This window comes from Massilia aurea (genome assembly GCF_024753205.1).
GTDB lineage: Bacteria > Pseudomonadota > Gammaproteobacteria > Burkholderiales > Burkholderiaceae_D > Telluria > Telluria aurea.
This window is the reverse complement of sequence record NZ_JANUGZ010000001.1, coordinates 1-115343: the sequence shown is the minus strand read 5'-3', so window position 1 is coordinate 115343 and position 115343 is coordinate 1. Positions and strand designations below refer to the sequence as shown.

At 63.3% G+C, this 115343-nt stretch carries 95 protein-coding genes and 1 tRNA gene (1 of these 96 running past the window's edge); 38 read left to right on the top strand and 58 right to left on the bottom strand.

Translation table 11 applies throughout. The annotated features are described in order from the left end of the window. Window positions 1-1333: the 5' portion of an L-aspartate oxidase gene (gene nadB, locus NX775_RS00480; RefSeq protein ID WP_258834196.1), read on the bottom strand. Its footprint begins 278 nt before the window's first position; only the first 1333 of its 1611 coding nucleotides appear in the window; its start codon is at window positions 1331-1333; its stop codon lies off the left edge, out of view. A 173-nt stretch (window positions 1334-1506) separates the two neighbouring features. Here nadB and NX775_RS00475 point away from each other — a divergent pair, with 173 nt between their 5' ends. Both NX775_RS00475 and pnuC read left to right on the top strand, forming a co-directional pair. Continuing rightward, window positions 1507-2001, top strand: a complete 495-nt coding sequence (locus tag NX775_RS00475; protein ID WP_258834195.1) for a pyridoxamine 5'-phosphate oxidase family protein — start codon at window positions 1507-1509, stop codon at window positions 1999-2001. Window positions 2002-2106: 105 nt separating this feature from the next. Continuing rightward, a complete protein-coding gene (gene pnuC, locus NX775_RS00470; RefSeq protein WP_258834194.1) occupies window positions 2107-2721 on the top strand; it encodes a nicotinamide riboside transporter PnuC in 615 nt (204 codons plus the stop codon). A 77-nt stretch (window positions 2722-2798) separates the two neighbouring features. On the opposite strand, the gene NX775_RS00465 is transcribed toward pnuC, so the two are convergent. Beyond that, on the bottom strand, window positions 2799-3197 hold the full coding sequence (locus NX775_RS00465; RefSeq protein WP_258834193.1) for a hypothetical protein: 399 nt from the start codon (window positions 3195-3197) through the stop codon (window positions 2799-2801). 197 nt (window positions 3198-3394) lie between these two features. Between NX775_RS00465 and NX775_RS00460 the strand changes: the two genes are divergently transcribed. Next, entirely contained in the window at window positions 3395-4561 is a 1167-nt protein-coding gene (locus NX775_RS00460; RefSeq protein WP_258834192.1) for a tyrosine-type recombinase/integrase, read from the top strand. Between the two features lie 212 nt (window positions 4562-4773). On the opposite strand, the gene NX775_RS00455 is transcribed toward NX775_RS00460, so the two are convergent. Further along, entirely contained in the window at window positions 4774-5052 is a 279-nt protein-coding gene (locus tag NX775_RS00455) for a hypothetical protein (RefSeq protein WP_258834191.1), read from the bottom strand. Window positions 5053-6447: 1395 nt separating this feature from the next. On the opposite strand from NX775_RS00455, the gene NX775_RS00450 reads away from it, so the two are divergent. The 5 genes from NX775_RS00450 to NX775_RS00430 all read left to right on the top strand — a co-directional run bounded on the left by NX775_RS00450 (window position 6448) and on the right by NX775_RS00430 (window position 16194). Continuing rightward, entirely contained in the window at window positions 6448-7176 is a 729-nt protein-coding gene (locus NX775_RS00450) for a phage tail protein (RefSeq protein ID WP_258834190.1), read from the top strand. Between the two features lie 2 nt (window positions 7177-7178). Next, a complete protein-coding gene (locus tag NX775_RS00445) occupies window positions 7179-8207 on the top strand; it encodes a tetratricopeptide repeat protein (RefSeq protein ID WP_258834189.1) in 1029 nt (342 codons plus the stop codon). A gap of 42 nt (window positions 8208-8249) precedes the next feature. Beyond that, the gene (locus NX775_RS00440) at window positions 8250-13442 is read left to right on the top strand and encodes a YDG domain-containing protein (RefSeq protein WP_258834188.1); all 5193 of its coding nucleotides are present in this window, start codon (window positions 8250-8252) and stop codon (window positions 13440-13442) included. 8 nt (window positions 13443-13450) lie between these two features. After that, window positions 13451-15145, top strand: coding sequence for a ShlB/FhaC/HecB family hemolysin secretion/activation protein (locus tag NX775_RS00435; protein ID WP_258834187.1), 1695 nt, complete (start codon window positions 13451-13453; stop codon window positions 15143-15145). A gap of 182 nt (window positions 15146-15327) precedes the next feature. Next, complete coding sequence (locus NX775_RS00430) at window positions 15328-16194, top strand: hypothetical protein (RefSeq protein ID WP_258834186.1); 867 nt, start codon at window positions 15328-15330, stop codon at window positions 16192-16194. Window positions 16195-16344: 150 nt separating this feature from the next. Here the strand turns inward: NX775_RS00430 and NX775_RS00425 are convergent, their stop codons facing one another. Both NX775_RS00425 and NX775_RS00420 read right to left on the bottom strand, forming a co-directional pair. After that, a complete protein-coding gene (locus tag NX775_RS00425; RefSeq protein WP_258834185.1) occupies window positions 16345-16698 on the bottom strand; it encodes a chaperone modulator CbpM in 354 nt (117 codons plus the stop codon). A gap of 12 nt (window positions 16699-16710) precedes the next feature. After that, the gene (locus tag NX775_RS00420; protein WP_258834184.1) at window positions 16711-17640 is read right to left on the bottom strand and encodes a DnaJ C-terminal domain-containing protein; all 930 of its coding nucleotides are present in this window, start codon (window positions 17638-17640) and stop codon (window positions 16711-16713) included. A 1133-nt stretch (window positions 17641-18773) separates the two neighbouring features. Between NX775_RS00420 and NX775_RS00415 the strand changes: the two genes are divergently transcribed. After that, entirely contained in the window at window positions 18774-19784 is a 1011-nt protein-coding gene (locus NX775_RS00415; protein ID WP_258834183.1) for a tyrosine-type recombinase/integrase, read from the top strand. A gap of 10 nt (window positions 19785-19794) precedes the next feature. On the opposite strand, the gene NX775_RS00410 is transcribed toward NX775_RS00415, so the two are convergent. Beyond that, a complete protein-coding gene (locus NX775_RS00410) occupies window positions 19795-21030 on the bottom strand; it encodes an SGNH/GDSL hydrolase family protein (protein WP_258834182.1) in 1236 nt (411 codons plus the stop codon). A gap of 137 nt (window positions 21031-21167) precedes the next feature. Here NX775_RS00410 and NX775_RS00405 point away from each other — a divergent pair, with 137 nt between their 5' ends. Next, on the top strand, window positions 21168-22118 hold the full coding sequence (locus NX775_RS00405; RefSeq protein WP_258834181.1) for a LysR family transcriptional regulator: 951 nt from the start codon (window positions 21168-21170) through the stop codon (window positions 22116-22118). Between the two features lie 124 nt (window positions 22119-22242). On the opposite strand, the gene NX775_RS00400 is transcribed toward NX775_RS00405, so the two are convergent. After that, the gene (locus tag NX775_RS00400; RefSeq protein ID WP_258834180.1) at window positions 22243-22656 is read right to left on the bottom strand and encodes an Rrf2 family transcriptional regulator; all 414 of its coding nucleotides are present in this window, start codon (window positions 22654-22656) and stop codon (window positions 22243-22245) included. 180 nt (window positions 22657-22836) lie between these two features. Here NX775_RS00400 and NX775_RS00395 point away from each other — a divergent pair, with 180 nt between their 5' ends. Beyond that, window positions 22837-23217: a translational machinery protein gene (locus tag NX775_RS00395; protein WP_183552373.1), complete on the top strand. Its 381-nt coding sequence runs from the start codon at window positions 22837-22839 to the stop codon at window positions 23215-23217. Window positions 23218-23331: 114 nt separating this feature from the next. On the opposite strand, the gene NX775_RS00390 is transcribed toward NX775_RS00395, so the two are convergent. Next, entirely contained in the window at window positions 23332-23919 is a 588-nt protein-coding gene (locus NX775_RS00390; RefSeq protein ID WP_258834179.1) for a CGNR zinc finger domain-containing protein, read from the bottom strand. Window positions 23920-24049: 130 nt separating this feature from the next. Here NX775_RS00390 and NX775_RS00385 point away from each other — a divergent pair, with 130 nt between their 5' ends. Continuing rightward, window positions 24050-24961, top strand: a complete 912-nt coding sequence (locus NX775_RS00385; RefSeq protein ID WP_258834178.1) for an alpha/beta fold hydrolase — start codon at window positions 24050-24052, stop codon at window positions 24959-24961. Window positions 24962-24964: 3 nt separating this feature from the next. Here NX775_RS00385 and NX775_RS00380 read toward each other — a convergent pair whose 3' ends face one another. After that, on the bottom strand, window positions 24965-25423 hold the full coding sequence (locus NX775_RS00380) for a DUF2721 domain-containing protein (protein WP_258834177.1): 459 nt from the start codon (window positions 25421-25423) through the stop codon (window positions 24965-24967). Between the two features lie 237 nt (window positions 25424-25660). On the opposite strand from NX775_RS00380, the gene NX775_RS00375 reads away from it, so the two are divergent. The 4 genes from NX775_RS00375 to NX775_RS00360 are packed head-to-tail and all read left to right on the top strand — an operon-like array spanning window position 25661 to window position 28710. Then, window positions 25661-26632, top strand: coding sequence for an acyl-CoA dehydrogenase family protein (locus NX775_RS00375; protein WP_258834176.1), 972 nt, complete (start codon window positions 25661-25663; stop codon window positions 26630-26632). After that, a complete protein-coding gene (locus tag NX775_RS00370; protein WP_258834175.1) occupies window positions 26620-27393 on the top strand; it encodes a PIG-L deacetylase family protein in 774 nt (257 codons plus the stop codon). Before NX775_RS00375 ends, NX775_RS00370 begins: the two co-directional genes overlap by 13 nt. Beyond that, complete coding sequence (locus NX775_RS00365; RefSeq protein WP_258834174.1) at window positions 27386-28000, top strand: SAM-dependent methyltransferase; 615 nt, start codon at window positions 27386-27388, stop codon at window positions 27998-28000. The genes NX775_RS00370 and NX775_RS00365 overlap by 8 nt, the downstream gene beginning before the upstream one ends. Further along, on the top strand, window positions 27997-28710 hold the full coding sequence (locus NX775_RS00360) for a glycosyltransferase family 2 protein (RefSeq protein WP_258834173.1): 714 nt from the start codon (window positions 27997-27999) through the stop codon (window positions 28708-28710). The genes NX775_RS00365 and NX775_RS00360 overlap by 4 nt, the downstream gene beginning before the upstream one ends. 28 nt (window positions 28711-28738) lie before the next feature. Here the strand turns inward: NX775_RS00360 and NX775_RS00355 are convergent, their stop codons facing one another. The 3 genes from NX775_RS00355 to NX775_RS00345 all read right to left on the bottom strand — a co-directional run bounded on the left by NX775_RS00355 (window position 28739) and on the right by NX775_RS00345 (window position 32205). Continuing rightward, window positions 28739-30301, bottom strand: coding sequence for an alpha,alpha-trehalose-phosphate synthase (UDP-forming) (locus tag NX775_RS00355; protein WP_258834172.1), 1563 nt, complete (start codon window positions 30299-30301; stop codon window positions 28739-28741). Window positions 30302-30396: 95 nt separating this feature from the next. Then, entirely contained in the window at window positions 30397-31371 is a 975-nt protein-coding gene (gene cyoE / locus NX775_RS00350) for a heme o synthase (RefSeq protein ID WP_258834171.1), read from the bottom strand. A gap of 144 nt (window positions 31372-31515) precedes the next feature. Further along, on the bottom strand, window positions 31516-32205 hold the full coding sequence (locus NX775_RS00345) for a hypothetical protein (protein WP_258834170.1): 690 nt from the start codon (window positions 32203-32205) through the stop codon (window positions 31516-31518). Between the two features lie 306 nt (window positions 32206-32511). Here NX775_RS00345 and NX775_RS00340 point away from each other — a divergent pair, with 306 nt between their 5' ends. Continuing rightward, window positions 32512-35742, top strand: coding sequence for a di-heme oxidoredictase family protein (locus NX775_RS00340; RefSeq protein ID WP_258834169.1), 3231 nt, complete (start codon window positions 32512-32514; stop codon window positions 35740-35742). 258 nt (window positions 35743-36000) lie between these two features. Here NX775_RS00340 and NX775_RS00335 read toward each other — a convergent pair whose 3' ends face one another. The 10 genes from NX775_RS00335 to NX775_RS00290 all read right to left on the bottom strand — a co-directional run bounded on the left by NX775_RS00335 (window position 36001) and on the right by NX775_RS00290 (window position 46728). Continuing rightward, window positions 36001-36387, bottom strand: coding sequence for a DsrE family protein (locus tag NX775_RS00335; RefSeq protein WP_258834168.1), 387 nt, complete (start codon window positions 36385-36387; stop codon window positions 36001-36003). Next, a complete protein-coding gene (locus tag NX775_RS00330) occupies window positions 36384-36830 on the bottom strand; it encodes a glycine cleavage system protein H (RefSeq protein ID WP_258834167.1) in 447 nt (148 codons plus the stop codon). The genes NX775_RS00335 and NX775_RS00330 overlap by 4 nt, the downstream gene beginning before the upstream one ends. A 35-nt stretch (window positions 36831-36865) precedes the next feature. After that, window positions 36866-36961, bottom strand: a tRNA-Sec gene (locus tag NX775_RS00325). 43 nt (window positions 36962-37004) lie between these two features. Continuing rightward, the gene (selB, locus tag NX775_RS00320; protein ID WP_258834166.1) at window positions 37005-38924 is read right to left on the bottom strand and encodes a selenocysteine-specific translation elongation factor; all 1920 of its coding nucleotides are present in this window, start codon (window positions 38922-38924) and stop codon (window positions 37005-37007) included. Continuing rightward, window positions 38921-40378: an L-seryl-tRNA(Sec) selenium transferase gene (gene selA / locus NX775_RS00315; protein WP_258834165.1), complete on the bottom strand. Its 1458-nt coding sequence runs from the start codon at window positions 40376-40378 to the stop codon at window positions 38921-38923. Before selA ends, selB begins: the two co-directional genes overlap by 4 nt. A 2-nt stretch (window positions 40379-40380) precedes the next feature. Beyond that, on the bottom strand, window positions 40381-41412 hold the full coding sequence (fdhE, locus tag NX775_RS00310; protein ID WP_258834164.1) for a formate dehydrogenase accessory protein FdhE: 1032 nt from the start codon (window positions 41410-41412) through the stop codon (window positions 40381-40383). Window positions 41413-41593: 181 nt separating this feature from the next. Further along, window positions 41594-42223, bottom strand: a complete 630-nt coding sequence (locus NX775_RS00305; protein WP_258834163.1) for a formate dehydrogenase subunit gamma — start codon at window positions 42221-42223, stop codon at window positions 41594-41596. Window positions 42224-42233: 10 nt separating this feature from the next. Further along, complete coding sequence (gene fdxH / locus NX775_RS00300) at window positions 42234-43163, bottom strand: formate dehydrogenase subunit beta (RefSeq protein ID WP_258834162.1); 930 nt, start codon at window positions 43161-43163, stop codon at window positions 42234-42236. Window positions 43164-43166: 3 nt separating this feature from the next. Beyond that, a complete protein-coding gene (fdnG, locus tag NX775_RS00295) occupies window positions 43167-46241 on the bottom strand; it encodes a formate dehydrogenase-N subunit alpha (RefSeq protein WP_258834161.1) in 3075 nt (1024 codons plus the stop codon). A 136-nt stretch (window positions 46242-46377) separates the two neighbouring features. Then, window positions 46378-46728, bottom strand: a complete 351-nt coding sequence (locus NX775_RS00290) for a hypothetical protein (RefSeq protein WP_258834160.1) — start codon at window positions 46726-46728, stop codon at window positions 46378-46380. A 586-nt stretch (window positions 46729-47314) separates the two neighbouring features. Here NX775_RS00290 and NX775_RS00285 point away from each other — a divergent pair. The 7 genes from NX775_RS00285 to NX775_RS00255 all read left to right on the top strand — a co-directional run bounded on the left by NX775_RS00285 (window position 47315) and on the right by NX775_RS00255 (window position 59798). Next, a complete protein-coding gene (locus NX775_RS00285) occupies window positions 47315-50311 on the top strand; it encodes a TonB-dependent receptor (RefSeq protein WP_258834159.1) in 2997 nt (998 codons plus the stop codon). 90 nt (window positions 50312-50401) lie between these two features. Further along, window positions 50402-52081, top strand: a complete 1680-nt coding sequence (locus tag NX775_RS00280; RefSeq protein ID WP_258834158.1) for a sodium:solute symporter family transporter — start codon at window positions 50402-50404, stop codon at window positions 52079-52081. 56 nt (window positions 52082-52137) lie between these two features. Next, entirely contained in the window at window positions 52138-54366 is a 2229-nt protein-coding gene (locus tag NX775_RS00275) for a beta-glucosidase family protein (protein ID WP_258834157.1), read from the top strand. A gap of 41 nt (window positions 54367-54407) precedes the next feature. After that, a complete protein-coding gene (locus tag NX775_RS00270; RefSeq protein WP_258834156.1) occupies window positions 54408-54812 on the top strand; it encodes a helix-turn-helix domain-containing protein in 405 nt (134 codons plus the stop codon). After that, window positions 54809-56374, top strand: a complete 1566-nt coding sequence (locus NX775_RS00265) for a GH39 family glycosyl hydrolase (protein ID WP_258834155.1) — start codon at window positions 54809-54811, stop codon at window positions 56372-56374. The genes NX775_RS00270 and NX775_RS00265 overlap by 4 nt, the downstream gene beginning before the upstream one ends. Window positions 56375-56426: 52 nt before the next feature. Further along, window positions 56427-58820 carry a glycoside hydrolase family 3 N-terminal domain-containing protein gene (locus NX775_RS00260; protein ID WP_258834154.1) on the top strand — a complete coding sequence of 798 codons (2394 nt, stop codon included), beginning with the start codon at window positions 56427-56429 and terminating at the stop codon, window positions 58818-58820. 105 nt (window positions 58821-58925) lie between these two features. Continuing rightward, window positions 58926-59798 carry an alpha/beta fold hydrolase gene (locus tag NX775_RS00255; RefSeq protein WP_258834153.1) on the top strand — a complete coding sequence of 291 codons (873 nt, stop codon included), beginning with the start codon at window positions 58926-58928 and terminating at the stop codon, window positions 59796-59798. 79 nt (window positions 59799-59877) lie between these two features. Here NX775_RS00255 and NX775_RS00250 read toward each other — a convergent pair whose 3' ends face one another. From NX775_RS00250 to NX775_RS00215, 8 genes are all read right to left on the bottom strand, one after another. Continuing rightward, window positions 59878-60612, bottom strand: coding sequence for an SDR family oxidoreductase (locus NX775_RS00250; protein ID WP_258834152.1), 735 nt, complete (start codon window positions 60610-60612; stop codon window positions 59878-59880). A gap of 247 nt (window positions 60613-60859) precedes the next feature. Continuing rightward, window positions 60860-61786 carry an NmrA family NAD(P)-binding protein gene (locus NX775_RS00245; RefSeq protein ID WP_258834151.1) on the bottom strand — a complete coding sequence of 309 codons (927 nt, stop codon included), beginning with the start codon at window positions 61784-61786 and terminating at the stop codon, window positions 60860-60862. A gap of 91 nt (window positions 61787-61877) precedes the next feature. Next, window positions 61878-62771, bottom strand: a complete 894-nt coding sequence (locus NX775_RS00240; RefSeq protein WP_258834150.1) for a LysR family transcriptional regulator — start codon at window positions 62769-62771, stop codon at window positions 61878-61880. 105 nt (window positions 62772-62876) lie between these two features. Continuing rightward, window positions 62877-63968, bottom strand: a complete 1092-nt coding sequence (locus NX775_RS00235; protein WP_258834149.1) for an SGNH/GDSL hydrolase family protein — start codon at window positions 63966-63968, stop codon at window positions 62877-62879. Between the two features lie 62 nt (window positions 63969-64030). After that, complete coding sequence (locus NX775_RS00230) at window positions 64031-66898, bottom strand: glycoside hydrolase family 31 protein (protein ID WP_258834148.1); 2868 nt, start codon at window positions 66896-66898, stop codon at window positions 64031-64033. A 47-nt stretch (window positions 66899-66945) separates the two neighbouring features. Then, entirely contained in the window at window positions 66946-68640 is a 1695-nt protein-coding gene (locus tag NX775_RS00225; protein WP_258834147.1) for a DUF5597 domain-containing protein, read from the bottom strand. A gap of 30 nt (window positions 68641-68670) precedes the next feature. After that, complete coding sequence (locus NX775_RS00220) at window positions 68671-70974, bottom strand: glycoside hydrolase family 95 protein (protein ID WP_258834146.1); 2304 nt, start codon at window positions 70972-70974, stop codon at window positions 68671-68673. Further along, window positions 70971-73217, bottom strand: a complete 2247-nt coding sequence (locus NX775_RS00215) for a beta propeller repeat protein (protein ID WP_258834145.1) — start codon at window positions 73215-73217, stop codon at window positions 70971-70973. The genes NX775_RS00220 and NX775_RS00215 overlap by 4 nt, the downstream gene beginning before the upstream one ends. A gap of 212 nt (window positions 73218-73429) precedes the next feature. Here NX775_RS00215 and NX775_RS00210 point away from each other — a divergent pair, with 212 nt between their 5' ends. Continuing rightward, window positions 73430-75010 carry an aldehyde dehydrogenase (NADP(+)) gene (locus NX775_RS00210; RefSeq protein ID WP_258834144.1) on the top strand — a complete coding sequence of 527 codons (1581 nt, stop codon included), beginning with the start codon at window positions 73430-73432 and terminating at the stop codon, window positions 75008-75010. Window positions 75011-75070: 60 nt separating this feature from the next. On the opposite strand, the gene NX775_RS00205 is transcribed toward NX775_RS00210, so the two are convergent. The 9 genes from NX775_RS00205 to NX775_RS00165 all read right to left on the bottom strand — a co-directional run bounded on the left by NX775_RS00205 (window position 75071) and on the right by NX775_RS00165 (window position 86897). Then, on the bottom strand, window positions 75071-76543 hold the full coding sequence (locus NX775_RS00205; RefSeq protein ID WP_258834143.1) for a tyrosinase family protein: 1473 nt from the start codon (window positions 76541-76543) through the stop codon (window positions 75071-75073). A 168-nt stretch (window positions 76544-76711) separates the two neighbouring features. After that, window positions 76712-77854 carry a sugar ABC transporter permease gene (locus NX775_RS00200; RefSeq protein ID WP_258834142.1) on the bottom strand — a complete coding sequence of 381 codons (1143 nt, stop codon included), beginning with the start codon at window positions 77852-77854 and terminating at the stop codon, window positions 76712-76714. A 16-nt stretch (window positions 77855-77870) separates the two neighbouring features. After that, entirely contained in the window at window positions 77871-79424 is a 1554-nt protein-coding gene (gene xylG, locus NX775_RS00195) for a D-xylose ABC transporter ATP-binding protein (protein ID WP_258834141.1), read from the bottom strand. A 95-nt stretch (window positions 79425-79519) separates the two neighbouring features. Continuing rightward, window positions 79520-80524, bottom strand: a complete 1005-nt coding sequence (gene xylF / locus NX775_RS00190) for a D-xylose ABC transporter substrate-binding protein (protein ID WP_183552288.1) — start codon at window positions 80522-80524, stop codon at window positions 79520-79522. 112 nt (window positions 80525-80636) lie between these two features. Further along, the gene (locus NX775_RS00185) at window positions 80637-82415 is read right to left on the bottom strand and encodes an IlvD/Edd family dehydratase (protein ID WP_258834140.1); all 1779 of its coding nucleotides are present in this window, start codon (window positions 82413-82415) and stop codon (window positions 80637-80639) included. 21 nt (window positions 82416-82436) lie between these two features. Beyond that, complete coding sequence (locus NX775_RS00180) at window positions 82437-83309, bottom strand: SMP-30/gluconolactonase/LRE family protein (protein ID WP_258834139.1); 873 nt, start codon at window positions 83307-83309, stop codon at window positions 82437-82439. Continuing rightward, complete coding sequence (xylB, locus tag NX775_RS00175) at window positions 83306-84109, bottom strand: D-xylose 1-dehydrogenase (RefSeq protein ID WP_307732080.1); 804 nt, start codon at window positions 84107-84109, stop codon at window positions 83306-83308. Before xylB ends, NX775_RS00180 begins: the two co-directional genes overlap by 4 nt. Before the next feature lie 65 nt (window positions 84110-84174). Continuing rightward, window positions 84175-85395: a fumarylacetoacetate hydrolase family protein gene (locus NX775_RS00170; protein ID WP_258834138.1), complete on the bottom strand. Its 1221-nt coding sequence runs from the start codon at window positions 85393-85395 to the stop codon at window positions 84175-84177. Between the two features lie 398 nt (window positions 85396-85793). Further along, the gene (locus tag NX775_RS00165; RefSeq protein ID WP_258834137.1) at window positions 85794-86897 is read right to left on the bottom strand and encodes a LacI family DNA-binding transcriptional regulator; all 1104 of its coding nucleotides are present in this window, start codon (window positions 86895-86897) and stop codon (window positions 85794-85796) included. 164 nt (window positions 86898-87061) lie between these two features. Between NX775_RS00165 and NX775_RS00160 the strand changes: the two genes are divergently transcribed. Beyond that, complete coding sequence (locus tag NX775_RS00160; RefSeq protein ID WP_258834136.1) at window positions 87062-89032, top strand: peptidase U32 family protein; 1971 nt, start codon at window positions 87062-87064, stop codon at window positions 89030-89032. Between the two features lie 158 nt (window positions 89033-89190). Continuing rightward, window positions 89191-89925: an SDR family oxidoreductase gene (locus NX775_RS00155; RefSeq protein WP_258834135.1), complete on the top strand. Its 735-nt coding sequence runs from the start codon at window positions 89191-89193 to the stop codon at window positions 89923-89925. A 19-nt stretch (window positions 89926-89944) separates the two neighbouring features. Here the strand turns inward: NX775_RS00155 and NX775_RS00150 are convergent, their stop codons facing one another. The 13 genes from NX775_RS00150 to mltG form a co-directional block, all read right to left on the bottom strand. Further along, window positions 89945-90643: a glutathione S-transferase N-terminal domain-containing protein gene (locus tag NX775_RS00150; protein WP_258834134.1), complete on the bottom strand. Its 699-nt coding sequence runs from the start codon at window positions 90641-90643 to the stop codon at window positions 89945-89947. A 19-nt stretch (window positions 90644-90662) separates the two neighbouring features. Next, window positions 90663-91262, bottom strand: a complete 600-nt coding sequence (wrbA, locus tag NX775_RS00145; protein WP_258834133.1) for an NAD(P)H:quinone oxidoreductase — start codon at window positions 91260-91262, stop codon at window positions 90663-90665. A 114-nt stretch (window positions 91263-91376) separates the two neighbouring features. Then, a complete protein-coding gene (gene lpxO, locus NX775_RS00140) occupies window positions 91377-92276 on the bottom strand; it encodes a lipid A hydroxylase LpxO (RefSeq protein WP_183552261.1) in 900 nt (299 codons plus the stop codon). Window positions 92277-92465: 189 nt separating this feature from the next. Further along, entirely contained in the window at window positions 92466-92693 is a 228-nt protein-coding gene (locus tag NX775_RS00135) for a DUF6139 family protein (protein ID WP_258834132.1), read from the bottom strand. Between the two features lie 113 nt (window positions 92694-92806). After that, window positions 92807-93007 carry a hypothetical protein gene (locus NX775_RS00130; RefSeq protein WP_258834131.1) on the bottom strand — a complete coding sequence of 67 codons (201 nt, stop codon included), beginning with the start codon at window positions 93005-93007 and terminating at the stop codon, window positions 92807-92809. A 334-nt stretch (window positions 93008-93341) separates the two neighbouring features. Continuing rightward, window positions 93342-94256: a class I SAM-dependent methyltransferase gene (locus NX775_RS00125; protein ID WP_258834130.1), complete on the bottom strand. Its 915-nt coding sequence runs from the start codon at window positions 94254-94256 to the stop codon at window positions 93342-93344. Window positions 94257-94380: 124 nt separating this feature from the next. Then, window positions 94381-95049 (bottom strand): ankyrin repeat domain-containing protein, encoded by a 669-nt coding sequence (locus NX775_RS00120; RefSeq protein WP_258834129.1) that lies wholly within the window; start codon window positions 95047-95049, stop codon window positions 94381-94383. Between the two features lie 3 nt (window positions 95050-95052). Next, complete coding sequence (locus tag NX775_RS00115; protein WP_258834128.1) at window positions 95053-95835, bottom strand: TatD family hydrolase; 783 nt, start codon at window positions 95833-95835, stop codon at window positions 95053-95055. A 52-nt stretch (window positions 95836-95887) separates the two neighbouring features. Further along, window positions 95888-96406, bottom strand: a complete 519-nt coding sequence (locus NX775_RS00110; protein WP_258834127.1) for a GNAT family N-acetyltransferase — start codon at window positions 96404-96406, stop codon at window positions 95888-95890. A gap of 35 nt (window positions 96407-96441) precedes the next feature. Next, entirely contained in the window at window positions 96442-96819 is a 378-nt protein-coding gene (locus tag NX775_RS00105; RefSeq protein WP_183552247.1) for a PilZ domain-containing protein, read from the bottom strand. A gap of 10 nt (window positions 96820-96829) precedes the next feature. Then, window positions 96830-97846: a DNA polymerase III subunit delta' gene (locus NX775_RS00100; protein WP_258835082.1), complete on the bottom strand. Its 1017-nt coding sequence runs from the start codon at window positions 97844-97846 to the stop codon at window positions 96830-96832. A 2-nt stretch (window positions 97847-97848) separates the two neighbouring features. Next, complete coding sequence (gene tmk, locus NX775_RS00095; protein ID WP_258834126.1) at window positions 97849-98457, bottom strand: dTMP kinase; 609 nt, start codon at window positions 98455-98457, stop codon at window positions 97849-97851. Window positions 98458-98471: 14 nt separating this feature from the next. Next, window positions 98472-99473, bottom strand: coding sequence for an endolytic transglycosylase MltG (gene mltG, locus NX775_RS00090; RefSeq protein ID WP_258834125.1), 1002 nt, complete (start codon window positions 99471-99473; stop codon window positions 98472-98474). Between the two features lie 112 nt (window positions 99474-99585). On the opposite strand from mltG, the gene ygfZ reads away from it, so the two are divergent. Genes ygfZ through NX775_RS00075 form a run of 3 tightly spaced genes read left to right on the top strand, consistent with a single transcriptional unit; the run spans window position 99586 to window position 101713 of the window. Then, a complete protein-coding gene (gene ygfZ / locus NX775_RS00085; RefSeq protein ID WP_258834124.1) occupies window positions 99586-100653 on the top strand; it encodes a CAF17-like 4Fe-4S cluster assembly/insertion protein YgfZ in 1068 nt (355 codons plus the stop codon). A 2-nt stretch (window positions 100654-100655) separates the two neighbouring features. Then, on the top strand, window positions 100656-100961 hold the full coding sequence (locus NX775_RS00080; protein ID WP_258834123.1) for a DUF4936 family protein: 306 nt from the start codon (window positions 100656-100658) through the stop codon (window positions 100959-100961). Beyond that, complete coding sequence (locus NX775_RS00075; protein WP_258834122.1) at window positions 100952-101713, top strand: NRDE family protein; 762 nt, start codon at window positions 100952-100954, stop codon at window positions 101711-101713. Before NX775_RS00080 ends, NX775_RS00075 begins: the two co-directional genes overlap by 10 nt. 19 nt (window positions 101714-101732) lie before the next feature. On the opposite strand, the gene NX775_RS00070 is transcribed toward NX775_RS00075, so the two are convergent. Genes NX775_RS00070 through NX775_RS00060 form a run of 3 tightly spaced genes read right to left on the bottom strand, consistent with a single transcriptional unit; the run spans window position 101733 to window position 103775 of the window. Continuing rightward, window positions 101733-102641 (bottom strand): SDR family oxidoreductase, encoded by a 909-nt coding sequence (locus NX775_RS00070; RefSeq protein WP_258834121.1) that lies wholly within the window; start codon window positions 102639-102641, stop codon window positions 101733-101735. Window positions 102642-102664: 23 nt separating this feature from the next. Further along, complete coding sequence (locus NX775_RS00065) at window positions 102665-103447, bottom strand: SDR family oxidoreductase (RefSeq protein ID WP_258834120.1); 783 nt, start codon at window positions 103445-103447, stop codon at window positions 102665-102667. A gap of 25 nt (window positions 103448-103472) precedes the next feature. Then, window positions 103473-103775 carry a Dabb family protein gene (locus NX775_RS00060; protein ID WP_258834119.1) on the bottom strand — a complete coding sequence of 101 codons (303 nt, stop codon included), beginning with the start codon at window positions 103773-103775 and terminating at the stop codon, window positions 103473-103475. Window positions 103776-103998: 223 nt separating this feature from the next. On the opposite strand from NX775_RS00060, the gene NX775_RS00055 reads away from it, so the two are divergent. Next, a complete protein-coding gene (locus NX775_RS00055; RefSeq protein ID WP_258834118.1) occupies window positions 103999-105702 on the top strand; it encodes an MFS transporter in 1704 nt (567 codons plus the stop codon). Window positions 105703-105765: 63 nt separating this feature from the next. Here NX775_RS00055 and NX775_RS00050 read toward each other — a convergent pair whose 3' ends face one another. The 3 genes from NX775_RS00050 to NX775_RS00040 form a co-directional block, all read right to left on the bottom strand. Beyond that, entirely contained in the window at window positions 105766-107856 is a 2091-nt protein-coding gene (locus NX775_RS00050) for a 3-hydroxyacyl-CoA dehydrogenase NAD-binding domain-containing protein (protein WP_258834117.1), read from the bottom strand. A 103-nt stretch (window positions 107857-107959) separates the two neighbouring features. Then, complete coding sequence (locus tag NX775_RS00045; RefSeq protein WP_258834116.1) at window positions 107960-108157, bottom strand: YqaE/Pmp3 family membrane protein; 198 nt, start codon at window positions 108155-108157, stop codon at window positions 107960-107962. 73 nt (window positions 108158-108230) lie between these two features. Further along, complete coding sequence (locus NX775_RS00040; RefSeq protein ID WP_307732020.1) at window positions 108231-109898, bottom strand: 3-(methylthio)propionyl-CoA ligase; 1668 nt, start codon at window positions 109896-109898, stop codon at window positions 108231-108233. Between the two features lie 217 nt (window positions 109899-110115). On the opposite strand from NX775_RS00040, the gene NX775_RS00035 reads away from it, so the two are divergent. The 7 genes from NX775_RS00035 to NX775_RS00005 all read left to right on the top strand — a co-directional run bounded on the left by NX775_RS00035 (window position 110116) and on the right by NX775_RS00005 (window position 115233). Then, a complete protein-coding gene (locus NX775_RS00035; protein WP_258834115.1) occupies window positions 110116-111606 on the top strand; it encodes a protein adenylyltransferase SelO in 1491 nt (496 codons plus the stop codon). Between the two features lie 31 nt (window positions 111607-111637). Then, a complete protein-coding gene (gene msrB, locus NX775_RS00030) occupies window positions 111638-112033 on the top strand; it encodes a peptide-methionine (R)-S-oxide reductase MsrB (RefSeq protein ID WP_183552199.1) in 396 nt (131 codons plus the stop codon). Between the two features lie 13 nt (window positions 112034-112046). Continuing rightward, a complete protein-coding gene (locus NX775_RS00025) occupies window positions 112047-112679 on the top strand; it encodes a septation protein A (RefSeq protein WP_183552196.1) in 633 nt (210 codons plus the stop codon). Beyond that, a complete protein-coding gene (locus tag NX775_RS00020; protein WP_258834114.1) occupies window positions 112676-112981 on the top strand; it encodes a BolA family protein in 306 nt (101 codons plus the stop codon). The genes NX775_RS00025 and NX775_RS00020 overlap by 4 nt, the downstream gene beginning before the upstream one ends. Window positions 112982-113085: 104 nt before the next feature. After that, window positions 113086-113865 carry a peptidylprolyl isomerase gene (locus NX775_RS00015; protein WP_258834113.1) on the top strand — a complete coding sequence of 260 codons (780 nt, stop codon included), beginning with the start codon at window positions 113086-113088 and terminating at the stop codon, window positions 113863-113865. A gap of 84 nt (window positions 113866-113949) precedes the next feature. Continuing rightward, entirely contained in the window at window positions 113950-114726 is a 777-nt protein-coding gene (locus NX775_RS00010; protein WP_258834112.1) for a peptidylprolyl isomerase, read from the top strand. A 69-nt stretch (window positions 114727-114795) separates the two neighbouring features. After that, complete coding sequence (locus NX775_RS00005; protein ID WP_258834111.1) at window positions 114796-115233, top strand: GNAT family N-acetyltransferase; 438 nt, start codon at window positions 114796-114798, stop codon at window positions 115231-115233. The last annotated feature ends 110 nt before the right edge of the window (window positions 115234-115343 follow it).

Below are 115343 nucleotides of genomic sequence, written 5' to 3'. Positions count from 1 at the left end.
GGCGCAGCTCGTCCCAGTTGTGGGCAATGACGACTTCTTCGTCGGCGTTCGTCACGCGGCTCGCGTCCCAGTCTGGCAGTGCAGGGTTGGCAATCGCCGGACTTGCAGCGATCTGCTGCGCGCAGGCACGGCCGACGACGACGCATTCGAGCAGCGAATTGCTGGCCAGCCGGTTGGCGCCGTGCAGGCCCGTGCAGGCGACTTCGCCCACCGCATACAGGCCGGGAATATCGGTGCGTCCGACCAGGTCGGTGACCACACCACCGCAGGTAAAGTGCACGGCCGGCACGACGGGGATGGGTTGCTGCGTGATGTCGATGCCCAGTTCGAGGCAGCGCGCATAGATGGTCGGGAAGTGCTCCATCAAAAATTCGGGCGGCTGGTGACTGATGTCGAGGTTGACGTAATCGAGGCCGCGCTTCTTCATCTCGAAGTCGATCGCGCGCGCCACGACGTCGCGCGGCGCCAGCTCGCCGCGCGCGTCATGCGCCGGCATGAAGCGCTCGCCGGCCTGTGCACCCGCTTCCGGTGGCAGCTTGAGCAGGCCGCCTTCGCCGCGGATCGCTTCGGTGATCAGGAACGACTTCGCATACGGGTGGTACAGGCAGGTCGGGTGGAACTGGATGAACTCCATGTTCGACACCCGGCAGCCGGCGCGCCAGGCCATCGCGATGCCGTCGCCGGTTGCGGTGTCCGGGTTCGTCGTGTACAGATACACCTTGCCGGCGCCGCCCGTGGCCAGCACCGTATGTTCCGCCTCGAAGGTGAGTACGTCGCCGCTGTTCACATCCTGCACGTGCAGGCCATAGCAACGGGGCTGGCTGCCATGGGCTACCTTGGGCCGCAGCTTGGCGGACGTGATGACGTCGATCGCGACATGGTGCTCGAACAGCGAAATATTCGGGTGGGCGCGGACCTTCTGTTCCAGCGTGACTTGCACGGCGTAGCCGGTGGCGTCGGCCGCATGGATAATCCGCCGCTGGCCGTGGCCGCCTTCGCGCGTCAGGTGAAAGCCCATTTCGGCGGTAGCGTCACGCGTGAAGGGCACCCCCTGATCGATCAGCCACTCGATCGCTTCACGCCCGTGTTCGACGATGTAGCGGGTGGCGGTTTCATCGCACAGGCCGGCGCCGGCAACCAGGGTGTCGGCCACGTGCTGCTCGTGGCTGTCGCCCGAATCGAGCACGGCGGCAATACCACCCTGCGCCCAGGCGCTGGCGCCGTCGAGCAGGGTGCGCTTGGAGATGATGGCAACCTTGCGGGTCTGGGCCAGGTGCAGGGCTACCGACAGGCCGGCCAGGCCGCTGCCGACGATCGCGACGTCGAATTTCATGGGATTGTTGAAATGTTTACAGAGGCAATACTATAAGCCATTTGGTACCGGCTGCGGGACAGCGTGACCAGGCCAACGTCATCCGTAACGGGTCGCAAATGTACGCCTGCGCACCGAACGGCGGCGTCCGGCACGTTAGGATGAGCTATTACTCACCTAATCAAGGATTCACCATGACAGCAGATCGCACCCACGTAGCAGCCCTCGAAGACCGTATCGGTTCCCTGCGCTTTGCCATGTTCACGTTCCGTGACGAGCACGATCACCTGGCCAGCCAGCCAATGACCAAGCAGGACGTCGATGCCGAAGGTGGCATCTGGTTCTTCGTGCATTCGGCCACCGCCCTGTGGGACAGCATCGCACACCAGCCTGAAGTCAACATCAGTTTCTCGGATATCGATGACAGCACGTATGTCTCGGTCAGTGGCACCGCCGAGCGCATCGTCGATCGCGAAAAGATCCGCAGCATGTGGAACCCGATGGTGCAAGCCTGGTTCCCGGGTGGCCCGGAAGACCAGCATGCCGTGCTCGTGCGCGTGGTCCCGCACGCAGCCGAGTACTGGGACTCGAACGACAGCAAGATGGTGCGTCTGTTTGCGGTCGCCAAGGCAGCCGTGACCGGCAAGCAGCCGGATCTGGATTCGGAGCACGGCACCATCAAGCTGTAAGCAACCTTCTGCATTAACTTGCGGCGGGGCATGAGAGTGGCGTAGAGTAGCCGCTCTCATTCAGAGGACACTCTCCATGTTCCCAGCCTGGCTCTGCCGCATCCGATGATATCTCCCCTCGAACTGGCCGCGAACCTCTTCACGGCTGTCGCAATACTCCTGGCAGGCCGCAACAACGTGCACACGTGGTGGACAGGGATTGTTGGCTGTACCCTGTTCGGCGTGCTATTCATGCAGTCGCAGCTGTATGCCGATGTCGTTCTGCAAGCCTTCTTCGTCGTGACGGGTGTGCTGGGGTGGTGGCGCTGGTTGCATGGCAATGGTGGGGCGCCGCTACCGATTACCCATGCGGGCTGGCGTACGATGGCATGGATGACGCCTGTTGGGCTCATTGCTACTGGCGCGTATGGCGCTGCACTTCACTTCTATACCAATGCTTACGCACCGTTCATCGATTCGGCAGTGCTTGTGTTTTCCGTCATCGCACAATTACTGATGATGGGGCGGCGCATCGAGAGCTGGCCGGTCTGGCTGTTGGTGAACACCATTGCGGTGCCGCTATATTTCAGCCGCGGCTTGTACCTGACGGCGTTCCTGTATATGTGCTTCTGGGTGAATGCGATCGTGTCGTGGCTCTGGTGGCGCAAGTTGGCGAAGCAAGAGCAGGTTGCGGCACAGGCCTCAAGGGGTGCATATGGCGCTGCAGGAGGCCCGCCGTAAACCTTTTGTGCTCGCCTGGCCTGCGTGGATAGCTGACCAGGATAATATCGAAACGTTAGCGGCGGGCACACCGCGCATTAGCGCGTGAATGGCGGTAGATCACCTGCAGTCTGATTGCCACCTGTTTCCGGTGCGCCCATGCCCGTCACTTTCGGGCCGGCCTGGCCTGGCCGCGTGTCCTGCGCGCCTGGATTGGCATGCGTTGCTGCCGTGTCGAGCGGTACGGTGCTTGGGGCCTCTGGCTGCGGCGCAGCGCCGCCGTCAGTAATGGGCGGCTCATTGCCTTCTGTACCGTCGGGCGCGTTCACGTACGGCCCGGATTGATTACGCGTCAGCCCAGGGCCGCCATTGCCGCCGGTTTCTGTCTGCGACTCATGCGATGGCGTCGCGCCTTGCTGGCCGCTGGTCTGGCCGCCAATACCGACGGTGGCGCCGTCCTGGGTTGCAGTCGTCGATGCGGGTGCGTTGCTGTTCATAGTAGTCCCCTTCGTGAAATGAATGAACCATTGTCACGCAAGGCAGGGCGGGCACGTATCGGCGCGCAGGGCATGGCGCTGTAGGACGAGAGCGCCCTTCATAGGTAATTCAGCGGAAATTTGCGGCAGCAGCCCTTACGAAGCCTGGCAGCACAGTGCTATACTGTATATCCATACAGTTATCTTATTCAGCACTCATGCCTGTGTTTGTACCGATCAATCTCGACCCACTGCCACCAGCCGCCCCTGATCGGGCGGCCGCCAGCCGGCTCGGTGCGGGCAGCTTCTCCAGCATGTACGATGAGCCAGTCACTTCCGCCACGAGCGACGCCGAACTGGCGCGCGAATACATCTCTCATGGTGAGCTCAGCCCCAAGTCGATTGCCAATCTGCAGAAGGAGCTGTACCGGTTCCTGACCTGGTGCCGCGAGGAAGCAGGCAAGACGTTCCAGCAGCTGAACGTTGGCGACCTCAATCTGTACAAGGAATTCATCCGGCAGCCGCCGCCCGCGTGGATCAGTACCACCAAGTGGCCGCGCAACGATCCGCGCTACCGGCCGTTCACTGGACCACTGTCCGACACCAGCCGTCGCCAGGCGATGATTGCGATCAAGGGCGTGCTGACGTTTGCCGAGCAAACCGGCTACCTGCGCCGCAATCCAGCGCGGCTCGTGCGCAATGTCCGTGCTGCGCACGCGAGCCGCATCACCCGCTATCTGAGCCCGGATGCGATTGCCTATGCGCTGGCTGCGGCCGAGGCACGGCCTGGCGACACCGAAGCGACAGCGCGTCAGCGAGCGCGTGACCGCTTCCTGCTGATCGCGTTTGCGCAGACCGGCGCGCGCCTGAACGAAATCGTCAGCGCGACCATGGGCGCCGTCTACAGCGAAGGCGACGGGCGCTGGTGGCTCGACGTGCTGGGCAAAGGCAACAAACCGCGCCGCCTTCCGGCGCCCCCAGCCACCATCGGCGCCTACCGTGATTACCGGCGCGCGTTCGGTCTGCTGGAGCAGACGAGCAGGGGGGATCGGATGCCTCTGGTGCTGTCGAGCCGCACGAAAGACTATGTGGGGATCACCGACGAGGCTGCATCCGAAGCGCTCAAGGCGATCTTTCAGCTTGCAGCGGACGAGGCGGCGGCGAAGGGGGATGGCGATAGCGCATCGATGCTGAGGCTGGCATCACCGCACTGGCTACGGCACAGCATGCTGACGAATCATGCCAATAGTGGGGTGCAGCTTAAGACGCTGCAAGATACCGCCGGGCACGCGAATATTGCAACGACAGCAGCCTATCTGCACAAGACCGACCATGAGCGGCATGACGAGATTCTTCGGTCCAACGGTGACCGGGGTATTAAATGACTGTGGCGTAAGGCTAAGCCTTACCAGTAAAAAAGTAACTAACCAACAAAAGACTTACGAATTACCTGATAACTCAGCGGCCAACAACCTCGGACTCGATAACATTGATCAGCCCGGTCGGCAGAACAAAAGCCGGGCGGGTCTCAGCCAGCCGTGAGCAGCAGGAGCCGACAGGACAAGCACTGTCGCTCACGGATGCCACGGCTGAAGGCTCAGACAGGGATCGACGACGTACCGCCCTCTGCGCTACCGTAATTCTGTAACTCGTCGAGTGTCAGACGCCGCTCGTTCAACGCCGTAATGATCGCGCCGAGTTGTTCATCATCCGGCTGGATGTAGACGATTCGCTGTTCAAGGAGGTTGTCCCAGTATGGCGTGTAGGGGACGGCAGTCTCGGTCATGACTTCTGCTGCAAAGCTGCCATCGTGCATTTCGCCGACGAGTGTGATGCGGGTTGTGGCTGGGACAGTATTCTGGACAGTGATATTCATGGTGTTCCTTTGAGTGATCAGTAAGTGTCATTCCATTGTCACGCAGTCATCGGGTGTTTGCAAATCGCTACCGTTGTGTCGTGCGCGCCTCCCGCGTTCGATCCTCGATCACGGTATTGAGCTGATGGGCGATGGCGAGGGGAGCGTGGCGCGTGCGGCAGGAATGACACGGTGGCGGTATCTGGTGACATGGTGCCGCGTCGTGGGTCAGGAACGGGCAGGCTGGAAGGTGCCGCGCCAGGATTGTAGATGCAGTCGATCGCGTCCACCCACATTTGGCAGATGCGGTCCGGGCTTGGCGCTTGCTTGATGAGGAAGCAGGGTAGCAGGGGCAAAGACTGTGTTGGAATCCCCGCTAGCGCTGGGGTGGTTGGACAAAGCACGATGATCGAGCATTGTCCGACGCTGTAATACGACATGTGAATCGGGGAAGCAAGGAGCCATACCGCGTTTGCAATTCAAGCTGCATCCACATGCAGCGATGTTGAAAACGCAAATGGCAGGCAATGTGAGTCTTTATGATTGTGAGCAAAGAAACGTCAGAAACAACGCGGTGAAACAAAGCCGTGCTTGAACAAAATATTCGATCTGGATGAGGTAATGCCTACGACATTCACGCAGATACGAATAATAATAATAAATGTAACTAACCAACGAATGAAAAATAAATGCAGAATAAATCGAGAGTCACGAGCTATAAAAAAATCAACGAACAACAAAGAAGCTTGCAAGAAGAGGAGGGTTATCGAAAGGTAAAAGACATACTCTTGTGATAACCAGCCAAAACAGAATCATCACGACATCATTCGATCAGCTACCGCTGCCGTTGACAATATTGTCATTGTCGACGTGGGGTTTGCGGGTTTGCTTCAGGGGAGCATGATCATGCGACTCGCCTGTCGTTGTGGCTTGGGCACCCATGCGGCGCGCGTGGACTCGCGCAATAACCTTGAACTGCCAACACAACTCCACGAGTTACGGAATAGCTGCTTGACCTGACAGGTAGCCAATCACTGTGTCGATACATCCGCACGCAGCAGCAAATTACGCTTGCAATCTTGTTACTTATATCGCTGACATGTATTCACCTGAAAGCAACACTCTGCCTCGCTGTGTTGAAGATTCTGTGGACCATCGCCGTAAATATTGCTTACCATGGAAAGAGCAACGGGATCTATCGGAGATAAGTTTTTATCAATTTGTTGAGTATGCCTCGGCCAGATGCCTGGCCGTATTCCATGATTCTTTCGTTACATCAGAAAGTTAAAAAAAATGACGTTCAACTCCAGAAAAGGCTTCTCCGTTATTGCATTGATATCGGGTATCGGAATGGCTGGTTTCAGCCCGGCCAGCTATGCCTGTTCCGTCGAGCCTTATATAGGAAGCGTCTGTGTCATGGCAGTGTCCCCAAGCCGGTTCCCGGGCATTGGATCGAGCTATTTGCTGGCCATGGGACAAACCATGCAGATCAACCAGGCGACTGCGCTATATTCACTGGTGGGCACGACCTTCGGTGGCAATGGCAGCAGCAATTTCAACCTGCCCGACCTGCGCGGCAGGGTCATTGTCGGGTATGACCCGAGAAATCCGGGTGGCGGCGCCATGGGAGCCAATGGCGGCAATACGTCGGTCAAGCTCACTATCGCCCAGCTGCCGATGCATGCCATGTCGTTCACTGCGCCGGTCAACCTGAGCGGTCTGACGGCGCAGACCACGCTGACAGGCCTGAGTGCGACCGCAAACCTGTCGGGTCTGGTGATTGCGGGTTCCGCCAGCGGTCTGGTCGTGAAGGCATCATCGGGCGCCGGCGGCGTGACCACGCCGACCAACAACTACCTGGGCAAGCCCACGAGTCCCACCGCTGGTCCGTACACCGCCAACGCGCCCGATGTGAACCTCAATGCCGGCACCATCGGCGGTACGCTCTCGCTGACCGTTGGTCAGGGCGTCACCGCTCCGGTGGCATTTACCGGCAACGCGTCGACCACGCTGACCGGCGCCGCCACCGTATCGGGCAATACGGCGCCGATCGGCAGCAACGCTGATATTCCAACCATGCCGCCGTATCTCGTGATGCCTTATTACATCGCAGTCAACGGTATTTATCTCTCTTCAAACGACTGAGCATGGTCGACACGCCGACAGCGATGACATCGCCGGCGCGGTGGTCAACGGTCGGTTCAACTCAGGAAGCCATGTCGCGAAACGCCATATTGCTTGTTGCTTTGCTGCTGACCGGACCGGTGCAGGCACAATCGTCGATCGAGGATTTGTCCAGGGAACTGGCGCCGGCCCAGAAAGCGTTGGCCGTGCGTGATTTTGCGAAGGCGTACCCGGCATATGCTGCGCATGCCGGTGCCAATCCCCTGGCCCAATTTACCCTGGGCTTATTCGAGCGCGAAGGATGGGGACGCGATGCCGATCCGGTTGCCGCTTGCGCATGGTTCGCACAAGCCGCGCAACAGCAGATTCCGGCCGCTGAACAGGCATTCGGCGATTGTCTGGCACAAGGCATTGGCCGCGCTGTCGACGGGCAGGCCGCAGTACAGTGGTATCGCAAAGCCGGCGCGTCGGGTGTCTCCTACGCGTTGTGCCAGGCGGCAGACCTGTATATCAGCGGGAAAATTGTTGCCAGGGATGTCGCCCAGGGTCTGGCGCTATGCACGGCCGCAGCCCAGGCGGATTCGCCGCCGGGCATGTTGAAGCTAGCTAATTACTACCGCGAAGGTACCGTCGTTCCGCAGAACTTGCGCCTTGCCAGATATTGGTACGATCAGGCCGCGCAGCGCCACAACCGTGAAGCGCAGTTCCGCCTCGGGCTGATGCTCAGCGAAGGCGAGGGCGGCGATGCGAACGTCGCGCAGGCACGCTTCTGGATGGAGCACGCCGCCATGGAGGGCTATGCGCCTGCCTACCTGCCGACGGCAATCCTGTACGCAAACGCCACGCCCGACCCCGGTACCGGGGCCCTGACGCCGGCCGACCTGGCCAAAATCTACATGTGGAACCGCGCCGCCAGGGCCAGCACACCCGGTTCCGTGCAACTGGCGGAAATCGACCGCATCGAGAGACTGGTACTGACCGTCATGCCGGCTCAGTGGCAACCGGACCTCGACCGCCGCGTTGCCGATCATATTTCCAAGTACCCGCAATAAATCGCGCCAACTAGTCAGAACCATCGCCCTACAGGGAACCAAATGGACCGCCACGCCTCAATCAATCGCATTTACCGACTCGTCTGGAGTCATGTACACAAGACGTGGGTCGTGGTCGCCGAGACGGCGCGCGGCCGCGGCAAGAAGACCAATCGCAAGCTGCTGGCTGCAAGCGCTCTGGCGGTCGCAACGCAGCTGGCACACGCGGGCCCCACGGGCGGACAGGTAACTGCTGGCAGCGGATCGATCCACCAGTCTGGCAATACCACAACGATCAATCAGTCCAGTCAGACCCTCTCGCTCACGTGGCAGAGCTTCAACACGAATGGCGGCGAGACGGTCAATGTCGTGCAGCCGTCAAGCAGTGCGATCGCGGTCAATCGCATCTTCGACACCAATGGCACCCAATTCATGGGCAAGCTCAATGCCAATGGCCAGGTCTACCTGATCAACCCCAACGGCGTGCTGTTCGGCGCCGGTTCGCAGGTCAACGTGGGCGGCCTGATTGCATCCACGCTCGACATTGACGATGCTGCGCTCGATGGCGCGGCGCGCCGGTTCAGCGGCGCCGGCACCGGCAGCATCGTCAATCGCGGTAGTATCACGACGCCCGATGGCGGGTACGTCGCCTTTATCGGCAACCGCGTCAGCAACCACGGCATCATCGGTACGCCCACGGGCCGTGTGGCACTAGGCTCTGGCAGCGACGTGACCTTGTCGTTCGCCGGCAACAGCCTGGTCAACATGCAGGTCAACCGGAGCACGCTCGATAATCTCGTGGAAAACGGCGGCTTGATCCAGGCCGACGGCGGCGCCGTGATCCTGACCTCGGGTGCGAAGGATGCCGTGCTGGCCAGCGTGGTCAACAACACCGGCATCATCCAGGCACGTACCGTGGAAAACATCGACGGCACGATCGTGCTCGGCGGTGGGCAACAGAGCACGGTCAGTAACGGCGGCACGCTGGATGCGTCGGGGTTGGCTTCGGGCCAGCAGGGCGGTACGGTCAAGGTGCTGGGCGATCACGTCGCGCTCGCGGCCGGCAGTACGATCAATGTGTCGGGCGACGCGGGCGGTGGTACGACTCTGGTGGGCGGCAACTTTCTTGGCGCCGGCCCCGAACGGAATGCGCTGACGACCGATGTGGCCGCCGGAAGCACGATTCAAGCGGACGCGATCACGCGCGGCAATGGAGGACAAGTAGCGGTCTGGTCGAATGACACCACCCGGTTCGATGGCAGCATCAGCGCCCGTGGTGGCGCGCAGGCAGGTGATGGCGGTCAGGTGGAAACCTCGGGCCATGTGCTCAAGGTCAGCAAGTCCGCCGCGGTCGATACCTCGGCCGCCCGCGGAACGACCGGCAGCTGGCTTCTGGATCCGGCCGACATCACCATCGGCAACCGTAGCTCATGGGATTCTTCGGTCAATATCGATGTCGACTCTGTGGCACTGACGAGAGCGCTCAATACCACCGACGTCACCATCAAGACGACCGCTTCGCTGCCCGACTGCACTGGTGTCGCCTGCACGAACGGCAGCAGCGGCCAGGGCGATATCAATATCCTCGATGCGATCGGGGGCGTGGCCGATTTCGACGATGGCGGCCGTATTTACAACTGGATCAGCACGAAGACCCTGACGCTGAGTGCCTATCGCGATATCCGTTTCGTGACCACGCGCAATGCGACAACTGCAGGGGGCTTTGGCGATGTGGGTGGTGTGATCGAGGTGCAGGGGGGCGGAAAAGTCGTCCTGCGTACCGACAACGCTGGCAGGGGGATGGGCACCGTCAGATTCGACGATCCGGGTTACTCGTATATCTACGCGGACAGCGCCAGCACGATCGACATCTTCTACAACCCTGAACGGGATGGTAACGGCACGTGGATTGCGACCGACTACAACGCGTACAACCTGGGAAACCCTGGCACGCTCAATACGTTCATGCTCGTCAACTTCGCAGCAAACGTCGGCAGCAAGACCTATGACGGCACCACCACCGCGAGCCTGAACGGTTTGACGATCCTGGGCGGCGCACCCGGCGACATCACCATCGACACCAGCCAGGCAACGGCCAATTTCCAGAACAAGAATGCAGGTTCGAACAAGCCGGTAACCATCAGTGGCATCGGCCTGGTCGGCGCCAACGCCAACGCCTACGCCATCAACGGCCTGGATAACAAAACCGCGACGATCGCCAGGGCCGACATCACCGTGTACGGTGTGACTGCCAACAACAAGACCTACGACGGCACCACTGCCGGCACCCTGTCGGGTACTGCGGCCGTCAATGCGTTCGCCAGCGATGTCGTGTCGGTGAGTGGCAGCGGCAGCGCGGCCTTCGGCGACAAGAACGCCGGCAACGCCAAAGCCGTCACCGTCAGCGGCTATACCCTGAGCGGCGTTGACGCAGCCAACTACACGATCCGGCAGCCGACCGGTCTGTCGGCCAATATTGGCAAAGCCAATCTGGTCGTGACCGGCGTCACCGCAAGCAACAAGATCTATGACGGCACGACTGTCGCGACCCTGTCGGGTAGTGCGACGGTGGCGGCCTTTGGCGCCGACGCCGTGACGGTGAGCGGGACCGGCAGCGCCAGCTTCGCAAACAAGAACGCCGGTAACGGTAAACTGGTGAATGTCTTCGGCTACACCCTGAACGGCGCCGACGCGGGCAACTACAACGTCGTGCAGCCAACTGGCCTTGTCGCCACCATCGACAAGGCCAGCCTGCAGCTGACGGGCGTGTCGGTCAGCGACAAGGTCTACGACGGCACCACGGCGGCGACCCTGTCCGGCAGTGCGAGCGTGACGCCCCTTGGCCTTGATGACGTGTCCCTGTCAGGCAGCGGCAGCGCAGTCTTTGCCGACAAGAACGCCGGGAGTAACAAGTCCGCAAACGTCAGCGGCTTCGTGCTTGCCGGCGCGGACGCGGGCAACTATAACCTGCTGCAAGTGGGCGGCTTGAGCGCGAATATCGGCAAGGCCGATCTTACCGTGGCCGGTGTGGTCGCGAACAACAAGGACTACGACGGCACCACGGCGGCGACGCTGTCCGGTACCGCGACCGTGACGCCGTTCGGCAGCGATGCGGTGACCCTGGCCGGCACCGCGACGGCGGGCTTCCTGAGCAAGAACGCCGGCGCGGGCAGGGCGGTGACGGTCAGCGGCTATTCGCTGAGCGGCGCCGATGCCGGCAACTACAATATTGCGCAGCCAACCGGCCTGAACGCCGACATTGCCAAGGCCGACCTCGCCGTAAGCGGCATCACCGCAAACAACAAGACCTATGACGGCACGACCGCAGCGACGCTCTCGGGCAATGGCACCGTGGCCGCATTCGGCAGCGACGTGGTCGTGGTCGGGGGCGCCGGCATGGCCAGCTTTGCCGACAAGAACGCCGGCAACGGCAAGCTGGTGAATGTCGTTGGTTACACCTTGACCGGCGCCGACGCGGGCAACTACAACGTCGTGCAGCCAAGTGGCCTGACTGCCACCATCGACAAGGCCAGCCTGCAGCTGACCGGCGTGTCGGTCAGCGACAAGATCTACGACGGCACCACCACTGCGACCCTGTCCGGCACTGCAGGCGTGACGCCTTTTGGTACTGACCAGGTTGCATTGAGCGGCAGCGGCAGTGCGGTCTTCGCTGACAGGAATGCGGGCAGTAACAAGGCGGCCAACGTCAGCGGCTTCGTGCTTTTCGGCGCGGATGCCGGCAACTACGATCTGCTCCAGGTGGGCGGCCTGTCCGCCACGATCTTCAAGGCCGGTCTCGTCGTCGGCGGCGTGTTCGCGAACAACAAGATCTATGATGGCACCACGGCGGCGACCCTGTCCGGCACCGCGACCGTGACGCCATTGGGCGGCGACGCCGTGAGCCTGTCGGGCACGGCAACGGCCAGCTTCGCGAGCAAGAACGCCGGTGCGGGCAGGGCGGTGACGGTCAGTGGCTATTCGCTGGACGGCGCCGACGCAGGCAACTACATGATCGCGCAGCCGATCGGGCTGAACGCCGATATCGGCAAAGCGAGTCTGACCGTGACCGGCATCACCGCCAACAACAAGACATATGACGGCACAACCACCGCAACGCTGTCCGGCAGCGCGTCCGTGGCTGCATTCGGCGCTGACCTGGTCGCGGTGAATGGCAACGCCAGCGGCAACTTCGCCGACAAGAACGCCGGCACAGGCAAGGCGGTCGCCGTCAGCGGATACACCCTCGGCGGTGCGGACGCCGGCAACTACACGCTGGTGCAACCGGGTGGCTTGAGCGCCGATATCGGCAAAGCCGACCTTGCGCTATCCGGCCTGTCGGCGCGCAACCGCAGCTATGACGGCACCACCACCGCCACGCTGTCGGGCACCGCCTTCGTCCGTCCGATCGGCGCAGACGTCGTGACGCTCGGCGGCGTCGGTGTCGGCGCGTTCTTGGACAAGAACGCGGGCAGTGCGAAGCGTGTGACAGTGTCCGGCTACACGCTTTCGGGGACCGATGCCGGTAACTATAACCTTGTCAGCCTGGATAGTCTGAGCGCCGACATTACCAGGGCGAGTATCAACGTCTCGGGTATCGTAGCCAGCGATAAGGTATTCGACGGTACGACCGCAGCGACCGCCGACACCAGGGGCGTGGTGTTCGCGGGCCTGTTCGGCACGGATCGGCTCACTGTCGCCTCGCTCGGCGCTTTCGACGATGCCGGCGTCGGCACCGGCAAGGTGGTCAGACTGACCAATACCTATGGTGGTCCCGACATTGGCAACTACGACATTGCCACCGACCAGACGACCGCGTTCGCCAGCATTACCGCAGCGCCGGTGCAACCGCCAACACAGCCCAATCCACCGGTGCAACCGCCGATACAGCCCAATCCGCCGGTGCAACCGCCGATACAGCCCAATCCGCCGGTGCAACCGCCGGTACAGATCGCACCGCCAGTCACGCCGGTCACGCCGGAAGTGCAGGCGCCGGAGCAGGTGCGCACGATTCTGGCGCAGGTACAGTCGATGGTCTTGCCACCGCAAGCGGGCGCCCGTCCTGGCGCGCTTCGTCTGTCGTCCACGCTGCAAGTGTCATCGGACGATGGCAAGGCAGCGCCCGCGGCGCAAGCAGACCGGGATGCGCCAGTGCCGTCGATCATCACGACGGTCGGGGCCGGGGTGGGGGCGCCGCGCCTCCAGATCCAGAATGGCGGCATGCTGCTGCCGCCTTTGGCGTCCGTCGCTACTGAATGAACACTTGCATGAAATCTGTTTCCAAGGGACGCATGATGTTGAAACCTCTCGTCGCTGCGCTCGCGATGGCATCGCTCCAGGTCGATGCGCAGACGCAGCAGGGTGTGCCCAATTCCGGCACGATCCTGCAGCAGGTGCAACCCGCACTGCCACCGGCGTTATCAACCAAAGGCCCGACCGTGCAGGTTGCCCCGGTAGCAAAGGGCGGCCTGTCAGCATCAGCGCCGTTCAAGGTCGACACCATCCGCATTATCGGTAACACCGCATTTTCCACAGAGACCTTGCATGCGCTGGTGTCCGCGGCTGAAGGCACGAGCATGACCTTGCCGCAGCTAGAAGCACTGGCTGCGCGCATTACTGCCTACTACCAGCGCAACGGCTTCCCGCTGAGCCGGGCCGCGATACCGGTCCAGACGGTTGCCGGGGCCAGCGTGACAATTCAGGTTCTGGAAGCACGCTACGGTGCGGTGCGTGTGAACAATCGCAGCCAGGTGAGCAATCCGCTGCTGGAGGCAACCACGGCGGCGTTACAGACCGGACAGGACATCGGCGAGCGGGGCCTCGACCGCACGCTGTTGCTGCTCTCGGACATTCCAGGCGTCGGCGTGAACGCGATCCTCAAGCCGGGCACCGACATCGGCACCTCCGATCTCGACATCATCACGAGCCACAATCCTGCCGCCTTTGCCAATCTGGCACTGGACAACGCGGGCAACCGCTACATCGGTCGGACACGCCTGAGCGGCTCGGTCGACCTGGTCAATCCGCTGCACCGGGGCGACATCTTGACTGCGACCGTGGTCAGCACCGGTAAGCGCATGAAATACGGCCGCATGAGCTACGACACTCTGGTCAACGGTGCAGGCACCCGTGCCGGACTGGCATATTCGGCGGTGCGCTACAAGCTGGGCGATCAGGTGCGTGCACTGGACGCCAACGGTACGGCGGATGTCGCCAGCGCGTGGATCAGGCATCCGTTGGTCCGCGCCAGGCAGGCCAACGTGTACGTCGAGCTGCAGTACGATGACAAGCAGTTGCGTGACCGGATAGACCTGAGCGGGGTGCGTACCGACCGTGACCTCACGAACTGGGTCCTGAGCCTGAACGGCGACCTGCGCGATGATTTCCTGGGCGGCGGCGCGAACCGCTGGAGTGTGTCGTGGACTGCCGGTGACGTCAATTTCCAGGACCTCACTGCGCGCGTTGCCGATGCCGGGTCCGCCCGTACGGAAGGCAGATACGCGAAATGGAATGCCAATTTCTCCAGAATCCAGGCCGTGACGCCCGGTACGATGTTCTACCTTAATCTGGCGGGGCAGTGGAGCGACGCCAACCTCGATTCAGCGGAGAAGTTGAGCATCGGTGGTCCATACACCATGCGCGCCTATGACATCGGCGCGTTATCAGCGGACACCGGTTACTTCGCGACAGTCGAGCTACGCCACGACCTGGGCCTGTTTGCGGCTGGCCGCTGGGAGGCAACGGCCTTCGTTGAAAGCGTTCGTACCAGGATCAATCGCGATGCCTGGAGCCGCGGCGAGAACCGCGCCACGCTCTCAGGCGCAGGCATTGGCCTTTCCTGGGTCGGTCCAGACGGGTGGCGCGCCAGTTTGTCGGCTGCAACGCCCATCGGCGGCAAATCGCCGTTGGTTGCACCACAAGCTTCCGTGCGCACCTGGTTCGTCGCGAGCAAGGCGTACTGAACAGGGCTTTGGCGCAGAGGCGACGCTGCAGCAGAGCGGCCAATGCCGGTCAACCGGAGTCATCAGTTTAACTCGACATTAGGGAATATATTGTCGAGTTAGAAAATTGCGTGATCGTATCTGCTTGTCCTCTGCATATGACGGGGGTAGAGTTCAGGCAATGACCAAATGTACCTTGCCTGATGAAAATTGAGCACATTAGCGTCGGCGCCTATCGTGGCTCACAGCGCAATGATGACCACGTCGCAGTGTTCACGTCTGCTGAAATGACTGACATTGTCGTGATTGACGGCGGCTCATCCGTGGCGGACTGCGACTACATCGATGAATGCCAGGGCGATGTCGCATGGTTTGTCCATGCTTTTACCGCGGCACTGGAGAAAACGCTGACATCAGGGCGCAACCAGCAGGATTGCGTCTGGCTCGCGATCGCTGATGTCAGAGCGCAGTTCATGCATCTGGCAGCTGGTCTGCACGTACCGGTATATGCGTGGCCGATTGCAGCGATGACCTGGTTAAAGATTCTGGACCACGACGGCGTCACACGCGCAATGCTCTACAGTCTTGGTGACTGCAAAACCTTGTTGTACACGGCTCCCACAACCTGTATCGACCTGGATCCATTCGTGAATCCCCAGGAAGCCATCTTGCAAGACTGGATTGCCACGTTGAAGACTGAAGGCGTCGACGATCCGGTACGTCGGCGTGAACGCATGTTGCCAATGCTGCGCGCACGGCGCGAATCGCAAAACACGGCGCCGGCGCCCAGTGTGCTGTGCCTTCAGCCGAACGGGCCGTTCCAGGTGCGTACGGGCAGCGTTACTCTGTCGCACGATGCGAATGTGCTCGTGATGACGGATGGATTTTATCGACTGGTCGATCTGTACGGTTTGCATACGGATGTTTCTCTGGCAGAGGCATGCATTGACTTCGGCTTGCAGTCGCAACTCGACAAGTTGCGGGACTACGAGTCGACGTCTGCAGGGACTGGCGTAAGCGCTGTAAAGTCAGCGGATGACGCATCTGCGGTGCTTTGGACCGCAACATAGATTCGGTGGATAGGGAGGTCTTCTTGTTTGCGTCGATCTGGTCTGGTTCATATCGATAGCGCATTTAACATAATATAGATTATGCGGTGTTTAGATTTCTGCTTGGATGCCTGCGGGCTGACCCAGATATGCGCCATGTCAGCCATACAGTCAGTCTTTCCCAACCAAGTCCCCGGCCACCGGCAAAACAAACCCATGGCCCAATTGCGCCATGTGCAGCGCCTGTTCCAGAGACTCGATACGGCGCAGCAGCGTCAATGCCAGCGCGAGACCGTTTCGGTCCAGTTCAAAGTCATCCTGCAGCCTTCGCGCCTGCCTGACGGTGAGAACGTGCACCGAGTGGAAGCCGGCGCCCGGGTTCGACGCATCAGCTGGCGCGATCACGCCATCCTCGACCAGATTGCTGATGTCATCCAACGATAGTCCGGATACTTCAACCAGATGATCAATCGAGCATACTGCCGTATCGTTAAGCCAGACCGCATGAGTCACTTGCATGGACATGAGTAAATCTCCTTAGCCGAAGTTGGCACGGGCCTGAAACTTGGACGCCTCTGCCAGTTGCTGGTACAGCGCGCGCTCGGCATCGCTGACCTGCGACGGGACGTTGATGACGATGACTGCATAAAGCGCACCAGCAACACCGCCGGGCCCGCGCAAGCCACGCTTGGCCAGGCGCAGTTGCTGGCCCGCTGTGGATCCTGCCTTTACAGTCAGTTCGACGTGGCCGTCCAGTGTTGGAATCCGAACCGCTGCGCCCAGCACGGCCTCCCAGGGAGCAAGTGGCAAATCCATGTACAGATCGCGCCCGCTGAGGCGATATAACGGGTGCGGCATCAATGCCAGCGCGACGTACAAGTCGCCGGCCTGACCGCCGCGGTGGCCAGGACCACCCTTGCCTGCCAGGCGCAGCCGCTGACCGTTGGCCGCGCCGGCTGGGATCGTGATGCGAAACGTCCGGCTGACCAGGTGCTGCACGCCCCGTGCATCGGACTCGGGCAGATTCGCACGTACTTCGATCTCACCGCCGCTGTGGATCTGCTCGAGCGTGACGGGTGCGGAAATATCCACGTCCTGGCCCCGGACGGGCGCTGGCCGGCGTGCTTGACCACCCCTCCCGCCACGTCCGAATGCGGCAAACAGATCGGCAAGGTCTGCCTCGTCGAAGCCGGCCCCGTCCGTACTGAAATTGTTCTGCCATCCGGGCGGTGGCGCAACGTCGGCGTCTTCCGGCGCCTTGCCAAGCTCATCGTAAGCGAGGCGCTTTTCGGGATCTTTCAAGACTGCATACGCCTCGCCGATTGCCTGGAATTTCTCTTTGGCCGATGCATCCTTCGAGACATCAGGGTGAAATTTGCGTGCCAGCTTGCGGTACGCGTGCTTGATCTCGTCAGCACTGGCAGTGCGCGCAACGCCCATGGTCTGGTAGTAGTCTTTATATTTCACAAGGATCCCGGGAATTTACGGTGAATTGACATGGTGAGAAAACATTGGGCGATCATTTGCCTCGCGCAATCTTCGGCAACATCCTTTGTTGAAGATCGATTTCATGTTTGACGCTCGCCGCGCGATCAGAGCTGGTTGCAGGTGCACTTAGACTTACTGCTTGCATGTTTGTTTCTACGTCGATGCCGCCGCTTCTGCTGGCGGGTTTGCTTTTATTCTTTTTTCAGCCAAAGTTGGTTAGTTACTTTTTATCTCTCTGGCGTGTGACAGGCGGAGACTGCAATGCAGAACTTCTCAAACCCTTGTCGTCCTACATCTTGCACGAGAACAGCTCGACATGGGGGAGTTTATGTAATTCCTGGAGTTTCGTTTAAGCGCAGCCTTTCAGAGCACCGCCTTTCCCGGGACAGCGCAGGCAAACGATCGTGTCTAAAAACCGACACCGCATCGTATAGAGCAATCAACTTTTAGAGGAATGACGCGACGTACCCAGGCTGACAACCTCGTATTCCATCAATAGAAACTGGACCACAAACAAGGCAATCATCACGCTTAATTCGATAAAAATCCCGACGTTATAGCCGCCCGGCAGCGATGACCCCAGGATCGCGCGAAGACACATATACGCGATAAGCAGGTAATTTGTCGGCTTGCGCTTGATACGCAGCGTCGTCCTGCATGTCGGGCATGTCGTCGAGCCGTCGAGCCGTCGAGCGTCATGGATAATGTCGCAGAGTTGGAGAGAGAAAAATCCTGACATTGAGGACACTGGTACATGCTTCCCCCTAATGAGATAGAACGCGTGTTCCGATTCGATAGTAGCTGAATAACCCGCCCGTACGGTCACACAAAGTCACGTACAGTCAAATACTTCATCACTCGTCCCCTCCCCCGTCTTGACATGCCCCGCTGAACCTGACTCGCGTGCCCATCAGTTGAACTGATTCGATCTGCCGATGTTACGGAAACGTTAATCGACGAGGCACAATCAAACCTCCCTTCTGGTGGCTAATTTCGAAGTTGTTGTCTTTGAGAGAGTCGAGGACGTCGATAAATTCGTGTGTGGTAGCGCCTCTGTTGGTTAGTTACCTTTTTATGCTACTCTAGTGCATCCCAACCTGATTCCATCCTCCATGTCCACACCAACTTCATGGGACCGTGATCCCATCAAAGCATTCCGGGAATTCGTTGCCACCACGGCCTTCGCCGAGACCGGCCGCCGCCTGCCCATCGATGGCACGTTGCGCATCCCGTCAGCGGCATCGGCGAAGATCTACAACTTCATGTTTGCCAACGTGGCGGGCTGGATGCTTGAACAAGGCCTCACCTTCTCCACGGTCACCCACACCGACCTGGCCCGGTTCATTGGTCGTACCGTTAAGGGAAAGCTCATCCTCAACAGCAAGATCGCCTACCGTTACCTGCGGCTCCTCGAGCGTTGCTATGAGCACCTGAACGTCAACCCCAACCCTGCTCAGCTGGCCATCCGCCACATCGATCGTGCCCACATGACGCGCGACGACGCCGGCCGCACATTGTCCGACGAGCAGTTGGTGCGGTTCTTCGCGGCCTTGCCGGCCGAGGCGCCACAGCGCCGCACCAGTACACCGTTCGAGGGCTGGAAGCGCCGGCGCGATCGTGCCATGCAGGTCGTCATGGCCCTGGCCGGTTTGCGCGTATCGGAAGCGATTGGCTTGCTGATGTCCGAGATCGGCCGCCAGCAGGCGCTCGATGGCTCGATCGTGCTGACCATCACGCCAGACGAAAAGCATGACACCAGCCACGAACACACGATCACCCTCCCCCGCGACGGCGCCGATGAGCTGCTGCCATGGCTTGCCGAGCGCGAGACGCTGGCCATCCCTGGCCAGTTCGTCTTCCCGGCCAATGCAGCCGGCGCCAGGATGACGAGGAAAACGGTGTATGTGCAGATGCGCGCCACCTTCGAGCGCGCCGGCATGGATCTGGCGCGCTCCGGCGGCCGCACGCTGCGTAACACGTTCGCCAAGCAGCAACTGGACAACGGTGCGAGTCCTGACGACCTCAAGGATGTACTTGGCTTGGCGCTTGAGCGCTCTGCGGCCGATTACAAGCTCACGCGCGTCAAGCCGGATCCGGGCGCAAACGATGACGACAAAGAATGATCAGACCGCCTCACTGAATCCGGGCCGAAACAGCGTCACGACGAGCGCCCCGATCGCGCGCAACGATGGCGTCGATATCGATAGCATCGGCCATCTTCCGATACCCGGCATCGCCCGGGTGCAGATGGTCGCCCGAATCGAGTTCAGCGCGCAGGCGCTGCGGCCGTGCCGGATCGCGCAGCACCACGTCGAAGTCGACCACGGCATCGAAGATGCCAGCGCCCCGGATCCAGTCATTCAACCGCAGGCGCAATGCCTCTTTCTGCGGGTTGTAATGCCCGGCAAACGGTGTTCCCTCCAGCGCGCCCTCGAATGGCGGTAGCGTCCCCACCGTGATCCGGATGTTTCTGGCATGCGCGGTGGCCGCAAGCTGGCGAAAGCCCGCCGTCAATTCGTTCAGCGTCACCATCGTTTCAGCCGGCGCGAAAGGACTGCCAGGCCAGCCGATATCGTTGATCCCCAACAGAACAATCACATCCGACACCCCGGGTTGGCGCAGCACATCCTGCTCGAATCGCGCCAGCGCGCGCTCGCCCATACCATCGCTCAGCAACCGCGCACCGGAAATGCCGGCATTGGCCACGGCGATGCCATGCGGCGCCAGGCGACGCGCGAGGAAATCGGGCCAGCGCCGATCCGCATCCGGCGTCGATCCGTTGCCATCGGTGATGGAGTCGCCCAGCGCCACCACCGTACGGCTATCCGGTAATGCGTCGACCAGCACGGCGCTGAGAAACAAGCGCCCTTCCACCCGCGTCGCTTTCGAAAACTCGGCTGCCCGGCTGGCATTGCCGGCAGCGATGCTGATACTTTGCGACGCACCCCAGTGAAACCCGGTGATCGCGGTGCGCTTTGGCAGATAGGTCGTGACCTCCAGCTGCGACAACGGCGCGACCGATAATGCAATCGGGTCGCTCGTGACCGTGGCGCCAGGCGCGATCGTCACCTGGCGCGCGCCTGCGAATGTCACCTGGCGCGCGCCTGCGAATGTCACCTCGCGCATCATCACGCTGGCCGCGCCGATTGCCAGAGGTGCTTTGCCATAGCGATTCGAAAACACCAGTTTGATGCGCTCGCCGCCGGCACTGATGCGAACGTATTCGCGCACCGTCTGATGATCCAGAACGGCAGGCACGTTCATCGGCAAAACGAATTGGCTGTCCCAGCCTGGTTGAGGCGCTGCGTACCAGGAAGTCATCCAATCCGTACGTGCGTCCTCGGCCAATGCGTTGCCTGCAAGGGTCATGGCAGCCCAGATCGCTGCGTTGTGTAGGTAGTGGCGCATGGGTACCCTCAGTGATAAAGAACCCACGATAGGTCATTCGATATCTTGCTGGAAGATGATAAAGTCGAACATTACTCATTCCATTCAAGAATATATCGATGGATACTCTGCGCGCTATGCGTACCTTCGTACGAACGCTGGAGCTGGGCAGCTTGTCGGCGGCAGCGCGTGAACTCGGGACGACGCAGCCGACGGTCAGCAAGCTGCTGGCCCAGCTCGAGCAGCACCTGGCTGTGCGGCTGTTTCAGCGCAGCACCAGGGGCTTGTCGCCAACCGACCAGGGGCGGCAGTTCTACCTCGATGCCAAACTGGTGCTCGATGGCTTCGATGCTGCGGTGGGCACCGTCCAGGGGATGGGCGGCCAGGTCTCGGGTCTTCTGCGCATCAATGCGCCGGTTGGCCTGGGGCAGTTGCGAATCAATGCCATTGTCGGGCGCTTTCTGGCCGCGCATCCGGCGGTGGAGATCGAACTGGTACTTGACGACCGCTATATCGATCTGGTCGCCGAAGGCGTCGATATCGCTTTCCGGCTCGGCGGACCGCTGCCGCCGGATGTCACCGGCCGCCACCTGGCCACGGTCCCGCGCTTTCTCGCGGCCTCGCCCGCCTATTTGCAACAACGGGGCGAGCCAGAACAGCCAGCCGATCTGACCGGCCACGACTTCGTGCGCTTCGCATGGACACCCGGAACCACGATCGATCTGCACCGCGACAATCAGGCGATCCAGGTGCCCGTCCGCAGTCGCTACCGCGTCAACAATGCACTGGCGATCCGCGAAGCGCTCGTGCTGGGCAGCGGCATTGCCATTTGCCCCGACTGGCTGATCCACGATCTGTCGTCGAGCGGCGCACTGGTTCAGGTATTGCCAGGCTGGATGGCCCGCAGTCAGGACTTATACGTGCTGACGCCATCGCGCCACTATCAGCCGCTGCGCGTAAAAACCTTCATCGAATTCGCGGTCGACCAATTCAGCCAGATCGGGGGCTTTCACGTGGCGGCGCCAGCGCAAGGCGATCAGACGCCACCGATAATCGCCGACCTTTCTTGACATATATCCGTGAGCGGCGTCGGGTACCAGGCTGCATCGCCCACCAGCGCCACGCGGTTGGCGCACCAGCGCGGCATGTGCACGCCCAGGGAGGCGCGGAGCTTGCCGTCGCGGCCACGCGCCCCTAGGTTGCCAACGAGGTGATGAAGGCAGACAGGCGCACCTGCCCGAATTCACGCAGCAGCGTGCCGGCCGCCTGGGCCATGGCCACTTCGAGTGCGCCGTTGATGGCCTGTTCCTGCGGGCAGCCCGGGTGATCGACATTTGCGCCGATTGCAAAGATCACGGGTTCTTCAAGTGCCTGGTACACATCGAGCACCGTGATGGCGTCGGGATCGACCGCCAGTACCCAGCCGCCGTTTCGCCCGGACGTTGACGTCACATACCCTGCCGCGCGCAGTCCGCCCATCATCCGGCGCACGAGCACGGGATTGGTATTGAGCATGACCGCGAGTTCCTCGGAACTCGTGGTATTGGTGCGGCCGTGAATATGGCTCAGGACGTGCAGCATGCGCGCCAGTCTGAAATCTGCTCTCATCGTTGAAATCCTCCTGCCATCATGATACCGAAACTTCAGGAGTATCGATATCGTCGGGAGTTGAACGCAATTCGTCGAGTTTCAGTTTTGTCGACTGTGACCGGACGTGCGTGTGGTAGCGCACCCAGTCACCACGGGACATGCGCTATGCTCAACCCACACTTCATTATGAAAGCAACCATGTCCCTGAATAACACCGTCGTCTGGCTCGACCACACCAAAGCCCAAGTCATCCACTTCGACAAGAATGCGTCGGAATCCGAGTCGATGAAAACCCATTCGACCCATCCGCATCCGCATCAGAAGCACGGCGACAACCACGTCAACGGTGATGACAACACGCTGTTCTACAAGGACATCGCCGCAGCGCTGACCGACAGCGAGCAAATTCTGGTCGTGGGCCCGGCCGAAGAAAAAACCGCGTTCGTCTCCTACCTGACGAGCAAAATGCCGGCGATTGCCGACAAGATCAAGTCAGTGGAAACGGTGGATCATCCATCGGAAGGCCAACTGCTGGCCTATGCACGCGAGCATTTCATCAGCAGCGGCGGCATGCAGTAATTCGCTGACAGTCTTTCAGCGCCAGCGCGCGATTAACCCGCTTGCCGTCATGGCACAGCGGGTTTTTTACCGCCTGCGCACAAACTGCAACTTCAGCAGTATCGGTTACAACGCCTACGCTACAGGTCGGTTCCGCGCGCGAAACTGCGCAGCCTTATGCCGATTGCCGCACAGCGCCATGCTGCACCAGCGCCTCCGGTGCGATTTCGTACGGTCGTAGAACCACAGCACGCACTCCGGATGCTCGCATTGTCTGACCAGCGTGAAATCACCTTCGGCCAGCAAGGTCGCGACAGCCTCGGCCAATACTCCCAACGCACGTGCGGGCGACGGCGCCCCGCCCTGATGCACCAAATGCGGCTGCACCTCGTCCCAGACAAGCGCCGGCGTCGACCTCACCGCCGCCAGATAACGGTTGAGCAGCGCAGGATCACCCTGTTTACCCTCCATACGGCGCGTGATCAGATCACGCGCGGCAGCGCGCAATACCTTCGCGTCGCGCAGCAAGGCATCCGCCGCGGGTCCGGAAGGCTGTCCCGCATCGATACCGCAACGCGCCAGCCAGTCCAGCACGGCGTGGCTGCTCCACCAGAAATCCTGCTGCGCGTCGCCGACGCCCGCCTCGGTGTTGAGCATGTCGAGCGCCAGATGATCAGCGATCAAAGGTGCTGCGCCAGCTTCGGACTGCAATGTATCGGCCATGACTGCCTCCAATGTAATAACCATCAAGATTATACTTGAAGGGTTACTCCACCCATGCCACAATGGGCCCATAACCTTAATTATGTAGTTTTAGAGGTTATGCCAATCAATGTCATTCAGGAGAACATTCATGCAAGATCACCCTACCGCCTTGTCCACCACCGTAATGCCTGTCGTACGCTACGCCAGCATCGCCATCGATGGCACCGACGTGTTCTACCGCGAGGCCGGCCCGGCCGACGCGCCTGCCATATTGCTGCTGCACGGCTTCGGCGCGTCGTCGCACATGTTTCGCAACCTGATCCCCGCGCTGGCCAAACACTATCGCGTGGTCGCGCCCGATCTGCCGGGCTTCGGCATGACGCGCACCGACCCGGCCTTCGAATTCACGTTCGCGCATCTTGCGGACGTCATCGACGCCTTCACGGATGCTGTGGGTTTCGATACTTATGCGATGTATGTGTTCGACTACGGCGCGCCAGTCGGCTGGCGTCTTGCCGTGCGCCATCCCGAGCGCATCACGGCCATCGTGAGCCAGAACGGCAATGGCTACGAAGAAGGCCTGAGCCCGGGTTGGGCGCCGATGCGCGCCGCGTGGGCCAATCCGAGCGCGGCGAATCGCGAAGCACTGCGCACATTCAATTCATTTGAGATGACGAAGTGGCAGTACACGGAAGGCGTTCGCGATGTATCGCGCGTCGCGCCCGATGGCTACGCGCTGGCGTTCGCCGCCACCGAACGCATCGGGGTCGATGCGCAACTGGACCTGCTGGTCGATTACGGACAGAACATTGCGCAGTACGCGCAGCTGCACGCGTACTTCCGTAAGTACCAGCCGCCGTTACTCGCAATCTGGGGCCAGAACGATCCGTTCTTCGTGCCGGCGGGCGCGCATGCGTTCACGCGCGACCTGCCGCAGGCCGAGGTGCGCTTCTTGGATACCGGTCACTTTGCGCTGGAGACGCACGGGCCCGAGATTGCTGAAGCAATGTTCGACTTCCTCGCCGGGCATGTCACGGGCAAGCGCGCCAGCGAGCGGTAAAGCTCAGGCCGCGCGCCTCGCGCACATGGCCATCGCCACCAGCTGCTGCTCGCGCATCAGGCGATACGACATAGAGACTTCGCGCATCAGGCAGATGAAGCCCGTCGTCAGGGCCAGCATCGCGCCAATGAAACTGGCAGCAATCAGATGGACAAGCGGCAGGCCGGTGGCGTCGCCGAGAAACAGCATCGCGATCACCAGGCAGACCAGCAGGCCGCACAGCGTGCTGGCGGCAATCGCGATATTGATCAGGCTGGAACGGCGGTGCAGACCGCTCAGCGCAGCCACACACTCGGCGTCGACGCACTTGATAGCGCGATCTTCCAACAAGCGCATCTGATCAATGATGCGGCCAAGCCGGTTGGTCAGCAGGATCAGCAGGATGCTGACACCAGCCAGCAGGAACACGGGCGCAATTGCCAACTGGATGACCTGACCGATATCGCCGAGCTGGAAGTTCATTGCAACGCTGTCCGTGGAGGGGAAGATGGCGGGAGTGTAGCAGCATCATTACGCAAAGCACGAGTGCCGGATACCCATGACCCGCTCACATTGCCTACTTCTTTCCAGTGTGAAATGGCGTACAGGCGGAATGCATGGACGCCTGCTAGCATCGAATCGTTGCAATAAAAACACGTCGATGCCATGCAGATTGCCCCTTCAGTCACACCTCCACTTACTACGCTGCACAGCGCGTTTGTGAGCCTCGCTGGACTGTCCACGACCGAGGCGCTGGGCGAACTCGTGCGCGCTGGCCATGCACGCCTTCCGCTACCCGGTCACGGTGCGACGCTCGCCCGCTGGCAGGCACTCGCCGCTGTTGGCGCGCATGACCTGCCCCTGGCGAAGGTGTTCGAAGGCCACACGGATGCGGTGGCCATCCTGCACGAAGCCCAGGCGCACGCACTGGCCAACGCCCCACAGGCCACCTGGGGCACCTGGTGTGCGGAGCCGCCGGATGCACGTCTGGCCCTGCTGGCCGTCGATGATCGCTATATTCTGCGTGGCCGCAAGGCCTGGTGCTCGGGGGCGCATGGCGTCACGCATGCGGTGGTCAGTTGCTGGGATGACGCTGGCGCCCCGATGCTGGCGGCGGTCGACCTGCGCCAGCCTGGCGTGCGCGTCACCGACCACGGTTGGAACGCAGTGGGCATGCGTGCCACGGCGAGCGTCGACGTCTGGTTCGATGATGTCGAGGCGACGCCGCTGGCTGGTCCGGGCTTTTATGTTGAACGGGCTGGTTTCTGGCAAGGCGGCGCAGGCGTGGCTGCATGCTGGTTTGGCGCCGCGACACGTCTGGCCGATGCGCTGCGGGAACGGCTGGCCGAGCGCAGCGATCCCCATCGCATGGCGCAACTCGGCGAAGTCTCGGTTGCACTACAAGGCTGCGCCGCGCTGATCCGCGAAGCTGCAGCAACCATCGACAGCGCACCAGGCGCGAATGCCATGCGCACGGCGATGACAGTACGCCTGAGCGTCGAAGCGACCGCCAATACAGTCTTGCATGCGGTGGGCCGCGCACTGGGCGCCGGCCCGCTGTGCAAGGATGCGTCGCTCGCGCAGCTGTATGCGGACCTGCCGGTGTTCATGCGCCAGAGCCATGCGGAGCGCGACCTGGAAGCCGTCGGCAAGCTGGTCGCTGCCCTGGAGGACGCGCCATGGACCTTGTAAACCGCTCGCGTCACATCGGCGGCACCGGCCCGGCAGCGGCCGACTGGGCGCGCGACGCCGCGCTGGCCGCCGTTCCGCAGATCACGCTGGATGCGCTGATCCCGCCCGGCACCCGCGTCGTCGTGGTCGCGCCCCATCCCGATGACGAAATCCTGACCTGCGGCGCGCTGCTGCAACTGGTCGCCGCGCGCGGTGACGCGCCGCTGATTGTGGCCGTCACCGATGGTGAAGCCAGCCATCCCGGCTCGCCGGCCTGGCCGCCGGAGCGCCTGCGCCAGGCCCGGACCGACGAAACGGATGCCGCCCTGGCCCACCTGGGCATCGGCGCCGACCGCGTGCGACGCCTGCATATTCCGGACGGCGGCGTCACGGCCGCCGCGCCTGAACTCGAGCGCCAGCTGGCTGCGATCATCGCGCCGGGCGATATCGTCATTACTACCTGGCGCTTCGACGGCCACCCGGACCACGAATCGACGGCGCTGGCCTGCAGCGCCGTCGCCCGCCAGCGTGGCGCCCGCGTGCTGCAGGCACCGGTCTGGGGCTGGCACTGGAGTGCCCCGGGCGACGGCGCAATGCCCATGAACCAGGCGCGCAAATTACCGGTGCCAAACGACGCGCTGGCGCGCAAACGCGCCGCCCTCGGATGCTTCCACAGCCAGATCGAGGGCGACGCCAGCAGCGGCGCAGCGCCCATCCTGCCCGCGTTTGCGATGGAACGCGTCCTGCATCCTTTTGAACTCTACTTTCCCGACCATGCGTGACGCCCAACCCCTGGCCCATTTCGAAACCCTGTACGCCCAATCGGACGACCCGTGGGACGTGCGCGGCGCCTGGTACGAACAGCGCAAACGCGCGATCCTGCTCGCCGGCCTGGGCAAGCCAAGCTACCGCAGCGCGTTCGAGCCTGGCTGCGGCAACGGAGAAATGAGCGTGGCGCTGGCCGCACGTTGCGAATCCCTGCAGGCCTGCGACGGCGCCGCCAGTGCGCTGGATGCCGCATGGCGCCGCGTCCCCGACGCCGCCACGCGCGGCATCCGTTTCGAGACGCGCCGCCTGCCGGCCGACTGGCCGCTGGACGACACGTTCGACCTGATCGTGCTCAGCGAACTGCTGTATTACTTCGACGAAGACGCGATCGCCTCGATGCTGGCGTGCGCCGCAGCGAACCTGGCGCCGGACGGCGAACTGGTGCTGTGCCACTACCTGCACGACTTCGACGACCGCATCACGCCGACGGCGACCGTGCACGATCTCGCCGACGCGCTGCCCGGCCTGCGCCGCTCGCTACACCATCGCGACGAGGCGTTCGTGCTCGACATCTGGCGCCCGGTGGCACCGCTACAGGGAATACAGGGAGAACGCGCATGATCGGCGTCGCCATCCCAGCCCATAACGAAGAAGCGTGCCTCGGTGCCTGCCTGCAAGCCGTCCTGCGGGCAGCGACGCATCCGCAACTGGCCGGCGAACCAGTCATGGTGTGTGTCGTGCTCGATGCCTGCGACGACGGCTCGGCTGCCATCGTGCGCGAATGGCAGACGGCATTCGCGCTGGCCGGTTGCCGGCTCGACGCACTGGAAATCTCAGCGCGCCAGGTCGGCAGCGCCCGTGCTGCGGGCGCCCTGCACCTGATCGCAGCCGAGGCGCGCTGGCTCGCGTTCACCGACGCCGACACGCGCGTCTCGCCACAATGGCTGGCTGTACAGGTCACGCTGGGCGCTGAGGTCGTCTGTGGCTCGGTGGCGGTCGATGACTGGTCACCCCACGCGGACAAGGCGCAACTGCTGCGTGAGCATTTCGCCCGTACCTACCATGACCGGGAAGATCACCGTCATATCCACGGGGCGAATCTGGGTGTCTGCGCGCTGGCCTACCAGGCGGCCGGGGGTTTTGCGGCAGTGGCCTGTCATGAAGACGTGCTGCTGGTGCGGGCACTGGAACTGTCGGGCGCCCGCTTTGCCTGGAGCGCGCTGCCGCGCGTGTTCACCAGCGCCAGACTGGATGCGCGGGCGCGCGGTGGCTTCGGCGACACGCTTCTGGCCGTGACCTGCGAGATGGAAGTGCCCCTGTCAACGACCTGAGTGTTGACAGGGGTGTATCGTTACCCGATCAACGCAAATAAGCGTGTGCCGGGCTGCGCGTGACGCGGCGGCTCGCCTCAATACGCATGCCGTCCACCAGCAACTGCGCCGCCCAGCGGAACACCGTGTATTGACTAACGACGCCGCGCATTGCGCGCAGGCGCCGGGTCTGCTCGTCGAGCGGCATGTCCAGCGCACGCTCAATGGCGCGGGCCATGCCGGCGATGTCGCGCGGATCGACGATCAGCGCCTGGTGCAGTTCAGCGGCAGCGCCGGCCTCACTGCTGAGCACCAGCGCGCCGCGCAGGTCGGTACGCGCCGCCACGAATTCCTTCGCCACCAGGTTCATCCCGTCATGCAGGCTCGTGACCAGGCACACGTCGGCCGCGCGGTAGCAGGCGGTGACGGTGGCCGCATCCGCGCTTTTCGCATGCAGCACAACCGGCTGCCAGTCATCCCTGCCAAAGCGTGCGTTGATCCGCTGCGTGAGCGCACCCACGTCGCGCGTGATCGTTTGGTACGCGGCCAGCGCCGAACGGCATGGCGCGCCGATCTGCAGCAGCGTTACTTGCCCGCGCAAGTCGGGCCGTCGCTCGAGCAGCAGCTCGAAGGCCTGCAGGCGCTCGCTCAGGCCTTTCGTGTAATCCATGCGATCGACACCGACCAGCAATCGCACGCCAGGCGCGATGCCGAACTGGCTGCCCACCACGTCACGGATGCCAGGCGTGGCCACATCATTCCTGGCCGGCCACGCAATCGAAATCGGATAGGCGCCGGCGTGCGCCGCGCCGCGCCCCTGGGCGCCAGGGATGGCAGCACGCGCCAGGCTGAAGTTCGTCAGGTCGGCCGGCGTTTGCAAGCCCATCACGGTACTGGCCAGCAAGCCGGCCATCATCTGCTGCGCCCATGGGAACGTGGCCAGGGTCTGCGGCGTCGGAAACGGAATGTGCCAGAACAGGATGATGACGGCGTCCGGCAGCTGCTCACGCACCATCTCCGGCACCAGCGCCAGGTGGTAGTCCTGCACCAGCACCACGGGCCGCTCGCTCGCGGCTTCGGCAATCACGGCGTCGGCAAAGCGGCGGTTGACGGCCACGTAATGCGCCCAGTCTTCAAGGCGGAACGTCGGCGCGACGCCGGTGCGGTGGCACAGCGGCCACAGCGCTTCGTTGGCCAGGCCATCGTAGTAGCCCGCCACTTCGGCATCGCTGAGCCACAGGCGGCGCAGCCGGTACGGCGCGTCCAGATGCTCGGGCAGGACGTGGTCGTTGGCGTCGACCGTGGCGCGGTCGGCCGTGCCGCTGCCATGGGCGATCCAGCAACCGCCTTCTTTGGACAGGACGGCTTCGAGCGCCGTCACCAGGCCGCCGGCGGGCCGCTGGGCATTGACGCCGTCACCCGTCTGCGAATGCACGCACGGTGCGCGGTTGGACACGACGATCAGGTCGTCGCCACAGCCAAGTTGTTCGATCAGACGGGCCAGGTCGGCGCTGTCGCGCACGTCCTCGGGCAATAAGGTTGTGGGGCGCGCGATCTTGCGGCGCTCGCCCGGAAAGGTTGGAAGGGGTAGAGGCGCCGGATTGCTGCGCATCCTCGTTGTGGGGGCGGAGTGGTATCGAGCTGTCATGGAAACAGCTTAAGATGTTAGCGTTCTCCGCTTCTGTTCGATGACGAACCCAACGTGGCTCAAACCGCCAATAGCAAGGTCAGGTAATGGTCGGCCAGCAGCGCGGCGAACAGCAGCGCCAGATACACGATCGACCAGGCAAATGCCTTGCGCGCGACCGCGTCGCTGTAGTGCTTGTGGACCAGCCAGCCATGGCGCAGGAACACGGCGTTCAGCGCACATGCGCACGCCAGATAGAACAGCCCGCTCATTCCGACCACCCACGGCAGCGCGGTACCGACTGCCAGCGCCACGCTGTAACGCCATACCTGCTGGCCCGTGTGGGCCATACCGTGGGTGATCGGCAGCATCGGCAGGCCGGAGCGCGCGTAGTCGTCGCGCCGCGCCATCGCCAGCGCCCAGAAATGCGGCGGCGTCCACAGAAAGATGATCAGCACCAGAAGCCACACCTCGAGCGGCACGCCATTGGCCACTGCCGCCCAGCCGAGCGCCGGCGGCATGGCGCCGGCAAAACCGCCGATCACGATGTTCTGCGGCGTGGCCGGTTTCAGCAGCAAGGTATAGATAAAGGCGTAGCCGACGAACGTGGCCAGTGTCAGCCACATCGTCAGCGGATTGACCTGCGTGTACAGCAAGGCCGCGCCGGCGCCGCCCAGCACCAGGGAAAAGACGACCGTCTGGGCTGGCCCCAGGTCGCCGCGCGCGGTGGCCCGGCGCGCCGTGCGGGTCATGCGCGCATCGACCTGCGCTTCCAGCAGACAATTGACGGCAAAGGCGGCGCCGGCGAGCAGCCAGATACCGGCAGCGCTGTAGAGCAACACGGACCAGGCGGGTGCGCCATCGGTTGCCAGCAGGCTGCCGATTACGGCGCAGAACACGGTCAACAGGGTCACGCGCGGCTTGGTCAGCGCCCAGTACTGGCCAGCGCGCTGCGCCAGGCCACCAGCGGGCGACGCACCAATAACGACGCCAGTAGCGACATCAGGAATGGCCAGGGCGGCCGGCGGGATTTCGACAACTTTTGAATTCGACATGATGGGGCGACCGCTGCAGGCAGGTGGTCATTTCACAGAACCCATCATGCTAGAGGAAAACGGCGGCGCGACCAACGGGCAATTTGTCCTACTTGCCAAGCGAGCTACATGCGCGCCACACGCGCGCCATCAGTAACACCGGCGTCAGCGCACCTGTTTTGCGCGAGCATCGACGCCGTGCTCATGGCGTCGACCCAGGGCCGGCACCCGGTGCCGCAGAACAACCGCTTGCAGACTGCACAGTGCCACGTAGGCCAGCAGTTCGACCAGCTCTTCGAAGACCTGAGCACGCGACGCGACGAGATCGATATGGCATGACATATGCCCCTCGGCGCAGGTCGACCCCACAGCCGCGCCAAGCGCCACGAACAGCAGCAGCCAGGGCGCGCTGCGCACGAACGCCAGGCGCACCACCTCATCGATGCGGTAATGCCAGGCGCTATACACGAGCCAGCCGATGAGCAACACGGCGCCCGGCCAGACCAGCGGCTGGAACCACAGCGGCTCAGGCGGCAGCGCCCTGCCCGCCGCGTCGAACCCAGGCACGGCGCGCCAGGCGCGGCCCCAGCTGAGCTCGCGGCCCGCCAGCAGCAACCAGACAGGCGCGGCCCACAGCGCCAGCATCGCCGTGCGTTCCGGGCGACGCCGCATGAACACGACGACCGCCACCACGAAGCCGCTCAGCAATACGACAACCTGCAGGTTTTCCAGAACGCCTGCTTCGCGGCCCCACGACAGCGGCAGGAGCAGGCTCACGGGGTAACAGGCCACGAGCGCAGCCAGCAGCGCCCACTGCGCCGGGCGCGTCTTCGCCCACAAAAATAATCGCCCCATCGTCTCTCCGTTTACACAATTGTTGCCCATCTGAACGGGCTAATTCGCAATTGTACGAATTGGCAGGTCGCGCACGATTGGTTTTTGGAGAAATGCGACGGGCCTGGAGCGTATTTATTGCCGATGGACGGGCTGCAAGTGTCACATCGGCGCAGATTCCTTGACACGTCTCCAACGGGTCGGTTACCTTATGGTTAACAATTGCCTTTGAGCAATTATAACGATCCCGGTCGGCATCCATGACCGGGGCATGCGGAAAGTAGTGCTGAAGTTCACCCATCGACGTTCATACCTAGGAGTTTCACCATGGATCAACTGCCTTGCGGGCAGTCTTCACGCCGCATCCGCATGCCCGGCGCGCCGCTCGCACCCATCCTGCTGTTACCGCTGCTGTTAGCGGGTTGCGGTGGCGGCACTGCCGAATCGCCCGTCGCCGTCATGCAGAACGCCAGCGCCAGCCTGTTCAGGACCGTGGCCGGCGTGTTCGCCAGCACGGAAACAGCGCTGACCCCGGTCAAGGCCCAGGCCAGCTCGGCCGAGCGGCCGGATCTCGATGGCCCGGCGGCGATCGACCATGACAACACCACGCGCTGGGGCAGCCGCTTCACCGACGATGAATCGCTGACGCTCGACTATGGCGCGACGCAGACGATTACCCGCGTGCGGATCGACTGGGAAGCCGCCCATGCGAGCGCCTATCTGTTACAGGTGTCCGAGGACGGCAGCAGCTGGACCACGATCAAGAGCGTCACCGACAGCGTCGGCGGCACCGAAGATCTCACGGGCCTGAATGGCCAGGGCCGCTACCTGCGCATGCAAGGTGTCAAGCGCGCCGGCCAGTATGGCTATTCGATCCTCGAAATCCAGGCCTTTACCGGCACGCCGGCCGCGCCAACGCCGAGCCCCGACCTGCCGGCGCCAGAACTGCCAATCGACCTGACCCACCCCGGCGTGGCCATCAAGCCGGTGGCTGCGACGTCGTCGACGCCGGAGAACGCCGGCATGGCGGCCGGCATGGCCATCGACGGCAAGCCCGGCACGCGCTGGTCGAGCCGGCCCGAGGACGGCGCCTGGATCCATTTCGATTTTGGCGCGCCCACCGCAATCGGCTACATGAAGCTTACCTGGGAACAATCGTACGGCAAGATCTATACGGTGCTCACGTCGAACGACGGCGTGACATGGACGCAGTTGCGCCATGTCGGCACCGGCAAGGGTGGCGTCGAGGAATTTTTCAACCTGGGTTTCCGCGCCCGCTACCTGCGCCTGCAGGGTGTCGCACGTGCGACGCAATACGGCTACTCGATGTTTGAAGTCGAGTTCAAGTCGCCGGGCAGTGACAACACGCTGCCCGATGCGCCGACGTCGGCCGTGGCCTTCCCGGCCAATGGCTCTGCGCTAAGCCCACTGCCGGGTACGGCCGAGCCGATCGAGTCGTTGCAGTTCACTCTTGCGGACGGCACGCTGGTGACGCGCTTCGGCGCCCGTGGCCTGGCGCGCCATGGCCGCGAGCGCGGCGAAGAGTGGAACGAGATCGGCTACGGCCCGAACGACACGATCGACCCGGCCAGCGGGCTGCCCGTTGACAAGGGCCCGGGCAACTACCTGACGTTCGTGCCGCAGTACCACAAGAACCGCACCTGGGGCGTCGAGATCATCGACAACAGCCGCGTCGCCGGTGTCACGCAACCGATGCTGGTTGTGAACCAGTACACGACCGTCGACTTCCTCAAGGGCGGCGTCGCGTTCTTCCGCCAGTTTGACGAGCCTTATTCGACCGGCTACGGCTGGATGCGGCCCGGAGAACTGGTCAATAACGATGTCCCCATCTGCAAGCCGACGCCCTATCCGCAGAACAACCGGCTGGCCAGCGCCAACGGCATCAATGGCGGCTGCACCTTGCTGGTCAAGGATTATCCGGGCCACAGTGAGCTCAACAGCGACGGCTTCAAGACCGGCCGCAGCGTGCCGGGCCGGCCGCTCGTCAAGGGCGACATCATCGAAGTCTCGCCGTCGTACTTCACCACGCGCGAAGCACTGGGCGCGCTGGGCGATACGGGCGGCATCCGCTACTACTCGCAGGAATGGAGCTACGTCGTCGGCCAGGGCCTGCGCCCATGGTACGGCGTGCAGCCGCGCCTGAATTCGGTGCCGCTGCCGGACGACGTGCTGTCGGGCGGCCTCGGCTCCGTGTCGTATAACTACAGCGACAATGGCCTGTTCATGTTCCAGCAGCCGCACAACAACGTCGGCATGCAGAACATGCAGCGCTTCGTCGAAGGCCGGCGCCTGCTGCACACCAACTTCACCACCGGTGAGCACAATGAAGCGGGCAACGACCGGTATGCAGCGGCCGTGGGTCTGCAGGGCGGCCGCTTCAATCAGTCGGCCTGTATCGCGTGCCACGTCGGCAATGGCCGCAGCCCGGCTCCGGCGGCGATCAACCAGCGCCTCGATGGCATGGCGGTGCGCGTGGCGCGCGTTGGTCCGCAAGGCCAGCAGCTGCCACATCCGACCTATGGCACGACGGTGCAGATGAATGCGGTGTCGGGCAACGGCACCCCGCAGAACTGGGGCACCGGCGTGCGCGTGTCGGGCTTTGACACCCGCGTGGTCCAGCTGGCGGACGGCACGAACGTCGAACTGCGCAAGCCTAAAATTGCCTTTGACGGCCCGGTGCCGGAAACCGTCTCGCTGCGCGCGGCCCAGCCGATGATCGGCAGCGGCCTCTTGGAGGCGATCCCTGAAGCCGACATCCTGACGCGCGTGCGCTCGAGCCCGGACGGCGACGGCGTGCGCGGTACGGCCAACTTTGTGTTCGATCCCGAAAGCGGCGCCGTGCGTCTTGGCCGCTTTGGCTGGAAAGCATCGAAAGCCACGCTGCGCCACCAGGCGGCATCGGCGCTGCTGGCCGACATGGCGGTGACCTCGCCCGTCTACCCGAGCCTCAGTTGCGACCCCAACCCGGCCGGATGCGCCACGGCGCCCCGCCAGCGCGGGATCTCGGAAGCGGAGCTGCAGTCGATCTCGAACTACCTGGCCCTGCTGGCCGTACCGGCCCAGCGCAGCCTGGCCAGCGGCTTCCCGAAAGGCGTCGCGCCACTTGACGAGCACCGGGTCGACACGCGCCAGGTCGCCACGGGCCAGAAGCTGTTCGAAACGATGCGCTGCGTGGCCTGCCACACGGCGTCGATGAAGACCGGCGCGAACCACCAGTTCGCCGAACTGCGCGACCAGACCATCCGGCCATACACCGACCTGCTGCTGCACGATATGGGTCCGGGACTGGCAGACAACTACGTCGAAGGCCAGGCCACCGGCAGCATGTGGCGCACCGCGCCGCTGTGGGGCATCGGCTACAGCGACAAGGTGATGGGCAAGGATGGCAAGGTCGGCTACCTGCATGACGGCCGCGCACGCACCCTGAGTGAAGCGATCCTGTGGCATGACGGCGAAGCCGCCGCCGCGCGCAAGCGTTTCGAGAAGCTGGCGACCGTTGAACGCGAGGCGCTGCTGGCGTTCCTGCGCTCGCTGTAACGTTCGTGCCGATGTGACAGAGGCGCCGGGTTCGCAGCCCGGCGCTTTTTTTGGCTGGCGTATTCTGCACTCCGAAAGCCGGGGTCAGGTCTGACATTCGGACACGAACTCGACAGCCAGATAGTCGAAACGAGCTGACACGGGGCTATGCTAAGGCTGGTCGATGCACGATTGGACCTGGCTCAGGCTGAGGCCGTGTCCGAATGTCAGACCTGACCCCGGCTGTGTTATCTGAGCGAGAATCCTGGACGCGTAGGCTTAAAACACCAGCATGTGCCAGCCCGGCGCGCTGCCCTGCTCGACGAATGTCACCATGCCTTCGACGCCGGCGCACTGGGGCGCCAATGCAGTGAGGTCCGCGCCAAGAGCATTCAACGCCTGGCTGCAGGCGCGGATCTCGACACCCAGCTCAACCGTGGCATCGAGGTGCCGCGCAACTGTCCAGCGGTCGGCGCCGAAACCGGTCAGGCGCGCGCTGTGTTCGCGCAGCAGCCAGGCGACGGACTGATTCGTAAACAACATCTTGACGGGCATGTCGAGCGCCGCCGCGGCCTGCGCCGTCATGAACGGCGTCGTCAGTGCCTCGGGCCGGGTTAAATCGCATGACCAGACCATAATGGCGAGGCCCGCGTGTGCCGAATTCACGGCTTGATCCAGTCATCGACCGGCTCGAGCCGCATGCGTCGCTCGGCCTGTTCGACCAGATCGGCGCCATGCGCCAGTTGCGCGCGGTCGCGTTCCCAGTCACTGGCCTGGATGACGGAAATCCAGCCGGCGCCATACGGATCCTGATGGATCAATTCGGGCGTTTCTTCCAGCGCGGTGTTGATTTCGACGATCGTCCCGGACACCGGCGTCTTGATCGTTACGACCGTCTTGCTCAGCTCCACGACACCCACCGTCTTGCCCTGCTCGACCTCGTTACCCACCGGCTTGGGGCGGCACATGTAGAAATGGTTGCCGCTGATCTGGACACCGAACGCGCTCACGCCCACCTGCACGCGACCGTCAGCCAGCGGACGGCACCACATATCATTGTCGAGGTCGAAATAGCAGTCGTCCGGATAGTCGAAGCCGAGGATGATCATAGGAGTGTGAAGAACAGGAACAGCAACAGAAAGGATGGCGGAAGGATGCGGGAGTCGAACCCACCCGGCGACGCATGGCGCCACCAACTGGGTTTGAAGCCCAGCCGCCCCACCAGGGACGATTTCCTTCCGTTGAGCCGGGATTTTACCTTGTCCGGAAAAATTGCGTCAGGGTCACAGCGTTTTCTCGGAAAACAGCAACGTTCCCGGCCGCAGCAGATGTACGTCACCCACGCGGCGCAGCAGTCCGATGCGATCAAAGAACTCCAGGATCTGGATCGCGCGCTTGCGTCCCAGGCCCGTCAGATCGCGAAAACGCGCAGCCGTGACCTGGCCACCGACTTCTTCCGCGGCGAGCTTCCTCGCCAGCGCCGCCAGCTCGTGCATCACGGCCGGATGATAGAACAGATCCTTGACCACCTGATACACGTCACCGCCGCGCGCCATGCGGCCCAGCACCTGGCGCACCTGCGCTTCGGGCAACCGCGCCTGCAGCGCGATGTCGCGTACCCATGGCGGATCGAAGCGCCCTTCAAGCAGCATCGGCAGCGCATGTTCGGCCACGATCTGCTCGGCCGCGCGCAAGGCGACGCCATGCTCCGGCAAATGCAGGAAGCCATTCCGGCGGGCGAGCACGCCGGCCTCGATCATGTGCCCCGTCAGCTGCAGCCACAGCGCCTCGGGCATGCGTGGCGCCGCCAGGCGGCGGGCCCGCTGCACGTCCGGTCCGATTTCGTCCGGATACTTGTCGTGGAAGTCGCGCAGGGCCGCCAGCAGGCCGGCCTGCGCCTCATCAAGACGCGTGCGGGCGATCAGCCACTCGCCGCCGGCGCCCACCACGATGTCGGGCACGCCTGCCAAATCAAACGGCCAGCGCGCCAGGCCGCTGCTGCGCAGCCAGGTCGCGCCATTGACGCCGTACTGCGCCTGCGCCAGCGCGCCCAGCAGGCGCGTCAGCGGATCAACCGCGCGCTGGGTTTCCAGGTACGCCAGGCGCTCGGGCGTCTGCCGATAACGGATCGGCCCCAGCGGATCGAGCACCTGGCCACCGGCCACCGTGCGCACCGCCGACGCGTCGCGCAAGATAAAACGGTCGCCATGCCAGACGTTGGCCGGCTTGTGCAGCACGAGCTGGGCCGGTGCGCCGGCGCCTGGCGCGATCAACGGCTGGCCCAGCACGGCCACCGTCACCAGGCAATCCTGGGTCGCTGCATGCAGGTGCACGAGCGTACCCGAACGCAGCGGCTTGTCTTCGGTGGCGGCCACCTGCAGCCAGACGTCGATCCGCTGCGTGGTCAAGGCGATGGCCGGATCGCACAGCACCTGGCCGCGCAGTTCGTCCGTGCGTTCCAGGCCCGCCAGGCCCACGGCGCAGCGCTGGCCCGCCTGCGCCGCCTGCGCCGCGCGGCTGTGTACTTGCAGGCTGCGAACGCGGTAAGAATCATCCGGCGAGGATGCCAGCGACAACGCGTCGCCAATCGTCACGCCGCCCGCCGAAACGCTCCCGGCCACCACGGTGCCGACGCCATCCAGCGTGAACGCGCGGTCCAGGCCCATGCGGAAACCTGCACCCTCCACGCCGTCGCCCGGCGCAGCGGCCAGTGCGTCGACCAGATCGGCGCGCAAGGCATCGATGCCGTCGCCGCGCACGCTCGAGACGTGCAGCACCGGGTAATCGTCCAGCCCGCTGCTGGCCAGCAGCGCGCGTACGCGGGCTTCGGTCTCGGCGACGCGCGCCGGCTCCACGCGGTCGATCTTGGTGATCACGGCCGCGCCACGGCGAACGCCCAGCAGCGACAGGATGGTCGCGTGCTCGATCGTTTGCGGCATCGGGCCGTCGTCCGCCGCGATCAGCAGCAAGCCGAAGTCGATACCGCTGGCGCCGGCCACCATCGTGCGTACGAGTTTTTCGTGGCCCGGCACGTCGACAAAACCGATGCGGCGCCCGTCTTCCAGCGGCATCCACGCGTAACCGAGTTCGATGGTGATGCCGCGCCGTTTTTCTTCCGGCAGCCGGTCGGCGTCGATGCCCGTTAGTGCGCGCACGAGCGCCGTCTTGCCGTGGTCGATGTGGCCTGCAGTGCCGACAATCATGGGGCTTCTCCGATGATGGCCAGGCGCAGGCCGGCCAATTGATTGATGACCTCGTTCGGATCGTCGACGCAGCGGCAGTCGAGCAGCACGCGGTCGTCGGCGATGCGGCCGATGATCGGCGCCGGCAGGCTGCGCATGGCGTCAGACAGCGCGTCGAGCGCCGTGCCCATGCCGCGCTTGCCAGACAAGACCGGCGCGATCGCCAGCCCGCACGATGGCAGGCGGTCGATCGGCAGCGAACCCGAGCCGATCTGGCTGAGCATCGGTTCGAGCGTGACGGTATAGCGCGGCGCCAGCGCCGCGCGCAGCGGTTCCAGGATCGCGTTTGCGGCCACGGCCACCTGCTCCTGCGTGCGGGTCAGCCAGCGCAGCGTCGGCAACTCGCGCACGAGCAGTTCGGGTTGCAGGTACAGCTGCAAGGTCGCTTCCAGCGCCGCCAGCGGCAGCTTGGACAGCCGCAGCGCGCGCTTCATCGGAAACTTGCGGATGCGCCCGATGTGTTCGCGCGTGCCGACGATCAGGCCCGCCTGAGGGCCGCCCAGCAATTTATCGCCGGAGAACATGACCACGTCGCAGCCATCGGCCAGCATCTGCTGCGGCGTCGGTTCCTGCGGCAAGCCGTACTTGCCCATGTCGATCAGCGAGCCGCTGCCCAGGTCCGACACGAGCGCCACGCCGCGGGCGCGGGCTAGCGGCGCCAGTTCGGCCTCGCTCACCGCACTGGTAAAGCCCTGCACCATATAGTTGCTGGTGTGGACCTTGATCAGCATTGCCGTGCGCTCGGTGATCGCGCGCTCGTAGTCCGCCAGGTGCGTGCGGTTGGTGGTGCCTACCTCGACCATGCGCGCGCCGGCGCTGTCCATCACGTCCGGCATGCGGAAGGCGCCGCCGATTTCTACCAGTTCGCCGCGCGAGATGATCGCTTCGCGCCCGCCGCTCAGCGCGGCCAGCGACAGCAGCACCGCGGCGGCATTGTTGTTGACCACCGTCGCCGCTTCGGCGCCGGTGATTTCGCACAGCAAGCCTTCGACGATGCTGTCGCGATCGCCCCGTGAGCCGGTGTCGAGGTTGTATTCGAGATTGTTCGGGCCGGCCATCATCGCCGTCAGGCGGCGAATTGCCACATCCGGCAGCACCGAGCGGCCCAGATTGGTATGAATGACCGTGCCGGTCAGGTTGATCACGCGGCGCATGCGCGGCGCGATCCGCGCAGCGATGCGCTGGGCCAGCGCCCCGCCCAACGCATCGGGCGTCACGGCGCTCGCCGCAAGCACGCCAGCCAGCGCTTGCGCGCGCAGGTCATCGACCAGCGCGCGCGCCTGCCCGGCGACCAGCGTATGGCCGTGGACAGACAGGTGCGCCTGCACCGATGGCAAGCGCAGCAGTTTATCGATCGAAGGCAGTTCCTTGACTGTCGCCTTCGAGCCGTGGACCACGGACTCGCTGAGCGACATGATCAATTACTCCGGTTCGATGGTGGTGCGATGGCCGGTTCGCTTGGCGCTTCCTCACCGCCCGACAGCAGCAGCAGGTTGACACCATGCGCCTCGTAGCCCGCTTCGGACACCAGGATGTCCAGCGTCAGCGAGGCCAGGTCGTCCGCCACCGGATCGACATTGAGCTCGCGCTCCATGCGCACGATCTTGATGTAGTGATGGCACTCGTCGCACGTCTCGGCTTGCACCGATGCCTGCGACGCATCCTGCACCGCGCCATCCGTGGCCAGCGCCTCGAGTGAATGGTAGTGAATGCCCTTGGTGCTTTCGCAGTGGCTGCACTTGACCCGCACCATATGCCACTGCGCGGAGCACAGCGAGCAGTGCAGATAGCGGAAGTTGCTGCCGGTCTGGTCGACCCGCGTGATCGACGCGGTCGGCAGACTGCCGCAGCATGGGCAGGTCGTCATGTCGAGCGTGCGGCCGTACGGCTGCTGGCGCGCCGCGCCATACGCTTCCTGGATGGCCAGGACCATGTTCGTCCAGTACACCTGCAGACCGGCCGCCACCAGGGGTGCCGCGCTCATGTCCAGGCCGGCCGCGCCTTGCAGCAGCAGTTCGGCCTGGCCCTCGAGATGGTCGTCGCCCGCAGCCAGCAGGGCCTGCACGGCGGCTTGCGCCGGGCTGCCCGCGAGGCGCGGAACCAGCAGTTCCAGCATGCGGCGCATCGCGCCGCGCCAGACCGGATCGCGCGGCCACAGCGGCGCCGGGACCGGTGCCTGGGCGGCGCGCGCGGCGGCGGCCAGATCGTCCAGCGTCGGCAGCGTCACGGTCGGGTAATCCTGCAGCACTTCGTGCTGTACGGCGGCCAGTTCGGCAGCAAACAGTAAAAAGTCGTGCATCGCGTGCCCCGGCGCCAGCTGGCGCAGACGGGTCGCACGGGCGGAGAACAACTCGCGGCGCACCGGGAGTTGGATATACGGCATTTGCTCGCCAGCCCGGACAGCGATTTCTTCGGGGCTGAGCAGCTTTGAGGCTTTGGTAATGCTCATGGAAAGGATGCTTCCTATTGAATTCTTGCAACGGCAATACGGTTCAAGCTGCCAAAGAACGTCGTTCCCGCGGAGGCGGGAACCCAAGTGTGCCAGCGAATCGAACCGCATGCACACTGAGGTTCCCGCCTGCGCGGGAACGACGGTTTTGAAGCTGACTCAGAAGAGCAACAATACTACGTTAGCGCTTGTTGCGCTTGGCGTCCTCTGCCACTTCCTTGTACCACAGCGGGTGGTGCGACTTGGCCCAGTCCTCGTGCACCGTGCCACGGGTCATGGCGCGGAACGAGCCCTTGACCCAAATGGCGGCGTACACGTGCATGATCACGCTCAGCACCAGTGCCAGGGCCGAAGCCGCGTGCACCAGCATCGCGAAACGACGCAGCGGAATCGGGAAGAAGTCCGCGAACCATGGTTGCCAGAACATGAAGCCAGTGATCAACAGCAGCACCAGACTCACGGCAAAGATCCAGAACACGGCTTTCTGGCCCGCATTGTACTTGTGTACAGGCGGCATCGCGTGCTCGTTACCCTTGAGGAGTTCCGGCGCCTTCTTGACCCAGGCCGTATCGGTCTTGGTCCAGAAGTTGTCACGAACGACGGCGAAGAACAGGAACACGAAACCCAGCACCATCAGCAAACCGAAGAACGGATGCAGGATACGGGTCCACTGCCCACCGCCGAAGAACACACTGAAGAAGAACATCGACGGATGGAACAAGGCAAGGCCAGTCAATCCGGCGCAGATGAACAACAGAGCCACGGCCCAGTGGTTCATGCGCGTCATGTCGCGATAGCGAGTGATAAACATGGTCTTCTCCTTATACCCGTTCGTCGTCGCGCTGGTCGGGACCAGGCGTCGGCTGAACATCGGGTTCGTCGTGGTGCGTCTCGATCGGGCCGACCTTCATGTAGTGGAAGAAGCCGGCAACAGCAGCACCGACCATTGCAGCCACACCCAGCGGCTTGGCGATACCCTTCCACAGCGCCACGGTCGGGCTGATGGTCGGATTCTCGGGCAGGCCGGCATACAGGTTCGGCTTGTCCGCGTGCTGCAGCACGTACATCACGTGCGTGCCGCCCACACCGGCCGGGTTGTACAAACCGGCGTTCTGGTAACCACGTTCCTTCAGGTCGACCACGCGGTCACCCGCGTATTCGATCATGTCTTCCTTGGTGCCGAAACGGATGGCGCCAGTTGGACAGATCTTCACGCAGGCCGGTTCCATGTTCACTGCAACGCGGTCGGCGCACAGTGAGCATTTGTAGGCCTTCGAGTCCACCTTGCTGATGCGTGGCACGTCGAACGGGCAACCGGCGACGCAATAGCCGCAGCCGATGCAGTTCTCGCTGATGAAGTCAACGATGCCGTTCGTGTACTTGACGATCGCGCCCGGCGCCGGGCAGGCCTTCAGGCAGCCTGGCTCGTCGCAGTGCATGCAGCCGTCCTTGCGGATCAGCCACTCCAGGCGATCGCCCTCTTCCGCAGACTTGGTCACGACTTCCGAGAACTTCATGACGGTCCACGACTGTGGCGTCAGGTCGATCGGGTTGTCGTAGGTACCGTGGTTTTCGCCGATTTCATCGCGCAGATCGTTCCACTGCATGCACGCCACCTGGCATGCCTTGCAGCCGATGCAGCTGGACACGTCGATCAGCTTGGCGACTTCAGGCTTGTGCGTACGGGCCACCGGCGGTTGCGTGGTGGTTGCCGAACGCGCCGCAATATCGAGAGATTGTAATGAAGACATTGTTTAGACCCTTTCGATATTGACCAGGAACGACTTGAATTCCGGGGTCTGGGTATTGGCGTCGCCCACGAATGGGGTCAGCGTATTGACCAGGAAGCCCGGCTTGGCCACACCGACAAAGCCCCAGTGGTTCGGCAGACCCACTGTATCGACCTTCATGCCATCGCAATCGAGTTGCGGAATACGCTTGGTCACCAGGCACTTGGCCTTGATGAAGCCGCGCATCGACGACACCTTGACCATATCGCCATTCGTGATGCCCTTGGCCTTGGCCAGCTCTTCACCGATTTCCACGAACTGCTGTGGCTGGATAATCGCGTTGGAAACAACGTTCTTGGTCCAGTAGTGGAAGTGCTCGGTCAAGCGGTAGCTGGTCGCGACGTACGGGAAGTCTTTGGCCGTACCGAACGCTTCCATGTCGCCCTTGAACACGCGGGCCGCCGGATTGGCGCGGGCAAGCGGGTTTTTCGGGTGCATCGGATTGACCGGGAACGGCGATTCGAACGGCTCGTAGTGCTCCGGCAGCGGACCTTCGGCCATGCCGGTCGGTGCGAACAGACGCGCCACGCCTTCAGACGTCATGATGAACGGCTGCGTACGATTCTCTTCGGCCGGATCGGCGTCAGGACGGATGTCCGGAATATCCGAACCAGTCCAGGCCGTACCATTCCAAGAGATCAGGTTCAGCGCAGGATTCCACGGCTTGCCCGTCTTTGGATCGGTCGAGGCAGCGTTGTACAGCACGCGGCGGTTCGCCGGCCAGGCCCAGGCCCAACCCAGCGTTTGTCCGATGTTGTACGGGTCTGCATTGTCGCGGCGCGCCATCTGGTTGCCTGCCTGCGTCCATGCGCCGGCATACACCCAGCAACCGCTCGCGGTACTGCCATCGTCGCGCAGCACGCCAAAGCCCGGCACCTGCTCGCCTGCCTTCAGGATGAGCTTGGTCGGATCTTTTGCGTCATAGATGTCAGCGAGCGCCTTACCGTTGAATTCCTTGGCCAGCTCTTCGGCAGAAGGGCTGTGCGGAATCTTGTACGGCCACGACAGCTTGGTGATCGGATCCGAGAATGCACCGCCATCTTTCAGATAGAGGTTCTTCATGCGCGAGAACAGGTCAGCGATGATCTCGATGTCCGGCTTGCACTCGTACGGCGCTTCAGCGCCCTTCCAGTGCCACTGCAGCCACCGGCTCGAGTTCGACAGCGAACCGTCTTCCTCGGCGAAGCACGTCGTCGGCAGGCGGAACACGGTCGTCTGGATCTTGCTTGGATCGACGTCGTTCGACTCGCCGAAGTTCTTCCAGAACTCGGACGTTTCGGTGTTCAAAGGATCCATCGTCACCAGGAACTTCAGCTTCGACAGACCGGCGATTATCTTCTTCTTGTTCGGGAACGATCCGACCGGGTTGAAGCCCTGGCAGATGTAACCGTTCAATTTACCCTGACCCATCAATTCAAACGCCTGCAGCACGTCGTACAGCTTGTCGATTTTCGGCAAGTAGTCGAAGGCCCAGTTGTTCTCTTTGGTCGCGGCATCGCCCCACCAGGCTTTTTGCAGGCTGACGAAGAACTTGGGATAGTTCTGCCAGTAGCTCATCTGGTTCGGACGCAAAGGCTTCAGTGCGCGCGGCTTGTAGTACGTCTCGAGGTCCTGCTCCTTGTCGGTTGCCAGCGACAGATAGCCCGGCAGCGAGTTCGACAGCAGACCCAGGTCGGTCAGACCCTGGATGTTGGAGTGACCGCGCAGTGCATTCAGGCCACCGCCGGCGATACCGACGTTACCCAGGAGCAGCTGCATGATCGCGCCGGTACGGATGATCTGGCTACCCTGGCTGTGCTGGGTCCAGCCCAGTGCGTACAGGATCGTCATCGCACGGCCCGGCTGGGCAGTCGAGGCGATGTATTCGCAGACCTTCAGGAATTGCTTGACCGGGGTACCGGTGATCTTGCTGACCTGCTCAGGCGTGTAGCGCGAATAATGGCGCTTCATCACTTGCAGCACGCAACGCGGGTGCTCCATGGTCGGATCGACCTTGGCGTAACCGTCGTCACCCATTTCGTAGCCCCAGCTTTCATTGCTGTAGCGACGCTTGGCTTCGTCGTAGCCCGAGAACAGACCGTCCTGGAAGTCAAAGCCTTCGTTCACGATGAACGGGGCGTTGGTGTAGCTCCGGACGTATTCGGTCTGGATCTTGTTGTTGGTCAGCAGATAGTTCAGGACGCCGCCCAGGAAGGCGATGTCCGAGCCAGCGCGGATCGGTGCGTAATAGTCGCTCATGGCGGCCGAACGCGTAAAGCGTGGGTCGACCACGACCAGCTTGGCTTTATTGTGATGCTTTGCTTCAATAACCCATTTAAAACCGCATGGGTGTGCTTCAGCGGCATTGCCGCCCATGATCAGTACAACATCGGCATTCTTGATGTCAACCCAATGGTTGGTCATCGCTCCTCGTCCGAACGTCGGGGCCAGACCGGCCACCGTAGGTCCGTGTCAAACGCGAGCCTGGTTATCGAATACGAGCATGCCCATCGAACGCATCGCTTTGTGCGTGATGTAGCCCGTTTCGTTGCTCGACGCGGACGCGCACAGCATACCCGTGCTCGTCCAGCGATTGACCAGCTGGCCTTCGGCGTTGGTCGGAATGAAGTTCGCATCGCGGTCAGCCTTCATCAGGCCGGCCAGGCGCGTCATTGCCTCATCCCAGGAAACGCGTTTCCATTCGTTGGTGCCAGGTTCGCGGATTTCCGGGAACTTGAGACGGTTCGGCGAATGGATGAAGTCGAGCAAGCCGGCGCCTTTCGGGCACAGCGTACCGCGATTGACCGGGTGATCCGGGTCGCCTTCAATGTGGATGATGTCCGAGGTAACGTTCTTTGCGCCGTCGCCCAGACTGTACATCAGCAGGCCGCAGCCCACCGAGCAGTATGGACACGTGTTGCGCGTCTCCTTGGCTTTCGCCAATTTATAGTGCCGCGTCTCTGCCATCGCCGGCAACGGCGAGAAGCCGAGCGCGACGATGGTGGAGGCGGCAAGTCCCGCACCGCTTGCGCGGAGGAACTGCCTTCTGTTCATGCCCATCTAGATTCTCCTGCTAGTAATGGATTGCGCACATCAAAATGGAGCCAGCCAGGGTCGTCGCCCTGGCTTTCTTTCCATCCTGACCGTTACCGGAGCCACCATGCGCCGGTGTGCGCGCCGTTGGACTCGCCAGCAATTATTTTGCTGGCGGCGTCGCTGCCTGCGTGGTGGCGCCATCGCCACCCGTTGGTTCTGAAGCACCGCTGTCGCGGGGTTTGTTCGAGTCTGCATCCTGGCCGGCAACCATGCCGCCGATCGCGGTACCGCCTTCGGCAGGACCGGTTTCCGGCACGGCCGCTGGGGCGGTAGCCGATTCGGATTTCAGGCCTGCGTGCGGATCAATGGCTGCGCCATTCGGACCGGCGACGTCCGGCGTCTGCACCGGCGCGGTCGCTTCCTTTTTCTGGCACGCGGCCAGAGCGAATACGGCGGTCGCTACGATGGCTGCATTGCGCAGAGTAAGTGCTGTTTGTTTGATGTGAATCATTGCAATATCCATTGACTTAGAGATACAACTGAAAATATAGCGGAAATGCGGAACTACTTGAATAAGTATTTTACGCACAGCCGTTCGCAAAGGGTGACATTCCGTGAGTTTTGACCCGCTTTTATGACGAATATTTTCGTCAAAAGCGGATGTAAAGACTGTCTGGCCGCCAAATTGACGGTTTTATCGACATTTTTACTGTTTCCGCCCCGCTTTTTCGCGGCTAACAACCACCAGGCGGCGCTAGTGTAGCCTGCCTTCGCGCGCGTTGCAGAAGCGCGTCAAAATTGCGACTCTCACGTCGGAAATCGCTGCCACGTATCGCGCAATTGCTCAGCGTCAGCCGGGCATGCATCCACCACGCTCCTTACCCTATTCACATCAAACGACGCGACCGCGTCAAGTGCTATGTAGCAAAAATGGTATTTACCAACAGGCCATAACAAAAAATGGTTGCGCCTAACATTTAGTGTTATATTATTTTACAGCTTGCATGGACGCCGCCCCTACGCCCCTGACGAGCACGGTATTTCCAGCAGAGAGTCCCGGCAGATGGGCTCTTCACAACAAAGACGGAGACAACAGAATGAAGCATCTGAATCGATCGGCGATTGCCGTGGGCGTGGCACACCTGTGCTGGTTGTCCGCAGCGTTTGCCCAGGAAGCCGCCCCGGCCCCTGCCGAAGCGCAGGTCGTCAAAATCACCGGGCAACGTGCCGCACTCAACAGCGCACAGCAACTCAAGCGGAATTCGGACGAGGTCGTCGATTCGATCGTCGCCGACGATATCGGCAAACTGCCCGATAAATCGATCACCGAAGTCCTGCAACGCATCCCTGGCGTCACCATCGACCGCACCATGTCGCGCTCCGACCCGGAACACTTCTCGGTCGAAGGCTCGGGCGTATCGATCCGTGGCCTGACCTGGGTGCGCTCGGAACTCAATGGCCGCGATTCGTTCTCGTCCAATGGCGGCCGCGCACTGAGCTTCGAGGATGTCCCGCCAGAGCTGATGGCCGGCGTCGACGTCTACAAGAACCCGTCCGCCGAACAGATCGAAGGCGGCATCTCGGGCCTGGTCAACCTGCGCACCGCGCTGCCGTTCGACATCAAGGGCCAGCGCATTTCGGGCAGCGTCGAAGGCACGTACACCGAACTGAACAAGAAGAAGGACCCGGCCGGCTCGTTCATGTACTCGAACCGCTGGAAAACTGCCATGGGCGAATTCGGCGCCTTGGTCAACTTCGCCAGTTCGAACAGCAACACCCGTACCGACGCCTTCCAGGTCGAGCCGTACTACCCGGTGGCCAACGCCGAGCCGGGCCGCACGGTCTGGATTCCAAAAGGCGCGCAGTGGCGCACGCTGGACTTCGAGCGCAAGCGCCAGGGCGCCTACGCGGCACTGCAGTGGAAGCTCGACAACACCCTGCGCAGCCACATCACGTACTTCAAATCGAAGTACGACATGCAGTGGGACGAGAACGCCCTGTTCTCGGCTGAAGGCACCCCGACCAATCTGCGTGTCAGCAATGGTGTCTACGACGCGAACGGCGCGTTCCTGAGCGGCCAGATCACCAACCCGACCGATGGCGCCATCGAGTACGCCAACAACAGCCGCACCTCGACGCGCGACTCGTCGACCACCGACGTTGCCTGGAACATCGAATGGAAGCCAAGCCCGAACTTGACGTTCACTTCGGATATCCAGCACGTCAAGGCAAAGTCGGAAGGATTCGACTCGACCGTGGCGCTAGGCACACTGGTGCCGTCGCTGAACCTGGATCTGACGGGCAGCCATCCGAACATCCTGTTCAACGCCGCCGAGGCAGCGCGAATGAGCGACCCGGCCAACTATTTCTGGGCCTTTACCCAAGAACACCGCGACCGCAGCGTGACCGAGCAAAAAGCCTGGAAAGGCGACGTCAAGTACGAGTTCGATCATCCGGTGCTGCGTGACATTCGCTTTGGCGTACGTCTGACCGACCGCGATGCCAAGACCATCAACTCCAACCCAAGCTACAACTGGGTTGGTATCTCGCAACGCTGGATGATGCCATGGCAAATCAATCAGCTCGCTACGCTAAGCGACCCGCGTTTCAACGCGCCGACCACGGTCAACAACTTCCCGAACTTCTTCAACGGCGATGCCAGCGTCCCGGCGATCGTGTTCCCGGCCAAGGAACTCACTACTGGCTATCCGGGCACGTACGCCAATCTGCACAGCTTCCACGACGTACTGTGCACGCAGGCAGGTAATACCTGCACTCCCTGGAAAGCAGCCGTATTCGGCGAAGCCAATCCGTCAGGCGACAACGAGCAAGCCGAGAAGACCAAGGCGCTCTACACGCAGCTGCGCTTTGCTTTTGATGACTTGCGCATGCCGATCGACGGTAATGTAGGCGTCCGCTATGTCAAGACCGACAACAAGTCGTTCGGCTACACGGTGTACAACTCCACGTTCACCATTCCACCGGGCGGGACCACTGGTCTGGGCGTACCGGTCATCGCGCCATTCGCTGCGCGCGAGGACTACGAGAATAGCTACCACAACTGGTTGCCGAGCTTGAACCTGCGCATGAAGGCAACCGATCAGCTGCAATTCCGCTTTGCGCTCGGCAAGGGCATGTCGCGACCTGACTTCGGCCAGCTGCAGGCCTATACGACACTGAGCCAGAGCGTGACCAGTTCGACCACCGGCACTGGTGCCGCACAAGTCACCAACGTGACGTCGGTCGGCCATACGGGCGAATCGGTTGGCAATCCTCTGCTTCGCCCGGTCACTTCGCGCAATATGGACCTGACGGCGGAATGGTACTTCGCCCAGGCCGGTTCGCTGACCTTTGCCGTGTTCGACAAGCGCCTGAAAGACATCATCATCAAGCAGAACGCAAGCTATCAGCTAACCGATACGGCCGGCCGTGCAATCGATTTCAATGTTGCTACCCCAGTGAACGGCGCCCGCGGTACGGCGCGTGGTATTGAGATGGCGTACCAGCAGTACTTCGACAAGTTGCCAGGCTGGTTGTCAGGTTTTGGTGTGCAGGCCAACTACACGCACGTCAAGAGCAAGCGCGAGTTGTACAACCCGGTCTTCTCGGAATACTGCAGCAATGTCACGGGCGCGGCCAATATCAACCTGAACATCAACGGTTGCGACACCGATGGCCGCACCTTCGGCAACCTGCCGCTCGACTACCTGTCACGCAATTCGTTCAATCTGGCCGCACTGTATGACAAGGGCCCCTGGTCGGCGCGTCTGGCCTACAGCTGGCGTTCGAAGAGCCTGCTTGGTGTCAACAACAATGGCACCAACGGCACGAACGGTGTCGATACCAATCCGAACAGCGCGACATTCGGCCAGAACGTCATCGCCTGGGGCTTGCCGATCTGGGCCGACGACTACGGTCAGCTTGATGGCGGCGTCAGCTACAAGTTCAACGAGAACTTCCGCCTCGACTTCCAGGGCACCAACCTGACCGACGCGAAGTACAAGCAGATCATGACGCACCACATCGGCGACAAGGGCCGTGCCTGGTTCGTCAGCGGTCCGCGCTACAGTGTGCGTCTGGGCGTGTCGTTCTAAGTCGATGCCGATGTAATCCCGACGCCCGCTGACCTGCCGCCCCGCGCGGCAGGTCAGCGGGCTTTTTGCTTTTCCAGGAAAACCCGACCAATGCAAAGCTCGACTTTTTCGTCGCTGGACACGTTCGTCTTTTTTGTCTACTTCATCATCGTGGCCGGCTACGGCTTCTGGGTCTACAAGCGCAAGCAGCGCTCGGCCTCCGCCTCGCACGACTACTTCCTGGCCGAGGGCTCGCTGACCTGGTGGGCCATCGGCGCCTCGATGATCGCGTCGAACATCTCGGCCGAGCAGTTCATCGGCATGAGCGGCTCGGGCTTCAAGATGGGCATGGCGATTGCCGTCTATGAACTGATGGGCGCGTTCACGCTGATCCTGGTGGCCGTGTTCTTCATGCCGATCTACCGCCGCAACCGCATCTACACGATGCCCCAGTTTCTCGAACAGCGTTACGGCAGCACCGTTTCCACCGTCATGGCGCTGTTCTGGCTGTCGCTGTACGTCATCGTCAACCTGACCTCGATCCTGTACCTGGGCGCGCTGGCCATCGGCGCCATCGCCGGCATCGACGTCTGGACCTGCATGGTGTTCCTGGCCGTGTTCGCCGTCATCATCACGCTGGGTGGCATGAAGGTCATCGGCTACACCGACGTGATCCAGGTCCTGTGCCTGGTGCTCGGCGGCCTCGTGACCACCTGGCTCGCACTCGACCTGGTCGCGCAGAACAATGGCGGGGGCGGCGTGATGGCCGGCTTCAACCACCTGCTGGGCGTGGCGCCGGATCACTTCGACATGGTGCTCACGCGTGACAATCCGAATTACCTTGACCTGCCTGGCGTATCGATCCTGATCGGCGGCATGCTGATCGTGAACCTGAACTACTGGGGCTGCAACCAGTACATCATCCAGCGCGCGCTGGGCGCCGACCTGCACACGGCGCGCAAGGGCATCCTGTTCGCGGCTGGCCTCAAGCTCCTGATGCCGGTGATCGTCGTCCTGCCGGGCATCGCCGCGTTCGTGCTGCACCAGCAGGGCGTGCTGGGCGCATCGATGGGCGTGGGCGCCGACGTCAACCCGGACCGCGCCTACCCGGTGCTGCTCACGCTGCTGCCGACGGGCCTGAAAGGCATCGCGTTTGCCGCGCTGACAGCGGCCGTGGTCGCTTCGCTGGCCGGCAAGGCCAACAGCATCGCCACCATCTACACCTTCGACATCCACAAGAAAGCCTTCAACAAGGGCATCTCCGAACAGCGCATGGTCTGGATCGGCCGCGTGACCGTGGTCGTGGCCATGCTGCTGGCGGTGCTGATCGCCCCATTCATGGGCATCGACAAGAAAGGCGGCTTCCAGTACATCCAGGAATACACGGGCTTCGTCTCGCCCGGCATCCTGGCCATGTTCCTGATGGGCTTCTTCTGGCGGCCGGCCACGGCCAGCGCGGCGATGTTTGCCACGGTCGGCGGCTTCCTCGGCTCGATCATCCTCAAGTTTTTGCCCGGCCTGATGGACCTGTCGTTCCTGGCGCCGATCGGTTTTGCCGTGCCAAACAGCGCCGGCATTTACGAGATCCCGTTCGTGGACCGGATGGCGATCGTGTTCGTCGCCGTCGTCGTCGGCATGGTCATCATCAGCAAGCTGTGGCCAAAGGCCGGCCTCGAGCAGAGCAAGGGCGTCGAAGTCGAAGCGTCGATGTTCAAGGTGCAGCCGGGGTTCGCGTTCGGCGCGACCGTCATCTGCATCGCCCTGATCGCGATCTACAGTGCGTGGTGGTAGGCTCACGCCGCGGTAACAACGTACCAATACAAAAACAGACATACAAGGAGACACACATGCATCCAGCTCTGCCCTTCGGCCGTTCGGCCATCGCCCTCGCCGCCGCCCTCGCCTTCGGTGCGGCGCATGCTGCACCAGCCGCTGCGCCGACTGCAGCGCCAACTGCTGCACCGGATGCGGCGCAGCAGCGCGCCGCCAAACTGGTGGGCCAGATGACGCTCGATGAAAAGATCGGCATGGTGTTTGGCTACTTCGGCACCGAATTCAAAGGCCAGAAAGCGCCCACCGGCGCCCTGCCCCAGTCGGCCGGTTTCATCAAGGGCATCGAGCGCCTGGGCATCACGCGGCAGTGGCTGACCGATGCCGGCATCGGCGTGGCCTCGCAGCCGGGCAAGGATGCGCGCGAGCGCACATCGCTGCCGGCCGGGATTGCGACGGCCGCCACCTGGAATCCGCAGCTGGCATTCGAAGGCGCAGCGATGATCGGCAAGGAAGCGCGCCTGTCGGGCTTTAACGTGATGCTGGGCGGGAGCGTGAACCTGGCGCGCGAGCCGCGCAATGGCCGCAACTTCGAGTACACAGGCGAAGACCCGCTGCTGGCCGGGATCATGGCTGGCGAACAGATTCGCGGCGTGCAGTCCAACCACGTCGTCTCGACGCTCAAGCACTACGCGTACAACGACCAGGAAACGGGCCGCAACCACCTGAATGTCAAGATCAACGATGCCGCGGGCCGCATGTCCGATCTGCTGGCGTTCCAGATCGCGATCGAGCGCGGCGACCCGGGCTCGGTCATGTGTTCGTACAACCGCATCAACGGGCCGTATGGCTGCGAGAACGACCACCTGCTCAACAAGGTGCTCAAGGGCGACTGGGGCTACAAGGGTTACGTGATGTCCGACTGGGGCGCGGCCCACTCGACGATTCCGGCTGCGCTGGCGGGCCTGGACCAGCAGTCGGGCTACCCGTTCGACAAGTCGCCCTACTTCGACGGCGCGCTGAAGGAAGCCGTCGAAAACGGCCATGTGCCGCAGGCCCGCCTGGACGACATGGTGGCCCGCATCCTGTGGGCGCTGGGCGCGCACGGCGCGCTGGATCATCCGGTCAAGGTCCAGGCCAAGGACATCGACTACACGGCCCATGGCAAGATTTCGCAGGCGGATGCGGAAGAAGCCATCGTCCTGCTCAAGAACAAGGGCAATGTGCTGCCGCTGGCAAAGGACGTGCAGCGCATCGCCATCATCGGCGGGCACGCCAACAAAGGCGTGCTGTCAGGCGGCGGCTCGGCGCAGGTCTACCCGCGCGGCGGCATGGCCGTGCCAAACGAAGGCCCGGCCGCCTGGCCTGGCCCGATGGTCTACCTGCCAGGCTCGCCAATGAAGGCGCTGGCGGCGCGCACCAAGGCCAAAATCACCTGGCACGATGGCAAGGACGCTGCAGCAGCCGCGAAAGTGGCGGCGAATGCCGACGTGGTGCTGGTGTTCGCGACGCAGTGGACGTCTGAAGCGGCCGACGTGCCAACGCTGGCGCTGCCGAACAACCAGGACGCGCTGATCGCGGCCGTGGCCAATGCCAATGCCCGCACCGTCGTCGTGCTGCAAACCGGCACGCCAGTATTGATGCCGTGGGTGAACGACGTTGCCGGCGTGGTTGAGGCCTGGTACCCAGGCACGAACGGCGCCGAAGCCATCGCGCGCGTGCTGACGGGCGAAGTCGATGCGTCGGGCCGCCTGCCGCAGACGTTCCCGCTGGCCGAAAACCAGCTGCCGCGTCCCAAGATCGATGGCATCGACCTGCCGAAGGACACGCGCTTTGACGTCGACTACGACATCGAGGGCGCCGCCGTCGGCTACAAATGGTTCGACCTGAAAGGCCACAAGCCGCTGTTCGCGTTCGGTCACGGCCTGTCGTACACGAGCTTCAAATACACGAACCTGAAGGCCGACGCGACAAACGGCAGCATCCGCGTGAGCTTCAATGTGGCCAACAGCGGCGCGCGCGCCGGCAAGGCGGTGCCGCAGGTGTACGTGTCGAAAGTGGGCGCCGGCTGGGAAGCGCCCAAGCGCCTCGGTGGCTGGGACAAGCTGGCACTGGACGCCGGCGCAAACCGCACCAGCGAAGTAACGATCGATCCGCGCACGCTGGCAGTGTTCGACGGCGCCAGCAACCGCTGGAAGATCGCCGCCGGCGACTACCGCGTGATCCTGTCGACAGCGGCCGATGCGCCGGTATCGACGGTGACGGTGCGCCTGCCGGCGCGCGAGTTTTCCGCCGGCGCGCGCTGATTGCGGAACTGCACGAACGCCGCCTGAAAGTCTGACCGCCCGTGGCCTGCCAGCAGCGCTCGCTTGACCCGCAGCGCGACCGCGAGAGGTCGGCGATCCTGCACGCCATCGCCAGCCGTTTTGCCGATGCGGAGCTCGAGCTGGGCGCGGTTGCGCATGGCGCTGGCGTAAACCGCAACAAGGTCAACGAGGTGCTCAAGGCCGAACTGGGTTGCACGTTCACCGGTTACCTGAACCGGTTGCGCCTGACCGAAGCAGCCCGCCTGCTGGCCGAACGCGATTCGGCCAGCATCACCGACATCGCCTATACGGTCGGCTACAACCACGTCTCGTACTTCAACAAGCTGTTCAAGCTCGATTATGGCTGCACGCCGAAGGCGTTTCGGGCGCAAGCGCATCGCACGCCGATCTGCCCCTCGCCCACATCCGGAGAAAAGACCCCATGAAGCACACGATTACCACCATGACGCTGGCGACGCTGCTTGCCCTGCCAGCGATGTCCCAGGCGCAGCAACGCAACATCGACCTCGATGTCACCCAGGTCAAGGGCCAGCTCGATCGCATGTTCAACCTGTCCGTCGGCGCCGGCCGCGCCAACGAGGGCTTGCGCGCCGACTGGCAGCAGCAGCTCGCTGAACTGCGCAAGGACACGGGCTTTCGCTACATCCGCATGCACGGTCTGCTGAGTGACGACATGGCCGTCTTCCGCATCGATGCGCAGGGCAAGGAGCAGTACAACTTCCAGTACGTCGACGCCCTGTTCGACTACCTGCAGAGCGTCGGCATCAAGCCGTTCGTGGAACTGGGCTTCATGCCATCCGCGATGGCCAGCGGCACCAAGACCATCTTCTGGTGGCGCGGTAATGTCACGCCACCACGCGACTACGCCCAGTGGGAACGCCTGATCAAGGCGCTCACCACGCACTGGACCGAGCGCTATGGCAAGGCCGAAGTGGCAAGCTGGTACTTTGAAGTCTGGAACGAGCCGAACCTGGATGGTTTCTGGGCCGGCACGCAGGACGAGTATTTCAAGCTGTACGCGCACGCCGCGCGCGCCGTCAAGAGCGTCGACGCGTCGTACCGCGTGGGCGGCCCGGCTACTGCGGGCGGCGACTGGATCCCCGAGATGATCGGCTACGCCAGCAAGAACCGTGTGCCGCTCGATTTCGTCTCCACCCACTCGTATGGCGTGAACCAGGGCTTCCTCGACGAATTCGGCACCACCGGCACCGTCCTGAGCCCCGACCCGATGGCCGTGACCCACGACGTGCTCAAGAACCGCAAGGAGATCGCGGGCTCCAGCATGCCGAAGCTTGAGCTCCACTACACCGAATGGAGCTCGTCGTACACGCCGTCCGATCCGACCCACGACAGCTACCACCAGCCAGCCTACATTCTGAGAAAGCTCAAGCAGAGCACTGGCGCCGTACAGTCGATGTCGTACTGGGTGTTTACCGACATCTTCGAGGAAGCCGGTCCGCGCTTCGAAGCTTTCCACGGCGGCTTCGGCTTGATGAACACGCAGGGCATCAAGAAACCGGCCTATTTTGCCTACCAGTTCCTCAACCAGCTGGGCGATCGTGAACTGAAGAACACGGACCAGGATTCGACGGCGACGCTCGACGACAAGGGCAACGCCCAGGTGCTGCTGTGGGACTACTCGCACACGCTGCCGGCGGGGATCAACAACCAGCAGTACTTCATCAAGGACCTGCCGCCGAAGTCGAAAGGCCAGGTCAAGGTGGCGATGCGGGGCCTGAAGCCCGGCGCCTACACGATGACGGTCTCGCAGGTGGGCTACAAGCAGAACGATGCGTTCACCGCGTATATCGGCATGGGCTCGCCCAAGCAGCTGACTCGCCCGCAGGTCGCTGCATTGAAAGCGACGGCGACCGGGAAACCGTTGAAGCAGCAACCGGTGACGGTCGGGCGCGATGGCGTGTTCAGCACTGCCTTGCCTTTGCGCGAGAACGATGTCTATCTGCTGCAATTGAACGCGGTGCGGTGACACCGTGAGTGGATTGGCGCGCTGACGCTGACTATAAAAACGAGGACACACGATGCACCACGATTCAAGCAACAGCCGGCGCAGGTTCCTGGCCACGGTAGCTGTCGCGGGTGCGGCGCCTGCATTGTCATTCGCCGCCACCGCGCGCCCCCTCTACAAGAATCCCGCCGCACCCGTGCCGAAGCGGGTCGACGACCTGTTGGGGCGGATGACGCTGGAAGAAAAGATCGCGCAAATGGATTGCGTGTGGGCCGAAAAAGGCAAGGTCGAAGACAACGGCGCCTTCTCGGCCGCCAAGGCCGCGAAGGTCTATCCGACCGGCGTGGGCATGCTGGCACGGCCGTCGGACCGGCAGGGTAAATCCGACGCCGGTGGCGCTACAGCGGCCGGCGACGACGGCGCGCGGCCGAACCGAGGCGCACTGGAGACGGCAAACTACGTGAACGCCGCGCAGAAATGGGCACTCGAACAGACGCGCCTGGGCATTCCCATCTTCATGCACGAGGAAGCGTTGCACGGTTACGCCGCGCGCGATGCCACCTCGTTCCCGCAGGCGATCGGACTGGCATCGTCATTCGACACGGACCTGGTCACGAACGTGTTTTCTGTTGCGGCCCGCGAGATGCGCGCGCGCGGCGCGACCTTCGCGCTGGCACCCGTGGTGGACGTGGCGCGCGAACCGCGCTGGGGCCGCATCGAGGAAACCTTTGGCGAAGACCCGCACCTGTGCGCGGAAATCGGCAAGGCGGCCGTGATCGGCTTTTCCGGCACGTCGCGCCAGCTCGCAAAGGACAAGGTGCTGACGACCCTGAAACACATGACGGGCCACGGCCAGCCGGAATCGGGCACCAACACCGGCCCGGCCGAAGTGTCCGAACGCACACTGCGCGAGGAATTCTTCCCGCCGTTCGAACGCATCGTGCGCGAGACCACGGTGGCCGCGATCATGCCGTCGTATAACGAGATCGGCGGCGTGCCATCCCACGCGAACCGGTGGATGCTGCACGATGTCGCACGCAAGGAATGGGGCTTCAAGGGCGTGATGGTGTCTGACTACATGGGCATCAAGGATCTGGTCACGCGCCACATGATCGCCGCCACGCCGAAGGAAGCGGCCTGGTACGCGGCGAAAGCCGGCGTGGACATTGAAACGCCGGACGGCCACGCCTACCGGCACCTGGCTGAACTGGTCAGGGAAGGCAGGATCGCCGAAACTGACATCGATGAGATGGTGCGCCGCATTCTCGAACTGAAGTTTTACGCCGGCCTGTTCGAAAATCCCTATGCCGATGCCAAAAATGCCGATGCTCTGACGGCCACCGCCAGTCACGTGGCACTGGCGCGCGAAGCGGCCACGCGCTGCGTGGTGCTGCTCAAGAACGACAAGGGCCTGCTGCCGCTGCAGCCAAAAAAGGTAGGCAAGCTGCTGCTGCTCGGTACACACGCGAAGGATACGCCGATCGGCGGCTATTCCGATGTGCCCCGAAAAGTGGTGTCAATTCACGAAGCGCTGGCCGCAGAAGCGAAGGCGCAGGGCTTCGGCTTCGATTACCGCGAAGGCGTGCGCATCACCGAAGAACGCATCTGGGGCAAGGACGAGATCCGCTTCACGGCGCCAGAAGTCAATGCGCGCTTGATTGCCGACGCGGTGGAAGCGGCGCAGTCGGCCGATACGATCGTCATGGTCCTTGGCGACAACGAGCAGACGAGCCGCGAAGCGTGGGCCGATGGGCACCTGGGCGACCGCGCCACGCTGGACCTGATGGGCCAGCAGAACGAGCTCGCGAAAGCCATCTTCGACCTGGGCAAGCCCACCGTGGTATTCCTGCTCAACGGCCGGCCGCTGTCGATCAACCTGCTCGCCGAGCGCGCCGACGCGATCGTCGAAGGCTGGTACATGGGCCAGGAAACAGGCCATGCAGCGGCCGACGTGCTGTTCGGGCGGGCCAACCCGGGCGGCAAACTGCCCGTGTCAATCGCCCGCAGCGTGGGCCAGCTGCCGATCTTCTACAACCACAAGCCAACGGCGCGGCGCGGCTACATCGACGGCAGCACCAAGCCCCTGTTCCCGTTCGGCTTCGGCCTGTCGTACACCAGGTTCGATATCGCCGCGCCGCGGCTGACGAAGGCGACCATCCGGCCGGACGAAGCCACGCAGGTCGAGGTGGACGTAACCAACATTGGGTCTGTCGCCGGCGACGAAGTCGTGCAGCTCTACATTCGCGACGATATCTCGTCCGTGACGCGCCCGGTGCTGGAACTGAAGGCTTTTCGTCGCGTGACCCTGAAGCCGGGAGAGAAACGCACGGTGGTGTTTGACATCCGGCCAGCCGACCTGGCGTTCTACAACATGGACATGAAGCGCGTGGTCGAGCCGGGCAGTTTCACCATTCACGCGGGGCCGGACAGTGTGCAGCTGAAGTCGGTGAAGCTGCTGGTGTCGTGATGTGGCAGAAGCCGGCCCGTCGCATCAGGATCGGGTTTGGATAATGTGCGTCGCACTGGCTCAATGGCGTGATACAACCCCTGAATCGACCACGAAAGGATGTCTATGCCCACCACGATTCAACACCACACGCTCACTGCGAACGGCATTCGCCAGCATTATCTGGAAGCTGGCAACGGCCCACCGGTCGTACTACTGCACGGCTTCCCGCAGACAAATTTCGCCTGGCGCTTCCAGATTCCGGCGCTGGCCGAACAGTATCGAGTCATCGCGCCCGACTTGCGGGGCTATGGCGAAACGGACAAACCGGCTACGGGCTACGACAAGCGCACCATGGCGCGCGACCTGCGCGAGCTGTTGCGAGCGCTCGGCATCGACCGGATTGCGCTGGTCGGCCACGACCGCGGCGCGCGCGTGGCCACGCGCTTTGCCAAGGACTATCCGGAGATGGTCGACCGCCTCGTCGTGATGGACAATGTGCCGACGCGGATTGTCGCGCGTGAGTTCACTCCGGCAGTAGCGCGCGCATACTGGTTCTTCACCTTCAATCAGGTGCCCGACCTGCCCGAAGCACTGATCGCCGGCCGCGAAGACTTGTGGCTGCGCCACCTGTTCTCGGACTGGTGCTACAACCCGCTGGCAATCGATGGCGACGCATTCCAGACCTATGTTGACGCTTACCGCCGTCCAGGCGCACTGCGCGGCGCGATGTCCGATTACCGCGCCAACTCGGAAGACGTGAAGCAAGATGAGGCCGATGCCGACGTCAAGATCGCTTGCCCTACGCTGTCTTTATGGGGTGCCGACTTTTACGGTGTTGGCAAGATGTTCGACATGGCCGCGATCTGGGCCGAGATGGCGAGTAACCTTCGTACCGTGGCGATTCCGCAGTGTGGCCACTTGCCGCAGGAAGAACAACCCGAGCGTGTGAATGCTGAACTGCTCGACTTCCTCAAGGGCTGGACCGCAACGCCGTAAAATCGCTTCATCCGAGGTTGGTCAGGCAGACACGCAAGCAGTCGTCGACCTGGTTGCCGGGGCACGCACGCCTGCCTGATTACCAGGCCACTGCCCCACACGCATCGACGAGTTTGCCATTTACCTGGCCATCTGCGAGAAGGGCCAGGCGCACCGGAACCTTTGCTGCTTCGTCAGTCGAGAGGTAACCAGCATGTCCGTTCAAATCCGTGCTCACGTATCCTGGACAGGCGGCATTAACGACAATCCCTGTGTCACGCAATTCTTCAGCCAACTGCACTGTCAGCATGTTCAGCGCGGCTTTTGACGCGTTGTAGCCGATCAGGCGTGCCGAGTAGTAACGGTTGGCTGGATCACCGTTGACGGCCATCGAGCCGAGACTGCTCGACATGTTGACGATCCTGGCGCCCGGCGCCACCCGTAACAACGGCAGCATTGCCTGTATTACCGCCAGCGGCCCAAAAAAATTCGTCTCGAACAGGCGTCGCGCGGCATCGATGGAAGCCGCGCTGGGCGCGCCGTCTGCAGCATCGCCGATACCGGCGTTGTTGACGAGAATATCCAGGCGGCCATGCTGCGCCCGGATTGTCAGCGCTGCTTGCGTAATGCTGCCCGCGTTCGTGACGTCGAACTGGACGAAGTGGGCGTTCAGATTTTCGCTGCGCAGCAGGTCGACTGCTGCCTGGCCGCGTCCGGCATCGCGTGCCCCGACGATGACAGTGACACCCTTGGTGCCAAGTTGGCGCGCAATATCCAGTCCAATGCCTTTGTTTGCACCGGTAACCAGGGCAATCTTGTTGATGTGCTTTTCCATGATGATCCTCTACGTTCAAAAACGTATGATCGGGCCAGGGAGAGCATTTGATAAGCTATCCATCCTTCAACACACTGATCGCGCTACCGATCAATGTTGCATCATCAATTGCGACTCTCTTACCTTGGCAAATATGGCCTGGGCAGGATGGAGTCCAAGCGCCAGCTGCAGCCGGGTGCACACGCCCGAACCACGCAAACTGTTTCACTGATAATCATTGCACCCGTAGGCTATGGGCAGCGCGCATTCATCCCGCATGTATTTCCTCGAGCACTTCATGCGCGCCCGTCCACGCGCGCACGCCGTAGCGATCGTTATCGAGCGGGTGCAGTTTGCCGCGCCCGCTCATCATGTCGCGTAGATACTGCATGCCTTGCCACGCAGGAAACGGCGCATCGCTTGCCGGCGACAGCTTCCGGGTAATTGCGATCATCGCCGACAATGCGCCAATGCTCCCGACGCGCAGTGTCGCGTAGCGCTGGCCCGTCACTTCGGTCATGATGCGGGCGAGGTCAACCGGCGATACGGTATCCCCGGCAATACGAAGAATGCGGGGCGCCGCGTCGTCCATCGCCGCAGCCGCGGTAAACGTCGCGACATCGTCCTTGCTGGTGAAATCCAGCTGCTGTTGCGCATCGCCGAAGTGGATGACGCGCCGGATTCCCGCAGCGATGATGGGCGCCTGGCCGGCGAGCAGATCGATGAAGCCGCCATTCAGGACTGAGGTTGCGCGGATCGGCGCTGCGTCCAGCGTCGCCATGAAACGGCGGCGGAGGTCGAGGTTGCGATTTTCGCCGGGGATCGTTTTGGTAAAGTCGAGTGAATAGTCGCTTGGGATAAAGCGGACAACGCCCTCGGCCACTGCCGCGTCGAGCAAATTTTGCTGGGTATCGATCACCACTGGCGCCAGGCCATTGAGTGCCGATACGATGCAGACCGATCCGCGCATTGCCGCGCGCAGCCCTGCCGCATCCCGCATCTCCACTGCCTTGACATCGACGCCAAGCGCGCGCAGGGCTGCCAATTTGTCGGGCGCTGTGCCGGGGCGAACGATGGCGTTGACGCTGGCGCCCTGCGCTATCAGCGCACGGCCGATTCGCGCGCCGAGGTCGCCGGTGATGCCGGCAAGCGTGACGCGCCGTTCACGGGAATGTTGGTCAGGTGTGTTCTGCATGGGTTCTCCTTGGTTGGGCCACATCATATGCCGGGCTGGATGCCACCAGAAGGCTGGTGAAGAGAACATGCTGTTCCATTCAAGGGAACAGCTAGGCGCCGGGCTCAACGCGCATATGCTCTTGCAGCGCATCGATGAACAACCTCACCTTGGACGATACGCTGCGGTTCCTGGCATACAGGGCGTTGACTGGGATACCATCGCTATGCCACCCGGGCAGCAGGCGGACCAGTTGGCCGGACTGCAGGTGCGGCCTGGCCAGGAAATCAGGCAACCGCCCTACCCCGGCACCGCCCAGCACCACTGCCTGGAGTACCGCCGGCTCGGCCACCGCAGTGCCCGGCGCGACCGCACAATACGCTTCGGCGCCGTCGTCCGTGCGGAACTTCCAGCTTGCTTCCCCTGCGCGGCAAGCGATGAGGCGATGCGCCTCCAGCTCCGCCACCGTGGCCGGCACGCCGCGCCCGTCAAGGTAGGCCGCACTGGCGCAAGGCCACAGCGCGATGACGCCGAGGCGGCGCACCATCAGGTCGGAGTCGGCCAGCGCACCAAGCCTGATCGCGACATCCGCATCGCCCCGTGCAAGGTCGATGATGCGGCTGTCGGTGTCGAGTACGACCGACACATCGGGATACCGCTCCAGGAACGATGGCAGCATCGGCGCAACGACGCCGAGTGCGAACGTGAAGGCCGCATTTACCCGCAACACACCCTGTGGCTGGCCTGCCAGTCCGTCCACTGCCAATTGCGCCTCCTCGGCACTGTCAAGCAAGCGGCGCGCGTGCGGCAGGAACAGCTGGCCTGCGTCACTGAGCCGCAGGCCACGCGTCGAGCGTTCGAGGAGCACGACACCGAGTTTGCCTTCGAGGCGCACCAGTGCCCGACTGATCGTCGATTTCGGCATGGCGCGCAAACGCGCCGCAGCCGACAGCCCGCCCGCATCGACGGCCTGGACAAAGATTCGGACATCGGTCAGGTCAAGCATCGTGGCAGCGTTCCGTCATTACGTCGATGGAGAGAGCGCAACTGGCACAGCAGAGGGCGCGCGGGGCCGAAGCATAGCAGAACAGTGGCGTACGGCACTGCACCGTTATTTGGTCCCCGTCCAACCCAGTTTTTTTCGCACGAATGCGGTCAGCAAGTCAGCATTGGCCTGATGGTGCTTGACCCGCGGATGCTGGCCATAGCCGGTAAACGGGAAGAACAGCGTATCGATGCGCGCGTCGCCTGATGCGCGCAGGTTCGCGACCGCCGACTTGACGTAGCCCGGCCACACGGAACCGGCGCGGGTCGCGTCCATGCTCCCCAGCGCGCAGACAATGTACGCTTTCGGATACAGTGCACGCACGCGGGCAACGAAGGCCTGGTACGCCGCGATCCGCTGCGCATCCGTCGGTTCCGGCTGGAGCTTGTGATCGCGACCGATCAGCCAGCTGTCGTTCTGCATCAGGTTGATGACGACGACGTCGGGGGTCCAGCGCTTGAAGTCCCACTGGCTGTCGTTGTCGCCGACCGCACTCATCTGGTCGTAAAAATCCGGCATCGTAAACGGGAACCAGCTGATCATCACGCCGATGCCGCCTTGCGACGTGATGTGCGCTTCGGCGCCAAGCTGGCGCGCCGCGATCGACGCATAGGACTGGTAGTTGTTCTTGTCCTTGCCCAGATCGTCCCGTCCGTCGTCGGGCGCTTCGTTGCCCATGCCGCTCGTGATCGAGTCGCCGAAGAACTCGATCCGGCGCTTGGGGCGCGCCGGCGGCGGCGCCAGCGTGGCCTTGTCATCGAGTTCGAGCCCCTTGAAGATCGTTGCGCCTTCTGCGCCCTCGGTGCGTTTGGTGAGCAACAGCGTGTGCGCGCCCGGTTTCAGGCCATTGGCAACGACGTACGTCTTGCTGCCCTTGTCCGCCTGCAGAATGATCGGACGCGCCGTTTCGCCATCGATGAACACGTTGAAGAAATTTTTGCCTTCCCGGTCGTCAAGCACGATCGCCAGCGAGGTGCCGGTGAAATTGGCGGCGATCGCCGTGCCGGGCCAGCTCAGGACCGGCGCCTTTGCATCGGTCATGTCGATGCGGCCCGTGTAGGCCAGATTCGGATGATCTGCCGCGATCTGATTGGCAGCGCCAGCTGGTCCCAAGTGCAGCAAGGCGGCCAGTGCGAGTGAATACGCGAGATTTTTCATGGAAGTCAGTACGAAAAAAGCCGGGCGCGCTGGCACCCGGCTGTTGGTAAGCGCCGTAATGATTACAGCTTGATGGTCACCGGCTTGCCGTCATAGACCACGGTCTTGTCGGCCGCGTCCAGGTTCTCGGCCGTCGACACGCCCGGCTTGATGACGCGCACCTTGAACTCGCGCTTCATCGGCATGCCCTTGTACTGGCCGGCGCGCTCGCCGATCTGCACGACACCTGTCTTGTCGTCGTAGGCGATGCGGATACGGCTGGCTTCTCCGCGCTCGTAGGCATTGGTCACGCCGTCATCCTCGTACAGCGTGGCTTCGCCATTGGCGCCCGCATACACGAACAGCGTGACCGGCGCATCCGGCTTCTCGTCGACATACTGCGTCACCGGGCCCGCCGTGATGACCGAGCCGGCCTTGACGAACAGCGGCATGCGTTCGCGCGGCGCCTGCACGGTGCGCGTCGCGCCGCCCTTGAAGCGCTCGCCCGTATGGAAGTCATACCAGTCCGCACCCACCGGCAGGTACACCTGGCGTGACGTGGCCTTGTACTCGTAGACCGGCGCCACCAGGAACGATGGACCGAACATGTACTGGTCCTTGATGTTCTTGACCTTCTCGTCGTGCGGGAAGTCCATGACCAGGCCACGCATCATCGTGCCCGAACCGTAGTGCGTGTCGGCCGCCATCGTGTAAATGTACGGCATCAGGCGATAGCGCAGCTTCAGGTACCACACCATATTGTCGCGCATGGTGTCGTCGCCATTGGCGATATTGTAGATCTCGCGCTTGACCACTTCACCGTGCGAGCGGAACAGCGGCGTGAAGGCGCCGAACTGGAACCAGCGCTGGTTCAACTCACGCCATTCCTTCATGTCTTCCGGATTCGCTTCGGCGCGCGAGGTGACGCGGTTTTCCTGGGCCGAGCCCACGTCGCCCGTCTGGTAGCGCACTTCCTGCGCGTAGCCGCCGATATCGTGGGTCCAGTTCGGGATGCCCGACATCGACATGTTCGTGCCCGATGCGATCTGGTCGAACAGGTTGTTCCAGCGGCCGACCGTGTCGCCGCTCCACACAGCCACCGAATTGCGCTGGATGCCGGCAAAGCCCGATCGCGACAGGATGAACTGGCGCTTGTCCGGCTGGTCGCGCGCCAGGCCATCGGCCATTGCGCCCGTGCTCACCAGGCTATACGGATTGAACGTGATTTCGCCGGCGCCATACACGGTCGGGCCGATCAGTTCCTTGAAGTCTTCCAGGCGGCTGTTGGACAGAACGTCAGGTTCGGTATTGTCCATCCACCAGGCGTCAAAGCCCAGGTCGACCAACTTGGTCTTGAGCTGACGATAGTAGATGTCGCGCGCTTCCTTGGTGTACGGATCGTAGTGGCTGTTCAGGTAACCCTTGCCGACCCAGTCGCGCGAGCCATTCTCGACGTTCTTGGTCCACATATAGCCCTTGGACTCGAGCTCCTTGTAGTTGTCGGTATTGGCGTAGAACTTGCCCCACACCGACAGCATGATGCGCGCGTTCTGCTTGTGCACCGCGTCGACCATGCCCTTCGGGTCCGGGAAGCGCTTCTTGTCGAAGTCGTGCGAACCCCAGCCATCTTCGGGCCAGTAGAACCAATCCTGCACGATGTTATCGAGCGGCCAGCCGCGCTTGCGGTATTCGGTCACCGTGTCGAGCAGCTGCTGCTGCGTCTCGTAGCGCTGGCGCGATTGCCAGAAGCCGTACGACCACTTCGGCATCATCGGTTGCTGGCCGGTCAGGTGGCGGTAACCGGCGATCGCGCGGTCCATGTTCTCGCCGCTGATGACGTAGTAGTTGATCGCTTCGGCGATCTCGGACGACAGCGTCAGCGAATGGCGCTCGGGCGCCGGCAACGGGTTGTTGTGGGTGATCGCGACCATGCCGCCTGATGGCTTCCACTCCAGGTGCAGCTTGACCGGCTTGTTCCTGGCGAACTTGACTTCGAAGTTGTGGTACCAAGGATTCCAGCCCATGCGCCAGACGTCCATGACCTGCTTGCCGTCGACCGTCAGCGTCGCGTAGTCCGACGAGTACAGCTGCATCTTGTGCACGCCCGGCTTGTCGCTGCTCATCGTGCCTTCCCAGACCACGCGCACGTCCTTCAGGTCCTTGTGCGGGCCGAGCTCTTTCGGCCAGTTCTCGTCGAGGTCTTTCAGGTACTGATAATCGATGTCCTTCTCCTGGCGGGTCAGCGCCAGCTTGCCGCCGATGTAGTAGCGCGCCGTCAGGCCTTCGCTCTTGCCATCGGCGCCGCGCAGCACCAGGTCGCGCGACATCAGATCGTACGGCGTCTGGTCACCGAAGCGGGAAATCGAATTGTTATCCCACAGGACGCCATAACCCTTGTCGGAAACGACGAACGGCACTGCGGCGATCATATTGTGCTGCTGGAGCAGCACGTCTTCGCCGTTGTAGTTCATCTGGTTGTTCTGGTGCTGGCCCAGGCCGTAATACGCATCCTTCGTGCCGTGGTTGAAGCCCTGCTTGATCGCAACGAACGGCTTGCCGCCCACGTTCACGGGCTGCATCGATTCGGATGCCTGCGCCAGGAAGCGCTTGCCATTCGCGTCAAAGAAGGCGACCTGGCCATCCTTGAGCGACACGGTGGCAGCGATCTTGCCGGCTTTGAGCTGGACCGTGTCCTTGCCGGGCGTGACGGTGAAGGCGCAGCTGCTGGCGCATGGCTTGGCGACCGTCATCAGTGACGGCGTGAGCGCCTTGTCGGCCTGGTCGAGCTTGACCACCTGGACGATGTTGTCGCTCATGAGATTGAGCCGCACCACCTTGGCGCCGCTGTCGGGCTTGACTTCGATACCGGTCGCGGTCTGTTGGAAGGTGCCTGCATCGGCCCCGGTTGCCGCCAGCATCAGTACTGCGGCCGCCACTTGTGTCATACGCATTTATCGATCTCCTGTTGTGTACTTGTTATGCTTATTGCTTGTTACGCTTACTCGGTATAGGTGCCCAGCCGGACCTTGAGGACGGTCGGCGTGGCCGGCAAATTCAAACCGTAATCGGTCTGGTCGCCATTCCAGTTGCGCTCCATGACCCATTTGCCGCTGGCGTCGAAGCGCCCTTCTTCGACCCGCGCCAGCATCGACGGCTTGCCGTCGTTGGCGCCGCTGCCGGAGAGCTTCACGCGCGCCTGCTGGCCGACGATGACAAATTCGTTGTCGCCAATCTGCGCAAGGGCGACGCCGCCGCCCGGCTGCTCGGTACCCGACTGGTACTCGTTCTTGTCCTTCAGGTACTGGCGCTCGCCGAACTGGAACTCGCGGAACGAAACGTTCGCGGTCCAGCCCTTCATGGCCACCGTCTGCGCGGCGCGGTCGTCGCCTTCGGCCACGCCGTAGGTACGGCCTTCGAACGCCCAGCGTGCCCATTGGCGCGACATCGGTGCGAACACGCCGAACACCTTGGCGAATGGCTCGACCATCCGCTTGTCGGTGTGCTTGGCGCCCAGCGGGTAATTGCTGTAGTCGGCGTAATCCAGGCCGAACGGCGCCACGCCGATTGCGCCCATGCCCAGCGCCTGGTACACATAGCGCGCGTAGCCGGGCGCATTGCCCATCTCCGGGATCATCAGCGCGTTGTCAGGCCGCTGGAACGACTTGAGGATCGCCGTGACTTTTTTCGATTCCGGCATGTAGATGTCGGGCGCGGCGAAATCGATATGGGGCGCAGCCACCTTGTAGATATCGAGAACGTCATAGGTTGGCCCGCCGCTGGCGAAACCGCCGCCGTCTTTCCACAGTGCCGCAGGTTTGCCGTCCAGTGCCGGTTCGCGCAGTGCGTTGTTGACGAACATCGGCAAGTCGTAAACCGCGCGGCCGGCCTTGGCAATCGACTCGATGTAGCTGGCGATCGCCCACGAGTGAAAGTACTGGGCGGCGTAGTCGCCATACACCTGGGACCAGGTCCCGCTCGTGACGCCCTGGACTTTCGGCGTCTGGCGCGCCACGACGGCGGCCGGCACTGGCTGCGCGAACGCGGCCTGGGCGCGTGCGCCGTAGTCGCGCTCCACACCGTACGTGCCGACTTCGTTTTCGACCTGCACCATGATGACGGTGCGGTGCGCGCTGTCGATCTTCTTGATGTGCTCCATCATGCGCACGAATGCGCGGCGATCCAGCGCCAGCGTCTCTTCGGCGAACGGCGAATGGCTGTAGACGGTCTTGCCGTCCTTGTCCTTCATGCGCGGAAAGCGCGCGTTGTCGAACTTGACCCATTCCGGCAGGTAGCCCGGTCCCGTGTTCTTCCAGGTGCCGAACCAGACGATCACGAGCCGGATCTTGTTGTCGCGCGCCCCTTTGACCAGCGTGTCGAGGAAGCTGAAGTCGAAGCTGCCCTCCTTCGGTTCGATCTGTTCCCACGCGATTGGCATCTCGAGCGTGTTGGCGCCGGCGTCCTTGAGTGCGGCCCAGACCTTCGGCAAGGCCGCCGGGTAGTTGCTGGAGTTGTGGGCCTGGCCGGCCAGCATCGTGAACGGCGCGCCGTCGACGATCAGGGCGTGGCGGCCGTCCTTGCTCTCAAGGCGCGGAAGGTCGGGCGCGGCGGGCGCGGCCAGCGCGCCGTGCGCCGTCAAGGCCAGGCACAGCGGCGCGAGATGCGTCAGGCGGCGGGCGATCTGGTTCAGCTTCATGCGGGTTGTCTCCTTCGTGGTGTCGTTTTTTTATTTGAACAGCGAGGCAGACACGGTGCGGCTCTGCCCTTGTTTGAGCTCGACTTCGGTCACCCAGGCGCCGTAGCGCAGCTTGACCTTGCCGTCGTTCGACGGGGCGCGCACCGTGACGTTCTTCAGCAGCCCCTTGCGCCAGACGATGTCGACCTCAAAGCCGCCGCGCGCACGCAAACCCTTGACCGAGCCGGTGGCCCACGCCTTGGGCAGCCCGGGCAAGACCTGGATTTCGCCCGCGTGCGATTGCACGAGCATTTCGGCCATCGCCGCGGTGGCGCCGAAATTACCGTCGATCTGGAATGGCGGGTGCGCGTCCAGCAGGTTCGGGTAGGTGCCGCCCGCATTGTTATGTTCACTGAAGATGCCGCCCTGCTCGGCGGCGCGGGCGCCCGGCGCGGCCAGCACGCCGCGAAGCATGCGGTGGGCGCGTTCGCCGTCGTGCAGGCGGGCCCAGAACGCCATCTTCCACGCCATCGACCAGCCGGTGCCAGCGTCGCCGCGTGCTTCGAGCGTGCGTTTGGCGGCAGCGGCCAGCTCCGGCGTTTTGACGGGCCCGATCTGGCGGCCCGGGAACAGCGCGAACAGGTGCGACACGTGGCGGTGCGTGTCATGCGGCGTATCGAGCACCGGGTCATGCTTTTCGTCCAGCCACTCGAGCAGCTGGCCCCAGCTGCCAATGCGCGGGCCGGCCAGGCGGTCGCGCATATTGGTCAGCTCGGCGCGCAGTTCGGGATCGATGTCCAGGATGCCGGCCGCTTCGACCGTGTTGTTAAAGAGGTCCCAGACGATCTGCTGGTCGTAGGCGACGCCGTCTTCCACCGGGCCGTGCTCGGGTGACCAGCCTTGCGGCGCCACCAGGCGTCCGTCAGGCAGCACCTTCAGGTAGTCCTGCCAGAACGCGGCGGCCTCTTTCATCATCGGGTAAGCGGTCTCGCGCAGGAAGCGCTCGTCGCGCGTGAACGCGTAATGCTCCCAGAAGTGCTGGGCGTACCAGGCGTTGCCCGTCTTGTTCCACAGGTAGCCCATCGCGCCGAACGGATTCGACTCGGTACGCAGCGTCCAGCCACGTATTGGCTTGCCATCCTTGCCCTTGAATTCCTGCGCCGTCTGTTGGCGCCAGACCGGCGCCAGGCCGTTCACGAAACCGAAGAACGGTTCGGCCAGCTCAGAGAGGTTGGTCACTTCGGCCGGCCAGTAATTCATCTGGACGTTGATGTTGGTGTGGTAGTCCGCATTCCATGGCGGCGCATAGCTGTTGTTCCACAGGCCCTGCAGATTGGCCGGCAGCGAGCCGCGCGAGCTGGCGGTGAGCAGGTAGCGGCCGTACTGGAAATACTGGGCTTCGAGTTCCGGATCGCCCCCTTCGCGCGTATAGGCCAACAGGCGCGCATCGGTCGGCAGCGCGCGGCGCTCCGCGAGCGTCGGACCCAGATCGAGCTCGACGCGCTTGAGCAGGCCGCCCAGATCGCGCTCGTGCTCGACGCGCAGCTCGTCGACGGGGCGTGCGGCGGCCGTGCTCACTTGCTGCGTCACGCGCGCCAGCGGGTGGCCGCCTTCGAAGCGGCGCGCCGGATCCATCACGAAGCTGGTGCCGGCGCCCAGCACCAGCGTCACCGAGTTCGCATTCGTAAAACCGATCCGCTTGCCGTCCACGGCCAGCTTGCCGCCGTCATTCTGCACCTGCACCTGGCTCGCGTACGACATCACGTTCGTGCTCGGCGCCTGGTCGGGCAACACAAAGCCGGCCAGCGTACCCGCCGCGTACAGGCGGTTACCGCTGACGGCCAGGTTGGCGCCGTGGCGGTCGGTCAGCGCGACGCTGCCCGTGTAGCGGCCCGGCTTGTCGGCGGACAGGCGCAGCACGATCACCTGCGCCGGATAACTGGCCCAGGCTTCGCGCTTGTAGTTCACGCCGTCGTGCGTGTAGGTGACGGTGTGCACGCCGCGTACCAGGTCTAGCGAGCGGCGGTAATTCGTCACGCCCGTCGCATGGGCCGGCAGGTCGACCAGCACGTCGCCAAACGGCTGGAACGCGCCCATCGTCTTGTCGTCGCCGGTCCACAGCGTGATGTCGTTGAACTGCAGGTGTTCGCGGCCCGGCTGGCCGAACACCATGGCGCCGATGCGGCCATTGCCGATCGGGAGCGCTTCCTTCTCCCAGCCGGTGTCGTTGTCCTGCGCGGGCGCGTTGTAGCGCAATACCAGGTCGGGTGCGGCCAGCGCGGCGCCGGCAAAGGTCAGGCCGAAGCCAAGGCTGGTGGCGGCAAGCGCCAGGCGCAGCGTGTGATGCAGAGTCATTGGGTAACAGGCTTTCCGTGCACGATGCCGCGTCCGGCAGTGCTCATGTAGACAACGCCGAAGCGGTTCATGTCACCGACGATGAAGTGGCCGTCGCCAGGGCCGCCGTACTGGTGCGCGTCATCGTTGATGCGCTGCCAGGTGGCGCCCGTGTCGAGCGAGCGGTAGATGCCGCGCACGCCCTTCACGCTGCCCCAGATGAACACCGTCGGATACGTTTTGCCCGGTGCAGCCTTGCCGAAGCCGACCGCGCCGCAATAGTCGATATCGAATACCGGCTTGAAGCTGGCGCCGCCATCGATCGAGCGCGCAAGGCCCCCCTGCTTGAGCGGGGCCCACAAGTCGCCTTCACGTTCGGGCGCGGCGCGGATCAGGCGCGAGCCGCCCGAAGGCAGGCTGGCGCGCGCCGTAAACGTGGCGCCGCTGTCGCTGCTGGCCACCAGAGCCTTGTCATCATACGCGTAGAACACGTTCGCCCGCACCGGATCGGCCACGGCGCGCATCCGTTTGCCCGTCAGGCCGGCGACCGGGGTCCAGGTCGCGCCCGTGTCGCCGGAGCGGAACGAGGTCGTCGAGTCCTGCGGCGTGTGCACGAGCGTTGCGCCGTCGGCCGAGATGGCAATCTGGCCCCGCTTGCCCTGCATCGCTGGCGTCTTGTTCCAGCTGGCGCCGCCGTCGCGCGTGACCAGCATCGCGTCGCCAACACGCACCAGGGTGCCGGGCCGGCGCGCCGCCGCGTCCAGGCCCGTGGTGGTGCCGATTTCCGGCTTGTGGATGCGGCCATGGCGCGGCGGGTCGTCGTGCACGAAGCCGTCGTAGTCGCCGATCGCAGACACCAGCGGCGCGCCCGCCATGCTCACCAGGCCAAGCGGCACCGTCTCTTCCAGGCCCTCCACCGTGAACGTCCAGGTAGCCGGGACGGCATCGATGTTCGCGGTGCGGAAGATGCCGTTGCCGGACGTGACCCAGACCGCGCGGGGATCGCGGGGATCGAATTCGACCGAACCGGCCCAGTGGATGGCGTGCCCTTCGAGCCATGGCACGCCGGCGGCGTCGCGTTGGAAGCCGCGCCCGATTACGTCGGTCCAGCTGGCGCCGGCGTCGTTCGACACCAGGATGCGGTCGCCCTTGGCGTCGCCCTGGGGGATGAACGTGTTGATGGTCGAGACGACGAGCCGGCGCGGGTTGGCCGGATCGACGCTGATGCCGGCGAACGGGCGCGTCCAGCCGGCCGGCGTGACGTCGGTCCAGGCGCCGCTGGCAAGCGCGTAGCGCCAGACCTGGCCCCGTTGCATCGGCTCGGTACCGCTTTTGTCCGGATGCGGGCCGGCGCCGTCGGCATAGGCGATATACAGGTTGCCGGCGCCATCGAGCGCGGCGCGTTGCGGCATCAGGCCCGCCGGCCCGCCTGTCACCGGCTGGAAGCTCGCGCCGGCATCGTCGCTGCGGTACAGGTTGGGGCCGACGCTGCCGAAGCGCGAGACGCCGACGAACACCCGACGTGCGTGGCCGGCCTTCACGCTGGCAGGATCGGGCAGCACGATGTTCAGGCCAACGTCGTTCGGCGTCGTCGTGACCGGCAGCGCGTCGTTTCTCTGCCAGGACTTGCCGGCGTCGTTGCTGGTGAACAGGCCGTTGCGGCGGGAGCCGAGGTACAGGCGGGTATTCAATGACTGATGTGATCCCGGATCGACGGCGAGTCGTTCCCCGTTTTGCCGGCCGAAGCCGTTGCCATGCGTTTTAAATTGAGCAGTGACATCGACGACGTCGAAGGTCTTGCCATAGTCGGTCGAGCGCAGGATGGCGGTGCGGCCACCGTTCAGGTAAGCGATACCGGCCAGCAGCCAGATGTTGCCAGCGTTGTGCGGGTCGACCGCGAGCGCATCGATGCCCAGGAAGCCCGTCTGGTCTTCGCCGACCCAGTCGAGCAGCGGATACCAGCGGCCCTCTTTTGCGCTCCACCGGTAGGCACCGCCAACGTCGGTGCGCGCGTAGGCGACGTCCGGCTCGCTGCGGCTTGGCACTACCGCCGTCACGAATCCGCCGCCACCGATGGCGACGCTGTCCCAGGCATAGGCGATGGTCGATGCAGTTGCTACAGTCACCGATACGCCAGCGTCAGAGGATGGCGTCGTGGTCGCTGCATTCGTGACGGTGGCCGTGGCCGTGGCGGCGGCCCCGACGACGATGGCCGCGACCGCGCCCACGAACACGCCAAGCTGGCGCGCGTACGTGGAAGGCATTGTGTCTCCTGATTGTTTTTATGTGTCGCGTGTGGGTGCGACTATTAGCTTGCTGCAAACCATGCTAAACAATCCAGCCGGTGCTGGCAAGCAGAATGTTCGCGCTAACAAATAAATTTCAGGATACGAACCGGGATGTCGGCCAACTTCTCCACGCAGTCATGATTGCGTATAACATTGGCGACCTACACGAATTCAACACAGGAGATTGCATGAACATCAACGGAGAAATGATCATTGGCGGGCGCATCGTGCGCGGCGAAGCCGGCACCGTGCGTGCCTACAACCCGGGCACGAAGCAGGAACTTGAACCCGCGTTCGGTCTTGCCACGTCCGACGACCTGGCCCGTGCCTGCCTGCTGGCCGACGCTGCCGTCGAGCCATATCGCGCCCTGAGCCTGGAAGAGCGCGCCAATTTTCTTGAAACGATCGCGCAGCGCATCCTCGACCTGGGCCCGGCGCTGATCGAGCGCGCCAGCCAGGAAAGCGGTTTGCCGACGGCGCGCCTCGAAGGCGAGCGCGGCCGCACCGTCGGTCAGCTGCGCCTGTTCGCCAAGGTCGTGCGCGACGGCTTGTTCCTCGAAGCGACGCTCGACTCGGCCCTGCCCGAGCGCACGCCGCCACGCGCGGACCTGCGCATGCGCAAGATCCCCGTGGGCCCGGTCGCCGTGTTCGGCGCCAGCAACTTCCCGCTCGCGTTTTCCGTGGCCGGTGGCGACACCGCCTCGGCCCTTGCCGCCGGCTGCCCGGTCGTCGTCAAGGCGCACAATGCGCACCTGGGCACGTCCGAACTGGTCGGCAAGGCCGTGTTGCAGGCAGCGCTCGACTGCGGCATGCCCGAAGGCGTGTTCTCGCTGCTGATTGGCGAAGGCAACATGATCGGCGGTGACCTTGTGAGCCACCCTGCGATTCGCGCCGTGGGCTTTACCGGTTCGCGCGCAGGCGGGCTGGCGCTGGCGCAGATCGCCAGCCGCCGCAAGGAACCGATCCCCGTCTATGCCGAAATGAGCAGCATCAATCCGGTCTACCTGCTGCCAGGCGCGCTGGCCACTGGTGGCGCTGCGCTGGCAGGCGCGTTCGTCGATTCGCTGACGATGGGCGTGGGACAGTTCTGCACCAACCCGGGCCTGGTGATTGGCGTGGCCGGACCGCAGCTCGATGCGTTCCGCGCTGCGGCTACGGCAGCGCTGCAGCTCAAGCCGGCGGGCACGATGCTCACCGCAGGCATCCACACCGCCTATACGGACGCGGTGGGCATTCGCGCCGGCATCGCGGGCGTGACGCTCGTCGCGCACGGCAGCAGCGAAGGCGCGGGCTGCGCAGCGAAAGCGGCGCTGTACGAATGCGACGCCGCCACGTTCCTGGCCAATCCGGCGCTGGAAGAAGAAATCTTTGGCCCGGTCTCGCTGCTGATCGCCTGCCAGGATGAAGAAGAACTGCTGGCCGTCACGCGCCACCTGGAAGGCCAGCTGACGGCCACGGTGCATGCGGTCGCGAGCGACCATGCGCTGGCCGGCGCCCTGTTGCCGCTGCTGGAACGCAAGGTCGGCCGCATCCTGTTCAATGGCTTCCCGACCGGCGTCGAGGTCGCGCATGCGATGGTACACGGCGGCCCGTTCCCGGCCACAACCGATCCACGCAGCACATCGGTGGGCGCGACCGCCATCGAGCGCTTCCTGCGCCCCGTGTGCTACCAGGACGTGCCGGCCGGCCTGCTGCCCGATGCACTGAAGGACGGCAATCCGCTGCGGATCGCCCGCCTGATCAATGGCGAACTGAAGCTGCCTGCGTAAGTACAACCAACACGGATCGGGGCTGCGGACCAACACCGCGGCCCTGGTCTGCCTGGCCGTCTACAGATGCTGCCGTTCGATATCCTCGGCATCCCCTGACAGCATGTGCGCATCGTCCGGGGCGAAAGCGAGTTCGACCCGGATCTCGTTGGCCAGGATAACCTTCCCGGCCGGCGGACGATCGCCATCGACCCGCAACCAGGACAATGCGAGCTCGCCGAAATTGACGCGGTCTTGCCGTGCCAGCAGGTACGACACATCGAATTCGATCCGGGGCGTGCCGTGGTGCGCTGCGGCAGCGATCTGGAATGCGCCCAGCGTGCCGATGAGCGATGCCTCACGCTCCGTCTGCGACGCGATCACGGCCGGCATGTCGAGATACAGCGCATAGAAAAAGCCACCCTTCTTCGCGGCTGTGCCCACGGACAAGTTGTCAAACACTAGCTTGATCGTCCCCGGCATCTGCCGGGCATCAGGCTCACCAGCATCACGGCACAACGCAACCACCCGCGCCAGTTCTGCGGCATCGCTTTTCGCCAGTCGCAACAGCACCGACACCGATTGCTCATCGAAAGGCACTTGCGCCACGCCACTCACTGACCGGCGCGTGCTCGACAGGCGGCGCCCCGCCACCGTCCTGAACGACTGGAACGGCGGTCGCTCCAACAGCGCAGCGCGGGCAGCAGCCGCGGCAGGGAGCGGCGGCAACGTCGTCGGCACGGCGTTGGACGCATACGTCGTGCCCAGCCAGCCGGGGATTCTGGTCTTGTAGCGCTCGATGCTCAGACCGGTCGCGTACACATGGTTGCCTGCCCAGTAGACATCGCTGTTGGTCGACGAATACGGATTCGCTGAATTGGGCATGGCCTTGCCCGCTAGCAGAGACCATGCATGCGTCAAGCGATCGACACTGGCGTGGTGCAGGAAAAAGATGGGGTCGAGCGGTGACTGCATCGTGCTCATGACCCCGCCAATCAGATCATGAATGGGATTGTGCACGTCTTCGATGCTCGGCTCGAACGCATTGTATTTGCCGCGCTGAAAATTGCGCACCGCCGATGCGAATGGCGCGAGGCTCAGTGCGCTGTGAACGTTTGCACTCTGCCGGGGCACGTACAACGGGTTACCGGGCGCCGGATCGGTAAATTCCGCTGGCAACGTCGCGTACGCGTAATAGTTCCAGTACGGCAGTGTGAGAGCCGGATTGCCTGATACCGAGCGCAACTGCTGCTCGAAGTGATACAGGTAACCGCGGTGCCACGAAATGAAATACGGGACCCCGTGCGGGCAGGTATTGACATGCACATTGGACCAGTAGGACAGTGAGCCGGGACTGGCCTGATTGGCGTTGGCGCGCATCGTCGCAATGGCATTGACGAAGGCCGGATACTGATTGGTGGTCTTGAATTGCTGCCATTCGAGCCGCGGCCCACCACCGGCCTGGGCCGCCGCCAGGCCCGGAAACCACTGTGAGGCAGTGACCCCGATACCGGTTTTTAAAAACCTTCTCCTGGCACCACTATGGGTTTTCATCGCATCCCCCGACTGAACAAAAAGCTGTACATGTTCAGTCGAGTGTAGGAAAAGAACCGGCGGATGGCGCGCGCACGATTGCCCGATTTAACAGCGATCAAAAACGCGCCAAAGTGCGTGGCTCACATCGGACAATTGGTGCGCTGGCAGCGATAAATCCAATGAAGCTTAACGAGTGTTGCCGCGCGTCGCGACATCCAGCCACACGGCCAGTGTCAGGATCAGCCCCTTGACGATCATTTGCCAGTACGCATCCACGTCCAGCATCGACATACCGTTGTCCAGGCTCGCCATCACGAGTGCGCCGACCAGCGCGCCATGCACGGTGCCGGCGCCGCCGCGCATCGACGTGCCGCCGATGAAGCAGGCAGCGATCACGTCGAGCTCGGCCGACACGCCGGCCGACGGCGAACCGGCCGCCAGGCGCGCCGTGTTGATCAGGCCAGCCAGCGCGCACATCAGGCCCATCAGGCCGAAGATCCACAGCTTCACCTTGCGCACGTCGATGCCGGACAGGCGCGTCGCTTCCATATTGCTGCCCACCGCGTAGATGCGGCGGCCGAACACGGTCTGGCGCGCGATGTAGCTGAACACGCCCAGCAGCACCAGCAGGATCAGCACCGGCAGCGGAATGCCTTCGTAGCTGTTGAAGGTCGAGATCAGCCCGGCCAGCACCGCGCCAGCCACGACCACGCGCAGCGCCGAGCGCCACATCGGGATCACCGGCAGCTTGTGGCGCGCCTGGCTCGCGCGCTGGCGCCAGACCAGCACACAGGTCAGCACGAACAGTCCAATGCCCAGGATGCTGCCCCACAGCGGCGGCAGATAGGCCTGGCCCAGCTGTTCCATGCCTGGCGAGACGGGCGCCACGGTGGCGCCGCCGGTCAGCCCCAGCACGACCCCGCGGTAGGCCAGCATCCCGCCCAGGCCGACAATGAAGGACGGTATGCCCGCATACGCCGTCAGATACCCGTTCAGGAACCCGCACAACAGGCCGGCACCGAGCACGATGATGACCGACAGCGGCAACGGCAAGCCGTGCGTGACATCGAGCACGGCGGCCATGCCACCCAAAAGACCCAGCAACGAGCCGATGGACAGGTCGATCTCGCCGGCGATGATGACGAACACCATGCCGCAGGCGAGGATGCCGGTCACCGACATCTGGCGCATCAGGTTCGACAGGTTGCGCGCCGAGGTAAAGCCGCCGTCCGTCTTCCAGCTGAAGAAGGCCCAGATCAGTGCGATTGCAACCAGCAGCGCCAGAATCTTGTACTGCGTGAAAATGCGTTTGAACGTCATCATGGTCATTGTGTGATTGTGGTTGTCATGCGTGAAGTGGAATCGACGGTGCCGCCGCCGCCTGGCCCAGCGCGGCGGCCAGCACGGTTTCCTGGTTCAGGTTCTGGTTGACGAAGTCGCCGTTCAGGCGCCCTTCCTTCATCACCAGCACGCGGTCGGACACGCCCAGTACTTCGGCCAGTTCGGACGAGACCATGATGATCGCGATCCCCTGCGCCGCCAGTTCCAGCATCAGTTTGTAGATTTCGAACTTGGCGCCGACGTCCACGCCGCGCGTCGGTTCGTCCAGGATCAGCACTTTCGGCCCGGTCAGCAGCATCTTGGCCAGCACCGCCTTTTGCTGGTTGCCGCCCGAGAGCGACGTGATGGCCAGGGCCGGCGTGGCGGTCTTCAAAGCCAGCCTGCTGATCTGCTCACTGACGGCGCCCGCTTCTTCGTGGTCGTCGATGCGGCTCGCGTGCGAAAAGCGCGGCAGGACCGACAGCGTGATGTTCTCGCCCACCGACAGGTCGCGCACGATGCCGTGGTGCTTGCGGTCTTCGGGCACCAGCGCGAAGCCGGCGCGGATAGCTTTCAGGGGTTCGGACGTATCGACCTTGCGGCCCTCGAGCCAGACTTCGCCCTCGTGCTTGCCCGGGTACGCGCCAAAGATGGCGGTGACCAGTTCGGTGCGCCCGGCTCCGACGATTCCGGCGATGCCGAGGATTTCGCCGCGCCGCACCTGGAACGAGACGTCGTCGACCTTCTTGCGGCCCGGCTGCTCCGGGTCGTAGCAGGTGATGTTGCGCGCCTCCATGACCACCTCGCCCACCGGATGCGGCAGCGACGGATACATCTGGCTCATCTCGCGGCCGCACATCTGGTTGATGATGCGCTCGACGCTCATCGCTTCCATCGGCGTGGTGGCGATATGCTTGCCGTCGCGGATGACGACCACCGTGTCGCAGATGGCCGCCACTTCTTCGAGCTTGTGCGAGATGTAGACGCAGGCCACGCCCCGGCTTTTCAGGTCGCGGATGATGTCCAGCAGGACCGCGATCTCCGACGCCGTCAGCGATGCCGATGGCTCGTCGAGGATCAACAGGCGCGCGTTCTTGTTCAGGGCCTTGCCGATCTCGATCAGCTGCTGGTGCCCGCCGCCGTAGTGCTTCACCGGCAGCACCACGTTCACGTCCGGCAGCTTCAGGCCGCGCAGGATCTCCGCGGCCTTCTGATTCATGGCGGGATAATCCATGCGCCCGCCAGGCAGCGTGATTTCATTACCCAAAAAGATGTTCTCGGCCACGCTCAGTTCGGGCACAAGCATCAGTTCCTGGTGGATGATGATGATGCCGGCGTCCTCGGTCTCGCGCACCGAGCGCGCCCGCAAAGGCTGGCCATCCAGGACGATCTCGCCCTCCCAGGTCCCGTGCGGATAGACGGCCGACAGCACCTTCATCAGCGTCGATTTGCCGGCGCCGTTCTCGCCGCACAGGCCGATGCACTCGCCCGGGCGGATCGCCAGGTCGATGCCATCGAGCGCAGGCACCCCGTTGAATCGCTTGGCGATTCCCTTCATTTCAAGCAGATAGCCGGCCATCGAAAGACTCGTTTCAAGACGTTGGACCATCGGCCGGCGAGGCTCGCCAGCCGGTGCGCCCGCAGGCGCGGGCGCTGTAGCAGGGTGATGCCCGCTTATTTGCCGGCCAGCTGGCCCTGGGTGTAGAAGCCGTCCTTGACCAGCATGTCGACGTTGGCCTTGTTCAGCAGGATCGGCTTGAGCAGGATGGTGTTGACGGGCTTGAAGCCGTTATTCAGCTGCGCGTTGTAGGCAGGCTTTTCGTTCCTGACCAGTTGCACGGCCAGCGTCGCGGCGCTGGTGGCGATATTGCGCAGCGGTTTGTAGACCGTCATCGACTGCGTGCCGGCGATCACGCGGCGCACGGCGGCCAGGTCAGCGTCCTGGCCCGAGACCGGGACCTTGCCGGCCAGCTTCTGCGACGACAGGGCCTGGATCGCGCCGCCTGCGGTGGCGTCGTTCGAAGCCACGACAGCGTCGATCTTGTTGCCGTTGGCGGTCAGCGCATTTTCGATGATGGCCATCGCTTCCGACGGGCTCCAGTCCTTCACCCACTGGCGGCCGACGACCTTGATGTCGCCCTTGTCGATCAGCGGCTGCAACACCTTCATCTGGCCTTCGCGCAGGATCTTGGCGTTGTTGTCGGTCGGCGCGCCGCCCAGCAGGTAGTAGCTGCCCTTTGGTTTGAGCGCGACGATCGACTGCGCCTGCAGTTCGCCCACGGCCTTGTTGTCGAACGAGATGTAAGCGTCAACGTCAGCATTGAGGATCAGGCGGTCGTACGACAGCACCTTGATCTTGGCTTTCTTGGCTTCGCGGATCGCGTTGTTCAGCACCGTCGCGTTGTACGGCACGATGACCAGCACGTCCACGCCGCGCGAGATCAGGTTCTCGATCTGGGCGATCTGGCGCTGCTCGCTGGCGTCAGCCGACTGCACATAGACCTTGGCGCCCAGCTTTTCGGCCGCGCCGATGAAGTAGTCGCGGTCGCGGGTCCAGCGCTCGAGGCGCAGGTCGTCGATCGAAAAGCCGATCTTCGGATTCTTGGCGTCGGCCATGGCGGGGGCGGATGCGAACAGCATTGCGCAACCGATGCCGACTGCCGTGATGAGTTTTTTCATGCTTGTCTCCAGTGTATTTTCGACGCCTGGACGGTAGGGTCCAGGCGAAGTTCCGACATTCTGCTCAAGAATGGCTATTAATGCCACTTTTAGTCATCGTACAAACTGCGGTTTAGTGGTTATGCCGCGGCATCGCGCCGGCCACGGCCCGATATGGCAAGGCCAGTTCCATGCAGGCGCCCGTGTGCAGCTGGCCCACCGTGGCGCGGTAAATCTCTTGCCACGGTGTCTGGCTTGGCGGGATCGCCGGCGGCGTGTCGAGCTTACGCGCTTCGAGTTCAGCGTCCGACAGCAGCACGTCGCAGCGACCATGCACCAGGTCCACGCGCACGATATCGCCCGTGTGCAGCAGCGCCAGATTGCCGCCGGCCGCGCTTTCAGGTGACGCATTCAGGATCGACGGGCTGTCCGAGGTGCCCGACTGGCGCCCGTCGCCCAGTGTCGGCAGATTGTTGATGCCGCGCTTGATCAGCGCATCGGGCGGTTGCATGTTGACGACTTCGGCCGAACCGGGCCAGCCGATCGGACCGGCGCCGCGGATGACCAGCATCGTGTGCTCGTCGATGCCCAGTTCAGGGTCGTTGATGCGCGCATGGTAATCGTCCGAGCCGTCGAACACGACGACCTTGCACTCGAAGCAGTTCTCGGCGCCAGGCGTGGCCAGGTAGCGTTCGCGGAAGCTTGGCGAAATCACGCTCGTCTTCATGATCGCAAAGTCGAACAGGTTGCCTTTCAAGACCAGGAAACCCGCGTTTTCCTTGAGCGGATCGGCGAACGGGCGGATCATCTCGCGGTCCATCGTCTGGAGCATGTCGATATTCTGCGCCAGCGTTTTGCCCGTCACCGTCAGGCGATCCGAACGCAACAGGCCGGCCTGATCGAGTTCCCACATCACGGCCGGCACGCCGCCCGCGCGGTGGAAGCGCTCGCCCAGGTATTTACCGGCGGGCTGCATGTTCAGCAGCAGCGGCACTTCGTAACCGTAGGTCATCCAGTCTTCGGTGGTGATCTCCACGCCCGCATGGCGCGCCATGGCCATGATGTGCGGCTGCGCATTGCTGGAGCCACCGATGGCCGCGTTGACGACGATCGCATCGAGGAACGCGTCGCGCGTCAGGATGTTCGACGGGCGCACGTCTTCCATCGCAAGGCCGACGATGCGCCGGCCCGTCTCGTACGCCATCTGACCACGCTCGCGGTATGGCGCGGGAATCGCGGCGCAACCGGTCAGCGACATGCCCAGCGCTTCGGCCACGGCGTTCATCGTCGACGCCGTGCCCATCGTGTTGCAATGGCCGGCCGACGGCGCCGAGGCGGTGGCGATGTTCATGAATTTCTGTTCGTCGATCGAGCCGGCGGCCAGCTGGCGGCGCGCCTTCCAGATCGCCGCGCCCGACCCCACCAGCTCACCGTCGAACCAGCCGTCGAGCATCGGGCCGCCCGACAGCACGATGGCCGGCATGTCGACCGTCGACACGGCCATCAGCTGGGCCGGCGTGGTCTTGTCGCAGCCGGTCGTCAGCACCACGGCATCGATCGGATAACCGTGCAGGATCTCGACCAGGCCCAAGTAGGCCAGGTTGCGGTCCAGCGCCGCAGTCGGGCGGCGGCAGTTCTCGAAAATCGGGTGCAGCGGGAATTCCATCGGGATGCCGCCGGCGTCGCGGATACCGTCACGCACGCGCTTGACGAGTTCCAGGTGGATGCGGTTGCACGGCGTGATGTCGCTGCCGCTCTGGGCGATGCCGATGATCGGTTTGCCCGAGCGCAGTTCGTCGGGCGTGATCCCGTAGTTCATGAAGCGCTCGAGGTACAGCGCCGTCATGTCGATCCGCTCCGGATTGTCGAACCAGTCCTGCGAGCGGAAACGGAAGGTGGATTGCTTGGTCATGCGGTGATTCTCCAGTGCGCGTTACAGGTGCAACGCATGTTGCGGCAGGCCCGGCGTCTCGGCGCGGAACGTGAACAGGCCACCGGCCAGCGGCTGCGCCAGCCGATCGGCCTCGCTCAAACCTTTGCGCGCGGTGGTGGCATACACGGTGCGCAGATCGTCGCCGCCGAAGGCCGGCTTGGTGATGTTCGCGCATGGGAAGCGCACCTCATCGACCTTGCGTCCTTGGGGATCGTAGCGGTCGATGCGCCAGCCGCCGAAGACGGCGACCCACAGGTAACCTTCGGCGTCGACTGCCATGCCGTCCGGATGGCCGCTGCCTTCGTGCGTGACGAACAGGCGCTTGCCATGGATCGCGCCGTCCGGGCCCAGGTCGAAGGCGTGGATCGTGCGCGCCAGCGTGTCGGTGTGGTACAGCGTGGTCGCGTCCGGGCTGATGGCCGGACCGTTGGTGATGATGTAGCCGGCGTCCATCGCGCGTGCCGGCTGGCCGGCGCCGTCGAAGCGGTACAGCTTGCCGGTGGCCTCGCTCTCGCCATTGTCCATCGAGCCAAACCACAGGCGCCCGGCTGCATCGACGTGCCCGTCGTTGAAGCGGTTGCCCGGCAGGTCGGCTTCGACGCGGGCCAGCGCGATGAACGCGCCATCGTTCTCGGCGAAGCGGTACAGGCCATCTTCGAGCCCGCACACCATGCCGCCATCGTCGCTCGGCGCGAGAAAGCCGATCTGCGACGGCGCATCCCAGCTCTGGCGCGCGCCGCCGTCTTCATCGCAGCAGTGGATGCGACGGCCCTTGATGTCGACGAACCAGATCTTGCGCCGGACCGCATCCCACAAGGCGCCCTCGCCCAGCGTGGCCTTGACGTCCCACAGGCAGTGCACGGCGCCGCTCATGCGCCGTACCAGCCAGCGTCGACGAAATATTCGCGGCCGCTGCAGCGGCGCGCGTTGTTCGAGGCCAGGAACAGCGACAGCGCCGCCACGTCCTGCATCTCGACGCGCTGCGGCAGGCACTGGCCAGCCAGGATGCGTGCTTCTTCTTCTGGCGTGTGCCACAGCGCCTGCTGGCGCGGCGTGCGCACGGCGCCCGGGATGACGGTATTGACGCGGATGTTCTCGGCGCCAAGGTCGCGCGCCAGGCCGCGGCTCATCGCCTCGATCGCCGCCTTGGCCATCATGTACAGCGACAGCTGGTTCGACGCCAGGTACCAGGAAATGGAGCCGAAATTGAGGATCACGCCGCTGCCCTGGCGGCGCATCATCGCCACTGCTGCCTGGCTGCAGAAATACGTATGGCGCAGATTGACTGCCATCCGGCTTTCCCAGTAGTCGGGCGTGACGTCGTCGATGCCGTGGCGGTCGTCGTTGGCGGCGTTATTGAGCAGGATGTCGATACCACCGGCTTGGGCTTCGATGGCGGCAAAGGTCGCGGCCAGCGCATCGAGGTCGGTCAGGTCGCACGGCAGGAAGCGCGGTTTGTGCGCGGAACCGGCCAGCGAGTCGGCCAGCGCAGTCGAGGCTTCTTTGGCGATGTCGAGGAACCAGACCTGCGCGCCCTGGCCGGTAAACGCCGTCACCAGTTCGCTGCCGATGCCGGTGCCGCCACCGGTGATGACGACGCGCTTGTCGCGCAGGTCGGGATAGGTCGCGTAGACCAGTGCGGCGGGGGTGGAATCTGGTGTTGAATCGTGCATCGTGAACTCGCGGTTATCTTGAAGCGGATCGGAAAGCGAAACGTGGGGCGCGCCGTCAGGAGGGGTCATGCTGGACGGCCTGCCAGCAGTTCGCGCCGCGCCAGGTTCTGGTACAGCGCGCGCACACCGAAGGTCCATGGCGCAATGGTGTCGCTGCGGCCGACCGTGTTGACCAGGGCGCCCAGCGCCGGGGTCGAGATGGTGACCTTGTCGCCCGGGTGGTGCGTGAAGCCGCCACCGGCGGCGCCGCGGTCCTTGATCGGCGAGAACATCGTCCCCAAAAACAGCATGAAGCCGTCCGGGTACTGGTGATGCGCACCGCAGGTCTGGGCCACGAGGTCGAGCGGGTCGCGGCTGATCTCGCGCATGCGGCTCGAACCGGCCAGCGTGAAGCCGTCGTCCGCGCCTTCGATCAGCATGCTCACTTCGCAGCTGCGCAGCGTGTCGAGCGTGAAGTCGCCATCAAAAATGCGCACGAACGGGCCGATGGCGCACGAGCCGTTGTTGTCCTTGGCCTTGCCAAGCAGGAGCGCGCTGCGCCCTTCGATGTCGCGCAGGTTGACGTCGTTGCCCAGTGCGGCACCGACGATCTCGGCGCGGCTGTTTACGGCCAGCACGATTTCGGGTTCCGGGTTGTTCCAGTGCGACGACGGGTGCAGGCCGACGACGGCGCCATGGCCCAGCGACGACATCGGCTGCGATTTGGTGAAGACTTCGGCGTCGGGGCCGATGCCCACTTCCATGTATTGCGACCACAGGCCGCGCGCGCTCAGCTCCGTTTTCAGACGCATCGCGGCGCTGGAACCCGGCACCATCTCGGCCAGGTTGGTGCCGATGGTCGCCTGCAGTTCCGTGCGCAATGCAGAGGCGCGGGCAGGATCGCCCTTGGCCTGTTCTTCGATGACGCGTTCGAGCAGGCTGACAGCAAACGTCACGCCGGCGGCCTTGATGGCCTGCAGGTCACACGGCGCGAGCAGCTGAACGCCGCCCTCGCTTAGACCGCCGTCCAGCGCGGCTTGCAGCAGGCTGGCAGCGTCGCCCAGGTCGTCCCCTTCGGCGCTCTTGACGATCGCCAGCATGTCGGCGGCATCGCGCTCGAACAGGTCGGCGACGGTGGCTGCGTGGTGGGTGATGTCGATGATGCGGCCGGCGCGCACGGCGACGACTGCCGGGCCGTCGATCGGGGCCGGGCGCCAGACACGGCCAACCAGCAGGGCCGACGCGATGTCAGCGGGTAGCGCGTCGGGTAGCGTGCCGGGCAGCGCATTGACGGAAGATGCGGTCATGTTTTCTCTCGTTCGTGGTGACGGGTCCTGGCGGGCGCGCAGACGGCTGCGAAGACGGATGCAAAGCAGCGTGGCGCGGGCAGCCGGGACAAACCGGTACTCAGGAGGTGTGACGGGAAGGCGCGCGGCGCAGCGTGGCTGCAGCCACGCCGGCGGGCAGCCGGGTGTGCGGGTCTTGCATGGTCGTCTCCTGATGCTTTTTGATTATTTTAATGTGCGTCACAACAATCCTTTAACAGAATTGTTAGCGCAACCATTGCAGTCTAAACTTCTGTTCGGACGGTTGTCAACGAATTATTGGAATGCTTGCAGGGGAGCGGGAACGGCAAAGAATGCGGCGTTTGCAGACACGCCAGGAGATGGTCCCTGCCCCTTCTGAGGCCGGGACGGTACCTTTGTCAGAGGCTCCGCGCTGCTGCAGGCAAGCGCGCCGGCGGGCGCACGCGTGGCGCGGCGTCAGACTGGCGCCGCACCAGGACAAAGTCCATGCGCGTCTGCTCTGGCTCGGCCGGTTCTTCTTCGCGCATTGCGCGCACGCGCCGCACGAGCGCCTGCACCGCTTCGCGCGCCATCTCGGCAATCGGCTGGCGCACGGTCGTCAGCTCGGGCCAGATGGTGGTGGCCAGCGCGGTATCGTCGAAGCCCGTGACCGTGAGATCGCCCGGCACATCCAGCGCCAGGCGGTGGGCGACGGCGACCGTGGCGGCAGCCATATCGTCGTTGCTGGCAAAGATCGCCGTCGGCCGCTCGGCAAGCGCGAGCAACTGCTCGGCCGCGTCCAGGCCCGAGCGGTAGGTAAACATCCCCTGCACCACCAGTTCGTCGGATGCGTCGGCGTTCATTTCGGTGATCGCGGCGCGGTAGCCGTCGAGACGGCGCGCGCTGGCGCTCTGGTTCGGGTGGCCGACGATGAAGCCGATGCGCTGGTGACCCAGGGCGATCAGGTGGCGCGTCATGTAGTGGGCGGCATCGTAGTCGTCGATGCTCACTGCCCCCAGGCCCGGTGCGGGCGAACCGCACGCGACGACGACAGCGGGAATGCCGGCGCGTTCCACGCACCCCAGCACGGCTTCGCTGTCGCACAGCGGCGGTGGCAAGATGACGCCATCGAGGCCATTGTCGATCAGGCGCTGCGTGTGTTCGGTTTCGTGGTTGCCCGCCTCGCACTTCTCGACGAAGAGTTGGACATTGTTCAGGCCCGACTGGTTCAGCAGGCCGACGAGAAATTCGCTCAGGTAGGCAGCACTCGGGTTGCTGTACAAGAAACCGACGCGGATGGGCTTGGAACCGGCCAGATTGCGCGCTTCCTGGTTCGGCGTATAGTTCAGAGCTGCGACCGCATCGGCGACCTTGCGCCTTGTGCTTTCACGCACCAGGGTTTTCCCGTTCATGACGCGCGAGACCGTCATGGCGGAGACGCCGGCCAGCTTGGCGACGTCCACCATCGTTGGCTTGCCGTGTTCCATCGCTTCACGGATGCTGTCGAGCGTCACTTTACTCATGTCGGGATTGTTTTCAAGGCCAGGGAAATGGGCTTGATGTTAGCACAGCAACGCTTGGGATTGCGCTAACATCCTCCAGCTTCGGCGGGCGCTGCAACGTCGCGGCACATGACGGCAGCGCGCCGACTGGCTATAATCCCGGTCTTCGCATCGAAGGATTCCCCATGTCATTGCTAGCCCACGAGCTTGAACTGCTCTCGCCCGCCAAAACCGCCGAGATCGGGCGCGAGGCGATCCTGCACGGCGCCGATGCCGTCTATATCGGCGGCCCGGCATTCGGGGCGCGGCACAATGCCAGCAACCCGCTCGAAGACATCGCCGGGCTCGTGCAGTTCGCGCACGCCTACCGTGCGCGCATCTTCGTGACGATGAACACCATCATGCACGACAGCGAACTCGAGCTGGCGCGCAAGCAGATCTGGCTGCTGTATGAGGCCGGCGTCGATGCGCTGATCATCCAGGACATGGGCTTGCTCGAGCTCGACCTGCCGCCGATCCAGCTGCATGCCAGTACCCAGTGCGACATTCGTGGGCCAGAGAAAGCGAAATTCCTCGCCGACGTCGGTTTTTCGCAACTGGTGCTGGCGCGCGAACTGACGGTCGAGCAGATCCGCAAGATCCATCAGGTGACCGACACGCCGCTCGAATACTTCGTGCACGGCGCGCTGTGCGTGGCGTATTCGGGCCAGTGCTATATCTCGCATGCTGACAATGGCCGCTCGGCCAATCGTGGCGACTGCTCGCAAAATTGCCGCCTGCCCTACACGCTGAGCGATGGCCAGGGCCGCGTGGTTGCGTTCGACAAGCACCTGTTGTCGATGAAAGACAACGATCAGAGCCGCAACCTGGGCGCACTGGTCGATGCCGGCATCCGTTCGTTCAAGATCGAAGGCCGCTACAAGGACATGGGTTACGTGAAAAACATCACGGCCCACTACCGTCTGCTGCTCGACGAACTGCTGGACCAGCGGCCGGAATTCGTGCGCGCCTCGAGCGGCCGCACGCGCGTGATGTTCACGCCGGACGTCGACAAGAACTTCCACCGCGGCCATACCGAGTATTTCGCGCAGGGCCGCCTGACCGATATCGGCGCGTTCGATTCACCGAAGTACGTGGGCGTGGAACTGGGCATCGTGGCGCGCCTGAACGGCGACAGCTTCGATGTCGTCACTAGCGCGCCAATGGCCAACGGCGACGGCTTGAACTATATGTACAAGCGCGACACGGTCGGCATCCAGGCCAACAAGGCCGACAAGCTGGGCGACGAGCCCGATGGCCAGCGCTGGCGTGTCTATCCGAACGAACCGATGCAGACGCTGGCGGGCTTGAAGGTCGGCACCGTCATCCACCGCAACCGCGATCACGGTTGGGAAGCAACGCTCAACAAGAAATCATCCGAGCGCAAGGTAGCGCTGGAACTGGTGCTCAGCGAACAGCCGGATGGACTGCGCCTGGACATCATCGACGAGGACGGCATCGCGTCGCATGCAGCGGCGGCAATTGCCCTGCAGCCGGCGACGCAGGCCGCGCAGGCCGATGCGGGATTGCGCGCCAGCGTTGCCAAACTCGGCAACACTATGTTCGAAGCGGGCCATGTCGAGCTCAAGCTGAGCCAGCCGTGGTTCGTGCCGAGCGCGGCGATCAATGCGCTGCGGCGCGACGCCATTGCGGCGCACGAAGCGGCGCGCCTGGCGGCCTGGCAGCGGCCCGAGCGCAAGTCGGCGACCACGCCGCCGCCGGTGTATCCGGATGTGCAGCTGAGCTACCTGGCCAATGTCTACAACGACAAGGCACGCGCGTTCTACCAGAAGCATGGCGTGCAGCTGATCGACGCCGCGTACGAGTCGCATGAAGAAGCCGGCGAAGTCTCCTTGATGATCACCAAGCACTGCCTGCGCTTCTCGTTCAATCTGTGCCCGAAACAAGCCAAGGGCGTGCAAGGCGTGCAGGGCCAGGTGAAGGCCGAGCCGATGACGCTGGTCAGCGGAGAAGACCGCTACACACTGCGCTTTGATTGCAAACCGTGCGAGATGCACGTGGTGGGTGCGATGCGCTCGAACATCCTGAAGCAGCCGCCACCATCGGCCGTGTCGTACACGCCGTTGACGTTCCATCGCCAGCGGCCGCGGGCCTGACCGGCTGCTGCCGGCTTATTGTTGCCAATCAAACGGCGCCTGCGGGCGCGGTTATTCATTTCCGGAGGATCGTGCAATCGATGCCGAGGTTTCGGCATGGGCAACGCCACGCCCGATGCCCATACTTGCGCTACTGTCAACACACCAGGGAGCACAGCATGGAACACGCATCGAAAGTCATCCTCATCACGGGCGCCAGCAGCGGTATCGGTGAAGCCACCGCACGTTTTCTTGCCGCGCAGGGCCACCGCGTCATCCTCGGCGCGCGGCGCGTCGAACAACTGGTAACGCTGGCAAGCGCCATCCGCGCGGCCGGCGGCATTGCCGACGTCGCCAGGCTCGACGTCACCAGCATGGAGAGCATGACAGCGTTCGCCGACTTCGCGCTCGACTGCCATGGCCGAATCGATGTCCTCATCAATAATGCGGGCGTCATGCCATTGTCGAAGCTCGACGCATTGAAGATCGACGAGTGGAACCAGATGATTGACGTGAACATCCGCGGCGTGCTGCACGGGATTGCCGCCGTGCTGCCCGGCATGCAGGCGCGTAGCAGCGGTCAGATCATCAATATCGCGTCGATCGGCGCGTATGCGGTGAGCCCGACAGCGGCGGTGTATTGCGCCACCAAGTTTGCCGTGGCGGCCATCACCGAGGGTTTGCGGCAAGAGGTCGGCGGCGCGATCCGCGTGACGCTGGTGTCGCCTGGCGTCGTGGAGTCGGACTTGGCCGAGTCGATCTCGGATCCTGCTGCGCGCGAGGCGATGCGCGAGTTTCGCAAGGTGGCGATCAAGCCGGAGGCCATCGCGCGGGCGATCGGGTTTGCGATCGATCAGCCGGCCGACGTGGATGTCAGCGAGCTGATCGTGCGGCCGACGGCCAGTCCTTACTGAGGCGGATTTGCCGGCTTGATTATGCCGGGATCTTCAGCCCTTTTTGCACGGACGGGCGCGCAAGGAATTTCGTGAGCGCGGCCGACACGTGCGGGAAGTCCTTGATGCCGACCAGATCCCCTGCTTCGTAAAAATTCAGCAGGCCATTGATCCAGGGGAGGATCGCGATATCGGCGATGGTGAAGTCGTTGCCCGCGATCCAGGCGTGCTGCGCCAGTTGGCCGTTGATGACGCCCAGCAGGCGGCGTGACTCGTCGACATAGCGATCGCGTGGACGCTTGTCCTCGATATCCTTGCCAGCGAACTTGTGGAAGAAGCCCAACTGGCCAAACATCGGCCCCACGCTGCCGATCTGGAACATCACCCACTGGATGACCTGATAGCGCGCGGTCGGGTCCAGGGGCATGAGCTTGCCAGTCTTGTCCGCCAGGTAGATCAGGATGGCGCCCGACTCGAACAGCGGCAGCGGCTGGCCGCCGGGACCGTCCGGGTCAATGATCGCCGGGATCTTGTTGTTCGGATTGAGCGACAGGAAGGCCGGCGAATGCTGGTCGTCCTTGGCGAAGTCGACCTTGTGCACTTCGTACGGCAGACCGATCTCTTCCAGCATGATCGGAATCTTGACGCCATTGGGCGTCGGCATCGAATACAACTGCAGCCGGTCCGGATGCTGCGCCGGCCATTGTTTCGTGATGGGGAATGCGGAGAGATCGGTCATGGCAGTGGCGCTCGCCCGATCAGCCGAACAGCTTGGCGGCGGTCTCGGCGATCAGCTTGCCCTGGTGGCGCGCGCCGCCCAGGTCGATCTCGCTCGGCTGACGTTCACCCTTGCCGCCGGCAATCGTCGTCGCGCCGTATGGGCTGCCGCCGGCGACTTCGTCGAGCGTCATCTGCTGCTGGTAGCTGTATGGCAGGCCGACGATGGTCAGACCAAGATTCATCAGATTCGTGATGATCGAAAACAGTGTGGTTTCCTGGCCGCCGTGCTGGGTAGCGGTCGAGGTGAAGGCGCCGCCCACTTTACCGTTCAGGGCGCCGCGCGCCCACAGGCCGCCGGTCTGGTCGAGGAAGGCCGCCATCTGGCTAGGCATGCGGCCGTAGCGCGTCGGCGCGCCGATGACGATCGCGTCGTAGTGCTCCAGCTCATCCACTTTCGCAATGGGCGCAGCCTGCTCCAGTTTGAAGTGGCCGTTCTTGGCGATGTCTTCGGGGACGGTTTCGGGGACGCGTTTCACGTCGACCGTTGCACCAGCGCCGCGCGCGCCTTCGGCCACTGCGTTGGCCATCGTTTCAATGTGACCGTAGGTCGAGTAATACAGAACCAGTACTTTTGCCATGGACTTCTCCGATAGGTGAAAACAGAAAAGCCATTGTAGCGAGATCGGTAAATATACCGGTTTCGCTACAATGGCTTGTCGTGTCGTCTGATTTATCAGCGCGGTTGGCGTACGTCAGATCCAGTAAATGAATGCGGCCAGTGCGACGACCAGGGCCACGCGCGTGATGTTGTACGCGGTCTTGTTCCACGCCTTGAAGCGGCGGCGGTACTGGCCCATGTAGAAGGAAATGCGGAACAGCTTGCTGACCAGGCCGACCTGGTCGCCCGTTTCGTTAGGCGATGCGGCAGCGGTCATCAGGTTACGGCCGAGCCAGCGGTTCACGCTTTGCATCCAGCGATAGCGCATCGGACGCTCGACGTCGCAGAACAGAATGATGCGGTCGCTGTCGCTGCCGTTGATAGCCCAGTGGATATAGGTTTCGTCGAACACGACGCCCTGGCCATCGCGCCAGCTATGGCGCTCGCCATCGACTTCAATGAAGCAGCGGTCATCGTTTGGTGTGGCCAGGCCCAGGTGGTAGCGCATGGAGCCGGCGAACGGATCGCGGTGGGGATTCAGCTTGCCGCCGGGTGGCAGCTCGGCGAACATCGCGGCCTTCACCGATGGGATCGACTGCAACAATGCATAGGTCTGCGGGCACAGGCGCTCGGCCGACGGGTGGCTGGCGTCGTACCATTTCAGGTAGAAACGCTTCCAGCCATTCTTGAAGAACGAGTTAAAACCGGCATCGTCATTCTGCTCGGCAGCCTTGATCTTCTTGAGCGCGAGCATGCTCTCGGCTTCGGCGCGGATGATCGGCCAGTTTTCTTGCAGGCGAGCCAGTTCGGGGAATTCGGAGAGCGGCGTGAACGGCGTATTGGGTACGCGCGAGAACTTGTGCATGAAGATATTGATCGGCGCCATGAACGACGAGTGATCAAAAATCTGGCGACGAAACGGTAGACGGACGCGACCGCGGAAATGGATGTGCAGGATCGATAACACGTAAAAACCGACAACAACCCACTTCATACCATCCTCCGTCCCAGCGCATCGCGTGGCTGGCTTGCTTGATCGAGGACGCAGAATACCACAACGGCTATGGGGCCGTTGCGGGCGGGCCAGGTTCTCAGAGAGAGATGCCGGCGCATCGGCAAGAGGCGAATTGCGCGCTTGCCGATGAAGGAACGTTGGTGGACCTGACGGCCCGCCGGGAAAATCTTAGTGCGTCACCGAGGTGATCGCATACCCTTTTTCGGCGATCTGGTCGCTCAGGTGTTCAATGTCGAAATCCTTGATGGCATCGGCATTGTCTTCCACCTTGTAACCCTGGGCTTGGACTTCCCAATCGGTGTTGGTGGCTTCTTCAGGAATGCTTTTCGATTCCGGCACGGCCAGGTACGAAAACTTGCCATCATGTTCAGCTCGGCGGTAGATATCCAGGCGCATATTATTTCCTCTATTTAATGTTTGCTTTCGGATGAAAGCGAGCATCTTCACAGTAGAAGATCGCGCGCGAAGCGTCTGTTAATTGCCCAACACTCAGTCATGCCATAACGTTATCAGTGACCCGACCGCTGCCCCAACACCCGCGCCGGCAGCATGACAATGCCCTTGAGCAGACTGAACACCGCATCAACACCGATCCCCAGCAACCTGAACGGCAGGAGCAACAGCCATACAACGGGATAAACCAGCAGCGCCAGCAACGCAATCGGCCAGCACACCATCAACAGCAGCACCCACACCAGAAAACTCAGCATATTGCCTCCACGTTGAACATGAAGGCACTGTACCCGCCAGCATATTCAGAAGGCCATCCCCATCCGACGCATGGTCATTTTCCCACCACGAACGGTCGCCAATCCCGATAAACGGCGCAAGCAATAGCCACATGGCTCAATCCAAACAATTAGGGTCAGTGTCGAATTATTGAGCAACTGATTTTCTGCAGTTGGCAAACAATTCGACACTGACCCTATTTATCCATCGAGCAATGACCCATCAATTGGGGTCAGAGTCGAATTATTGAGCAACTGATTTACTGAAGTTGTCAAACAATTCGACACTGACCCTAGTTGGGGTTACTAGTTGGGGTTAGGCGTATTCGGGGATTTGTTCGGTGACGGTCTGCGTGATGACGTCGGCCTGGATCGAGGCTTGCAGGGACGGGATGGAGCCGCCGGCGCGGTAGGCGAAGGACAGGCGCAGCAGGTCGCCGGCTTTGACGGTGATAGGCGTGTAGAGCGGCAGCGTCATGTAGTGGTTCAGCCAGTCGATCGTGGTGGCTTGTTCCTGCACGATGGCCAGGACGTTTTTCGTCACGAAGCGCATGGCGTTCAGGGTGCCGGACTGTTCGATCAGGACCGAGCCTTCCCAGGCGATCAGGCTGTCGACCGGTTGGCCGAAGTCGATGATGCTGTAGACGGCGGGCTGCGACAGCTCGATGGTGCCGGGCTGGACGACGCCCGTTTCCTGGAACTGGACGATCGGAGCGTAGAAGCCATCGAAGTCGTATTCCTGCTGGAGCGGCTGGACGGCCATGATGACGGCTTCTGGCATGAACAGCGGCAGCGGGCCGCCGAATTTTGCCAGGTAACGGCGCTTGAATGACTCGATCACTTCGACCTGTTTTTCACGCAGCATGCCCACGTGGATCATTTCGCAGATGACGACATCGACCGGTTCCGGTGGCAGGTAGTCGAATGCGTCGGCGTGGACGACTTCGACCTTGTGGCCGTTCGGGTTCATGGCCAGGAAGCGGCGGGCTTCACGCACCATGTCCGGGTTGTATTCGACGCAATAGACTTTCGACGCTTTCTGCGCCGCGAAGAACGACAGCACGCCCGTGCCGCCGCCCAGTTCCAGCACCTTGGCGCCGGGGAAAACCGAGTAGTGGATGGCGGACTTGAAGCTGTGCATCCGGTTCTGGTCCATCAGCATATTGTGATGGTAGTGGACTGGAATGAACTGCCCCAGGTAGCAGCTTTCGATTTCGCGTTCGTTCAGCATGATTATCCTCGTCGTCCTGTGTAGTGGGACCGTAGGACTATTATGGATACTATTTCCTGCACGCAATCTGTCGAGGTGAGGGGCAAATAACGCCCAATTCAATCTCGACGCAGTTTGCCGCCCGTCAGCGGCCGGACAACAGCCCGGCCACTTTGTCGTGCCCGGCCTGCTTTGCCAGCTGGGCGGCGGTGAAGCCTTCGGTGTTCTTCAGGCCCGCATTCGCGCCCTTGGCCAACAACAGGCGCACGATCCCGTCCTGCCCCTCGCGCGCGGCCATCATCAACGGCGTCACGGCGCCGGACGGGCGTGGCGACAGTGCATCGAGCTTCGCTCCACGCTCGATCAGCAGTTGCGCGATCGCTGCGTCACCGCTGGCGGCTGCGTAATGCAGCGCGGTCCAGCCGGGCTGGTTGACCTTGGCACCCTTATCCAGCAGCGCGCGCACCGTGTCGCCATCGCGTTTGAACGCTGCCATCATCAGCGCCGTGTTGCCGTTGACTGCCTTGCGTTCCAGGTCGGTGCCTGGATGCGCCAGCAGATCCTGCACGACCGCCGCCGAGCCTTCGCGGATCGCCAGCACCAATGCTGGCTCGCCGCCCAGCGGATTGAGTTCGTTGGCGTTGACGATCGTCCCGACCATCTTGCGCACGGTACTCGCATCGTCCATCTGCACGGCGCGGAAGAACGACGACACCTGCTTTTCAGTAGGCGCCTGGGCAGCGATGGCACCGACGGCCACCACGCTCAGCAAACCGGCCGCGCACACGCGCGCCATCGAACGAACAATCCGCATGCGTCAGCTCCTGGCTGTCTGGAACAGGTTGAAGAAGTTCTCGCTCGTCTGCGCCGCGACATCGCGCAGCGATACGCCCTTGAGCGTGGCGATGTACTCGGCCACGTGCGCCACATACCCTGGCTCATTCATGCGGCCACGGAAGGGCACCGGCGCCAGATACGGCGAATCGGTCTCGATCAGCATGCGCTCAAGCGGCACCGCCAGCGCGACCGCCTGCAGATCCTTGGCGCTCTTGAAGGTGACAATCCCCGAGAACGAGATATAGAAGCCCTGCTCCATGGCAGCCTGCGCCACCTCGAGCGACTCGGTAAAGCAATGCATCACGCCCGCCACGCCACCGGCGTCGGTGCCGGCGCCCTCTTCCTTCATCAGGCGGATCGTGTCTTCGCTGGCGGCGCGCGTATGGATGATCAGCGGTTTGCGCGTTTCACGCGAAGCGCGGATGTGTACGCGAAAGCGCTCGCGCTGCCAGTCGAGATCGCCCTTGAGGCGGTAGTAATCCAGACCCGTCTCGCCGATGGCGACGATCTTCGGATGGTCCGCCAGGTCGACCAGCTGCTGCACGGTCGGCTCAGGCGTGTCCTCGTAGTCGGGATGCACGCCGACTGAGGCGAAGATATGGGGATACTGCTCGGCCAGCGCGAGCACTTGCGGAAAGTCCGGCAGGTCGACCGACACACACAGGGCATGCGTGACCTGGTTCTCGGCCATCTTGGCCAGCACCTCGGGCATGCGGGCGGCCAGTTCCGGAAAATTGATGTGGCAGTGGGAATCGATAAACATCCCGCCATTGTACGCGAGGCGCCCGGCCGCAGCACGGGCGCCACGGTCGTGGTCAAGCCACGCGCTTGCCCAGAATGATCAGATCGCGCTCGATGCCATCGAGGTTCGCCACGCGCGGGAAGTTGGCCCAGGTCTCGAAGCCGTATTTACCAAACAGCGCCAGGCTCGGCGCATTGTGGCCGAAGATGAAGCCCAGCAGCGTGTGCACCTTGACCTCGGGCGCGAACGCGATTGCCAGCTCCAGGCAGTAGCGCCCGAGGCCCCGGCCACGGGCGCTTTCGGCGATATAGATCGAGACTTCGGCCGTGCCCGAATACGCCGGCCGGCCGTAGAAGTTCGAGTACGACAGCCAGCCAATGACCGCCGGCTGTTCGCTCGTATCGAGCGCATCGTGGATCACCCACAGTGGGCGCCGGTCGGGCGTGTGCTCGTTGAACCAGGCTTCGCGTGACTGCACCGACACCGGCTCGGTATCGGCCGTCACGTCGCGCGAGGCGATGGTGGAATTATAGATATCGACGATGACCGGCAGGTCGTCGCGTCGTGCCAGGCGATGGACGTAGGAAGGCATGCAGCAGGAATGGGTTAGTTACAGAATTTGGTTAGTTACAAAGTATGGGTAGCGCGCGAAGAGCGCAGCGCGGCGCCGAGGATTTCTTCGATGCGCTGGCGGGCGCGCTGGCCCGATTCGTCGGCCGGGAAATGCACGCCGATGCCTTGCGCCTTGTTGTTGTTGGCGCCCGCCGGCGTGATCCAGGCAACGGTGCCGGCAATCGGGTATTTGTTCGGATCGTCCATCAGCGCCAGGATCAGATAGATCTCGTCGCCGATCTGGTACGGCTTGCTGGTCGGGACGAACATGCCGCCATTGCGCAGGAACGGCATGTAGGCCGCATAGAGCGCCGCTTTCTCCTTGATCGCCAGCGACAGCACGGACGGCCGCGGGGCCTGGGCTGCGGTTGCATCTGGCGGATTGGCGCTCATCGTGATCCTCTCATGTACAGCAGCCAGTGTACTCAAGCAGCATGTCCTCGACAAATAATTTTGCCGACAGCGGATGATCGGCCACCCCGCGCCGTTCGTTCATGGCCTTGATCGCGCGCAGCAGGTTGTTCGTCTGCGCCCTGCCGGCCAGCGCCGCCAGCTCTTTCTGATAGCGCGGGTAGTAGCGGATCTTGCCCGACAATTTGTACGAGAATACATCGTACAGCCAGCGCTGGGTCCACGCCACCAATGCCGGCAGCTCGGCCTTGGCCAGCTTGTCAGCCGCCCGCAGCGCCGCATCCGGCGCCGGTCGCGCCAGAAACGCGAGCAGCACGTCAAGTTCTTCACGGCTGCCGTGCGCCGACGCGGCCAGCGCCGCCAGCGGCGCCCCGCCCTGCTCGCGCAGCCAGCTGTCGGCATCCGGCACGCTCTGCGCGTTGAGCCACGCCAGCGCGTCGTCGTGCGACGGCATCGGCAGTGCGAACTTGCGGCAGCGCGACAGGATCGTCGGCAGCAGCCGGTCCAGGCTATTGGACGACAGCAGGAACACGGTGCCCGGTGGCGGTTCTTCCAGTGTCTTGAGCAGCGCGTTCGACGCCGGTGTATTCAGCGCCTCGGCCGGATACAGCACCACGACGCGCAAGCCCTGGCGGTGCGTCGTGATGTTCATGAAATCGGCCAGGGCCCGGATCTGCTCGATCTTGATTTCTTTCGACGGCGCCTTGGTCGACTTCGATTTACGGTCGCCGTCGCCTTCCTCGTCGCCCGCGCCCGGCTCGTCTTCGAGTGCTTCGGGCCGCACGCGGCGGTAATCGGGATGGTTGTGCTGGGCGAACCAGCCGCACGATGCGCAGACACCGCACGCCTGGCCGTCAGGCCGGGCGTTCTCGCACAGCAGCGCCTGGGCAAACGCTTCGATGAAGTCAGCCTTGCCGGTGCCGGCCGGGCCGTGGAACAGGATCGCGTGCGGCATCCGCGCGCGCAGCGCCTGCAATTGCGTCCAGGCCGCGCGCTGCCACGGATACATCGTCACAGCAGGCGCTCCAGAACAGCCGCGAGTTCGCGCTGGATCGCCTCGATGCTGCGCGTCGAATCGACGACCGCGAAGCGCTGCGGGAACTGCGCCGCGCGGCGCAGGTACTCGGCGCGGCACCGGGCAAAGAACTCGGCCTGCTCGCGCTCGAACTTGTCGAGCGTGCGCGAGGCCGCAAGCCGTTCGCGCGCCACCTCGAGCGGCACGTCGAACAGCAGCGTCAGGTCAGGCTGCAGCGCTGGATGCACCCACGCCTCGAGCGCTTCCATCTTCTCGCGCGACAGGCCACGGCCACCGCTCTGGTACGCAAAACTGGCATCGGTAAACCGGTCCGACAGCACCCAGTGGCCCATCGCCAGACTTGGCGCGATCACCTGCGCGATATGCTCGCGGCGGCTGGCGAACATCAGCAGCGCCTCGGTCTCCAGATGCATGGTTTCGTGCAGCAGCACGTCGCGCAGCTTTTCGCCCAGCGGCGTGCCGCCCGGCTCGCGCGAAGCGACCACGGTCTTGCCGTGCTTCGCGAGAAAATCGGTGACGAAACCGATATGGGTCGATTTTCCGGCGCCGTCGATGCCTTCGAACGTGATGAACTTGCCCTGCATGGAACAACCTTCTGTCATTGGGTGGTGATCCCGCGCTGGTAGCGATTCACGGCGCGGTTATGGTCCGGCAGATTGCTGGAGAACTGGCTGGTGCCGTCGCCGCGCGAGACGAAATACAGCGCCGGTGTGTCGGCCGGCGCGAGCGCGGCCTGCAGCGATTGCAGACCGGGCAGCGAGATCGGCGTGGGCGGCAAGCCGCCGCGCGTATAGGTATTGTACGGCGTGTCGGTCAGCAGATCCTTCTTGGCGATCTTGCCGACGAACGCGTCGCCCATGCCGTAGATGACGGTCGGATCGGTCTGCAGCAGCATGCCGGTGCGCAGGCGGTTGACGAACACGCCGGCGATCATCGTGCGTTCACTTTTTTGCCCGGTTTCCTTCTCGACGATCGAGGCCATGATCAACGCTTCGTACGGCGTCTTGTACGGCAGTTCCTTGTTGCGCTTTTCCCAGGCTTCGTTCAGGTGGGCCAGCATGGCCTGGTGCGCGCGGCGGTAGATCTCGATCTCGGACGAGCCCTTCGCGAACAGGTAGGTATCGGGGAAGAACAGGCCTTCCGGATCCTTGTACTCGGTCGAGATCTTCGCCATCAGTTCGGCGTCGGTCAGCTTGACGGTATCGTGCTTCAGGCGCGTGTGGCTGCTGATCGCCTGGCGCATCTGCTTGAAGCTCCAGCCTTCGATGATCGTCACCGCTTCTTGCGCGAACTCGCCGCGCACCAGTTGCGACAACAGGCCGCGTGGCGACGTGTTCGGCTTGAGCTCATAACTGCCGGCCTTGATGCGGCCCGCGTCGCCCGTCAAGCGCGCCAGCAGCACGAACAGCGTCGGGTTGACGGGCACGCCGGCGGCGGCCATCTGCTGCGCGCTGGCGGCCACGCCGCTGCCGGGGTTGATCGAAAATTCAATGGGCGCGCCGGGGACGGGCAAGGCCTGCTTGGTCCACCAGGCAAAGCCGCTGGCGGCGGCGACAGAAACGATGACGCCGGTAACGAGTAATTTTTTTATCAGTGCCATGTCTTTGCGCGGTCAACGTGCGAAATGGACCGCGCCCGGCGCGATTTTCCACACAACTCTATAATGAGGCCGTAATGATAAAGCCTAATTGCCTAAATATAAGCGGATTTTGATGACGACCCAGACAGACATCCAGAACACGCCTTCGCCAGCATCCGGTCACGACCAGCTCGCGGTCGCCGCACAGCCCATCGACACAGGCCCGCAGCTCACGCTCGACGATGTGACCGCCGGCTTCATCGCGACGGTACGCGACCAGGGCCTGATCGCCGTGAGCGGTGACGACGCTGCGAAATTCCTGCACACGCAACTGACCAACGACGTCGAGCACCTGACGGCGACGGACGTGCGCTTCGCGGGCTTTTGCACGCCGAAGGGCCGCCTGCAGGCGACCTTCCTGATGTGGCGCAACAATGATGCCGTGTACCTGCAACTGCCGCGTGCCATCCAGGCGCCGCTGCAGAAACGGCTGTCGATGTTCGTCATGCGCTCCAAGGCCAAACTCGTCGATGCAACCGATGTGGCGCCATTCGCCACGGTGCTCGGTCTGGGCGGCGCCCGTGCGCAAGCGGCGCTCGGCCAGATCGTGCCAACGCTGCCGGCCACGCCGATGACCAAGACGGATGGTGCGTTCGGCACCGTGCTGCGCCTGAACGATGCGCTCGGCGCGCCGCGCTACCTGTGGCTCACGTCGGCCGAGACGGCCAGCGCTGCGCTGTCCGCACTGGGCACGCAGCTCGCCGTCGGCGGCGACCAGGCCTGGCAACTGGCAACGATCCACGCGGCCGAGCCGCAGGTGGGCCCGGCCACGCAGGAACAGTTCGTCCCGCAGATGATCAATCTCGAGCTGCTCGGCGGCGTCAATTTCAAGAAAGGCTGCTATCCGGGCCAGGAAATCGTCGCACGCACCAAGTACCTCGGCAAAATCAAGCGCCGCGCGACGCTGGCCCGTATCGACGACGCGGGTGCACGCGCCGGCAATGAAGTCTTTTCGCCCCTCGACCCGAGCCAGCCATGCGGCATGGTTGTGAATGCCGCACCCAACGGCATCGGTGGCGCCGACGCGCTGGTCGAAATCAAACTGGCGCAGCTGACGGAAGAAGTGCGCCTGGGCTCGGCCACCGGCGCACGCGTGAGTTTTCTGCCGATGCCGTACAGCCTCGACGCGATCGACGACTGACGATGGCCGATTTGTCCGTCTCCGACCTGTACGTGTATTACAAGGTGCGCGACGCCGACACCGCGCAACTGGCTCCGCTGGTGCGCGCGATGCAGGCGGCCCTCGTCGCCAGCGAAGGCGTGAGCGTACAGCTCAAGCGCCGGCCCGGCAACCAGGATGGCCTGCAAACCTGGATGGAAGTCTACCCGTCCGTCCCCGCCGGCTTTGACGCCGCGCTCGCGCGCGCCGTCGACGAAGCCGGATTCGAATCCCTGCTGGCCGGCCCGCGCCGTGTCGAAGTCTTTACGGAGTTGCCGCCATGTGCCTGATCGTCTTTGCATGGCACGTCGTCCCTGGCGTGCCCGTGATTGCCGCCGCCAACCGCGATGAATTCTATGACCGCCCGGCCCTGCCCGCGGCGCCCTGGCCCGAGCATCCGCACGTGATCGCCGGACGCGATCTGCAAGGCGGCGGCAGCTGGATGGGCGTGTCACTCACGGGCCCGAACGGCCCGCGCTTTGCCGCACTGACCAATATCCGCAGCCCGGGAGAACGTCAGCCCGATGCGCCGACACGCGGCGCGCTGGTGGCCGACTACCTGGCCGGTGACCTCGATGCGGGCGCCTACGTCGCGCAGCTCGCGGCTCAGCCGGACCACTACAATGGCTACAACCTGGTACTGGGCGACGGCGAGACGCTGTACTGGTACTCGAACCGCGGGCAGTCTGACCCACGTAACGGCCAGCCGCTCGAGCGCGGCCGGATCTACGGCATCTCGAACGGTCTGCTCGATGCGCCGTGGCCGAAAGTACTGCGCACGAAAGCGCAGTTCGCGAGCCTCTTGTGCCAGGGCGCGCCGGAAGATGCGTACTTTGAAATGCTGGCCGACACGACGCGCGCACCGGACTTGCGCCTGCCGGAAACGGGCGTGCCGCTCGAGATGGAGCGGATGCTGTCGTCGGTCTGCATCGAGTCCGAGGAATACGGCACGCGCACGTCGACGGTGGTCAAGCTGTACCTGAATGGCGCGCCCGACCTGCACGAGCGCGTCGTGGTGCCGGGCGAGCAAGCTGCGGCTTGATGCGGCAAAGAGCGGCCGCTCAGCGCCGCCCCTTGAGCCCCACTTTCAGGATATCCCGCAGGTGCGGCGTGGCCGCATACGGATCGGGCGGCTGACGGCCATGTACCAGCGCATCGGCATGCTCGGCCACGGTGCCCAGCGCCTGCGGATGCGAGAACACATAGAAGCGCTCGGCGCGGATGGCATCGAACGTCAGTTGCGCGACCTGCGCCGCGGACACCTTCCCCGACCCGACAGCTTTTTCGGTCAGCGCCTGCGCCGCCATCTGGCTCGCCGTCATGATCTCGTCGGTGCGCAGTTCATCCGGCCGGTGGCGGTGCGACTGCGCGATCTGCGTCGGGATGAAGTACGGGCACAGCACCGACGTGCCGATCGGCGCATCGACCAGTTTGAGGTCGTGATACAGCGTTTCGGTCAGCGCCACCACCGCATGCTTGGACACGTTGTACAAGCCCAGTGCCGGTGAATTGATCAGGCCCGCCATCGACGCGGTGTTGACGACATAGCCCCGGTACGCAGGATCCTTGGCCGCGCATTCGAGCATCACGGGGATGAACGCGCGCACGCCGTTGACGACGCCGTACAGGTTCACGCCCAGCACCCACTCCCAGTCTTCCTTCGAATTTTCCCAGATCAGGCCACCAGCGCCAACGCCCGCATTGTTGAACACCAGGTGCACCGCGCCGAAGCGCGCCATCGCCGAATCGGCCAGCTCCTGCACGTGCGCGCTCTTGCGCACATCGCACACCATCGCAATGACCTCGGCGCCGCCGTCCATCAATTCCTCGGCAGCTTTCTCGAGCGGCTTGCGCTGCACGTCGCCCAGCACCAGCTTCATGCCCAGGCTGGCGGCCACCGTGGCGAACTCGCGGCCCATGCCACTGGCCGCGCCCGTGATGACCGCGACCTTGCCTTTGAAATCATCCATCGTCTTGTCCTTTGACCGTGCGTTCAGACAGCGGTGACGCCGCCATCGACCGCCAGTATTTGTCCCGTGATGTGCTTGCCGGCGTCGGAGGCGAACAGCACCACCGCGCCTTTCAGGTCTTCGTCGTCGCCTAGCCGTCCCAGTGGCGCCGCGGCTGCCAGACCTTCGGCGCCGTACGCGGCCAGCACGCCCTTGGTCATCTTCGATGGGAAAAAGCCCGGCGCGATCGCATTGACCGTGATCCCGTGGCGGCCCCATTCGCCGGCCAGCGTGCGCGTGAAGTTGACCACCGCGCCCTTGGACGTGTTGTACGCAATGGTCTGCATTGCATCCGGCGGGTTGCCCGACAGGCCGGCAATCGAGGCGATATTGACGATGCGCCCGTAACGGCGCGGGATCATCGACAGCTTGCCCACCGCCTGCGATACCAGGAAGACCGAGCGTACGTTCAGGTTCATCACCTTGTCCCACGCTTCGAGCGGATAATCCTCGGCCGGCGCGCCCCAGGTGGCGCCGGCATTGTTGATCAGGATATCGACATGGCCCAGGCGCGCCAGCGCCGTCTCGACCAGGCTTGTTGCGTGCGCCGGGTCGGACAGATCGCCCGCAAAGCAGCTCGCCTCGATGCCCAGATCGTGCAGCCGGGCGACGGCAGCGTCGAGTTCTTCCTGCTTGCGCGAGGTGAGGATCAGGCGCGCGCCCTGCTCGCCCAGCGCCTGCGCCATCTGCAGCCCGAGCCCGCGCGAGCCGCCGGTGACAATGGCGGTCTTGCCCTCCAGTGAAAACAGTTCCTGCGTGGTGCGCATACGGCCTCCGGTCAGCACGGCGTGGTCAGATTTCGTAATCCATGCATTGGCGACCTTCGCGGATCGCGCCGATGAACGGCACCACGGCCTGGTGCACCGGGTGCGCGATATACGCGGCCAGCGCCGCGCGGTCGGCGAACTCGGAATACAGCACCACGTCGTAGGTCGCTTCGAGGTCGGCCTGTGCCAGCGTGACTTCGAAGGTAATGATGCCGGGGACGATTGCGGCGCACTCATCGAGCCGGCGTTTCATCTCGCTTGCATTGGTCGCGCGGTCTGCGCCTTCGGCCTCTTCTTTCAGCTTCCACATGACGATGTGCTTGATCATTCGTGCTCCTGTTGTATGCATGATGGGGAGGGCTGGCTGCCCTTCGCAACCAGTATAGCGACCGCACGATCGTTCGCCAAAACCATACTAAAAACATATTTACAGCGCGGACTTCCGGCTACCCATTTTGCAAGATTCGCGTAAGTTTCGAGGCGCAAATTGGGTTGGCTGACCAACAATCAGCCTTTCCGCTTAAACACAAAACAATGAACGGAGACAAGCCATGGCAATCACACCCGGCAACACTGTCGGCGCTGTACCACCCTCTACCACCACCGCTGGCCTGACCAAGGAAGAGCGCAAGGTCATTGCTGCTTCCTCGCTCGGCACCGTGTTCGAATGGTACGATTTCTACCTGTACGGTTCGCTCGCCACGATCATCGCTAAGCAGTTCTTCATCGGCGACCCCAACACCACCTTCATCTTTGCGCTGCTGGCCTTTGCCGCCGGCTTCATCGTGCGCCCGTTCGGCGCGCTCGTGTTCGGGCGCCTGGGCGACATGATCGGCCGCAAGTACACGTTCCTGATCACGATTCTGCTGATGGGCGCGTCGACCTTCCTCGTCGGCATTCTGCCCAGTTATGCGCAGATCGGTATCGCCGCGCCCATCATCCTCGTCACGCTGCGCATCCTGCAGGGCCTGGCGCTGGGCGGCGAGTACGGCGGCGCGGCAACGTATGTGGCCGAACATGCGCCGCACGGCAAGCGCGGCCTCTTTACGGCGTTCATCCAGACCACCGCGACGATCGGCCTGTTCCTGTCATTGCTGGTCATTCTGGGCACCCGCACGCTGATCGGCGAAGAAGAATTCCAGGCCTGGGGCTGGCGCATTCCGTTCCTGATCTCGGTCGTGCTGCTGGGGATTTCGGTCTGGATCCGGCTGTCGATGAACGAGTCGCCGGCGTTTGCCAAGATGAAGGCGGAAGGCAAGACATCGAAAGCGCCGCTGTCGGAAGCCTTTTTAAAACCGAAAAACGCCAAGATCGCCCTGCTGGCGCTGCTCGGCCTGACGATGGGCCAGGCCGTGGTCTGGTACACGGGCCAGTTCTACGCGCTGTTCTTCCTGACCAAAACGCTCAAGATTGCCGACCCGACGGCCAACATCCTGATCGCGATCGCCCTGCTGCTGGCCACGCCGTTCTTCATCATCTTTGGCGCGCTGTCGGACAAGATCGGCCGCAAGTGGATCATCCTGGGCGGCTGCGCGATTGCGGCGGCGACCTACTTCCCGATCTTCAAGGCGATCACGCACTATGGTAATCCGGCACTGGAAACGGCGCTGCGCACCGCGCCCGTATTCGTCGTGGCCGACCCGGCCACCTGCAGCTTCCAGATCGATGCAACGGGCACCCGCAAGTTCCCGTCATCGTGCGACATTGCCACGCGCATGCTGACGGCCGCCTCGGTCAGCTACAACCGCATCGATGCGCCAGCGGGCACCGTTGCCACGATCAAGATTGGCACGACCGAGTTCAAGTCGTTCAACGCCGTCATGACGCCGGATAACCTGAACTTCAACGATGCCTCGAAAGCAAGCGAAGCGGCGCTCAAGAAAGAGGTCACCGGGGCGCTGGCCAGCGCGGGTTATCCCGAGAAAGCCGATCCGGCCGCGATCAACAAGCCGATGCTGGTCGTGCTGCTGTTCATCCTCGTGCTGTACGTGACGATGGTGTATGGCCCGATCGCGGCGATGCTGGTCGAGATGTTCCCGACCCGGATCCGCTACACGTCGATGTCGCTGCCGTATCACATCGGTAATGGCTGGTTCGGCGGGCTGTTACCGACGACGGCCTTTGCTTTGGTGGCGTTCAAGGGTGATATCTATTACGGCCTGTGGTATCCGATCATCATTGCATTGACCACGTTCGTGATCGGTGCGCTGTTCGTGCGGGAGACCAAGGACAACAATATCTACGCGAACGACTAGTCATTTTGTTGTGTGCTCGATGCGTGGAGCGTGACGCCCTCCACGCATCGAGCCACTTTAACTTCAGGCGTTAAACGCGCCATTCGCCGCAGCCAGCTGCACCAGCAGCGGCGCCGGCGTCCACGCCTCCCCATTACGCCCGCGCGCAAAGCCTTCGATTGCCGCCAACACGGCTCGCAACCCGACCATGTCGGCATACAGCATCGGCCCGCCACGGTGCAGCGGGAAGCCGTAGCCGCTCAGGTAGACCATGTCGATGTCCGACGCCCGCAGCGCGATGCCTTCTTCGAGGATTTTGGCACCCTCATTGACCAGCGCATACACGAGCCGCTCGACGATTTCAGTGTCCGGAATGGCGCGGCGCGCGATCCCGATCTCATTCGAGTACTGCGTCACCATCGCGTCGACGGTGCCTGAGGGCGTGGCCGCCCGCGCGCCCGCCTGGTAGTCATACCAGCCGGCGCCCGTCTTCTGCCCGAAGCGGCCCTGTTCGCACAAAAGGTCCGGCAGCTTCGAATAGGCAAAGTCCGGCGACTCGATCGCACGCCGCTTGCGGATATGCCAGCCGATATCGTTGCCGGCCAGGTCGCTCATACGGAATGGCCCCATCGCGAAACCGAACGCCTCGATCGCACGGTCGACCTGTTCCGGCAGCGCGCCTTCTTCCAGCAAGTCGTACGCCTGGCGCAGATACTGCTCGAGCATGCGGTTGCCGATGAAGCCATCGCAGACGCCCGAGACCACACCCGTTTTCTTGAGTTTCTTCGCCAGCGCCAGCGCTGTGACCAGCACATCGGGCCCGGTCTGCGCGCCGCGCACGATCTCGAGCAGCTTCATCACGTGCGCAGGGCTGAAGAAATGCAGGCCGATCACGTCCTGCGGCCGGCCCGTGAACGCGGCGATGCGGTTCACGTCGAGCGATGACGTATTGGTGGCCAGGATCGCGCCTGGCTTCATCAGTTTGTCGAGCTCGCGGAACACCAGCTCCTTGACCACCATGTCCTCGAACACGGCTTCGACGACGATGTCGGCCTGTGCCAGCGCGTCGTACGACAGCGTGCTGGTGATTAGCGCCAGGCGCTGCGCCAGCTTGTCGGCCGTGAGCTTGCCCTTGGCGACGCTGCGTTCGTACACGGCGCGGATGCCGGCCAGGCCCTTGTCGAGCGCTTCCTGCTTCGTCTCGAGGATGGTCACTGGAATGCCGGCATTGGCGAAGTTCATCGCGATGCCTGCGCCCATCGTGCCGGCGCCCACCACGGCCGCACTGGCAATCGGGCGTGGTTGGGTGTCGGGGGGCACACCCGGCACCTTGCCGGCGGCGCGCTCGGCAAAGAATGCATGGCGCAGCGCCTTCGATTCGGGCGTCGTTGTCAGGTACATGAAGCGTTCGCGCTCGAACTGCAAGCCGGCCTCGAACGAGTCAGCGGTGACGGACGCGGCGACTGTCTCGACGCATTCGCGCGGCGCCGGGAATGGCCCTGCCATCGCATCGACGCGCGCACGGGCCGCTGCCAGAAAGCCGGCGGCATCCGGATGCGCGACGGCGCGATCGCGTACTTTCGGCAGCGGCCGGACCGCGGCAATGGATTCGGCAAACGCGATGGCGGCCGGCAGCAGGTCGACGTCCGCATCAAATACGCGGTCGAATAGCGCCGTGCCGGCCAGCTTGTCGGATACGACCGGCGCGCCGGTGAGGATCATGTCGAGGGCTTTTTCCAGGCCCAGCACGCGCGGCAGGCGCTGCGTGCCGCCCGCGCCGGGCAGCAGGCCAAGCTTGACTTCGGGCAGCGCAATCTGCGCGCCTGGCGCCGCGACGCGATAGTGGCAGCCCAGCGCCAGCTCAAGGCCGCCGCCCATGCACACGCTGTGGATTGCTGCAACGACCGGCTTGGCCGCGCCTTCGGCAGTTGCGATCAGCGTATGCAGCGTCGGCTCGGTGAGCGCTTTAGGGGACGTGAATTCACGGATGTCGGCGCCGCCCGAGAACGCCTTGCCGGCGCCGGTGATCACGATGGCCGTGACGGTCGGGTCGGCTTCGGCCTGCCGGATGCCGGCAACGGCTGCCGTGCGGGTGGCCAGGCCAAGGCCATTGACGGGGGGATTGTTCAGCGTGATGACGGCAACGCTGCCGTGCACCTGGTAGTCGGCGCTCATGTCGATTTCGTCTCCTGAAAGTGGGAATGACCGAGCTGCCAACTATACCGCAAATAAACGAACGAACGTGTTATTCGGGCAAGCCAGGATGCTGCTTACCCACTCAGAATTGACCGCGCTGGCTGGCCTCGGCAATCTTCTTGTCGGTCTTGTACTCGTTCAGCGCGTAGACGGCCCAGATCGCAGCAGGCAGCCAGCCGACGAGCGTGATTTGCAGGATCAGGCAGATGACGCCGGCAATCGGACGGCCGATCGTGAAGAACGTCAGCCACGGAAAAATGAGGGCGATAAGCAGGCGCATGGGAATTCCTGTGAGTAGAAGATTGTTAAAAGTGACACAACTTTACCCGCCCGGCGTGAAATGCGGCGCACAGCTAGGTTTCGGTCTCCTGCGCCGATGGCAGACGGTGCTGCGCATACGTTTCGCGCAAGCGGTTCTTCTGGATCTTGCCGGTGCCGCCGACAGGCAGGCTGTCGGCGAACACGACGTCGTCCGGCGTCCACCAGCGCGCGACCTTGCCGTCGAACCAGCTGATCAACGCGTCGCGCGTGACGTCCATGCCGGGCCGGCGTACGACCACCAGCAAGGGGCGCTCGTCCCATTTCGGGTGCGCGACGCCGATGCAGGCCGCCTGCAGCACGGCCGGATGCGCCATCGCCACGTTTTCCAGGTCGATGGTGCCGATCCATTCGCCGCCGGACTTGATCACGTCCTTGCTGCGGTCCGTGATCGCCAGATAGCCATCGGCATCGATAGTCGCGACGTCGCCGGTCGGGAACCAGCCATCGACCAGCACGTTGCCACCTTCTTCGCGGAAGTAGCCGGACACGACCCACGGTCCTTTCACCAGCAGATGCCCGTACGTCACACCATCCCAGGCGAGTTCGGTACCAGCGTCGTCGACGATCTTCATGTCGACGCCATAGATGGCGTGGCCCTGCTTGCGCAGCACGGCGCGCTGGGCCTCTGGCGACAGTGCCTGGTGCGCGCTGTTCAACGTGCACGCCGTGCCCAGCGGCGACATCTCGGTCATGCCCCAGGCATGCACGACCTCGATGCCGAACCGGTCCATCAGCGTGTCCATCAGCGCCGGTGGGCAGGCTGAACCGCCGATCACCGTGCGGCGGAACGTGGAGAACGCCAGATCGTGCCCGATCACATGGTTGACCAGGCCCAGCCAGACCGTGGGCACGCCCGCCGAGAAGGTCACGCCCTCACCTTCGAACAGGTCGTACAGCGAGCGACCATCGAGCGCCGGGCCGGGAAACACGAGCTTGGCGCCCGACAGCGGTACCGAGTACGGCAAGCCCCACGCGTTTACATGGAACATCGGCACCACCGGCAGCACGACATCGCGCGCCGCCACATTGAGCGCGTTCGGCATGGCCGATGCGTACGCATGCAGGACCGTCGAGCGGTGCGAATACAGCGCGCCTTTTGGATTGCCGGTCGTGCCGGACGTGTAGCACAGGCTGGCGGCCGAGCGTTCATCGAACTGCGGCCACGCATAGTCATCGCTCTGCGCGCCGATCAGGTCTTCGTAGCACAGCAGCGTGTCGATGCCCGTATCACGTGGCAGCGCCGCGCTGTCACACAGGGCCACCCAGGCCTTGACGCCCGCGCAGGTGCGCGCCAGCGCAGTGACAATCGGCAGGAAAGTCAGGTCGAAGAACAGCACCTGGTCGTCGGCGTGGTTGACGATATAGGCGATCTGTTCAGCGTGCAGACGGGGATTGATCGTGTGCAGCACGGCGCTGGAGCCCGAGACGCCGTAATACAGTTCCAGGTGCCGGTAGCCGTTCCAGGCCAGCGTGGCCACCCGGTCGCCCATGGCGATGCCCAGGCTGTCCAGCGCATTGGCCAGTTGGCGCGAGCGGGCGGCCGCATCGCGCCAGGTGTAGCGGTGCAGGTCGCCCTCGACGCGGCGCGAGACGATTTCGCCATCGCCGTAGTGACGCGCGGCGAATTCGATGATGCCGGAGACCAGCAGCGGTGCATCCATCATCTGGCCTTGCAGGGGACTCATCGGGTAATCAGGCATATGGGCTCCACGGTTCGAGGGTTATCAAGCTCAGCAGCAACGTCGAAAGTGTCGTGTGCGATGCGGCGCGGCGTCAACGCAATTCGATGATGCAGCGCCGCATTGAACACGCGCGCTTTTCAGCCGCCCCTCCCGGTCGGCGCCGTTACAGGGTGTAACGCGCGCGAACTGGCGTGCCCGATCACGCGTAATATCGCGGTCGGGTAAAATCGTTTCATTGCCGACCACGCCAACGAGGACTGCCATCACTGCCGACGAACTTGCACTGAACAATTCCTTCGCCGAATTGCCGCCAGCGTTTTACACGCGCCTGATGCCCACGCCATTGCCGGCGCCGCATTTCATCGCGGCCAGCAAACCTGCGGCCGCCCTGATCGGGCTGACCGTCGAGGACCTTGAGCGCCCCGATTTTGTCGAGGTCTTCACCGGCAACAAGGTGGCGCCACGCTCGCAACCGCTTGCCGCCGTGTATTCCGGCCACCAGTTCGGTGTCTGGGCGGGCCAGCTGGGGGACGGGCGCGCGATTACGCTGGGCGATATCGCCACTCCAACCGGCCCGATGGAAATCCAGCTCAAGGGCGCCGGGCGCACGCCGTATTCCCGCATGGGCGACGGCCGCGCCGTGCTGCGCTCGTCGATCCGCGAATTCCTGTGTTCCGAAGCGATGGCGGCGCTGGGCATCCCGACGACCCGCGCGCTGTCCCTGACCGGCTCGCCGCAAGGCATCGCCCGCGAAACGCTCGAGACGGCCGCCGTCGTGGCGCGCATGGCGCCGACATTTGTTCGCTTTGGCTCGTTCGAGCACTGGGCGTCGCAAGGCCGCGAGGACGAGCTGCGCCTGCTCGCCGATTACGTCATCGGGCAGTTCTATCCTGAACTCGCCGGCGAGGCTAATCCGTACGCGGCGCTGCTGGCCGAAGTCACGCGCCGCACCGCGCGCATGATTGCGCACTGGCAGGCCGTGGGCTTCATGCATGGCGTGATGAACACCGACAATATGTCGATCCTGGGCCTGACGCTCGACTATGGCCCGTTCGGCTTCATGGAAGCATTCGACGCCCGGCATATCTGCAACCACACGGACCAGGGCGGGCGCTATTCCTATGCCAACCAGGTGCCGGTGGGCCACTGGAACTGCTACGCGCTGGGCAATGCCCTGCTGCCGCTGATCGGCGAGCCCGAGGTGGCCGAGGAAGCCCTGGCCGTGTATCGGCCCGAATTCGGCCGCCAGATGGACATCCTGATGCACGGCAAGCTTGGCCTGCAGAGCACCCAGGACGGCGACGCCAAGCTGTTCGAAGACACGATCGAGCTGCTCCAGGCGAACCACGCCGATTTCACATTGTTCTTCCGCCTGCTGGGCGACCTGCAGGTGGATGCGCCCGGGCAGGATGAACCGCTGCGCGACCTGTTCATCGACCGCGCCTCGTTCGACGCCTGGGCGGCGATCTACCGCACCCGCCTGCGCAGCGAACACAGCGTGGACGCTACCCGGCGCGCTGCGATGAACCTGGTCAATCCCAAGTACATCCTGCGCAACTACCTGGCCCAGACGGCCATCGAACAGGCCCAGAACGGTGACTTTACTGGCGTGCACAAGCTGCTGGCCGTGCTCGAGCGCCCGTTCGACGAACAACCCGACAACGCCGCCTACGCGGAGCTGCCGCCCGATTGGGCCGCGCATCTCGAAGTAAGCTGCTCTTCATAAACACACCAACGAGACACGAGGAAACCGCATCATGACCGACAAAGTCACCAAGACCGACGCCGAATGGCGTAACCAGCTCGACCCAATGGAATACGAAGTCACGCGCCACGCGGCGACCGAACGCGCTTTTACGGGCAAGTTCTGGGACCACCACGAGCATGGCATTTACAGCTGCGTCTGCTGCAACACGCCGCTGTTCGAATCGGACACCAAGTTCGACTCGGGCTGCGGCTGGCCGAGCTACTTCCGTGCACTCGATCCAGCCAATGTGATCGAAAAGACCGACCGCACCCACGGCATGGTGCGCACTGAAGTCATTTGCGGCGTCTGCGACGCGCACCTGGGCCACGTGTTCCCGGACGGTCCGCCACCAACCGGCCTGCGCTATTGCATCAATTCCGCCTCGATGCGGTTCGACCCGGCCTGAGAGTGATTGCACGATGAAATTCCTGTTCGACTTTTTCCCGGTCCTCCTGTTCTTCGGCGTCTACAAGTATGGCGACAGCAACCAGGCCTGGGCGCATCGCATGGCCGTTGAGTATCTGGGGCCATTGATTGCGGGCGGCGGCGTGCCGCCGTCACAGTCGGCGATCCTGCTGGCCACTGCGGTGGCCATCATCGCCACCGTGTGCCAGGTCGGTTATCTGCTGGCGCGCGGGCGCAAGGTCGACAACGCGATGTGGCTGACGCTGGGCGTGATCGTCGTCGCGGGCGGCGCCACGATCTATTTCCACGACGACCTGTTCATCAAGTGGAAGCCAACGATCCTGTACTGGGCATTCGCACTGGGTCTGTTCATCGCGCAAGTGTTTTACCGAAAGAACCTGATCCGCTCGGTGATGGAACCGAACATGAAGCTGCCCGAGCCGTTCTGGAACCGCATCGGCTACATCTGGATGGCGTTCTTCGTTGCGATGGGTTTGCTGAACCTGTTGATGGCGTTCGTGGTCTTCCATAACGACACCGGCGCCTGGGTCAGCTTCAAGCTGTTCGGCTTTACCGCCATATTCTTTGCCTTCATCATGATTCAGACGATGATGCTCTACAAATACATCAAGGAGGAAGACGCATGACCAATCTGAATGAACAAAGCGCAGACAAAAGCGATCGCGAACCACGCATGCGCGCCCAGCTCGAAGCCGAGCTGGCCCCTACCCTGCTCGAGATCAGCGACGACTCGCACCTGCACGCGGGCCATGCCGGCGCGGCCTCCGGCGGCAGCCATTATTCCGTCAAAATCGTGTCGTCGCGCTTCGAAGGCCTCAAGCTGGTCATGCGCCATCGTCTTGTGTATGATGCCGTGCACGATATGATCAACAAGGCGGAAATCCACGCTCTGGCCATCAACGCCATCGCGCCTTCCGAGCTGACCTGAAAGCGGGTTTTCAGGCAGTTTTAAGAAATTTGCCCGACAATCGAACAGATAAGTACACCACCTGAACTTCTCTTGTCCAGTTAAAACCCGTCACAGGAATACACATGACCTTTAAGCCCGCTCGCCTGCTGTTAGCCCTCGTTGCCATCGCATCGGTCCCGGCCTTTGCCCAGAACATCGCAGTGGTCAACGGCAAGGCGATTCCTTCGGCACGCGCCGACGCCGTCGTCAAGCAGGTCGTTGCCCAGAACCAGGGCCAGGACACGCCGCAGCTGCGCGAAGCCGTCAAGAATGACCTGATCGCCCGCGAAGTGCTGATGCAAGAGGCTGTCAAGCAAGGCTGGGACAAGAAGCCTGAAGTGCGAGAAGCGATGGACAGCGCCCGCCAGTCGATCGTCGTCAATGCCCTGGCCCGCGACTACATCGCCAAGAACCCGGTGACCGATGCCGAGATCAAGGCTGCCTACGACAAGGTCAAGGCAGAGACGGGCGACAAGGAATACCACGTCCGCCACATCCTGATGAGCACCGAAGCCGATGCCAAGGCAGCGATTGCCAAGATCAAGGGCGGCGCCAAGTTCGAAGACGTCGCCAAGACCTCGAAGGACACCGGCACTGCCAACACCGGCGGCGACCTGGACTGGGTCACCCCGAACACGATGCCGCCAGAATTCGCGGCTGGCTTCACCAAGCTCGCCAAGGGCGCGATCACCGACGTGCCGGTCAAGACCAATGCCGGTTACCACGTGATCAAGCTGGACGACACCCGCGCGACCAAGCTGCCACCGATGGACCAGGTCAAGCCACAGATCTCCGAGACGCTCGCGCAAGAGAAGCTGCGTGACTTCCAGGAGCAAATGGTCAAGAAGGCAAAGGTGCAGTAAGATGTATTGTCGCCGGCGCGCGCTTTGCACGCCGGCATTCGTCGCCTGCGGCGATACTTTTCGAGTTTATATAGGATCTCAACGATGATTTTGAAGCCAGCCAGCCTGTTGTTCGCCATGATTGCAGTCGTTGCCGTACCTGCCCTCGCGCAGAACGCCGCTACCGTCAATGGCAAGGCAATCCCGCAAGCTCGGGTCGACCAGCTGGTCAAGCAGGTCGTGGCCCAGGGCCGCGCTGCGGACTCCCCTGACCTGCGCGAAGCGATCAAGAAAGACCTGATCAGCCGTGAAGTATTGATCCAGGAAGCCGACAAGCAGAACATCGGCGCCCGCGCCGACGTCAAGTCGGCCATCGACAACGCCCGTCAAAGCATCATCATCAACGCGATGCTGGCGGACTATGTCAAGAAGAACCCGGTCAAGGATGCCGACGTCAAAGCCGAGTACGACAAGCAGAAAGCGCTGATCGGCGACAAGGAATACCACGCGCGCCACATCCTGGTTGACTCCGAAGCCGATGCCAAGGGCATCATCGCCAAGCTGAAAGCCGGCGGCAAGTTCGACGAACTGGCCAAGCAGTCGAAAGACGGCAGCGCACAGAACGGCGGCGACCTGGGCTGGGCCAGCGCGGCCACTTACGTGCCTGAGTTCTCGAAAGCCATGGTCGCCCTGCAAAAAGGCGCCATCACCGAAACGCCTGTGAAATCGCAGTTTGGTTTCCATGTCATCAAGCTGGAAGACGTGCGCGCAGCCAAGGTGCCGGCGCTGGAAGAAGTCAAGCAGCAAGTCACCGAAGGCCTGCAACAGCGTCAGCTGGCAGCCTATCGCGAGACCCTGGTCAAGAAAGCCAAAGTGCAGTAATTCTCTGCCTGGCTTGACCGCAAAGAGCGCACCCGAGGGTGCGCTCTTTTTATTTGGAAGCTGGCGTTTATGCATCCCGTATTTCGTGAAGCGGTGTTCGACGATATACCGCACATGTCCCGCATCCGCTTGGCGGTGACGGAGAACGCCCTGCGCGACCCGGCGCGGATCACACCGCAGATGTATGCCGATTTTCTGGAGAAAGATGGGCGCGGCTGGGTGGCGCTGGTCGATGGCGAGACTGTCGCGTTCAGCTACGCGAACCGGATCGGCGGGTCGATCTGGGCGCTGTTCGTCGATCCCTGCTTCGAGGGACAAGGGCTGGGCAAGCAGCTGCTCTTGCTGGCAACGGACTGGCTGTTCTCGCTGGGGTTCAGACGGGTGACATTGAGCACGGGGACGCACACCAGAGCCGCGCAGTTCTATATCCGCTTGGGATGGCAGCTAGCATCATCGAGCGCTGGCGACAGCGTCTTCGTTCTCGACGCCCGTAGGGTGGGCGGCTAAGCCGCCCACGCGTTCAAACTGGCTTAATGTCGCGGCGCAGCGAGGTTCGTTGGACGCGTGGACGGCGAAGCCGTCCACCCTACGGCTGGGGTCGTGTCCGAAAGAGCTGC

Excerpts from the sequence above, each read along its gene's own strand:
- NX775_RS00475 (WP_258834195.1), top strand. The coding sequence starts at position 1,507 with ATGACAGCAGATCGCACCCACGTAGCAGCCCTCGAAGACCGTATCGGT.
- pnuC (WP_258834194.1), top strand. The coding sequence starts at position 2,107 with ATGATATCTCCCCTCGAACTGGCCGCGAACCTCTTCACGGCTGTCGCA.
- NX775_RS00465 (WP_258834193.1), bottom strand. The coding sequence starts at position 3,197 with ATGAACAGCAACGCACCCGCATCGACGACTGCAACCCAGGACGGCGCC.
- NX775_RS00460 (WP_258834192.1), top strand. The coding sequence starts at position 3,395 with ATGCCTGTGTTTGTACCGATCAATCTCGACCCACTGCCACCAGCCGCC.
- NX775_RS00455 (WP_258834191.1), bottom strand. The coding sequence starts at position 5,052 with ATGAATATCACTGTCCAGAATACTGTCCCAGCCACAACCCGCATCACA.
- NX775_RS00450 (WP_258834190.1), top strand. The coding sequence starts at position 6,448 with ATGGCAGTGTCCCCAAGCCGGTTCCCGGGCATTGGATCGAGCTATTTG.
- NX775_RS00445 (WP_258834189.1), top strand. The coding sequence starts at position 7,179 with ATGGTCGACACGCCGACAGCGATGACATCGCCGGCGCGGTGGTCAACG.
- NX775_RS00440 (WP_258834188.1), top strand. The coding sequence starts at position 8,250 with ATGGACCGCCACGCCTCAATCAATCGCATTTACCGACTCGTCTGGAGT.
- NX775_RS00435 (WP_258834187.1), top strand. The coding sequence starts at position 13,451 with ATGAAATCTGTTTCCAAGGGACGCATGATGTTGAAACCTCTCGTCGCT.
- NX775_RS00430 (WP_258834186.1), top strand. The coding sequence starts at position 15,328 with ATGAAAATTGAGCACATTAGCGTCGGCGCCTATCGTGGCTCACAGCGC.
- NX775_RS00425 (WP_258834185.1), bottom strand. The coding sequence starts at position 16,698 with ATGTCCATGCAAGTGACTCATGCGGTCTGGCTTAACGATACGGCAGTA.
- NX775_RS00415 (WP_258834183.1), top strand. The coding sequence starts at position 18,774 with ATGTCCACACCAACTTCATGGGACCGTGATCCCATCAAAGCATTCCGG.
- NX775_RS00410 (WP_258834182.1), bottom strand. The coding sequence starts at position 21,030 with ATGACCCTTGCAGGCAACGCATTGGCCGAGGACGCACGTACGGATTGG.
- NX775_RS00405 (WP_258834181.1), top strand. The coding sequence starts at position 21,168 with ATGGATACTCTGCGCGCTATGCGTACCTTCGTACGAACGCTGGAGCTG.
- NX775_RS00400 (WP_258834180.1), bottom strand. The coding sequence starts at position 22,656 with ATGAGAGCAGATTTCAGACTGGCGCGCATGCTGCACGTCCTGAGCCAT.
- NX775_RS00395 (WP_183552373.1), top strand. The coding sequence starts at position 22,837 with ATGTCCCTGAATAACACCGTCGTCTGGCTCGACCACACCAAAGCCCAA.
- NX775_RS00390 (WP_258834179.1), bottom strand. The coding sequence starts at position 23,919 with ATGGCCGATACATTGCAGTCCGAAGCTGGCGCAGCACCTTTGATCGCT.
- NX775_RS00385 (WP_258834178.1), top strand. The coding sequence starts at position 24,050 with ATGCAAGATCACCCTACCGCCTTGTCCACCACCGTAATGCCTGTCGTA.
- NX775_RS00380 (WP_258834177.1), bottom strand. The coding sequence starts at position 25,423 with ATGAACTTCCAGCTCGGCGATATCGGTCAGGTCATCCAGTTGGCAATT.
- NX775_RS00370 (WP_258834175.1), top strand. The coding sequence starts at position 26,620 with ATGGACCTTGTAAACCGCTCGCGTCACATCGGCGGCACCGGCCCGGCA.
- NX775_RS00365 (WP_258834174.1), top strand. The coding sequence starts at position 27,386 with ATGCGTGACGCCCAACCCCTGGCCCATTTCGAAACCCTGTACGCCCAA.
- NX775_RS00360 (WP_258834173.1), top strand. The coding sequence starts at position 27,997 with ATGATCGGCGTCGCCATCCCAGCCCATAACGAAGAAGCGTGCCTCGGT.
- NX775_RS00355 (WP_258834172.1), bottom strand. The coding sequence starts at position 30,301 with ATGCGCAGCAATCCGGCGCCTCTACCCCTTCCAACCTTTCCGGGCGAG.
- cyoE (WP_258834171.1), bottom strand. The coding sequence starts at position 31,371 with ATGTCGAATTCAAAAGTTGTCGAAATCCCGCCGGCCGCCCTGGCCATT.
- NX775_RS00345 (WP_258834170.1), bottom strand. The coding sequence starts at position 32,205 with ATGGGGCGATTATTTTTGTGGGCGAAGACGCGCCCGGCGCAGTGGGCG.
- NX775_RS00340 (WP_258834169.1), top strand. The coding sequence starts at position 32,512 with ATGGATCAACTGCCTTGCGGGCAGTCTTCACGCCGCATCCGCATGCCC.
- NX775_RS00330 (WP_258834167.1), bottom strand. The coding sequence starts at position 36,830 with ATGATCATCCTCGGCTTCGACTATCCGGACGACTGCTATTTCGACCTC.
- selB (WP_258834166.1), bottom strand. The coding sequence starts at position 38,924 with ATGATTGTCGGCACTGCAGGCCACATCGACCACGGCAAGACGGCGCTC.
- selA (WP_258834165.1), bottom strand. The coding sequence starts at position 40,378 with ATGTCGCTCAGCGAGTCCGTGGTCCACGGCTCGAAGGCGACAGTCAAG.
- fdhE (WP_258834164.1), bottom strand. The coding sequence starts at position 41,412 with ATGAGCATTACCAAAGCCTCAAAGCTGCTCAGCCCCGAAGAAATCGCT.
- NX775_RS00305 (WP_258834163.1), bottom strand. The coding sequence starts at position 42,223 with ATGTTTATCACTCGCTATCGCGACATGACGCGCATGAACCACTGGGCC.
- fdxH (WP_258834162.1), bottom strand. The coding sequence starts at position 43,163 with ATGTCTTCATTACAATCTCTCGATATTGCGGCGCGTTCGGCAACCACC.
- NX775_RS00290 (WP_258834160.1), bottom strand. The coding sequence starts at position 46,728 with ATGATTCACATCAAACAAACAGCACTTACTCTGCGCAATGCAGCCATC.
- NX775_RS00285 (WP_258834159.1), top strand. The coding sequence starts at position 47,315 with ATGAAGCATCTGAATCGATCGGCGATTGCCGTGGGCGTGGCACACCTG.
- NX775_RS00280 (WP_258834158.1), top strand. The coding sequence starts at position 50,402 with ATGCAAAGCTCGACTTTTTCGTCGCTGGACACGTTCGTCTTTTTTGTC.
- NX775_RS00275 (WP_258834157.1), top strand. The coding sequence starts at position 52,138 with ATGCATCCAGCTCTGCCCTTCGGCCGTTCGGCCATCGCCCTCGCCGCC.
- NX775_RS00265 (WP_258834155.1), top strand. The coding sequence starts at position 54,809 with ATGAAGCACACGATTACCACCATGACGCTGGCGACGCTGCTTGCCCTG.
- NX775_RS00260 (WP_258834154.1), top strand. The coding sequence starts at position 56,427 with ATGCACCACGATTCAAGCAACAGCCGGCGCAGGTTCCTGGCCACGGTA.
- NX775_RS00255 (WP_258834153.1), top strand. The coding sequence starts at position 58,926 with ATGCCCACCACGATTCAACACCACACGCTCACTGCGAACGGCATTCGC.
- NX775_RS00250 (WP_258834152.1), bottom strand. The coding sequence starts at position 60,612 with ATGGAAAAGCACATCAACAAGATTGCCCTGGTTACCGGTGCAAACAAA.
- NX775_RS00245 (WP_258834151.1), bottom strand. The coding sequence starts at position 61,786 with ATGCAGAACACACCTGACCAACATTCCCGTGAACGGCGCGTCACGCTT.
- NX775_RS00240 (WP_258834150.1), bottom strand. The coding sequence starts at position 62,771 with ATGCTTGACCTGACCGATGTCCGAATCTTTGTCCAGGCCGTCGATGCG.
- NX775_RS00235 (WP_258834149.1), bottom strand. The coding sequence starts at position 63,968 with ATGAAAAATCTCGCGTATTCACTCGCACTGGCCGCCTTGCTGCACTTG.
- NX775_RS00230 (WP_258834148.1), bottom strand. The coding sequence starts at position 66,898 with ATGCGTATGACACAAGTGGCGGCCGCAGTACTGATGCTGGCGGCAACC.
- NX775_RS00225 (WP_258834147.1), bottom strand. The coding sequence starts at position 68,640 with ATGAAGCTGAACCAGATCGCCCGCCGCCTGACGCATCTCGCGCCGCTG.
- NX775_RS00220 (WP_258834146.1), bottom strand. The coding sequence starts at position 70,974 with ATGACTCTGCATCACACGCTGCGCCTGGCGCTTGCCGCCACCAGCCTT.
- NX775_RS00215 (WP_258834145.1), bottom strand. The coding sequence starts at position 73,217 with ATGCCTTCCACGTACGCGCGCCAGCTTGGCGTGTTCGTGGGCGCGGTC.
- NX775_RS00210 (WP_258834144.1), top strand. The coding sequence starts at position 73,430 with ATGAACATCAACGGAGAAATGATCATTGGCGGGCGCATCGTGCGCGGC.
- NX775_RS00205 (WP_258834143.1), bottom strand. The coding sequence starts at position 76,543 with ATGAAAACCCATAGTGGTGCCAGGAGAAGGTTTTTAAAAACCGGTATC.
- NX775_RS00200 (WP_258834142.1), bottom strand. The coding sequence starts at position 77,854 with ATGACCATGATGACGTTCAAACGCATTTTCACGCAGTACAAGATTCTG.
- xylG (WP_258834141.1), bottom strand. The coding sequence starts at position 79,424 with ATGGCCGGCTATCTGCTTGAAATGAAGGGAATCGCCAAGCGATTCAAC.
- xylF (WP_183552288.1), bottom strand. The coding sequence starts at position 80,524 with ATGAAAAAACTCATCACGGCAGTCGGCATCGGTTGCGCAATGCTGTTC.
- NX775_RS00185 (WP_258834140.1), bottom strand. The coding sequence starts at position 82,415 with ATGACCAAGCAATCCACCTTCCGTTTCCGCTCGCAGGACTGGTTCGAC.
- NX775_RS00180 (WP_258834139.1), bottom strand. The coding sequence starts at position 83,309 with ATGAGCGGCGCCGTGCACTGCCTGTGGGACGTCAAGGCCACGCTGGGC.
- xylB (WP_307732080.1), bottom strand. The coding sequence starts at position 84,109 with ATGCACGATTCAACACCAGATTCCACCCCCGCCGCACTGGTCTACGCG.
- NX775_RS00170 (WP_258834138.1), bottom strand. The coding sequence starts at position 85,395 with ATGACCGCATCTTCCGTCAATGCGCTGCCCGGCACGCTACCCGACGCG.
- NX775_RS00165 (WP_258834137.1), bottom strand. The coding sequence starts at position 86,897 with ATGAGTAAAGTGACGCTCGACAGCATCCGTGAAGCGATGGAACACGGC.
- NX775_RS00160 (WP_258834136.1), top strand. The coding sequence starts at position 87,062 with ATGTCATTGCTAGCCCACGAGCTTGAACTGCTCTCGCCCGCCAAAACC.
- NX775_RS00155 (WP_258834135.1), top strand. The coding sequence starts at position 89,191 with ATGGAACACGCATCGAAAGTCATCCTCATCACGGGCGCCAGCAGCGGT.
- NX775_RS00150 (WP_258834134.1), bottom strand. The coding sequence starts at position 90,643 with ATGACCGATCTCTCCGCATTCCCCATCACGAAACAATGGCCGGCGCAG.
- wrbA (WP_258834133.1), bottom strand. The coding sequence starts at position 91,262 with ATGGCAAAAGTACTGGTTCTGTATTACTCGACCTACGGTCACATTGAA.
- lpxO (WP_183552261.1), bottom strand. The coding sequence starts at position 92,276 with ATGAAGTGGGTTGTTGTCGGTTTTTACGTGTTATCGATCCTGCACATC.
- NX775_RS00135 (WP_258834132.1), bottom strand. The coding sequence starts at position 92,693 with ATGCGCCTGGATATCTACCGCCGAGCTGAACATGATGGCAAGTTTTCG.
- NX775_RS00130 (WP_258834131.1), bottom strand. The coding sequence starts at position 93,007 with ATGCTGAGTTTTCTGGTGTGGGTGCTGCTGTTGATGGTGTGCTGGCCG.
- NX775_RS00125 (WP_258834130.1), bottom strand. The coding sequence starts at position 94,256 with ATGCTGAACGAACGCGAAATCGAAAGCTGCTACCTGGGGCAGTTCATT.
- NX775_RS00120 (WP_258834129.1), bottom strand. The coding sequence starts at position 95,049 with ATGCGGATTGTTCGTTCGATGGCGCGCGTGTGCGCGGCCGGTTTGCTG.
- NX775_RS00115 (WP_258834128.1), bottom strand. The coding sequence starts at position 95,835 with ATGTTTATCGATTCCCACTGCCACATCAATTTTCCGGAACTGGCCGCC.
- NX775_RS00110 (WP_258834127.1), bottom strand. The coding sequence starts at position 96,406 with ATGCCTTCCTACGTCCATCGCCTGGCACGACGCGACGACCTGCCGGTC.
- NX775_RS00105 (WP_183552247.1), bottom strand. The coding sequence starts at position 96,819 with ATGAGCGCCAATCCGCCAGATGCAACCGCAGCCCAGGCCCCGCGGCCG.
- NX775_RS00100 (WP_258835082.1), bottom strand. The coding sequence starts at position 97,846 with ATGTATCCGTGGCAGCGCGCGGCCTGGACGCAATTGCAGGCGCTGCGC.
- tmk (WP_258834126.1), bottom strand. The coding sequence starts at position 98,457 with ATGCAGGGCAAGTTCATCACGTTCGAAGGCATCGACGGCGCCGGAAAA.
- mltG (WP_258834125.1), bottom strand. The coding sequence starts at position 99,473 with ATGGCACTGATAAAAAAATTACTCGTTACCGGCGTCATCGTTTCTGTC.
- ygfZ (WP_258834124.1), top strand. The coding sequence starts at position 99,586 with ATGACGACCCAGACAGACATCCAGAACACGCCTTCGCCAGCATCCGGT.
- NX775_RS00080 (WP_258834123.1), top strand. The coding sequence starts at position 100,656 with ATGGCCGATTTGTCCGTCTCCGACCTGTACGTGTATTACAAGGTGCGC.
- NX775_RS00075 (WP_258834122.1), top strand. The coding sequence starts at position 100,952 with ATGTGCCTGATCGTCTTTGCATGGCACGTCGTCCCTGGCGTGCCCGTG.
- NX775_RS00070 (WP_258834121.1), bottom strand. The coding sequence starts at position 102,641 with ATGGATGATTTCAAAGGCAAGGTCGCGGTCATCACGGGCGCGGCCAGT.
- NX775_RS00065 (WP_258834120.1), bottom strand. The coding sequence starts at position 103,447 with ATGCGCACCACGCAGGAACTGTTTTCACTGGAGGGCAAGACCGCCATT.
- NX775_RS00060 (WP_258834119.1), bottom strand. The coding sequence starts at position 103,775 with ATGATCAAGCACATCGTCATGTGGAAGCTGAAAGAAGAGGCCGAAGGC.
- NX775_RS00055 (WP_258834118.1), top strand. The coding sequence starts at position 103,999 with ATGGCAATCACACCCGGCAACACTGTCGGCGCTGTACCACCCTCTACC.
- NX775_RS00050 (WP_258834117.1), bottom strand. The coding sequence starts at position 107,856 with ATGAGCGCCGACTACCAGGTGCACGGCAGCGTTGCCGTCATCACGCTG.
- NX775_RS00045 (WP_258834116.1), bottom strand. The coding sequence starts at position 108,157 with ATGCGCCTGCTTATCGCCCTCATTTTTCCGTGGCTGACGTTCTTCACG.
- NX775_RS00040 (WP_307732020.1), bottom strand. The coding sequence starts at position 109,898 with ATGCCTGATTACCCGATGAGTCCCCTGCAAGGCCAGATGATGGATGCA.
- msrB (WP_183552199.1), top strand. The coding sequence starts at position 111,638 with ATGACCGACAAAGTCACCAAGACCGACGCCGAATGGCGTAACCAGCTC.
- NX775_RS00025 (WP_183552196.1), top strand. The coding sequence starts at position 112,047 with ATGAAATTCCTGTTCGACTTTTTCCCGGTCCTCCTGTTCTTCGGCGTC.
- NX775_RS00020 (WP_258834114.1), top strand. The coding sequence starts at position 112,676 with ATGACCAATCTGAATGAACAAAGCGCAGACAAAAGCGATCGCGAACCA.
- NX775_RS00015 (WP_258834113.1), top strand. The coding sequence starts at position 113,086 with ATGACCTTTAAGCCCGCTCGCCTGCTGTTAGCCCTCGTTGCCATCGCA.
- NX775_RS00010 (WP_258834112.1), top strand. The coding sequence starts at position 113,950 with ATGATTTTGAAGCCAGCCAGCCTGTTGTTCGCCATGATTGCAGTCGTT.
- NX775_RS00005 (WP_258834111.1), top strand. The coding sequence starts at position 114,796 with ATGCATCCCGTATTTCGTGAAGCGGTGTTCGACGATATACCGCACATG.